Source organism: Janthinobacterium sp. C22 (genome assembly GCF_057919405.1).
On sequence record NZ_CP193659.1, the window covers coordinates 5,485,425 to 5,599,225 of the forward strand.

99 protein-coding genes, 6 tRNA genes, 3 rRNA genes, 6 pseudogenes and 1 riboswitch (2 of these 115 cut by a window edge) are annotated in these 113,801 nt (G+C 62.6%); of the genes and pseudogenes, 68 read left to right on the top strand and 46 right to left on the bottom strand.

The window, feature by feature from the left end; genetic code table 11:
- From ACRHIG_RS25660 to glyA, 6 genes are all read right to left on the bottom strand, one after another.
- Positions 1 to 3,837, bottom strand: the 5' portion of a protein-coding gene (locus ACRHIG_RS25660; protein ID WP_489628344.1) for a pilus assembly protein. It extends 60 nt beyond the left edge of the window; the window shows 3,837 of its 3,897 coding nt (coding positions 1–3,837); it begins with the start codon at positions 3,835 to 3,837; the stop codon falls past the left edge of the window.
- Positions 3,834 to 4,424 (bottom strand): pilus assembly PilX family protein, encoded by a 591-nt coding sequence (locus ACRHIG_RS25665; RefSeq protein ID WP_489628345.1) that lies wholly within the window; start codon positions 4,422 to 4,424, stop codon positions 3,834 to 3,836. Before ACRHIG_RS25665 ends, ACRHIG_RS25660 begins: the two co-directional genes overlap by 4 nt.
- Before the next feature lie 107 nt (positions 4,425 to 4,531).
- The gene (locus ACRHIG_RS25670; protein WP_489628346.1) at positions 4,532 to 5,509 is read right to left on the bottom strand and encodes a PilW family protein; all 978 of its coding nucleotides are present in this window, start codon (positions 5,507 to 5,509) and stop codon (positions 4,532 to 4,534) included.
- Positions 5,506 to 6,096, bottom strand: a complete 591-nt coding sequence (gene pilV, locus ACRHIG_RS25675) for a type IV pilus modification protein PilV (protein ID WP_489628347.1) — start codon at positions 6,094 to 6,096, stop codon at positions 5,506 to 5,508. Before pilV ends, ACRHIG_RS25670 begins: the two co-directional genes overlap by 4 nt.
- A 221-nt stretch (positions 6,097 to 6,317) precedes the next feature.
- On the bottom strand, positions 6,318 to 6,779 hold the full coding sequence (gene nrdR, locus ACRHIG_RS25680; protein ID WP_034759169.1) for a transcriptional regulator NrdR: 462 nt from the start codon (positions 6,777 to 6,779) through the stop codon (positions 6,318 to 6,320).
- 143 nt (positions 6,780 to 6,922) lie between these two features.
- Positions 6,923 to 8,170: a serine hydroxymethyltransferase gene (gene glyA, locus ACRHIG_RS25685; RefSeq protein ID WP_058050318.1), complete on the bottom strand. Its 1,248-nt coding sequence runs from the start codon at positions 8,168 to 8,170 to the stop codon at positions 6,923 to 6,925.
- A gap of 111 nt (positions 8,171 to 8,281) precedes the next feature.
- Positions 8,282 to 8,406, bottom strand: a riboswitch (ZMP/ZTP riboswitch).
- Positions 8,407 to 8,721: 315 nt separating this feature from the next.
- Between glyA and ybgC the strand changes: the two genes are divergently transcribed.
- From ybgC to ACRHIG_RS25735, 10 genes are all read left to right on the top strand, one after another.
- Complete coding sequence (gene ybgC, locus ACRHIG_RS25690) at positions 8,722 to 9,123, top strand: tol-pal system-associated acyl-CoA thioesterase (RefSeq protein ID WP_326457785.1); 402 nt, start codon at positions 8,722 to 8,724, stop codon at positions 9,121 to 9,123.
- Between the two features lie 46 nt (positions 9,124 to 9,169).
- Positions 9,170 to 9,859, top strand: coding sequence for a protein TolQ (gene tolQ / locus ACRHIG_RS25695; RefSeq protein WP_475417583.1), 690 nt, complete (start codon positions 9,170 to 9,172; stop codon positions 9,857 to 9,859).
- Between the two features lie 15 nt (positions 9,860 to 9,874).
- Positions 9,875 to 10,315: an ExbD/TolR family protein gene (locus ACRHIG_RS25700; protein WP_223278896.1), complete on the top strand. Its 441-nt coding sequence runs from the start codon at positions 9,875 to 9,877 to the stop codon at positions 10,313 to 10,315.
- A gap of 48 nt (positions 10,316 to 10,363) precedes the next feature.
- Positions 10,364 to 11,023: a cell envelope integrity protein TolA gene (gene tolA / locus ACRHIG_RS25705; protein WP_489628348.1), complete on the top strand. Its 660-nt coding sequence runs from the start codon at positions 10,364 to 10,366 to the stop codon at positions 11,021 to 11,023.
- Positions 11,020 to 11,355: an energy transducer TonB gene (locus ACRHIG_RS25710; RefSeq protein ID WP_489628349.1), complete on the top strand. Its 336-nt coding sequence runs from the start codon at positions 11,020 to 11,022 to the stop codon at positions 11,353 to 11,355. The genes tolA and ACRHIG_RS25710 overlap by 4 nt, the downstream gene beginning before the upstream one ends.
- Positions 11,356 to 11,377: 22 nt before the next feature.
- Positions 11,378 to 12,646 carry a Tol-Pal system beta propeller repeat protein TolB gene (tolB, locus tag ACRHIG_RS25715; protein WP_475417593.1) on the top strand — a complete coding sequence of 423 codons (1,269 nt, stop codon included), beginning with the start codon at positions 11,378 to 11,380 and terminating at the stop codon, positions 12,644 to 12,646.
- Positions 12,647 to 12,689: 43 nt separating this feature from the next.
- Positions 12,690 to 13,211 carry a peptidoglycan-associated lipoprotein Pal gene (gene pal, locus ACRHIG_RS25720; protein WP_034759187.1) on the top strand — a complete coding sequence of 174 codons (522 nt, stop codon included), beginning with the start codon at positions 12,690 to 12,692 and terminating at the stop codon, positions 13,209 to 13,211.
- A gap of 135 nt (positions 13,212 to 13,346) precedes the next feature.
- On the top strand, positions 13,347 to 14,105 hold the full coding sequence (gene ybgF / locus ACRHIG_RS25725; protein WP_489628350.1) for a tol-pal system protein YbgF: 759 nt from the start codon (positions 13,347 to 13,349) through the stop codon (positions 14,103 to 14,105).
- A gap of 67 nt (positions 14,106 to 14,172) precedes the next feature.
- Positions 14,173 to 14,248: transfer RNA gene (locus tag ACRHIG_RS25730), tRNA-Lys, on the top strand.
- Between the two features lie 89 nt (positions 14,249 to 14,337).
- Positions 14,338 to 14,413 (top strand) — tRNA-Lys (locus ACRHIG_RS25735).
- Positions 14,414 to 14,458: 45 nt separating this feature from the next.
- Here ACRHIG_RS25735 and ACRHIG_RS25740 read toward each other — a convergent pair.
- The 5 genes from ACRHIG_RS25740 to ACRHIG_RS25760 form a co-directional block, all read right to left on the bottom strand.
- Positions 14,459 to 14,758: a BrnA antitoxin family protein gene (locus ACRHIG_RS25740; RefSeq protein WP_489628351.1), complete on the bottom strand. Its 300-nt coding sequence runs from the start codon at positions 14,756 to 14,758 to the stop codon at positions 14,459 to 14,461.
- A 119-nt stretch (positions 14,759 to 14,877) separates the two neighbouring features.
- The gene (locus tag ACRHIG_RS25745; RefSeq protein ID WP_489628352.1) at positions 14,878 to 16,008 is read right to left on the bottom strand and encodes an acyltransferase family protein; all 1,131 of its coding nucleotides are present in this window, start codon (positions 16,006 to 16,008) and stop codon (positions 14,878 to 14,880) included.
- A gap of 129 nt (positions 16,009 to 16,137) precedes the next feature.
- A complete protein-coding gene (locus ACRHIG_RS25750) occupies positions 16,138 to 17,082 on the bottom strand; it encodes a hypothetical protein (RefSeq protein WP_489628353.1) in 945 nt (314 codons plus the stop codon).
- Positions 17,025 to 17,525, bottom strand: coding sequence for a hypothetical protein (locus ACRHIG_RS25755; RefSeq protein WP_489628354.1), 501 nt, complete (start codon positions 17,523 to 17,525; stop codon positions 17,025 to 17,027). Before ACRHIG_RS25755 ends, ACRHIG_RS25750 begins: the two co-directional genes overlap by 58 nt.
- Before the next feature lie 88 nt (positions 17,526 to 17,613).
- A complete protein-coding gene (locus ACRHIG_RS25760; protein WP_070224713.1) occupies positions 17,614 to 17,931 on the bottom strand; it encodes an ArsR/SmtB family transcription factor in 318 nt (105 codons plus the stop codon).
- Positions 17,932 to 18,037: 106 nt separating this feature from the next.
- Here ACRHIG_RS25760 and ACRHIG_RS25765 point away from each other — a divergent pair, with 106 nt between their 5' ends.
- Positions 18,038 to 19,126 (top strand): NADH:flavin oxidoreductase/NADH oxidase, encoded by a 1,089-nt coding sequence (locus ACRHIG_RS25765; protein WP_489628355.1) that lies wholly within the window; start codon positions 18,038 to 18,040, stop codon positions 19,124 to 19,126.
- On the opposite strand, the gene ACRHIG_RS25770 is transcribed toward ACRHIG_RS25765, so the two are convergent.
- Genes ACRHIG_RS25770 through ACRHIG_RS25780 form a run of 3 tightly spaced genes read right to left on the bottom strand, consistent with a single transcriptional unit; the run spans position 19,120 to position 21,073 of the window.
- Complete coding sequence (locus ACRHIG_RS25770) at positions 19,120 to 19,698, bottom strand: MFS transporter (protein WP_489628356.1); 579 nt, start codon at positions 19,696 to 19,698, stop codon at positions 19,120 to 19,122. The genes ACRHIG_RS25765 and ACRHIG_RS25770 overlap by 7 nt on opposite strands.
- Complete coding sequence (locus ACRHIG_RS25775; RefSeq protein WP_489628357.1) at positions 19,698 to 20,618, bottom strand: MFS transporter; 921 nt, start codon at positions 20,616 to 20,618, stop codon at positions 19,698 to 19,700. Before ACRHIG_RS25775 ends, ACRHIG_RS25770 begins: the two co-directional genes overlap by 1 nt.
- The gene (locus ACRHIG_RS25780; protein ID WP_436500370.1) at positions 20,615 to 21,073 is read right to left on the bottom strand and encodes a MarR family winged helix-turn-helix transcriptional regulator; all 459 of its coding nucleotides are present in this window, start codon (positions 21,071 to 21,073) and stop codon (positions 20,615 to 20,617) included. The genes ACRHIG_RS25775 and ACRHIG_RS25780 overlap by 4 nt, the downstream gene beginning before the upstream one ends.
- 130 nt (positions 21,074 to 21,203) lie before the next feature.
- Between ACRHIG_RS25780 and ACRHIG_RS25785 the strand changes: the two genes are divergently transcribed.
- Both ACRHIG_RS25785 and ACRHIG_RS25790 read left to right on the top strand, forming a co-directional pair.
- A tRNA-Lys gene (locus ACRHIG_RS25785) sits at positions 21,204 to 21,279 on the top strand.
- A gap of 72 nt (positions 21,280 to 21,351) precedes the next feature.
- A tRNA-Lys gene (locus ACRHIG_RS25790) sits at positions 21,352 to 21,427 on the top strand.
- A 90-nt stretch (positions 21,428 to 21,517) separates the two neighbouring features.
- On the opposite strand, the gene ACRHIG_RS25795 is transcribed toward ACRHIG_RS25790, so the two are convergent.
- The 5 genes and pseudogenes from ACRHIG_RS25795 to ACRHIG_RS25815 all read right to left on the bottom strand — a co-directional run bounded on the left by ACRHIG_RS25795 (position 21,518) and on the right by ACRHIG_RS25815 (position 25,765).
- Entirely contained in the window at positions 21,518 to 22,048 is a 531-nt protein-coding gene (locus ACRHIG_RS25795; RefSeq protein WP_489628358.1) for an ATP-binding protein, read from the bottom strand.
- Positions 22,045 to 22,509, bottom strand: a complete 465-nt coding sequence (locus ACRHIG_RS25800; RefSeq protein ID WP_489628359.1) for an ASCH domain-containing protein — start codon at positions 22,507 to 22,509, stop codon at positions 22,045 to 22,047. The genes ACRHIG_RS25795 and ACRHIG_RS25800 overlap by 4 nt, the downstream gene beginning before the upstream one ends.
- Positions 22,469 to 23,944: a GNAT family N-acetyltransferase gene (locus tag ACRHIG_RS25805; RefSeq protein WP_489628360.1), complete on the bottom strand. Its 1,476-nt coding sequence runs from the start codon at positions 23,942 to 23,944 to the stop codon at positions 22,469 to 22,471. Before ACRHIG_RS25805 ends, ACRHIG_RS25800 begins: the two co-directional genes overlap by 41 nt.
- A gap of 40 nt (positions 23,945 to 23,984) precedes the next feature.
- Positions 23,985 to 24,413 carry a hypothetical protein gene (locus ACRHIG_RS25810; RefSeq protein WP_489628361.1) on the bottom strand — a complete coding sequence of 143 codons (429 nt, stop codon included), beginning with the start codon at positions 24,411 to 24,413 and terminating at the stop codon, positions 23,985 to 23,987.
- A 579-nt stretch (positions 24,414 to 24,992) separates the two neighbouring features.
- A pseudogene (locus ACRHIG_RS25815) lies at positions 24,993 to 25,765 on the bottom strand (AraC family transcriptional regulator).
- Positions 25,766 to 25,831: 66 nt separating this feature from the next.
- On the opposite strand from ACRHIG_RS25815, the gene ACRHIG_RS25820 reads away from it, so the two are divergent.
- From ACRHIG_RS25820 to ACRHIG_RS25830, 3 genes are all read left to right on the top strand, one after another.
- Positions 25,832 to 26,089 (top strand): hypothetical protein, encoded by a 258-nt coding sequence (locus tag ACRHIG_RS25820; RefSeq protein WP_489628362.1) that lies wholly within the window; start codon positions 25,832 to 25,834, stop codon positions 26,087 to 26,089.
- A gap of 68 nt (positions 26,090 to 26,157) precedes the next feature.
- A complete protein-coding gene (locus ACRHIG_RS25825; protein WP_489628363.1) occupies positions 26,158 to 26,766 on the top strand; it encodes an IMPACT family protein in 609 nt (202 codons plus the stop codon).
- An 885-nt stretch (positions 26,767 to 27,651) separates the two neighbouring features.
- Positions 27,652 to 28,575, top strand: a complete 924-nt coding sequence (locus ACRHIG_RS25830; protein WP_489628364.1) for a hypothetical protein — start codon at positions 27,652 to 27,654, stop codon at positions 28,573 to 28,575.
- A gap of 485 nt (positions 28,576 to 29,060) precedes the next feature.
- Here ACRHIG_RS25830 and ACRHIG_RS25835 read toward each other — a convergent pair whose 3' ends face one another.
- Both ACRHIG_RS25835 and ACRHIG_RS25840 read right to left on the bottom strand, forming a co-directional pair.
- Positions 29,061 to 29,450, bottom strand: a complete 390-nt coding sequence (locus ACRHIG_RS25835) for a hypothetical protein (protein ID WP_489628365.1) — start codon at positions 29,448 to 29,450, stop codon at positions 29,061 to 29,063.
- 13 nt (positions 29,451 to 29,463) lie between these two features.
- Positions 29,464 to 29,841: a nuclear transport factor 2 family protein gene (locus tag ACRHIG_RS25840; RefSeq protein WP_326458497.1), complete on the bottom strand. Its 378-nt coding sequence runs from the start codon at positions 29,839 to 29,841 to the stop codon at positions 29,464 to 29,466.
- 311 nt (positions 29,842 to 30,152) lie between these two features.
- Here ACRHIG_RS25840 and ACRHIG_RS25845 point away from each other — a divergent pair.
- The 8 genes and pseudogenes from ACRHIG_RS25845 to ACRHIG_RS25880 all read left to right on the top strand — a co-directional run bounded on the left by ACRHIG_RS25845 (position 30,153) and on the right by ACRHIG_RS25880 (position 37,567).
- A pseudogene (locus ACRHIG_RS25845) lies at positions 30,153 to 31,498 on the top strand (L-cystine transporter).
- A gap of 238 nt (positions 31,499 to 31,736) precedes the next feature.
- Positions 31,737 to 31,931 (top strand): hypothetical protein, encoded by a 195-nt coding sequence (locus ACRHIG_RS25850; protein WP_489628366.1) that lies wholly within the window; start codon positions 31,737 to 31,739, stop codon positions 31,929 to 31,931.
- A gap of 16 nt (positions 31,932 to 31,947) precedes the next feature.
- On the top strand, positions 31,948 to 32,499 hold the full coding sequence (locus tag ACRHIG_RS25855; RefSeq protein ID WP_489628367.1) for a histidine phosphatase family protein: 552 nt from the start codon (positions 31,948 to 31,950) through the stop codon (positions 32,497 to 32,499).
- 17 nt (positions 32,500 to 32,516) lie between these two features.
- Entirely contained in the window at positions 32,517 to 33,395 is an 879-nt protein-coding gene (locus ACRHIG_RS25860) for an NAD(P)H-hydrate dehydratase (RefSeq protein ID WP_489628368.1), read from the top strand.
- A 131-nt stretch (positions 33,396 to 33,526) separates the two neighbouring features.
- The gene (locus tag ACRHIG_RS25865) at positions 33,527 to 34,183 is read left to right on the top strand and encodes a TonB-dependent receptor plug domain-containing protein (RefSeq protein ID WP_489628369.1); all 657 of its coding nucleotides are present in this window, start codon (positions 33,527 to 33,529) and stop codon (positions 34,181 to 34,183) included.
- A gap of 38 nt (positions 34,184 to 34,221) precedes the next feature.
- Positions 34,222 to 36,030 carry a TonB-dependent receptor plug domain-containing protein gene (locus ACRHIG_RS25870; protein ID WP_489628370.1) on the top strand — a complete coding sequence of 603 codons (1,809 nt, stop codon included), beginning with the start codon at positions 34,222 to 34,224 and terminating at the stop codon, positions 36,028 to 36,030.
- 18 nt (positions 36,031 to 36,048) lie between these two features.
- Complete coding sequence (locus tag ACRHIG_RS25875) at positions 36,049 to 36,972, top strand: SAM hydrolase/SAM-dependent halogenase family protein (RefSeq protein ID WP_489628371.1); 924 nt, start codon at positions 36,049 to 36,051, stop codon at positions 36,970 to 36,972.
- A 259-nt stretch (positions 36,973 to 37,231) separates the two neighbouring features.
- Entirely contained in the window at positions 37,232 to 37,567 is a 336-nt protein-coding gene (locus ACRHIG_RS25880; protein ID WP_489628372.1) for a hypothetical protein, read from the top strand.
- Positions 37,568 to 37,689: 122 nt separating this feature from the next.
- Here ACRHIG_RS25880 and ACRHIG_RS25885 read toward each other — a convergent pair whose 3' ends face one another.
- The 6 genes and pseudogenes from ACRHIG_RS25885 to ACRHIG_RS25910 form a co-directional block, all read right to left on the bottom strand.
- Positions 37,690 to 40,749: an efflux RND transporter permease subunit gene (locus tag ACRHIG_RS25885; RefSeq protein ID WP_489628373.1), complete on the bottom strand. Its 3,060-nt coding sequence runs from the start codon at positions 40,747 to 40,749 to the stop codon at positions 37,690 to 37,692.
- A gap of 9 nt (positions 40,750 to 40,758) precedes the next feature.
- Positions 40,759 to 41,953: pseudogene (locus ACRHIG_RS25890) on the bottom strand (efflux RND transporter periplasmic adaptor subunit).
- A gap of 55 nt (positions 41,954 to 42,008) precedes the next feature.
- Positions 42,009 to 43,487, bottom strand: a complete 1,479-nt coding sequence (locus ACRHIG_RS25895) for an efflux transporter outer membrane subunit (RefSeq protein ID WP_489628374.1) — start codon at positions 43,485 to 43,487, stop codon at positions 42,009 to 42,011.
- Positions 43,488 to 43,669: 182 nt separating this feature from the next.
- A pseudogene (locus ACRHIG_RS25900) lies at positions 43,670 to 46,890 on the bottom strand (efflux RND transporter permease subunit).
- A 3-nt stretch (positions 46,891 to 46,893) separates the two neighbouring features.
- A complete protein-coding gene (locus ACRHIG_RS25905; protein ID WP_475416304.1) occupies positions 46,894 to 48,066 on the bottom strand; it encodes an efflux RND transporter periplasmic adaptor subunit in 1,173 nt (390 codons plus the stop codon).
- Positions 48,067 to 48,305: 239 nt separating this feature from the next.
- Positions 48,306 to 48,731 carry a divergent PAP2 family protein gene (locus ACRHIG_RS25910; RefSeq protein WP_475416303.1) on the bottom strand — a complete coding sequence of 142 codons (426 nt, stop codon included), beginning with the start codon at positions 48,729 to 48,731 and terminating at the stop codon, positions 48,306 to 48,308.
- 246 nt (positions 48,732 to 48,977) lie between these two features.
- Between ACRHIG_RS25910 and ACRHIG_RS25915 the strand changes: the two genes are divergently transcribed.
- The 11 genes from ACRHIG_RS25915 (at position 48,978) to ACRHIG_RS25965 (ending at position 59,567) form a co-directional block, all read left to right on the top strand.
- The gene (locus ACRHIG_RS25915) at positions 48,978 to 50,060 is read left to right on the top strand and encodes a DUF475 domain-containing protein (protein WP_475416302.1); all 1,083 of its coding nucleotides are present in this window, start codon (positions 48,978 to 48,980) and stop codon (positions 50,058 to 50,060) included.
- Between the two features lie 102 nt (positions 50,061 to 50,162).
- A complete protein-coding gene (locus ACRHIG_RS25920) occupies positions 50,163 to 50,738 on the top strand; it encodes a TerD family protein (RefSeq protein WP_046682304.1) in 576 nt (191 codons plus the stop codon).
- Positions 50,739 to 50,801: 63 nt separating this feature from the next.
- Positions 50,802 to 51,518: a TIGR00266 family protein gene (locus tag ACRHIG_RS25925; protein ID WP_070224704.1), complete on the top strand. Its 717-nt coding sequence runs from the start codon at positions 50,802 to 50,804 to the stop codon at positions 51,516 to 51,518.
- 98 nt (positions 51,519 to 51,616) lie between these two features.
- Positions 51,617 to 52,654, top strand: coding sequence for an ATP-grasp domain-containing protein (locus ACRHIG_RS25930; RefSeq protein WP_489628375.1), 1,038 nt, complete (start codon positions 51,617 to 51,619; stop codon positions 52,652 to 52,654).
- On the top strand, positions 52,578 to 53,813 hold the full coding sequence (locus ACRHIG_RS25935; protein WP_489628376.1) for a phosphoribosyltransferase domain-containing protein: 1,236 nt from the start codon (positions 52,578 to 52,580) through the stop codon (positions 53,811 to 53,813). The genes ACRHIG_RS25930 and ACRHIG_RS25935 overlap by 77 nt, the downstream gene beginning before the upstream one ends.
- A complete protein-coding gene (locus ACRHIG_RS25940) occupies positions 53,791 to 54,543 on the top strand; it encodes an HAD family hydrolase (protein WP_489628377.1) in 753 nt (250 codons plus the stop codon). The genes ACRHIG_RS25935 and ACRHIG_RS25940 overlap by 23 nt, the downstream gene beginning before the upstream one ends.
- Complete coding sequence (locus ACRHIG_RS25945) at positions 54,540 to 55,646, top strand: cysteine protease StiP family protein (protein ID WP_489628378.1); 1,107 nt, start codon at positions 54,540 to 54,542, stop codon at positions 55,644 to 55,646. Before ACRHIG_RS25940 ends, ACRHIG_RS25945 begins: the two co-directional genes overlap by 4 nt.
- Complete coding sequence (locus tag ACRHIG_RS25950) at positions 55,639 to 56,625, top strand: HpcH/HpaI aldolase/citrate lyase family protein (protein ID WP_489628379.1); 987 nt, start codon at positions 55,639 to 55,641, stop codon at positions 56,623 to 56,625. Before ACRHIG_RS25945 ends, ACRHIG_RS25950 begins: the two co-directional genes overlap by 8 nt.
- A complete protein-coding gene (locus tag ACRHIG_RS25955) occupies positions 56,622 to 57,860 on the top strand; it encodes a TerD family protein (RefSeq protein WP_489628380.1) in 1,239 nt (412 codons plus the stop codon). The genes ACRHIG_RS25950 and ACRHIG_RS25955 overlap by 4 nt, the downstream gene beginning before the upstream one ends.
- A 127-nt stretch (positions 57,861 to 57,987) precedes the next feature.
- The gene (locus ACRHIG_RS25960) at positions 57,988 to 58,362 is read left to right on the top strand and encodes a DUF8785 domain-containing protein (protein ID WP_046682297.1); all 375 of its coding nucleotides are present in this window, start codon (positions 57,988 to 57,990) and stop codon (positions 58,360 to 58,362) included.
- A 251-nt stretch (positions 58,363 to 58,613) separates the two neighbouring features.
- On the top strand, positions 58,614 to 59,567 hold the full coding sequence (locus ACRHIG_RS25965) for a hypothetical protein (RefSeq protein ID WP_489628381.1): 954 nt from the start codon (positions 58,614 to 58,616) through the stop codon (positions 59,565 to 59,567).
- Positions 59,568 to 59,745: 178 nt separating this feature from the next.
- Here ACRHIG_RS25965 and ACRHIG_RS25970 read toward each other — a convergent pair whose 3' ends face one another.
- From ACRHIG_RS25970 to ACRHIG_RS25980, 3 genes are all read right to left on the bottom strand, one after another.
- Positions 59,746 to 60,411, bottom strand: coding sequence for a hypothetical protein (locus ACRHIG_RS25970; RefSeq protein WP_489628382.1), 666 nt, complete (start codon positions 60,409 to 60,411; stop codon positions 59,746 to 59,748).
- Complete coding sequence (locus ACRHIG_RS25975) at positions 60,365 to 62,182, bottom strand: coiled-coil domain-containing protein (protein WP_489628383.1); 1,818 nt, start codon at positions 62,180 to 62,182, stop codon at positions 60,365 to 60,367. Before ACRHIG_RS25975 ends, ACRHIG_RS25970 begins: the two co-directional genes overlap by 47 nt.
- Positions 62,183 to 62,306: 124 nt before the next feature.
- Positions 62,307 to 63,320 (bottom strand): serine/threonine protein kinase, encoded by a 1,014-nt coding sequence (locus ACRHIG_RS25980; protein WP_489628384.1) that lies wholly within the window; start codon positions 63,318 to 63,320, stop codon positions 62,307 to 62,309.
- 103 nt (positions 63,321 to 63,423) lie between these two features.
- On the opposite strand from ACRHIG_RS25980, the gene ACRHIG_RS25985 reads away from it, so the two are divergent.
- The 6 genes from ACRHIG_RS25985 to ACRHIG_RS26010 all read left to right on the top strand — a co-directional run bounded on the left by ACRHIG_RS25985 (position 63,424) and on the right by ACRHIG_RS26010 (position 69,733).
- Positions 63,424 to 64,122, top strand: coding sequence for a UPF0149 family protein (locus ACRHIG_RS25985; protein ID WP_102294997.1), 699 nt, complete (start codon positions 63,424 to 63,426; stop codon positions 64,120 to 64,122).
- A 78-nt stretch (positions 64,123 to 64,200) separates the two neighbouring features.
- Positions 64,201 to 65,118: a LysR family transcriptional regulator gene (locus ACRHIG_RS25990; protein WP_475417750.1), complete on the top strand. Its 918-nt coding sequence runs from the start codon at positions 64,201 to 64,203 to the stop codon at positions 65,116 to 65,118.
- A gap of 220 nt (positions 65,119 to 65,338) precedes the next feature.
- Entirely contained in the window at positions 65,339 to 66,769 is a 1,431-nt protein-coding gene (locus ACRHIG_RS25995) for an MFS transporter (RefSeq protein ID WP_489628385.1), read from the top strand.
- Between the two features lie 26 nt (positions 66,770 to 66,795).
- Positions 66,796 to 67,866, top strand: coding sequence for an HlyD family secretion protein (locus tag ACRHIG_RS26000; protein ID WP_489628386.1), 1,071 nt, complete (start codon positions 66,796 to 66,798; stop codon positions 67,864 to 67,866).
- On the top strand, positions 67,863 to 69,302 hold the full coding sequence (locus ACRHIG_RS26005; RefSeq protein ID WP_489628387.1) for an efflux transporter outer membrane subunit: 1,440 nt from the start codon (positions 67,863 to 67,865) through the stop codon (positions 69,300 to 69,302). Before ACRHIG_RS26000 ends, ACRHIG_RS26005 begins: the two co-directional genes overlap by 4 nt.
- Positions 69,299 to 69,733, top strand: a complete 435-nt coding sequence (locus ACRHIG_RS26010; protein WP_489628388.1) for a hypothetical protein — start codon at positions 69,299 to 69,301, stop codon at positions 69,731 to 69,733. The genes ACRHIG_RS26005 and ACRHIG_RS26010 overlap by 4 nt, the downstream gene beginning before the upstream one ends.
- Positions 69,734 to 69,750: 17 nt before the next feature.
- Here ACRHIG_RS26010 and ACRHIG_RS26015 read toward each other — a convergent pair whose 3' ends face one another.
- From ACRHIG_RS26015 to ACRHIG_RS26035, 5 genes are all read right to left on the bottom strand, one after another.
- Positions 69,751 to 70,539: an ATP-binding cassette domain-containing protein gene (locus ACRHIG_RS26015; protein ID WP_489628389.1), complete on the bottom strand. Its 789-nt coding sequence runs from the start codon at positions 70,537 to 70,539 to the stop codon at positions 69,751 to 69,753.
- 10 nt (positions 70,540 to 70,549) lie between these two features.
- Positions 70,550 to 71,539 carry a FecCD family ABC transporter permease gene (locus ACRHIG_RS26020; protein ID WP_489628390.1) on the bottom strand — a complete coding sequence of 330 codons (990 nt, stop codon included), beginning with the start codon at positions 71,537 to 71,539 and terminating at the stop codon, positions 70,550 to 70,552.
- A 58-nt stretch (positions 71,540 to 71,597) separates the two neighbouring features.
- Complete coding sequence (locus tag ACRHIG_RS26025; RefSeq protein WP_489628391.1) at positions 71,598 to 72,473, bottom strand: heme/hemin ABC transporter substrate-binding protein; 876 nt, start codon at positions 72,471 to 72,473, stop codon at positions 71,598 to 71,600.
- A gap of 37 nt (positions 72,474 to 72,510) precedes the next feature.
- The gene (locus ACRHIG_RS26030) at positions 72,511 to 73,602 is read right to left on the bottom strand and encodes a hemin-degrading factor (protein WP_489630875.1); all 1,092 of its coding nucleotides are present in this window, start codon (positions 73,600 to 73,602) and stop codon (positions 72,511 to 72,513) included.
- Positions 73,603 to 73,799: 197 nt separating this feature from the next.
- Positions 73,800 to 74,699 (bottom strand): DMT family transporter, encoded by a 900-nt coding sequence (locus ACRHIG_RS26035; protein WP_230505821.1) that lies wholly within the window; start codon positions 74,697 to 74,699, stop codon positions 73,800 to 73,802.
- A 238-nt stretch (positions 74,700 to 74,937) separates the two neighbouring features.
- On the opposite strand from ACRHIG_RS26035, the gene gcvA reads away from it, so the two are divergent.
- Positions 74,938 to 75,882: a transcriptional regulator GcvA gene (gcvA, locus tag ACRHIG_RS26040; RefSeq protein WP_034759349.1), complete on the top strand. Its 945-nt coding sequence runs from the start codon at positions 74,938 to 74,940 to the stop codon at positions 75,880 to 75,882.
- On the top strand, positions 75,879 to 76,220 hold the full coding sequence (locus ACRHIG_RS26045; RefSeq protein WP_489628392.1) for a hypothetical protein: 342 nt from the start codon (positions 75,879 to 75,881) through the stop codon (positions 76,218 to 76,220). The genes gcvA and ACRHIG_RS26045 overlap by 4 nt, the downstream gene beginning before the upstream one ends.
- A gap of 192 nt (positions 76,221 to 76,412) precedes the next feature.
- On the opposite strand, the gene orn is transcribed toward ACRHIG_RS26045, so the two are convergent.
- Positions 76,413 to 77,009: an oligoribonuclease gene (gene orn, locus ACRHIG_RS26050; RefSeq protein ID WP_489628393.1), complete on the bottom strand. Its 597-nt coding sequence runs from the start codon at positions 77,007 to 77,009 to the stop codon at positions 76,413 to 76,415.
- Positions 77,010 to 77,065: 56 nt separating this feature from the next.
- Between orn and ACRHIG_RS26055 the strand changes: the two genes are divergently transcribed.
- The 18 genes and pseudogenes from ACRHIG_RS26055 (at position 77,066) to ppnP (ending at position 95,148) form a co-directional block, all read left to right on the top strand.
- On the top strand, positions 77,066 to 78,346 hold the full coding sequence (locus ACRHIG_RS26055) for a M48 family metallopeptidase (RefSeq protein ID WP_489628394.1): 1,281 nt from the start codon (positions 77,066 to 77,068) through the stop codon (positions 78,344 to 78,346).
- Positions 78,343 to 78,708: a 4a-hydroxytetrahydrobiopterin dehydratase gene (locus tag ACRHIG_RS26060; protein WP_489628395.1), complete on the top strand. Its 366-nt coding sequence runs from the start codon at positions 78,343 to 78,345 to the stop codon at positions 78,706 to 78,708. The genes ACRHIG_RS26055 and ACRHIG_RS26060 overlap by 4 nt, the downstream gene beginning before the upstream one ends.
- On the top strand, positions 78,705 to 79,610 hold the full coding sequence (rsgA, locus tag ACRHIG_RS26065) for a ribosome small subunit-dependent GTPase A (RefSeq protein WP_099665016.1): 906 nt from the start codon (positions 78,705 to 78,707) through the stop codon (positions 79,608 to 79,610). The genes ACRHIG_RS26060 and rsgA overlap by 4 nt, the downstream gene beginning before the upstream one ends.
- Positions 79,611 to 79,954: 344 nt before the next feature.
- Entirely contained in the window at positions 79,955 to 80,332 is a 378-nt protein-coding gene (locus tag ACRHIG_RS26070) for a hypothetical protein (protein WP_489628396.1), read from the top strand.
- Positions 80,333 to 80,512: 180 nt separating this feature from the next.
- A complete protein-coding gene (locus ACRHIG_RS26075) occupies positions 80,513 to 81,466 on the top strand; it encodes a hypothetical protein (protein WP_489628397.1) in 954 nt (317 codons plus the stop codon).
- Positions 81,415 to 82,269 (top strand): hypothetical protein, encoded by an 855-nt coding sequence (locus ACRHIG_RS26080; protein ID WP_489628398.1) that lies wholly within the window; start codon positions 81,415 to 81,417, stop codon positions 82,267 to 82,269. Before ACRHIG_RS26075 ends, ACRHIG_RS26080 begins: the two co-directional genes overlap by 52 nt.
- Positions 82,185 to 83,360, top strand: a complete 1,176-nt coding sequence (locus ACRHIG_RS26085; RefSeq protein ID WP_489630876.1) for an ATP-binding protein — start codon at positions 82,185 to 82,187, stop codon at positions 83,358 to 83,360. The genes ACRHIG_RS26080 and ACRHIG_RS26085 overlap by 85 nt, the downstream gene beginning before the upstream one ends.
- Before the next feature lie 283 nt (positions 83,361 to 83,643).
- Positions 83,644 to 84,564 carry an ornithine carbamoyltransferase gene (gene argF / locus ACRHIG_RS26090; RefSeq protein WP_475417737.1) on the top strand — a complete coding sequence of 307 codons (921 nt, stop codon included), beginning with the start codon at positions 83,644 to 83,646 and terminating at the stop codon, positions 84,562 to 84,564.
- Between the two features lie 69 nt (positions 84,565 to 84,633).
- Positions 84,634 to 85,869: an argininosuccinate synthase gene (locus tag ACRHIG_RS26095; protein ID WP_034759383.1), complete on the top strand. Its 1,236-nt coding sequence runs from the start codon at positions 84,634 to 84,636 to the stop codon at positions 85,867 to 85,869.
- A 312-nt stretch (positions 85,870 to 86,181) separates the two neighbouring features.
- The gene (locus ACRHIG_RS26100) at positions 86,182 to 87,993 is read left to right on the top strand and encodes a methyl-accepting chemotaxis protein (protein WP_475417736.1); all 1,812 of its coding nucleotides are present in this window, start codon (positions 86,182 to 86,184) and stop codon (positions 87,991 to 87,993) included.
- 4 nt (positions 87,994 to 87,997) lie between these two features.
- Positions 87,998 to 88,453 (top strand): chemotaxis protein CheW, encoded by a 456-nt coding sequence (locus ACRHIG_RS26105; protein ID WP_489628399.1) that lies wholly within the window; start codon positions 87,998 to 88,000, stop codon positions 88,451 to 88,453.
- The gene (locus ACRHIG_RS26110) at positions 88,450 to 89,661 is read left to right on the top strand and encodes a CheR family methyltransferase (protein ID WP_489628400.1); all 1,212 of its coding nucleotides are present in this window, start codon (positions 88,450 to 88,452) and stop codon (positions 89,659 to 89,661) included. The genes ACRHIG_RS26105 and ACRHIG_RS26110 overlap by 4 nt, the downstream gene beginning before the upstream one ends.
- Before the next feature lie 56 nt (positions 89,662 to 89,717).
- On the top strand, positions 89,718 to 90,404 hold the full coding sequence (locus ACRHIG_RS26115; protein WP_475417733.1) for a chemotaxis protein CheW: 687 nt from the start codon (positions 89,718 to 89,720) through the stop codon (positions 90,402 to 90,404).
- The gene (locus tag ACRHIG_RS26120) at positions 90,401 to 91,723 is read left to right on the top strand and encodes a chemotaxis protein CheA (RefSeq protein WP_489628401.1); all 1,323 of its coding nucleotides are present in this window, start codon (positions 90,401 to 90,403) and stop codon (positions 91,721 to 91,723) included. The genes ACRHIG_RS26115 and ACRHIG_RS26120 overlap by 4 nt, the downstream gene beginning before the upstream one ends.
- Positions 91,645 to 92,712, top strand: coding sequence for a chemotaxis protein CheW (locus ACRHIG_RS26125; RefSeq protein WP_489628402.1), 1,068 nt, complete (start codon positions 91,645 to 91,647; stop codon positions 92,710 to 92,712). The genes ACRHIG_RS26120 and ACRHIG_RS26125 overlap by 79 nt, the downstream gene beginning before the upstream one ends.
- Positions 92,713 to 92,722: 10 nt before the next feature.
- Positions 92,723 to 93,774: pseudogene (cheB, locus tag ACRHIG_RS26130) on the top strand (chemotaxis-specific protein-glutamate methyltransferase CheB).
- 10 nt (positions 93,775 to 93,784) lie between these two features.
- A pseudogene (locus ACRHIG_RS26135) lies at positions 93,785 to 94,808 on the top strand (diguanylate cyclase).
- Between the two features lie 25 nt (positions 94,809 to 94,833).
- Positions 94,834 to 95,148 (top strand): pyrimidine/purine nucleoside phosphorylase, encoded by a 315-nt coding sequence (gene ppnP, locus ACRHIG_RS26140; RefSeq protein ID WP_489628403.1) that lies wholly within the window; start codon positions 94,834 to 94,836, stop codon positions 95,146 to 95,148.
- 72 nt (positions 95,149 to 95,220) lie between these two features.
- Here the strand turns inward: ppnP and murB are convergent, their stop codons facing one another.
- Positions 95,221 to 96,249 (bottom strand): UDP-N-acetylmuramate dehydrogenase, encoded by a 1,029-nt coding sequence (gene murB, locus ACRHIG_RS26145; protein ID WP_489628404.1) that lies wholly within the window; start codon positions 96,247 to 96,249, stop codon positions 95,221 to 95,223.
- 185 nt (positions 96,250 to 96,434) lie between these two features.
- Between murB and ACRHIG_RS26150 the strand changes: the two genes are divergently transcribed.
- Positions 96,435 to 96,920 carry a YajQ family cyclic di-GMP-binding protein gene (locus ACRHIG_RS26150; RefSeq protein ID WP_034759416.1) on the top strand — a complete coding sequence of 162 codons (486 nt, stop codon included), beginning with the start codon at positions 96,435 to 96,437 and terminating at the stop codon, positions 96,918 to 96,920.
- Between the two features lie 184 nt (positions 96,921 to 97,104).
- Positions 97,105 to 98,370, top strand: coding sequence for a nitronate monooxygenase (locus ACRHIG_RS26155; protein ID WP_475417727.1), 1,266 nt, complete (start codon positions 97,105 to 97,107; stop codon positions 98,368 to 98,370).
- 53 nt (positions 98,371 to 98,423) lie between these two features.
- On the opposite strand, the gene ACRHIG_RS26160 is transcribed toward ACRHIG_RS26155, so the two are convergent.
- The 6 genes from ACRHIG_RS26160 to ACRHIG_RS26185 form a co-directional block, all read right to left on the bottom strand.
- Positions 98,424 to 99,722 carry a leucine-rich repeat-containing protein kinase family protein gene (locus tag ACRHIG_RS26160; RefSeq protein WP_489630877.1) on the bottom strand — a complete coding sequence of 433 codons (1,299 nt, stop codon included), beginning with the start codon at positions 99,720 to 99,722 and terminating at the stop codon, positions 98,424 to 98,426.
- 110 nt (positions 99,723 to 99,832) lie between these two features.
- A 5S ribosomal RNA gene (gene rrf, locus ACRHIG_RS26165) occupies positions 99,833 to 99,945 on the bottom strand.
- Positions 99,946 to 100,089: 144 nt separating this feature from the next.
- Positions 100,090 to 102,965: ribosomal RNA gene (locus ACRHIG_RS26170) — 23S ribosomal RNA — on the bottom strand.
- 237 nt (positions 102,966 to 103,202) lie between these two features.
- Positions 103,203 to 103,278: transfer RNA gene (locus tag ACRHIG_RS26175), tRNA-Ala, on the bottom strand.
- 67 nt (positions 103,279 to 103,345) lie between these two features.
- Positions 103,346 to 103,422, bottom strand: a tRNA-Ile gene (locus ACRHIG_RS26180).
- Between the two features lie 98 nt (positions 103,423 to 103,520).
- Positions 103,521 to 105,050 (bottom strand): 16S ribosomal RNA (locus ACRHIG_RS26185).
- The 16S, 23S and 5S rRNA genes sit together here with 2 tRNA genes alongside, the layout of an rRNA operon.
- Positions 105,051 to 105,627: 577 nt before the next feature.
- On the opposite strand from ACRHIG_RS26185, the gene ACRHIG_RS26190 reads away from it, so the two are divergent.
- The 3 genes from ACRHIG_RS26190 (at position 105,628) to ACRHIG_RS26200 (ending at position 109,098) form a co-directional block, all read left to right on the top strand.
- Positions 105,628 to 106,920, top strand: coding sequence for a sensor histidine kinase (locus tag ACRHIG_RS26190; RefSeq protein ID WP_489628405.1), 1,293 nt, complete (start codon positions 105,628 to 105,630; stop codon positions 106,918 to 106,920).
- A gap of 63 nt (positions 106,921 to 106,983) precedes the next feature.
- Positions 106,984 to 107,742 carry a LytR/AlgR family response regulator transcription factor gene (locus tag ACRHIG_RS26195; protein ID WP_034751497.1) on the top strand — a complete coding sequence of 253 codons (759 nt, stop codon included), beginning with the start codon at positions 106,984 to 106,986 and terminating at the stop codon, positions 107,740 to 107,742.
- A 165-nt stretch (positions 107,743 to 107,907) separates the two neighbouring features.
- Positions 107,908 to 109,098 carry a PAS domain-containing sensor histidine kinase gene (locus tag ACRHIG_RS26200; RefSeq protein ID WP_489628406.1) on the top strand — a complete coding sequence of 397 codons (1,191 nt, stop codon included), beginning with the start codon at positions 107,908 to 107,910 and terminating at the stop codon, positions 109,096 to 109,098.
- A 44-nt stretch (positions 109,099 to 109,142) separates the two neighbouring features.
- Here ACRHIG_RS26200 and ACRHIG_RS26205 read toward each other — a convergent pair whose 3' ends face one another.
- The 3 genes from ACRHIG_RS26205 to ACRHIG_RS26215 all read right to left on the bottom strand — a co-directional run bounded on the left by ACRHIG_RS26205 (position 109,143) and on the right by ACRHIG_RS26215 (position 111,928).
- Positions 109,143 to 110,090: a porin gene (locus ACRHIG_RS26205; RefSeq protein ID WP_489628407.1), complete on the bottom strand. Its 948-nt coding sequence runs from the start codon at positions 110,088 to 110,090 to the stop codon at positions 109,143 to 109,145.
- A gap of 184 nt (positions 110,091 to 110,274) precedes the next feature.
- On the bottom strand, positions 110,275 to 110,925 hold the full coding sequence (locus ACRHIG_RS26210) for a class I SAM-dependent methyltransferase (RefSeq protein WP_436499149.1): 651 nt from the start codon (positions 110,923 to 110,925) through the stop codon (positions 110,275 to 110,277).
- Positions 110,926 to 110,986: 61 nt separating this feature from the next.
- Positions 110,987 to 111,928 carry a CysB family HTH-type transcriptional regulator gene (locus ACRHIG_RS26215; RefSeq protein WP_086138738.1) on the bottom strand — a complete coding sequence of 314 codons (942 nt, stop codon included), beginning with the start codon at positions 111,926 to 111,928 and terminating at the stop codon, positions 110,987 to 110,989.
- Between the two features lie 160 nt (positions 111,929 to 112,088).
- Here ACRHIG_RS26215 and ACRHIG_RS26220 point away from each other — a divergent pair, with 160 nt between their 5' ends.
- Both ACRHIG_RS26220 and ACRHIG_RS26225 read left to right on the top strand, forming a co-directional pair.
- A complete protein-coding gene (locus ACRHIG_RS26220; protein ID WP_475415211.1) occupies positions 112,089 to 112,862 on the top strand; it encodes a sulfite exporter TauE/SafE family protein in 774 nt (257 codons plus the stop codon).
- Between the two features lie 81 nt (positions 112,863 to 112,943).
- Positions 112,944 to 113,801 carry the 5' portion of a nitrite/sulfite reductase gene (locus ACRHIG_RS26225; protein WP_475415210.1) on the top strand. It continues 831 nt past the right edge of the window, so only the first 858 of its 1,689 coding nucleotides appear in the window; its start codon is at positions 112,944 to 112,946; its stop codon lies off the right edge, out of view.

The following is a 113,801-nucleotide window of genomic DNA, read 5'->3' on the forward strand; positions in this document are numbered from 1 at the left end:
GCGCCGCGCGGGCAGCGGCGCGCTGACGACCTTGAGCCCCGCCCCGCTGGCCGCGCCGGGCAAGCCCGGTTGCAGCACGGCCAGTTCCTTGCGCCCCTCGGCCCGCCCTGCCGCCGTCACGGCGCCCACCGTGCTGTTCAGTTCCAGCGCCAGCGGCGGCGCGCGCGCCAGGCCATCGAACAAGCGCCCCGTCTGCTCACCCGCCTGCACGACACCGGCGCCATCGGCGGCAAAGCCACTGAGCACATCGAGCACGTACAGGCGCGTGGCCGGCTTGGCGCAAGCATCGCGTCCGGGCAGGACGGTATTGAACAGTACCTTGCCGGCGGCCAGTACGGGACCATGGATACTGCGTTCGCCCGTCTGCGCGGTATCGAGAAAGTCGAGGTACCAGCCGCGCCTGGCGTCGCTGCCCATGTAGCGCAGCTCGGCGCCGTCGACGCGCACGCCGTCCGCCGCCTCGCCCAGGCTGCGCTGTTCCAGGTCGGCCCGGCTGCGCGTGGGAGATGTTGCACGCACATCGTCGTGCACGGCATAAAACGACTGGGACAGGAAGGCGGAAGGCCAGGTATCGCCCGCCTCGGCCAGCTTGCCCGTGCCGAACAGCAACAGATAACCGCCACCGGGCGCGTATGCCACGTTCAGTTGCTGCGCCACGGGCTGGCGCCTGCCCTGCGCGTCGCGCGCGACAAAGACGAGCTTGCGCCCCTGTCCCTCCTGCCACGGCGGGCCGCCAGCCATGTCGAGGCGCCAGATATTGCCCTGCAAATCGCCCGCATAGATATACGCCAGCGCGCCGTCACCGCCCGGCACCACGGCGGGCGGACCCAGCGCCTGGGGCATGGCGACCGCGCCCGCATCAGTGTCATGGCCTCCATCGCCACCACTGCTGCCGCTGGCCACGGGTACCTTGAGCCGGAAGTAATTACTTCCCAACAGCCACGACGTGCCGGGCGCCTTGTCCAGCGCCAGCAGGAAGATGGCGGCGGCCGCTGCGGGCGCCGTCGTGTCCTTGCCATCATTTACATAATTGTTGTAGCCGCTGGCGACGATGACGAAATCGCGGTAGGCCACTGCCCCCTCCTTGCCACCCATGTTGATGCGGGCAAAGGCGGGCGGCGCGCGCACGTTGCCCATCAGCTTGTCGTCGCGTTCCGTGAATTCCCACAGCGCCCCATCCTGCGCGAAGCGCGCCGGGTCGGTGACGTTAAGCGCAAACACGCCTTGCGCCCCGCCGCCCATGCCCGACACCAGCACCGTCTTCCAGTGCCCCAGCGCCAGCACTTCCGCCGTGGCCGCCGCGCCGTCGAGCAGCGGGCCGGGACTGTAGTGAGTACTCGCAGCGGCTGCCGTGGAGCGCAGCAGCGCCTGCGGCAGATAGGCAAACATTTCGCTGCCCGTGCGGGCATCGAAGGCATGCAGCAAGCCATCGTTGGCGCCCAGGTACAGCATTTTCCGCCGCTGCAGCAGCGCCTGGCGGTGCAAGCCATATCCCGCCCCCGGCATGCCCAGCCCCGGCGCGCCCACGTACACGAGATTGCCGTATGGCGCCGCGCCCAGGCTGCCGGACCTGCGCCGCAGGAAGCCGCCCGGCTGGCCCGCCTCGTGCGTGCGCTGGCCCAGCAGATATGCCAGGCGCGCCTCGCCTTTTCCATCGCCGCCGTCGAATGCGCCGCGCCGCTCCGCGTCCAGCCGCGCCCAGGCCAGCGGCATCAGGGCGCCCTTGGCGTCGAGCGTGTAGACGGGACGCAAGGCCGCCGGCGTTCCATCCTGCGCGGGCTGCGCCTGTCCGCCCACGCGCCACCATGGCTCGCCGGGAAGCAGTGCGCCATCGGCGCCCACGGCAAACGCGGTGCGCGACAAGGTCATGCTGCCGTCGGCCAGGCGCAGCTGCGTCTGGAACCAGTATGCCTCTTCCGTGCCGCTGGCCAGCGCCATCAAGGCCGGCCCCGCCAGCGTCGCCGGCAAGCTGCCCTTGTCGACGGCCGCAAAGGCCGCGCGCAGTCCCGCGACCAGGGCGGCCGGGTCGCTGCCAGGCAAGTAATGGGCGGGCCAGCGACCATCGAGGCTCCATTCATCGAACGCGCTGCCCGTTGCGCCCTTGAATGGATTGGCGTCGCCATTGGCATCGAGAAAGCCGCCATATTTGGCCGTAAGCAGCAAGGGCGTCGCGGCGGGAGTGGCTGCAGATTCGCCGGCCGGGTCGCCCTGGCGCAAGTCGCCCGCGTAGTGTTCGACCTTGGCAAGGCCGTCATTCTTGCCGCCGGGACGCAGCGCCTGCACATGCGACCAGTAGGCCAGGCCCGCCGCATGATAGCTGGCGCCGCCCGCCCCGTCGGCCAGCAGTTCCAGTGCCGCCAGTTCGGGCCGTGGCGCAGGATTGCCCAGCGCACCGCCGCTTTCCAGGCTGCCCACTGCGTGCGTCCAGGCCATCGCATCGAACGGCGGCTGCGCAAAACCATCGGCGGCGCGTGCGCGGTCGCCGGGCGAGGCGGGCACAACAGGGACATTGCCGGGCACGTAACGGTCGCCCGCCATGCCCGCGTCGCCGAGGCTGACGACGACGTGGTGCTGGCAACTGGCCGTTTGCGGGTCGCTCCATGGGATCACGACCGGCAAGCCGTCGTCGATGGCAGGCGGGGCCGTGGCAGGAGGCACTGCGGTGCTCGCTTGCCGCCCCTGCAGGTAGCGCAGCGATTCGTACAGCAATTCGGCCAGCGGCGCGACGCTGGCGTACGCGCCGGGATGCCCGGCATTGCTGCGGCCCAGGGCATTGATGTAAGCGGTCACCCCGCCGCCAGGGCCCGCAGCTTGGTCCGCAGTTTGAACCGCATACACGCCGGTGGCGGGATTCCACTCGGTGCCGGCATTGTCCTGCGGCATATAGTCGGGCGCCGTCCAGCGCTGCCTGCCCACGTGGGCCAGCGGCGCGCGCAGCACGCCGCCATACGAGGAGCCGGTGCTGGCGGGCACGCCATTCAACAGACCAAACACGCCCACGCGCACCCGGCCGCCATGGCGCTGCACGGCACCCACCGGTTTGTAGTTCTTGCCGTACGCGAGGCACAGATCGTCGCGCAGCGGCCCTTCCTCCGTGTCGCAAACGCGCACGCGCGCGAGGAACACGCCGTGTGTAGCGGCAGCGCCGGGCGCGTCGCAACTGCCGCCCGGAGGCAGGCTGGCGTCGCCGAACAGCAGGCGGTTGCGGCAGGAAACGATGGCCAGTTGCGCCAGCGCAAACGGCGTCGCCGCCGCCACGCCGGTGTGCAAGACTTTGCGCGGGAAAAAGACGGGATGGGCATAGAAGTCGATGGGGCTGCCGGCATCGGGCAGGTAGGCACGCTGCAGCACCGTCTTGCGCACCTCGTCGATGACGCGGTCGCCGCCCGTCAGCGCGTAGCGGACGATGTCGAGCATGCTGGCGCTGGCCCAGTTCAGAAAGTTGCCGCTAAAACTATCGCCGCCGCAACCGTGCAGCGCATCGGCCGGTTTCAGCACGGAGAAGTAAGCGGTCGCTACGCGCAAGTCCGGCAGCATGACGCCATCCTTGCTGCGGTAGGGATAGCTGTAGCACATGCGCGCATGAAAGTAACCGAGGTACTCGCGCTGCGGCGCATAATCGCCGCCGTGCGCGGCGGCCGCCGCCGCATGCGTGAAGGACAGGTTAAGCAACAGGTTCGGCGGCACCCTGGCGCCGTGCAATCCCGCGTCGGCCCGCGCCAGCGCCACGGGAGGTGCGGCCGCAAGGACGGCGCCGCAAACCAGGCAAACCAGGCCGATCAGCAGCAGCCGGACGGACCACCAGGCGGATAGCAAAGCAAACGACAAAGCCCTCATGGTCCCGCTCCAGCCGCCTGCTTGCGATAATAACTTTGCAGCACGACTTGCGTGCTTTCCTGCGCGCCAAAACCGATGGCCGTGATGCGATACACATAGCTTTCCGTGGCCAGGCCACCGGCCACGGCCGCCGCCTGCGCGCCGGGCGGGTGAAACGGCAGCAATTCGATCAGATAGCGGGGCCGGCGCGACGGCAGAAAACCCTGCCCCGTCTGCATGACGGCGCCCGTAAACTGGCCATACGGCACCGCGTGGCTGCCACTTCCTCCCTCGACGCCATCGAGGTCCATGCTCAGCCAAAGGGCCGGCGCATCCGGGGCTGCGGGCAGGCACAGGCCCAGTGTGCCTGCCTCGCCGCAGCCGTCCGCGAACCCGGCCGCGCTGCCAGGCGCGAAGAGGCTGCTGCGTCCCGGCGCGCCGGGCAAGCCTTCGATATCGTTCTGCGCATCCACCAATGCTTCCTCCGCCGCCTGAAACGCGATCTGCCGGTCGCGCTCGCCGCGTGCCGCCTTTTCGCCCTGCAAGGCCATCTGCGCTGCCGATATGCCCAGCAGCAAGATAATCACCAGCAGGCCCAGCACATACACGAGGGTGGCGCCACCGTGGCGCGCACGAGGTGAACAACAAGGCACACAACGAGGCACACGACGAGGTACGCAACAGCGGACGCCCGCGCCAGCCATCGCGGCACCGCCTAGGCCGGCCCGTTGCGCAGCATGATGCTCGTCTGCACCAGTTGCCGCAGCCGGGAGCGCGTCGCGGCGGGCAAGGACGCGCGCGCGATGCGCACACCCGTGTCGCCGGCGCCGTGCGCCTCCGCATACGCCTTGCCGAACAGGTCGAACTGCGCCGGCCCCAGTTCCGCCATCTTGTCCGCCTGGCCCGCCTCACCATGCAGCAACAGCGCCACGCGCACGCTGGCCACGCGCTTCCAGTGCGTGCGGCGGCGCAAATCGCGCTGGCGCGCGGCCGCGTCGGCACCCGCCAGCACCAGCGCCGCATCGTAGGCGTCGAGCGCGCCGGCATTGACATAGCGGTTCGCCACGCCGTCGGGCGGCGTATCCGTGTCGAGGCCATACAGCACCTGGAAACCGTCGACGCCGCGGATGACGGCGTCCGCGCCCCAGCCGTTCGCGCCACGGTATTTGCAGCGCAGTTCGCCATCGCCATCGGCGCCCTGGGCCACATAGAAGATGCTCCAGCCCCGCTGCGCCTCCGTTTGCGCGGCCCCCACGCCGAAACCGGCGCAATTGAGCACGGACCCGTCGCCGCCCTCCTCCTTGCCGGCGCCGTAATAGCGCAGGGCCAGCACGTCGCTGCCATGCAGGGCGCCGGGCAAGGCGCCGCTGATGCCGTCGCTGTTCTTGCCCAGGCTGCGCGCGTCGAGCCCGGCGACATTCGCGCTGTCGTCATCGGCATGGGCGACGGGCGCGGCGCTGCTGTCCCAGTTCACATATGCCGTCTGGCGCACGGCTCGGGCGATGGTGTCGAGCGCATAGCGGCCATTGTCGTCCAGGCGCGCGCTGGCGGACTGGTCGCCATAGCTGCCGCTGGCCGCCAGCAGCACGCTACTGGCGGCCAGCATCAGCAGCGCGCCCAGCGACAGCACCACCAGCAGCTCGACCAGGCTCAGGCCGCGATGCCGGTGCCACGCGGCATGCACGCCGTTCATGCGCCGCCTCCGCCCAGCTGGAATGCCAGCCTGGGCAGCGACTCGCCTGCCCCATTCACGGCGGGCGAGCCATCGGGCAAGCGGCCGCGCCAGCCCAGCTTGATGACGATGGGCGCGCCCTTGCCGCCGCTGCACGCCCAGTGCAAGCCCTGCGCGGCGGCATCCCAGACAGAGGCATCGCGGCAGATATGCAGGCGCGCGCCGGGCAAGGCCGCATGCAGTTGCTGTTCCCACTCGGCGATGTCGAATTGCGCCAGTTCGGCCGCGCTGCAGGCAGCAGCGCCGAAGCAGTCGGGTGCACCACCGCCAGCGTCGGCGCCGTCCGCCGCCGCGTAGGCTACGTTCAAATAGGGATTGCTGGCATCGGGGCCATTCATGAGCACGCCGTTCGCGCGCATGCGCTCGGCCATGCCAGCTGCCAGCTGCGCGCCCGCCGACAACAGAGCTGACTCGTGGCGCGCGCGCAGGGAATGCAGTTGCAAAATGCTGGCGCCGAGCAGGCCCAGCGCCAACAGCAGCAGCGACACCAACACCTCGACGAGGCTGCTGCCACCGGCCAGAAACTTGTCGCGACCGCCATTGCGCATGCCTTGCTCCCTTCCGCAGAAAGAGTCGCAAGAACAGGCGGCCCAGCTACAAGATAGGCGCGTGCAAAAATCCGGATCTGCGCTGGCGCAAACAACACGGCGATAAGGTGGGAAGAACAGCGTAGGGATTGATCAGGCCGCTTGCCAGGCGAACGCTGGCGTGTTGAAAACGGGGCGCAAAACGGGGCGCATGAGCGGCCCCGTCGCCGATAAAGTGAGCGTCAGGGCTTGCGCGCCTGCCCCACTTCGGCAATCGCATCCTGGAACTCGGCCAGGTCTTCGAAATTTTTATACACTGAGGCAAAGCGGATGTAGGCGATCTTGTCGAGGCGCTTGAGTTCCTGCATGACGAGTTCGCCGATATAGCCGGAATCGACTTCACGCAAGCCGCTGGTCAGCAGTTTTTCCTGGATGGAGGCGATGGCCGTATCCACCGAGGCGGCCGCGACGGGACGCTTGCGCAAGGCCAGCATCAAACTGCCGCGCAACTTATCCGCAGCGAACTCCGTCCGGCTGCCATTCTTTTTGACGACGGCCGGCATGATAAGTTCAATGCGTTCGTAGGTCGTGAAACGCTTGTCGCATTTGCCGCAGCGGCGGCGGCGCCGAATGGCATCCCCTTCCTCCGATACGCGCGTATCGAGAACCTGGGTGTCGCCGTGCTGGCAAAATGGACATTTCATGGGCTGGCTACAACTTTATAGTAATAATTGCGGGAAATCGCCGCCCTTGTACAAAGGGCGCCCGAATCACTCCGGGCGCCCTGGGGCACGAAGGAATGTGTCATACAGAATCTTACTCCGTATGACACATTCTGGACAAATAATTATGCTGCGTACACAGGGTGCGCGTCGGCCAGCACCTTCACGGCCGCTTTCACGCGCTCGATGGTGGCGGCGTCATGCGGATTGTCCAGCACGTCGGCGATCAGGTTGCCCACTTCTTCCGCTTGCGCTTCCTTGAAACCGCGCGTCGTCATCGCCGGGCTGCCCAGGCGGATGCCCGAGGTGACGAAGGGTTTTTGCGGGTCGTTCGGGATGCCGTTCTTGTTGCAGGTGATGTGCGCGGAACCGAGGATGGCTTCGGCTTCCTTGCCCGTCAGGTTCTTGGCGCGCAGGTCGACCAGCATGACGTGCGACTCGGTGCCGCCGGAAACAATGCGCAGGCCGCGCTTGATCAGGGTTTTCGCCAGCACGTCGGCGTTCTTGATCACTTGCTTCTGGTATTCGACGAATTCAGGGCTCAGCGCTTCCTTGAAGGCGACGGCCTTGCCGGCGATCACGTGCATCAGCGGGCCGCCCTGGATGCCGGGGAAGATGGCCGAGTTGATGGCTTTTTCGTGTTCGGCCTTCATCAGGATGATGCCGCCGCGCGGGCCGCGCAAGGATTTGTGTGTGGTCGAGGTGACGAAGTCGGCGAACGGCACCGGGTTCGGGTACAGGCCGGCGGCGATCAGGCCCGCGTAGTGGGCCATGTCGACCATGAAGTAGGCGCCCACTTCCTTGGCGATCTTGCCGAAGCGTTCGAAGTCGATCTTTTTCGAGAACGCGGACGCGCCGGCAATGATCAGCTTCGGCTTGCGCTCGCGGGCCAGGCGTTCCATCGCCTCGTAGTCGATGTCTTCTTCCGCAGTCAAGCCATACGACACGACGTCAAACCATTTGCCGGACATGTTCAGCGGCATGCCGTGGGTCAGGTGGCCGCCTTCGGCCAGCGACATGCCCATGATCAGGTCGCCCGGTTTCAGCATGGCGAAGAACACGCCCTGGTTCGCCTGCGAGCCGGAATTCGGCTGCACGTTCGCGCATTCGGCGCCGAACAGCTGCTTCACGCGGTCGATGGCCAGTTGCTCGGCCACGTCGACGTATTCGCAGCCGCCGTAGTAGCGCTTGCCTGGATAGCCTTCGGCGTACTTGTTCGTCAGCTGCGAGCCTTGCGCTTCCATTACGGCTGGCGACGTGTAGTTCTCCGACGCGATCAGTTCGATGTGGTCGTGCTGGCGCGTGTTTTCTTTTTGAATGACGGCGAACAATTCAGGATCGACGTTGGCGAGGGTATGATCTTTTGCAAACATGTAAAAACTCCAAGTATGAGGGTGCTTGTACTGGCAGGTTGGATCGAATGAGGGGAGCCGGCGTTAAGTGAATAACAACATTGGACGGGCAGCCTCTTCGTGCTTTTCCATAGTGGCTACCCAGGCGAACGGCTGATGAAAAATCTCACGTTTCCCGGTGGGTGCCCACCTTTCGCCGGTTTGCCGATCGCCACTCATGGAGATCGCCCGACTTTTCGCCAGTCACGTGAGACGTAATGGAAGTCAAATTGTAAGTTAAGTGCCCAAATTGAGCAAGGAATGCAACCGTGCAGCTATAATCGCCGCGCGCCACCGCAGCCAGAGCACGGCCGCAGGCCGCCCCGGCGCGCGCGCGCGGTGCTTAAGCTGGGCTTAAACCTGGCTGCGGCTTGTAAGCGTATGTTACGAGGCTTGCCATTGCACACGCCGGATTTACAATGCTGCGGTGCAACTTATATGCAGCTTTTGCATGGCTTTCCAGCAAGCGCCCACAGTCACAAGAAGAAAAATCGCGTAAAATGTTGCTCAATCTCACTACTGGCGCAATAAACATGCCTTCAGTCTTTACCTGGAACGTACGTGTCTACTATGAAGACACCGACGCCGGCGGCATCGTCTATTACGCAAATTACCTGAAATTCTTCGAACGCGCGCGCACCGAATGGCTGCGCGCCATCGACGTGGGCCAGCAGCAATTGCTGGAACAGCACGACGCGATGTTCGTTGTCAAAAGCGTCAACGCCGACTATCATGCGCCAGCCAGGCTCGATGACACGGTAAGATTGACCCTAAGCATAGAAAAAATGGGGCGCGCCTCCATCGTTTTCCTGCAACAAGCCTGGTGCGGCGACCGCCTGCTCAACACTGCCCGCGTCAAGATCGGCTGCGTCGACTCGGCACTGCGCCCGCGCGCCGTGCCCGATGCCGTCGCGGCCCGCATGCGCGCCGCCTGAGCCCTACCGCCACTCCCGGATAATTCACCCAACAGACTGCCAGCCAATGAACGTTACACAAGATCTTTCTTTCCTCGCGCTCATCACCAATGCCCATTTGATCGTGCAACTGATCATGGCCCTGCTGCTGCTGATTTCCCTGACCAGCTGGACCTATATTTTCCGCAAGATGTTTGCCGTGCGCCAGGCGCGCAAGCAAACCATCGAATTCGAACGCAGCTTCTGGGCCGGCGGCAACCTGCATGCGCTGCACCAGAACGCCAGCGGCAACCGCGACCAGAGCGGCGCGCTGGCCCGCATCTTCGACGCCGGCATGGGTGAATTCATCAAGGGCAAGGCTTCCTACGGTTCGCGCGACGCGCTGGATGTCGGCGCCGTGCTCGACGGCGCACGCCGCGCCATGCGCGCCGCCTTCCAGCGTGAAATGGACGTGCTCGAATCGCACCTGGCCTTCCTCGCGTCCGTCGGCTCCGTCTCGCCATACATCGGCCTGCTCGGTACCGTGTGGGGCATCATGAACGCCTTCCGCGGCCTGGCCAACGTGCAGCAAGCCACGCTGGCCGCCGTCGCGCCCGGCATTGCCGAAGCGCTGATCGCCACCGCCATCGGCCTGTTCGCCGCGATTCCCGCCGTCGTCGCCTACAACCGTTTTTCGCACGACATCGACCGCCTGGCGATCCGCTTCGAGAGCTTCGTCGAGGAATTCTCCAACATCTTGCAGCGCCAGTCGCGCTAAGAGGGAGCAGCGTCCATGGGTTCCTCCTTCAATAGCGGCGGCATGCGCGGCGGCCGCGGCCGCAAGTTCAAGTCCGAGATCAACGTCGTGCCGTACATCGACGTGATGCTGGTGCTGCTGATCATTTTCATGGTGATGCCGTCGTCGAACAATCCCAGCGTGGTGAACCTGCCCAACGCGGAAAAGTCGGCGAAACCGCCCGATGACTATATTCAGATCGTGCTGAAACCGAATGGTTCGCTGTCGATCGGCGTGATCGGCAAGGAACAGCTGTCGCCGGAAACGGAACCGAACCGCGACGCCCTGCTGCGCAAGCTGCGCGGTTTGCACGAGAGCAATCCAGACTATCCCGTGATGATCGCGGGCGACAAGGAAAGCAAGTACGACGATGTGATCCAGCTCATTTCGGAAGCGAAAAAGATGGGCATTACCCGCGTCGGCCTGGCCACCAAGTAAGCGCAGCATCCTGTTTCCAGACTTGACCGTTTTTAGATAGACTAGACTTTGCAGAACAAACAAATCGACCATGTACTCGGCAAGCCCTACAGCGTGCCGCGCGAACGCAGCCGCTGGCCCTCGCTGGGCCTGGCGCTGGCGATGCACCTTGGCCTGCTGTTTTTCCTGTGGGTGGGCGTACACTGGCAAAATACGGAACCTGTCGCCGTCGAAGCGGAAGTGTGGGACATGAAGGTGCAGACGGCCGCGCCGCCGCCCGACGTGGCGACGGAACCGGAGCCGACACCGGCCCCGCCGCCGGAACCGCAAGTGGAACAGCCGGCCCCGCCGCCGCCGCCCGAGGCCGCACCCGAGCCGAAGGTCGACCTGCGCGAGGCGGAAATCGCCCTGGAACGCAAGAAGGCCAAGCTGAAAGAAGAGAAAGCGGCAGAGCAAGAACGCCGCAAGCAGGAACAGAAGGAACGCGAGGAAGAAAAGCGCGAACTGGAAAAACAGAAGCAGAAAGAAAAAGACAAGGCTGAAAAGCTCGAGAAGGAAAAGGCCGACAAGCTGGAGAAAGCCAAGCTGGCCAAAGAGAAAGAAAAAGCGGCGGAAGAAAAAGCCGAGAAAGAACTGTCCGAGAAAAAAGCGGCGGCGGAAAAAGCCGCCAAGGCGAAAAAAGCGGCGGAAGAGAAAAAGCCGCCGACAAGGCGCGCGCCGCGGAAATGAGCCGCATCACGGGTGCGGCGGGCGCCGGTACAACGGGCACGGCCGCGAAAGCGACCGCGCCACGCAAGGACAGCGGCTATGTCGCTGCCCTGACGAGCAAGATCAAGAGCAATATCGCGTACAGCGGTAGCACGGACGTGCCGGGCAACCCGCGCGCCGTGTTCAAGATCGAGCAACTGCCAACTGGGGAAATTATTTCGGTCCGAAAGATAAAAAGTAGCGGCCTGCCGGCGTATGACAGCTCGGTGGAAAACGCCATTAACAAATCGTCGCCACTGCCGAAGAAAAAGACGGCACTGTGGAACGCGAGATTGAACTCATATTCGAGATGAAGGATTTGCCTAAATGATGACCATGAAAAAAATGAGCTACGTCGTGCTCTGCGCCGGCCTGATGCTGGGCGCGGCCGGCGCCCAGGCGCAGCTGCGCGTGGAAATTACAGGGATCGGCAGCAACCAGATCCCGGTGGCGGTCGCCACCTTTGCCAATGAATCGGCGGCGCCGCAATCGTTATCTAGCATCATCAAGGCCGACCTGGCGCGCAGCGGCGTGTTCAAGCTGATCGATGCCGATGCGCCCGTGTCGGAAACGGCGCCCGTCAGCTACGAGCAATGGAAGTCGCGCGGCGCCGACGCGCTGGCGGCCGGCAGCGTGCAAAGCATGGCCGATGGCCGCCTGGACGTGCGCTACAAGCTGTTCGACACCATCAAGGGCGCGCAGATCTCCAGCATGAACAATGCGGCCGCGCCGCAGTTCAACCGCCTGCTGGCGCACAAGATCGCCGACGACATCTATGAAAAGCTGACGGGCGTCAAGGGCGCGTTCGCCACGCGCATCGCCTACGTCACGCAATCGGGCCGCGAATACCGCCTGGAAATCGCCGACGCCGATGGCGAAGGCATCCAGGTCGCCCTGCGCTCGAACGAGCCGATCATTTCGCCGTCGTGGTCGCCGGACGGCACCAAGGTGGCGTATGTGTCGTTTGAAAAGAAAAAGCCCATCGTCTACGTGCAAAACCTGGTGACGCGCCAGCGCACCATCGTGTCGAATGAAAAAGGCAGCAATTCCGCGCCGAGCTGGAGCCCGGACGGCTCGCGCCTGGCCGTGGCCCTGTCGCGCGACGGCCATACCCAGGTCTACACCGTCAATGCCGACGGCAGCGGCTTGCGCCGCGTCAGCAACAGCAGCGGCATCGATACGGAACCGCAATTCTCGGCCGATGGCCAAAGCATTTACTTCACCAGCGATCGCAGCGGCGGACCACAAATCTACCGCATGTCGACCAGCGGCGGCGAAGCCAAGCGCGTGACGTTTGGCGGCTCCTACAACATCAGCCCGCGGATCTCGTCCGACGGGAAGACACTCGCTTATATTTCCCGTCGCGACGGCAATTTCCAGCTCTACGCGCTCGACCTGGCTAGTGGCCAGGAACTGCGCCTGTCGGACACCGCCAACGACGAATCACCGAGCTTTTCGCCCAACGGGAAATATATCATGTACGCGACCGAATCCGGACGACGCAAGTCGCTGGCAGTGGTATCGGTGGATGGCCGCGTCAAACAGCGTTTGACTACGCAAGCTGGCAATATCAAGGAGCCCACCTGGGGTCCTTTTATGAAGTAAATGCTGTACAGTTTCACCTTTAACCATGACCCGGAGAATAAAAATGAGTAACTTTAAAAGTTTGGCTTTCATCGCCGCTACCGCAGCCCTGCTGTCCGCCTGCAGCACCCCAGTCAAAGTGGCAGAGACCCCAGTGGTTGAGCGCGCTCCTGAAAAAGTCGCAGCTCCAGTTGACACCCGTCAAGTTCAGCCAGTAACGACCGCATCGGTCGATCCACTGGACGATCCAAAAGGCGTGCTGGCCAACCGCAGCATCTACTTCGACTTCGACAAGTACGTCGTGCGTGAAGCGGACACCCCAGTCGTGCAAAACCACGCTGCTTACCTGGTGAAAACCCCATCGCGCAAGATCCTGATCCAAGGTAACACCGATGAACGCGGTGGCGCCGAGTACAACCTGGCCCTGGGCCAGAAACGTGCTGAAGCCGTGCGCAAGTCGATGGCCGCCCTGGGCGTGCCAGAAGGCCAAATGGAAGCCGTGTCGCTGGGTAAAGAAAAGCCTAAAGCACAAGGCAGCAACGAAGCGGCATGGGCTGAAAACCGCCGCGCTGACATCGTTTATTGATGTTCAAGGGTGAGCGCGCAAGCATTGACGCTTACCTAACTGGCCAGTCATAGGCATAATAATGGGGCGCAGCGCGGTGATTCACCGCCCGGCGCCCCGTTTGCATGTTTTGCGTAACCTTAGAAAGCCCGACCCATGATGACATTCTCGAAAGCCGGCGTCGCCGCCGCCTTGATGGCCGCGTTTGCCTACCTGCCCCTGCACGCCAACGCCGCCCTGTTCGACGACGACGAAGCACGCAAAGCCATCCTCGAGCTGCGCGCCAAGGTCGACGCCATGGCGCGCGACCTGAACGGCCGCATCGACGCCAAGGCGGACAAGACCAGCACCCTGAGCATGCTCAACCAGCACGACCAGACCATGCAGGAGATCGCCCGCCTGCGCGGCCAGATCGAAGTGCTGGGCAACGACCTGGCGAATGTGCAAAAGCGCCAGAAGGATTTCTATACCGACATCGACGCGCGCCTGCGCAAGCTCGAACCGCGCCAGGTCACCATCGACGGCCAGGAAGCGGCCGTGGGCGTGTCCGAGCAAAGCGCGTACGAATCCGCGTTCGGCCTGTTCAAGTCGGGCGACTACAAGGGCGCCGTCACGGCCCTGGACGGCTTCGTGAAACGCTATCCGGAATCGGCCTATGCGGCCAATGCGCAATACTGGCTGGGCAACGCCTATTACGCCCAGCGCGACTGCAAGAGCGCCATCACGGCCCAGCAGGCTGTGCTGAAGAACTACCCGGACAGCCCGAAAGCGGCCGACGCCATGCTCAACATCGCCAGCTGCTACACGGAGCTGAAAGACAAGCCGAACGCCACCAAGACCCTGAACGCGCTGATCGCGCGCTACCCGGACTCCAGCGCGGCCCAGGCCGCCAAGGAACGGGCCGGCAAAAAGTAAAAGCGGGGAAAAAGTTGCCCGTTAGGTTTGACAGAATCCCGGGCACCCCCTATAATCTTTCTTCTTCGGGTCGTTAGCTCAGCTGGTAGAGCAGCGGACTTTTAATCCGTTGGTCGCAGGTTCGAATCCCGCACGGCCTACCACGAATACGCAGTACTGATCTGCTTGCGAGTTGTTATAGCAAGCATTTTTTTACGGCACAGTGTTACCGAAGTTGTTGTAAAAAGTTTTTGGGTCGTTAGCTCAGCTGGTAGAGCAGCGGACTTTTAATCCGTTGGTCGCAGGTTCGAATCCCGCACGGCCTACCAAATACGTCAGAGAAGCCAACCGTTCGCGGTTGGCTTTTTTGTTTTCTAGGCTTGCCTGGATCGCAGCCACTCCTTCAATACATCATTCATACGCGTTTGCCAGCCATCACCGGTGGCCTTGAAGGCATCAAGGATCTCGGCGTCGAAGCGTATGGTCGTGCTGACTTTGCCGCCAGTGCCGGCGGGCCTGCCGCGGCGGCGCGCCACTTCCTGTTGCGCCTCGGGACGGGAAACGGGCTTGTCGCCCACTTGCCAGACGCCCTGCTCGAAAAAACCGTTCGTCAATTCGGGCGCATCGTCGGGATCAACCGAGGCTTTGCCGGTATTTTGCGATTTCGCGTTCATTTGCTTTCGTCAACCTAACGGCATCAAAAGTGATTCTCATTATTTATTGTAGTAACAAATAATGGAAACAACCAGTCTCTTTCGAGCAAGGGTGCCGCCGGAACACTACGCCATCGATCTTAACGCGACGCCAGCGCCGGCCTCCCGGCCAGATGCGCGACCACCGCGCCCATCACCCGCCCCAGCGGCACCTCTACCCAGCGGTAAAACGCGGCGCCGGACGCCAGGCTGGCGCCCCAGGCCGTCAGCATGCCCAGCGCCTGCCACTCCGGTTCGAGCGGCACATACGTGATAAACAAGGCATTCACCAGCAGGCTGACGGGGAAATGCACGAGGAAGACGGCATACGAGATGCGGCCCAGGGCGTTGACGATGTTCCAGGCGCCGCCCTGCGACGGCGTGCGGGCGCGGCCGAACAGGAACAGCGCGCAGGCGACGATCAGCGCCAGCGCGATGCGGCTGCGGTAGTCGACGGCCAGGGCCAGCAGGACTGGCACGGCGGCCATGGCCATGAGCGCGGTCATGGCGCCGGGTTTGCGGGACGGGTCGCTGCCCCACCAGGCCAGCATGCCGAGGCCATAGCTGCCGAAGAAATACGGCGCCCAGTTATCCCAGTCCGCGTCGAGATTGAAATACAGCAGGGAAAAGGTGATGCCCACGGTGACGGCCAGCGGCATCAGCCAGCGTCCGCGCCGCCGGCCCGCCAGGCGGCCGCCCAGCCACAGCAGCGATACCGTCAGCATATACAGCTGGAAATCGATGGCCACGTACCAGGCGCCGGCCGACAGCGATTCATAGCCCAGCACGCCGTGCAGCAGCAAGGCATGGGCGCTCAGCTGGCCCAGGGTGACGGCGGCCGACATGGAATCGTGCAGCATCCAGATGCCGGCCACAGGCGTGATCACGGCGGCAAGCAAGGTGGCGGCCAGGAATGGCGGCGCCAGCTTGGCATAGCGTCGCCAGATCGCCTGCAGCGGGGTGGCGATGCCGGGACGGCCGCCGGGCGAGAGGGATTTTGCGACCAGGAAGCCGCCGATGACGAGAAACACTTGCACGGCGATGCGCGCGCTGCCGCCCAGCCAGTCCAGCAACTCGGGCCACAGGGGCTGCACGTAGTCGGACATGGGCCCGTAAAACGCCAGATGGTGCAACACGATCAACTGCGCCGCGCCCGCCTTCAAACCATTGATCCAGCCAAACTGCGGACGATGTGCCAGGTCCGCCTGTGATACCACTGCTGCTGCCGTCATTCCCAATCCTTGCCGTGCCAGGTCTCGTCGCCAGCCCATCGCGCAACAGGCGCGCGGCTGAGGATTTACCGAAAGGCCGACATCATAGCCGAGCCTGGCACTTCGGTGACGCGCGGCAGATGAGCGATATCAGTCCTTGCGCGAAAAATCCGCACGCAACAGGGTCTGGACGATGCTGCCGCCCTGCGCGTTCGCGCGCACCGCGACCGCCATCGACGGCATGACGAACAGCACGCCGTCCTGCCCGTCCCAGGTGTCGAGCAACTGCTCCAGCTCGCGCCCCAGCGACTCGGGCCGCTTGAGCTGCTGCGCCAGCTGCGCCGCGCACTTGCCGTCATTGCCCGTGCGGCGCGGACACTCGTCGACGCGCACGAACGGCGTCTTGCTCTCGCGCAAGCGCGCGGACAATTGCGCGGTCACCGCCGCCGGCGCGCCATCCAGATACAGATGGTAGGACGGCACACGGCAGCAGCCCCTGGACAGCAACAGCAAACCGACCCCGGCACCAAAGGCGTTTACAGGGGCTGACGGCACGTAGGCAAACGGCGGCGCGTCGCCATCGCCCGGCAAAGTCCGGCGCAGCTCGGCGGCGTGCGGCCTGCGCCAGCCCGGCAGACAGGCGGCATTGGCGGCGGCAAAACAGGTCCGGTAGCCGGTTTGATCGCTGATAAACAATTGCTCGACCGCATTGCGCGCGCCGGCCGCGCCCGGCACGACGCCGTCCAGCCTGACCTCCCAGCCGCCCGCGCCGTTCTTGTGCCATGCCAGCGCCGTGCGCGACCAGGCCCACAGCCGCTCGTACGGGTTGAATTGGTAGATCGGCGCGTCAGCCAGATAGATTCTCGGCAGCGGAATGGGCTCGCGCCGCTTGCCGTCCGCATCGACCACCAGCACCACGGACGGCGCATATTCGCTGTCGACATAGGCAAACGATGCCCCGTCGGGCGAGATGGCCGCCAGAACATAGGCTTGCAGGTAGCCGTCCCCTTCGGGCGGACTGGGCAGCACGGTGGTTTTCAGCGGCAGGCCACGCAACAGGAAACCGGGACGCTGGTCGACGGGGAAATAGCGCACGCCCGGGGACAGGGGAAGCCATGCATGTACGTCTCGTTGCCACGGTAGCCGTATTCCGACGCCGCAATCTTCTCGACCACGGCCTTGCCCGCCTGCTCGTGGACCAGCGCCAGCATGCCATCGTCTTCCTGCCGCTTGACGAAATACACGGGCTGGGCGAAATCGGTCCAGCGTTCGATGCCATCGGTGGCCTTGACGACGATTTTGTCCTTATGTATCAGCCGCATGGAGTGATTCTCGGTGGACATCAGGGAGCCGCCGCCCTGGCGGTACTCGACCGACAAGGCGGCAAACCGCCCGTAGGTATCGGCCTTGGTCACCTTTTCGCCGCGCCGCAGCACGGCGGCATATTCGCCCGTGGCCGGCTCCGTGTAAGGCCAGCAGCCAGTCAGCAGTAGGAAAGCGGTGGCGCACCACCAGCGATACCGTGCGAAAATTTTCATGCGTCGTCAGCCCTTCAGGTCAGGACTGCCCGCCCATGCTGCAAATTCGGCAATCTTGCAGGCATTCTACGGCAGATTCAGGACTGGCTCAGGACTGATTCGTTTGCGGCTGTTGCGCGAGGATGGCGTCGAGCAAGCCGGGGAAACGGCTCTCGATATCGGCGCGGCGCAGGGTATTCATGTGCGTCGTGCCCGCGTTTTCCGTGTAGACGAGGCCCGCTTCGCGCAAGACCTTGAAATGGTGGGAGACGGTCGATTTCGGCCGCCCGCCGTCGAGATCGCCGCAAGCGGCCGCGTCGACTCTGGCCAGGTGGCGCACGATGTCGAGGCGGATCGAATCGCTCAAGGCATACAGCACTCTTTCGAGCACGAATTCGCTGGCGGGAGGATGTTTGTGTGGGCGCATGAGCAGAATCATACAGCATGCGCTATACTAATTCCATTATTCGAATATTTACGAACTACCGAATCAGCATCTCCCTACTTTTTCATCCACACACACAAAGGCCACCATGTCCGCCCTCTTCCAGCCCTACACCCTCAAAGACATCACCTTGCGCAACCGCATCGCCGTGCCGCCCATGTGCCAGTACATGGCCGTCGATGGCGTGGCCAACGACTGGCATCTGTCGCATTATGCGGGCATGGCCCGTGGCGGCGCCGGGCTGGTGATCGTCGAAGCGACGGCCGTGGCGCCCGAAGGCCGCATCACGCCCGGCTGCACGGGCATCTGGAATGATGACCTGGCGCAAGCCTTCGTGCCGGTGGTAAAGGCCATCAAGGCGGCCGGCTCCGTGCCCGGCATCCAGATCGCCCACGCGGGCCGCAAGGCCAGCGCCAACCGCCCATGGGAAGGCGACGACCACATCCTTGAAGGCGACGCGCGCGGCTGGCAAACCATCGCCCCGTCCGCCATCGCCTTCGGCGGCGGCCTGCCGAAAGCGCCGCGCGCCATGGACCTCGACGATATCGCCCGCGTGAAACAGAACTTCGTCGACGCGGCCATCCGCGCCCGTGAAGTGGGCTTCGAGTGGCTGGAACTGCACTTCGCCCATGGCTACCTGGCGCAAAGCTTCTTTTCCGCCCACTCGAACCAGCGCGACGACATCTATGGCGGCAGCGTGGAAAACCGCAGCCGCTTCCTGCTGGAAACATTGAAAGCCGTGCGTGAAGTGTGGCCCGAGCACCTGCCGCTGACCATCCGTTTTGGCGTGCTGGAATTCGACGGCCGCGACGAGCAAACCCTGCTCGAATCCATCGGCCTCGTGCGCCAGTTCAAGGATGCCGGCATGGACATGATCAGCGTCAGCATGGGCTTTACCATTCCCGACGTGTCGATTCCGTGGGGCCCGGCCTTCATGGGACCGATAGCCGAGCGCGTGCGCCGCGAAGCGGGCGTGCCCGTCTCCTCCGCCTGGGGCTTCGGCACGCCGGCCATCGCCGAGCGCGTCATCAAGGAAGAACAGCTGGACGTGGTAATGGTCGGCAAGGCGCACCTGGCCAATCCGCACTGGGCATACTTTGCCGCCAAGGAACTCGGCGTGGAGCGCGCCTCGTGGACCCTGCCGGCACCGTACGCGCACTGGCTTGAGCGCTACTGATCGTCCTTCACCGTTGCCGGATGCCCCTCCAGGGGCAATTCCGGCAGAAACAGCAGGAAGACCAGTCCCACCAGCAGCAGCACGGCGCCGGCGCCAAACACGCTGGCGATGGCATGGCGGTACACCTCGACCGTCTGCACCGCCGCCTGCGCGCCCAGCGCCGACACGGCTTCCACGCCATGCTTATGCAGCTGGTGCGCGAGGATGGCGCCGGACGCCGTCACGCCCAGCAAGCCGCCCAGCGAACGGAAAAAGGCCAGCATGGCCGTGCCCACGCCGCGGCGTGCCAGGGGCAAGGCATTTTGCACGGCGATCGTCATGTTCGGCATCACCCATCCTAATCCCGTGCCGAGCAGGAAGATGGCCGGCTCGATGACCCAGTAACCGCGCGACGTTTCCATGGCCCAGGCCAGCACGGCAAACGCCAGCAGCGCCACGGCCAATCCCGCCACCTGCACCATCTTGTACTTTCCCGAGCGCGACAGCACCCGACCGTTGAACATCGACGACGCCACCAGCCCCACCATCATCGCCACCGTCATCACGCCCGATTCGGCGGGACTCGTGCCCATCACCAGCTGGAAGAACAGGGGAAGAAGACGCTGGCGCCCATCAGCCCCATGAAAGTCATGGCCATCACCAGGCTGGCGATATTGAAGGTGCGGTTCTCGAACAGGTCGGGCGGCAGCACGGGTTCGTCCACCCTGCCCACGTGCACCGCCAGCCAGATACCAAGCAGCACGGCGACGCCGCCGCACACCTTGATGGCGAGAGAGTCCCACGGCCACTCGGTACCGCCCAGCGCCAGCACCAGCAGGGCCGCCGTGACGGCGCCCGTCAGCAAGGCGGAACCCAGGTAGTCGATCTTGTGCGCATGCGTGCGCGCCGGCTTGCGCATGGCGCGCGCGATGACGACAAAGGCGACCGCGCCGATGGGCAGGTTGACATAGAAAATCCAGTGCCATGACAGGGCATCCGTGATGACGCCGCCCAGGACGGGCCCCAGCACGCTGGTGACGGCAAACACGATGGGCACCATGCCTTGCCGCTTGCCCCGTTCGGCCGGCGGCACGATGTCGCCGATGATGATTTGCGCCAGCGGCATGAAGCCGCCCGCGCCGAGGCCCTGGATGGCGCGGAAAATAATGAGCTCCGTCATGTTCTGCGCCAGCCCGCACAGCACGGAACCGAGCAAGAAGGTCAGCAGGGCCGTGAAGATCATCGGGCGGCGGCCATACTGGTCGGCCAGCTTGCCGTACAGGGGCATGGTGGCCGTCGAGGCCAGCACGTAGGCCGTGACCACCCACGACAGATGCGCCATGCCGCCCAGGTCGTCGACGATGCGCGGCAAGGCCGTGGCGACGATGCTCTGGTCCAGCGCACCCAGGCCCAGCACGGCCATCAGCCCCAGGTAGATGGCGCGCACTTCGCGCTCGGTGACGGGTTTTACGGCGCCTTTGTCTGCGCCTGCGGCTTGATCGTGGCGACTCATGCTTGGCCGATCTCGAGCAGCGGCTGCATGGCGGCTTCCAGCGCATCGACCTGCTGCGGCGACAAGCGGGCGATGCGCCGCGCCAGCGCATCGCGGCGCCGCGCGCGCAGGGCTTCGAGCATGGTCAAGCCTTGCGCGGACACCTGCAGGCCCGAACGCCGGCGGTCCTGCGGATCGGGCGCGCTGCGCTCGACCAGCCCCGCCTCTTCCAGCGACTTGACCTGGGCGCTGACGGTGGGCCCGCGCACATTCTGCAGCCGCGCCAGCGCGGCCACGCCGATGCCGGGCTGCTCGTGGATCAGGGCCAGCAGCATGTATTGCATCATCGATACGTTGCCCTCCAGCTCGCCCCCTTCGCGTTGCATGGAGCGCAACAGGCGCTTGAACGCCACGCGCAGGTCATCGGACAGCGCCAGCGCGCGTTCGGGGATGGGAAGGTCTTCGGTAGTGGGCATGGGATCACATAAATAGGTAGGCTACCTACCCATATTAGACCGTGCATGAGGGTCGCGCAAGGCTTTTTTCCGTCCTTACCCCGTCCAGCCCTTCCCAAAACCGCCGTTGGCCGTCATAATAGCCGCCCTTGGGTCGTTAGCTCAGCTGGTAGAGCAGCGGACTTTTAATCCGTTGGTCGCAGGTTCGAATCCCGCACGGCCTACCAAGATTCAGCCGTCATCATGGCAAGCATGTTGATACGGCACAGCGTTACCGCAGTGCAGTTGTAAAAGTTTTTGGGTCGTTAGCTCAGCTGGTAGAGCAGCGGACTTTTAATCCGTTGGTCGCAGGTTCGAATCCCGCACGGCCTACCAAATACTTCAGAGAAGCCAACCGTTCGCGGTTGGCTTTTTTGTTTGTGGGCGCTCGCTGGTCGCACCTCACTTCTCACAAACATCGATTTATCACTCGTTAACAAGCCTTCGAATGGCGTCAGTCAGACTAATTTCCGTAGGCGACGCCAATACTGCAAGAGGTATGCTTAATTCCCCACAAACCTCACGAGCATGCGCTTCTTCTTGCGCTGCGAGCGCCCGAATAGAGTCTGGCGTCGTGTGGACGCCGTCGCGCCGCAAGAGGCGTGCCGCGATTCTATCAGCCTCTTCACATAGCAAAACAACCCCGGACAATTTCAAGGCCGAGAAAACTCCGATGTCCAAGCGTATATAGTCACCATTAGGCGCGCGAAGGACAAAGTGCCCGTCCAGCAATAGAACCTGCCCAGAATCACGCAACCGTCCGACAGCTTGAATTAGTGCGCGCTGATTATTATCAACATCTGTGACGACTTTATCCTTCCCCCATGACTCGCGCCCCTTCTCCTCACGAATAAGTTGGCTAGCGGTCAGATGTCGCACACCGAATCCACTAGACACCAGCGCACCAAGATGCCCTTTACCAACTCCGTGAACTCCTGCAAGAAAGATCACCGTCATGACTTCTTCCTTTGGCTTAGCAATTTCTCTAACTTCGCCAATTCATCAGGCGTCAAGTATCGGAATGATTGTGGCGGAGTGAAGTTAGAAAAGATAAGGCGGGGATCAACGGGAATGTCAAATTGTCTAACTTTACCCAGAATAATTGCGAAGCCTGTTTTCTTGCCACTGTAATAGCCTCTTAATTCACTGCGAGTAAGACCACCGCCATTATCCCTAGCTATTTCCCATAAGCGAGATACATTTGTTTCGATCAATTCGACGATTTCGACCAAGGCAACAATGGCCTGAATAGGCGCAGACGAATAGATCGCCATCGCCTTGATAGCCTGAGTCGGTACTGCACGACGCAACTCCACACGCTTGCTTCCCGCAAGAATAAGGTCAGCATATCGAGGTTTAATCGAAATGAGTATTGAACTACCACTTGGAGATTGAGAGCAATTTTGAGAATGAATCATCGGATATTTTTGTAATTGACTGAGGAGGACCAGAGACAATGCCCTCTCTTATTAACGAGCTAAGTGCCATTGGCTCGGGTAAGTGACCGACCAACCGGAAAAGCATAACTTTGGTGGCGGTATGCGCCATTAGTTCGATATCTTTTTGACTGTAGACCGTTCTACGCCGCACAACTTGCATAATTTTTGCCGCATCGTTATGAACCTCGTAACATTCGACAACGCCAATTGATGTTGCAGACATTTCATCAACAGTCCGGTAAAAAATCACCACATCACCGGGCTTTACTTGGTTGGTGGGCGCCTTGCATAAGTATGCCTGCTTGATAGAATTTCCAGCTGCCGAAACGGAGGAAAATAGTTGGGCCTGCCTTGCTAGATCAGGGAAAAGGATCTGATGAAACTGTGGCTGAATAGGGATCAAAAACTTCTGTACGGATTCATCACGACGAAAGTGGGGAAAAAACAGACGTGCGTAATCAAGCGTCGACAATGTGGACTCCGGCGGCTTAATTGGATGCTCCTTGACTAGCATTATATCTTCGCCGTACATTCCCTTCTTCCGAAATCCGAAGTCCTCAAGCAACGCTAATAAATAGACCTGACCAGAATTAGTATGGACAAATATATTTTCACATCGATTTTCCGTTGCAAAGCGAAAGGCTGCCTTAAGGAATAACTCACCTATCTTTCTTCCCCGAATTTTCTCACCGACTTTGAATGTACATAGCTTAAGCGACAATCCATTGAGTTGCGCATGAGAATCATTAATGACCTCATCCGTTTGAATCGCGTAAATGCAGATTGCCTCAAGTTTTCCATCATCAGTTCGAGCAACCCACGCTTTCCTTCCCATTTGAGCTTTTTCACGAAACCATGCATTAAAACTCCGAGAAGGCGCATCGTAACTCTCACGAAGACTATCAAAGAGCGCAAAGTCTAGCTGATTAGTGAGTTCATACAGGTGAACATCATCAATATTGGGGAGTTGAACCTCCGATGGCTCGTGGAGCCGTCGAAGCCAATCCTCGGCAGTTTGAATATTGTAGACCCGGGTACCCAGCCCTGCTTGCCGTGCTTTATTGTGAATTTCACGGTCCTCAGTAACTAGGGCATGAACAGCAGAGCATTCAAGCGAATGAAGAATGTCATTATCACAGGCATCGTTGGCTGAGGTCTCGTTCGTATTGCAAGGACTTGACGGAACACCATCAAGTCGGGTGTATTGCGCCAACCGTGCAAGCGTTCTATCTCGTCTTTCTTTATCTTTGTCGCGCTTGATATCCTTTTCGGAGGCAGGATGATAAAGAAGCTGATGCCCACCTGCATTCGCCAAACGGGAAAAATTGGCAAGACTAGGCTCAAGCACCACCATCGAATCCTGAAGTGGTATCAAAATATTGGTATCAAGCAAGAAACGCAAGCGCTGATTCAAGATTTATCTCTCAGTAGTTACTCTTCTCAATAGTTAGCGATTATATCCACGGCGCGCTATAGATAACTTCGCGTAACAATTTGACCGAATGCATTGCCATTTTCTCCAATTCAGCCTCATAAAATTCTGGGTTTTCTATAATGCTTTGATCATTCCAAGGATCATCTACGTGCACCCAAAAATTTCTATACTTTCTCAATGAATGCAAATCGTTTCTAAGTCTTGATGCCCCGGGGAGGCAATCTATCAAATCTACAAGACGTTCCTTCCCGCTTACCGAGTGCTCGGCACGTAAATAAGTCTCTATTGCCGAGACGACAGTAAGGATCGAGGCCAGATGAGCGCCGTTTACGAAAGCAATATCGGCCTGCCGGACAATAAATGAGCACCATTCAGACAAGATAACCCCACCTTTGAGCAGCTCGTCATCCAAAGCTACCAGATAGTCCCAACGTTCGTTCGATTCCATAGGCAAGTTCAGGTGGCAGCGACTGAGAGGGTATTTAAAGAGAATATCAGTAGTGTATCTCAGGCAATCCTCAAAAAACGACGCTTGCACAAATATTATTTTGTGCAAAAGTAATCAGCGATAAAAGTCCGCCTGGCGATTCAAAAATTCAACCCATCTCAAGGCAGGAGCGCAAGCGCTAACGCAGTACCGTTCCACCACTTTGCAACCATCAACCACTCTACGGGAAGCGCAAATGTTTGCTGCGCGGCCCAGAAATGGATCGGACTTCCCAATCTGGTTTTCTTAGTAAAGAAGCCCAATCTATAAGTAACGGGGCCAACAACTAATGACAAAGAGCCGTGCCCATCAAACCCTGATCCACGGATTCGACCTTCCAGTACCCGAAAACCGTCTTTCGCCGCACAAGGAAAGTAGCGCAACAAGCGCCACTAATGCCGCTGCACCAAGGTACTCGATATTGAGCGCTTCGCGTTCTTTTAATCCGTTGGTCGCAGGTTCGAATCCCGCACGGCCTACCAAATAATTCAGAGAAGCCCACGAATTTACGTTCGTGGGCTTTTTTGTTTTGCGCGCCAGCTATGCCACCCCTTCCCCATACCTCCCCGGCGTCACCCCCATCACCCGCTTGAACATGGCGATAAAGGCGCTGACGTTGTCGTAGCCCAGGTCCAGCGCAATCGTCGTCACGGGCTGGCCGGTGGCCAATAGTTCCAGCGCGCGCAGGATGCGGGCGCGCTGGCGCCAGGCGGAGGGCGTAAAGCCCGTCTCGATCGTGAATCGGCGCGCCAGGGTGCGCGGCGACACGCCGGCCCAGGCGGCCAGCGCTTCCACGCCACGCTCGTCGGCGAGGTCGTCGAGCACGGCGCGCGCCACGCGCAGCAGGCGCGGGTCCGTGGGTAGCGACAATCCGAACGGTTCGTGCGGCGCGGCGGCGATCTCGTCGAGAATCACGCCCGCCACCCGGGCCTGCCGCGCGTCCAGCGCGCCCTCGCCCAGGTGCTGGCGCGGCCCACCGCCTCGCGCAGCAAGCCCGAGACGCGCATCACGCACGGCGCGGCGGGCAAGCCGGCGCAGCTGGCCTCGTCCACATACACGCTCCAGCCCGCAAACGGGCCGTGCGAACGCAGCGCGTGGACGTGATGGGGCGGCACCCACACGCAGTGACTGGCCGGCACCACCCACTGTCCGCTGTCGGCCGTAACGGAGAGCAAGCCCCGCATGGCGCCGAACAGCTGGCCGCTGGCATGGCGGTGCGCCGCCGTCACCCTTTCCTGCGGCTGGACAATGCGCATGGCGCGCAGCAACGGTGCTGGCGGCAAGATTGGCGGATTTGACGTATCGAATGACATAAACAACGCAGGCAAGACAATCCGGTCATCATACAGTGAAGTCTTTCCAACCTTCAGGAGTTCACCATGCGTGCAGAAGACGTCTTACCGGATCAACAAAACCAGGGCCAGTTCAATGGCGTCACCGTGCGCAAGGGCACGGTGGGCGCGTTTCTCGCCAATGCCCGGCTGTGGCTGGACGACGCCAGCAGCAGCGACGCAAAGGCCATTGCCGAGCGCGACATTGTGGACGCCCTGCCCGCCCTGCATGCGCTGGGGCTGTTCGAGATCCTGCAGGTGCGCGATGCGGCGCTGCGCGAACTGGTGGCCGTCGCAACGGAGTAAGCGGCCAACGGCTCGTCCCCGGCGCGCATTTCCTCTATCATGCTGCTTTGCCCGCCTTCGCACCCGCCATGCCGTTTACCATTGCCGCCCCCGTCCACAGCGAACTGATCATCAAGAAAAGCCGTTTCATCGGTTGCGTGCAGCCGATGACGGACCGCGCCAGCGCGCAGCAGGTGGTCAATGACTTGAAGGCGCAGCATCCGGGCGCCTGCCATGTGTGCTGGGCGCTGCTGGCGGGCGGGCAGTCGGCGGCCGTCGACGATGGCGAACCGAGCGGCACGGCCGGGCGGCCCATGCTCGACGTGCTGCGCCACCAGGACCTGGAAGGCGTGCTGGCCACCGTCGTGCGCTACTTCGGCGGGATCAAGCTGGGCGCGGGCGGCCTGGTGCGCGCCTACACGGACAGCGTAGCGCAAGCGTTATTGCAGGCGGAAAAGACGGCCATCGTGCGCCAGCGAACCCTGCGCTGCACGGTGCCGTATGCGATGGAAGGCATGCTGCGCCGCGAGCTCGACGGCGCCGACGCCACCTTGCTGAACGTGGAACACGGCGACGCCGTGCTGTTCGACTTCAGCCTGCCTGAAACGGCGGCCACCGCCCTGCTCGCCCATCTGCATGAGGCGGGCAATGGACGGATACAGTGGCTGGACGCGCAGGATAGCGACGGCGAGTCATAGTCAACAGGCGCATTGCTGCCGGGCGCCACCGATAACAAGCGAGCATTTATCCAGGCACTACACATCCAACAAATTTCTATTTTTTCAATTGAACACCAGTCATGGACTGCATTATTTGAAATAATAATTTCACCAAATTCCGCCAAGAAAATTTCCTGACGACCTGGATGCGGCTATCTGTACATCGATTTCTCCGCCCTAAGTCGAATGTCACTCAGCCGCTTTCCAAACACGACCGCATCGCGCACAGTGGACAGATGGTAACGCATGCATCGTGCCAGCGCCGCAGCTGTCGATAAGCAAAGACGTCAAGGCCTCTGCCAGAATGATATGAATGCAGACTGGAGCAATAGGTGCAGCACACCTCACTCCGGCTAAGGTATCGACTAACGCCGACAACCCTTACAAGCTGATTCGCAAGATTGCCATGAGCACGCACCATCCATCGCAGTTTCCAGTGCGCCTACGCTACTCATACCATCTGTCACTTCCCCGAAAACCAGCACTCGGTCACATGAAAATATATACATTTAGGAGTATTCCTATATCGATAAAAATATTCCCATGTAGAGTACAAAAGCGTGGGAATAGCCATGTTTCCACGTAAAGAATATTTTCACTTGATTCCCCCATCATATATTACGCAGGATAGTACTGCAGCTTGATTTTTCCGCGTACTGGCAAGAGAATTTATGGTATCACCCCCATCCGCGTGCGTGTCAAGATAATGGTTCGAATGATGCAGATTCCAAAAATTTATCAATAGGGCAAAAAAATTAGCCCCGCAACGAATAGGCACCCCTACCCATCAGCACATAATATATAAAAATACTGCATTTAAATTAAACACCATCACCCAACTAAAACCATAAGGCGACAAAGAATATGAAATACTTCCGATTTTCATTGCAAAAAATCAGCCTCTCTTTCTTTCTATTTTTCTCCTTATGCACGGCTGCATTTGCTGACATACCTGCAGGAGGCGCTATTTACTCCTACCTGCTTGGCTCGTCTGAAATCAAAAAAATTGACGCGGTAACTTTGAAAATAATAAATACCATTCCCGTGCCGGAAAATGAATACCTAAGTAAACTTGAGGTAGATCCTAGTGGCGAACATATTTATGCAGTTCGGTCTACTGTTTCCAATGATGGCACGGCCATGCATGATGTTGTTGTTTTTAATGCAAAAACAGATTCTTTCGAGAGAAGTTTCTCCTTACCCAATGATCGTTTTTCGCCTAATGATCGAGCTGGCAGAATCTATGGATTTGTTTTTACGCCGAATGGGGAGAAACTCTATATTCCATTACCGGAATCACACAATGTTGTCGTAATGGATGGTAATGCGAGTCAGGTTTTGAGCGTGATAAAAGTTGGAGCAACACCATTTTCTTCTGCCATCTCGCCTGACGGTGTGCGGCTGTATGTACCTAATTTTTCCGACGGATCGATAAGCGTGATCGACACTGCAACAGACAGCGTTTACGCCACTATCGATGTAAAATCACTCGGCAGTCCTGAACAACTTAAAGTTAGCCCCGATGGAAAATCGGCATACCTTCTAGTTAACGGAGTAGGTAACTATATCAAGAAATTAGTCATCATTGATGCAAGCAGCAATTCTATTTCCCATGTCATTTCACTCGATGGAGCGTTTCCAATTTATGCCGCATCTTTTTCACCGGATGGAAAAAATTCTATCTTGCAGGTGCTAGCAGGGCCAACTGGCTCATGGGGGCTATATACGTGTTTGATACGGGAAATACAATACTCACCAAAACTATCACCTCGCCATCCATGGGATTAATAAATAATATAGCATTGAGCAAAGATGGGTATCGAGTTTTAGTTGGCGCTGGGATGATGAATGAAAGTCAATTTCCGCTGTTGTCAATGGATCCCAGCAACGAGACTATTTCGGTCACTGTTCCGGCCTGGAAAAATAACGCCCCCGCCCTAGTTGGATGACATCATATACGGAATTAGTCGTTGTGAACCCAACATCTTCTTGTTCCCGGACAAATTAAATAAATATCGTGGCTATGCAGAATCATAGCCATTAGCTGGCCCATGAACGTCGCTCTTCCCAGCAATTTCATGGGTTTTTCACAAGCTGTTTTTCCCTCCACGCATCTAACAATGTTTAATCAGCTTTTGCGCCGCGCGCAGTTTGACGGCATCTGAATAAGTCGCCATGAAAGAGTCGGATTTCGACGCTATCACGTGGAATTGCTCGCCCAGTTTTTGGATTTCAATAATGATATATCGCTCCCGCTACGACACTTCCAGCAATCAAGTCCTGCCTGGTCGCTTGATCTGCAGCAAGATGAAATGCGTCCACGCCAGCGCCGGCAGCACCAGCAATAGCAGCATCAGTCCGGCCGGCATGTCCGGCACGAAACGCACGAAGCAGGCAAGAAAACTCGCGATGGCCAGCCAGAAGCGCCAGTTGAAGGCATAGGCCTTGCGCGCCACCGTCGCCAGCGCGATGCGCCAGAATTCCAGCAAGGCCCACAGGCCGCCCGTCAGCAGCAGCGCGGCCAGCGCGTTGGTGCCGGGGGCGTCGGCCCAGGTGCGCACCAGGTTGTACAACAGCAAGGGATAGCCGGCCGTGATGGCCAGGGTGGCGGGGCCGGCGGCGATGACAGCTTCAAACAGCTGCCCTTTGGAACGATGATCCACTAAATCCTGCTCCTCAAGCCACGACGCCGGAATGGGCGGCGATCACTTGCAGCGCGCCGGCTGCGTCCTGCGCCCAGACGCGCGTAAAACGGAAGTCGCCATGCGTTTCCACGTCGTGATAGCTGCCCGTCAACTGCATGCGCACGGAGACGACGGCCACGTGGCCGTTGATGCGCACATGGCGCTCGGAAGCGCGCAGATCGGTGATGGTCAGCAGGCGCTGCTCATGCGCGGCCAGGTCAGCATGCTTGCTCAGCAAATGGCCCAGGTGATTGGTAAACAGCAAATCGTCGGCCAGCAAATCGTTCAGCACGGCCACGTCGGAGGCCATCATGGCCAAGCGCAAGCGTTCTTCCGCATCGAGTACCTGTACTTCCGTTAAAGCATTCATCTTTTTCCTTATTAAAATAACGGGCGCATATTAGCAAACGGGAAAACCATGCTGGCACGAAATAGCCAATTTCACAATCATCCGAAAGACTTATGCCTGTGGAGCATATTTATATAGCGTAATATTCGCAGCGGTATTGCGCAAAACACCCCCATAGTACTGTACAGTGCTTGCCCTTTCGCCCCAGGCTGGGGCAGCAATGACTTGTAGTAAAGTGCTCTCCGCAGTCTCGAATAAAACCAAGATAAGGCCCCTACATGGCAATTAACATCATTCTGAACCTGCTCGTTGCGCTGGTCGTCTTCGCCTTCATGTTCCACCAGCAACGCAAACACGCGACGTTCACGGTACGCGTCTTCACGGGCCTGGGCCTGGGTGTGCTGCTGGGTGCGGCCGTGCAGGCCGTCTACGGCGCCGGCTCGCCCATCATCGCGGGCACCAATGAATATATCGACATCGTCGGCAGCGGCTATGTCAAACTGCTGCAGATGATCATCATGCCGCTGATCATGGTGTCCATCATTTCCGCCATTTTAAAGCTCAAGGACGCCAGTTCGCTGGGCAAGATCAGCGCGCTGACCATCGGCACCCTGCTCATCACCACCACGGTCGCCGCCGCGATCGGCATCCTGATGGCCAAGCTGTTCGGCCTGACGGCTATCGGCCTGACGTCGAGCGCGGCCGAAGTGGCGCGCGGCGTGCAGCTGCAAGGCTCGCTGGAAACGGCAAAAGCCCTGTCCCTGCCGAAACTGCTGATCAGCTTCGTGCCGACCAATCCCTTCCTCGACATGACGGGTGCGCGCAAGACGTCGACCATCGCCGTGGTGGTGTTCTCGATCTTCATCGGCATCTCGGCCACGGGCATCGCCGCCAAGAAGCCGGAAATCTTTGCCTCCTTCGAGCACTTCATGAAAGTGGCGCACGCCATCGTCATGCGCATGGTCACCCTGGTGCTGCGCCTGACGCCGTACGGCGTGTTCGCGCTGATGTTTGAAGTGGTGGCGTCGTCGAGCTACACGGACATCTTGAAATTGATCAACTTCGTCGTCGCCTCGTACAGCGCGCTGATATTGATGTTCCTCGTGCACCTGGCCATCATCGCGGGCGTGGGCCTGAACCCCTTGCGCTTCGTGAAAAAGTCTTCCCCGTGCTGGCCTTCGCCTTCACCTCGCGCACCAGCGCCGGCTCGATCCCGATGAGCGTGCAGACGCAAACCCAGCGCCTGGGTACGCCGGAAGGCATCGCCAACTTCGCCGCCTCGTTCGGCTCGACCATCGGCCAGAATGGCTGTGCCGGCATCTATCCTGCCATGCTGGCCGTGATGATCGCCCCGACAGTCGGCGTCGATCCATTTACGCTCAGCTTCCTGCTGCCGCTGCTGGCCATCATCACCATCGGTTCCGTCGGCGTGGCCGGCGTGGGCGGCGGCGCCACGTTTGCCGCCCTGATCGTGCTGTCGGCAATGGACTTGCCCGTCGCGCTGGCCGGCTTGCTGATCTCCGTCGAACCGCTGATCGACATGGGCCGCACGGCCCTGAACGTGAGCGGCTCGATCACGGCCGGCACCGTCACCAGCCGCGTCATGGGCGAAACCGACCTGGCCGTCTACAACAGCGACGACGCACCTGACCTGGATGAGGCGGAACACGCCGCCTAGAACGCATAACCAAACCTACTGCGCGTCGCGGGTTGCGGTTTCCGATGCTCACTGGCTCGGCGCCCCCGTACCTTCGCACAGTTCCGCTTCTCAAGCCAACGGGGCGCCGAGCCTCGCTTCCGCTCGCTACGGTTTTGTTAAGCGTTCTTAAGCGCGTCCAGCCACACCAGCGGCGCGCCGCGCCTTGCCGCTTTCGTCTATATTGGATCGCAATCAATATAGAGGAAGGCGCGAGGCGATGGAGCAGAAATGGCCGCAGCAAATCTGGATCGTGCGTCACGGCCAAAGCGCCGGCAACGTGGCGCGCGATGCCGCCGAAGCGGAAAAACAGTTATTGATCGCCATCGCCGAGCGCGATGTCGATGTCCCCTCTCCGAGCTTGGCGCGCGCCAGGCGCACGCCCTCGGCGACTGGTTCGCCACCCTCCCCCTGAACAACAACCGACCGTCGTGCTGTACTCGCCGTATGTGCGCGCCCACCAGACGGCGCAAGCCGTGCTGGCGCGCATCGATGCGGACAGCTTGAGCGCCGTGGTGGCCGACGAACGCCTGCGCGAAAAGGAATTCGGCATCCTCGACCGCCTGACCGTGCACGGCATCGCCAGCAAATATCCGGAACTGTACGAACAGCGCCAGCACGTGGGCAAGTTCTATTTCCGCCCGCCGGGCGGCGAAAGCTGGTGCGACGTCATCCTGCGCCTGCGCAGCGTGCTCGACACCATCACCCGCGAATACCGGGGCGAACGCGTGCTGATCGTCGGCCACCAGGTCATCGTCAATTGCTTCCGCTACCTGCTGGAGCGCTGCGACGAGCACGCCATCCTGGCCATCGACAAGGCGGCCGACGTGCCCAACTGCGGTGTCACCTCGTACGCCTTCAACCCCGCCCTGGGCAGGCACGGCAAGCTGCAGCTGGACCTGTGCAACTTCGTTGCGCCGCTGGAAGCGGCCGGCACACCCGTCACGGCCCAGCCCGACATGCCGGCGGCGCCGAAATCCTGATCTTTCGGAGGTCATCCATGGACGCCATCGACATCACGCCTTCCCTGCTGCGCTCCTGGCCCCTGCCCATGCCCCAGCCCGACGGGGACAAGGAAGTGCGCGGCCATCTGCTGATCGTCGCCGGCTCCGAGGAAATACCGGGCGCCATTGTGCTGGCAGCCACGGCCGCCCTGCGCGCGGGCGCGGGCAAGCTGACCCTGGCGACGGGCGCGTCGGTGGCGGCGCAGGTGGCCGTCGCAATGCCCGAGGCGCGGGTCATCGGCCTCGATGAAACGGTGCAGGGCGGCTTTCGCCACGAAGCGCGGCACCAGCTGGCGCCGCTGGCCGGCAAGGTCGATGCCGTGCTCGTCGGGCCAGGCATGTGCGACACGGCCGCCAGTTGCGAACTGATGCACCACCTGCTGCCCCTGTTTGCCGGCAGCCGGCTGATCCTCGACGCCTGCGCCATGCAGGTCGTGCGCCAGCCCGCCAACTTCCGCTTCGACCAGCCCGTGCTGCTGACGCCGCACGCGGGCGAGCTGGCCCAGCTGATGGGCCTGTCGAAAGACGCCGTGCTGGCCGACCCGCATGCCTGCGCCGTGGAAGCGGCGCGGCGCTGGCATGCCATCGTCGCGCTGAAAGGCGCGCTGACCGTCATCGCCATGCCCGATGGCACCACCTGGACGCACGCGGGCGGCAATATCGGCCTGGCCATCTCCGGTTCCGGCGACACCCTGGCCGGCATCATCACGGGTCTGGCCGCGCGCGGCGCACCGTTGGAACAAGCGTGCGCCTGGGGCATCGCCCTGCATGCGCTGGCGGGCGAACAGCTGGCCTTGCGCTTCGGCATCCTCGGCTACCTGGCGCGCGAAATCCCCGCCGAGATCCCCGCCCTGCTGCGTAATCTGACGCCCTGAGCTGGCGCCCTGAGCTGCGCGGCATGGAAACAACAGCATAAGCATATCCAGAAAGAATCGTTAGCCTGGGCAACGGTCTCCCTTAAGCTCATTCAACTGTTTCCAGATGACCAAGTTTAAAGGACACCGCCTTGCATCCGCGCCATTCATACGCCTTGCCCTCCCTTCCCGCCACGCCGCTGCGCGCCATCGTGCTGGCCTGCGCCATGCTGGGCGCCGCGCCCGCCTGGGCTCAGGCTGATGACACGGCCACGAGTACTGCAACGCCAGCCAGCGCCAGCATCGACCAGGTCACCGTCGTCGGTTCGCGCGCGCGCAACCGCACGGTGTTCGACAGCAGCGTGCCCATCGACCGCTTCGGCGCGCGCGAAGTGAGCAATGCGCTGGCCTCGGGCGACGTGGGCGCGGCCCTGCAAAACCTGTCGCCCTCGATCAACTTCCCCCGCATCGAATCGAGCGGCGCGTCGGACTCCGTGCGCGGCATCCAGTTGCGGGGCCTGGCGCCCGACCAGGTGCTGGTGCTGATCAACGGCAAGCGCCGCCACACGAGCGCCGTGCTGGACACGGAAAGCAGCTTTGCCGGCACCGTGCCGGTCGACATCAACGCCATTGCGCCGAACGCTATCGACCACATCGAAATCCTGCGCGACGGCGCGGGCGCCCAGTACGGCAGCGACGCTGTGGCGGGCGTCATCAACATCGTGCTGAAAAAGCGCGCACGGGCGGCGCCGCTTCCGTCAGCTATGGCGCCAACCACACGCATTTCGCCCCCACCGATCAAACCCTGACGGATGGCCAGACCGTCATCGTCAACGCCGACTACGGCGTGCCGCTGGGCGAGGCGGGATTCTTCCGCTTCGGCGCGGAAACGCGGCGCCGCTCGCCCACGGAACGGGCCGGCCCCAGCGACGCCGGCTGGACGTCCTACAACTTCACGCCGGCCGACCAGGCGCTCGACGGCAAGGTGCTGTTCAAGTCGGGCGACTCGCGCCAGCGCAACAACTACCTGTTCTACAACACCCAGCTCACCCTGGCCAACGGCCTGGACCTGTACTCGTTTGCCACGCTCAACGAACGCAAGTCCGACGGCAGCGCCTACTTCCGCTATCCGGGCGACCCGTCGAATGTACTGGCCCTGTATCCGAACGGCTACCGCCCCGTCACCAACGGCGACAAGCGCGACCTCAGCATCGTGGCCGGCGTGCGCGGCAGCGCGGGCGAGTGGAACTGGGATGCCAGCGCACGCCATGGCAGCGACCGTTTTGACTACGGCGTGAGCCACTCCGTCAACGCCTCGCTGGGCGCGGCCAGCCCCACGCGTTTCAAGCTGGCCGGCTTCGACTTCCGCCAGAACGCCCTGAACCTTGATGCCACGCGCAGCCTCGACATCGGCTTGCCCGCCCCATTGAGCGTGGCCGTGGGCGCCGAATGGATGCGCGAAACCTACCAAAGCTCGGCTGGCGACGCCGCTTCGTATGCGGCCGGCAGCTTCACCGATGCACCACCGGGCGCCCAGGCCGGTCCCGGACTGCGCCCATCGGACGCCTATGACGGCAGCCGGCAAATCCGCTCCGTGTATGCGGACGTGGAAAGCGATCTCACGCCGCGCCTGCTGGTGGGCGCCGCTGCCCGCCATTCCCGCTACAGCGACTTCGGCAGCGCCAGCACGGGCAAGTTGTCCACGCGCTATAAAGTGACGGAGAATTTCCTCGTGCGCGGCTCGCTGTCGAACAGCTTCCGCGCACCCGCCCTCGTGCAGACGGGGTTCCGCTTCGCCACCTTGAACTTCAACGCCGATGGCACGGCCCTGCAAACGGCGGCCCTGCTGCCGGCCAGCGACCCGCTGGCGCGCAGCTTCGGCGCGCAACAGCTGAAGCCGGAAAAATCCACCAACCTGTCCCTGGGCCTGGCCTGGAAACCGGCCGCCGCCACCAGTGTGACGGTGGACGCCTACGTGATCCGCATCCGCGACCGCATCACGCGTTCGAGCGACTTGCAAAGCGACGCCGTCACGGCCTACCTGGCTGCGAATGGCCGCGGTGATATCCAGTCCGTGGCTTACCTTGCCAATTTGCTCGACACGCGTACCAAAGGCCTGGACGTGGTACTGAACCACGATCTGGCCTTCACGTCAGGCAAGCTGAACCTGAATGCGGCCCTGAACCTGAACAAGACAACGTTCGACAAGGTGCGCCAAAGTTCCACCGCGCTGGCCGCCATCGATCCCAGTCTGACCCTGCTGACGGAGACGAGTTTGTTCCGCATCAAACATGCGTCGCCCGCCAGCAAATTGATCCTCGGCGCCGACTGGCAGGCGGCCGACTGGGGCGTGCAGGCGCGCGCCACGCGCTTTGGCGAGCTGAAAGATTTTTCCTACGACAGCGATGCGCCCCTGATCGACGGCATCCCCGCCCAGCGCTTCGGCTCCGTCTGGTCGCTGGACCTGGAAGGGCAGTTAAAACTGAGCAAGCAGCTGACCCTGAGCGTGGGCGGCAACAATATCCTCGACCGCTATCCGCAGCGCGTGCGGGAAACGAACAACGCCACATATGGCGGCGCCCTGCCCTACAATTTCATCAACCCCATCGGCGTCAATGGCGCCTACTTTTACGCTAAATTAAGCTACACGTTCTGACACGGACAAGGATAAATCATGATCATCAAACGAATCTCCCACCTCGTCGCCGGCGCCTGCCTGAGCGCCCTCCTGTTATCCAGCGCCCAGGCCGCCGCGCCGCTGGTGCTGATGACGGACTTCGGCACGGCCGACGGCGCCGTGTCCGCCATGCATGGCGTCGCCTATGGTGTCGATCCCCAGCTCACCATCTCGGACCTGACGCACCAGATTCCCGACTACGACATCTGGCTGGGCGCCTACCGTTTGTACCAGACGGCCAATTACTGGCCGCAAGGCACGGTGTTTGTGTCCGTCATCGACCCTGGCGTGGGCACGGCGCGCAAGTCGGTGGTGCTGAAAACCAAGGGCGGACGCTACTTCGTGGGCCCGGACAACGGCCTGTTCACCCTGATCGCCGAGCGCGACGGCGTGGCGGAACTGCGCGAAATCGATGAACAGGTCAACCGCCTGGCTGGCTCCGCCGAGTCCTACACCTTCCACGGCCGCGACGTGTACGCCTACGTGGGCGCGCGCCTGGCGTCGGGCGCCATCACGTATGAACAGGTGGGCCCGCCATTGCCCAGCGAATCCGTGGTCAAGATCGCGTACCAAAAACCTGTGCGCGACGGCAATACCATCCGTGGCATCGTGCCCGTGCTCGATGTGAAATATGGCAATGTCTGGACGAATATCCCGAAGTCCCTGCTCGACGAATTGCAGGTGAAACTGCACGATCCGCTGCAAGTGCGCATCTTGCACAAGGGTAAGCAAGTGGCCAAGGTCACGGCGCCGTTCGAACACACGTTTGGCGGCGTCGCCAAGGGCAAGCCGCTGGTCTACCTGAACAGCCTGCTCGACGTGGCCGTGGCCATCAGCCAGGGCGACTTTGCCGCCAAACACCACGTCGCGTCGGGCGTGGATTGGGAAGTGGAAGTGAGCAAGGTCCCTGCCGCCAAATAAGGCCCTTGCCCGCGGCCGGGACGTCCTGTCCTGGCCCTTTCTTTCTCGTTCACGTGGCGCGTTTGCGCCATATCAAAACGGATCGCCGATCCTGCTGCCGATGGCCACTGATTTGTAAATCCCGTGAACCTGCGCGCGCCTGCCCACTCTAATTTTTGCAAGCGATGCCAGCCTTGCTACGACGGCCTGCCCGCACCGTGGCAGGCAACTGGCGAGGTATGACTACCCACGACAGCTTTCCAACGAGAAAGGAACAATCATGACGGCTCCATTCCTTAGCACCAGCAAGCTTGTCCTCGGCACCGCCATCGTGTGCGCGCTGCTGGGCGGCTGCAACAAGCACAACGAGACCACCACCGCCCCGGCCACGCCGGCCGCCACACCCGGCACGGGCGGCAGCGGCACCTCGGGCACCAGCGGCACCACCACGCCGGACACCACCACGCCCACCACGCCATCCGTAGCACCGGGCACGACCACCAATCCCGACGGCACGACCACGCCGCCGGCCACCACCCCGCCTGCCAATGGCACCACGCCGGGTACCGGAACCGGAACGGGGACAGGCACCACGCCACCGCCGCGCAGCAGCTAACAACCGCGTCCCGGCGGTCGACCTGGCTGCAAGCCTTCAGCACAATACGCAAAAAAGAGCCTTCCGACGAAGGCTCTTTTTCTTGCACATCACATCACATCAATTCTCCCTGCCACGGCGCGTCAGTGGGCCGGCACCGCCTTGCCAGCCGCCCGGGCGCTCAGCGCCTGGTGATCCGCCGCCAGGAACAGATACATGGCAGGCACCACGAACAGGGTAAACAAGGTGCCGATGGACAGGCCCGTAAAAATCACCAACCCCATCGCATGACGCCCGGCAGCGCCCGCGCCCGAAGCGATCACCAGCGGCAGCACGCCAAACACCATGGCCGCCGTCGTCATCAGGATGGGACGCAGGCGCACGGCGGCGGCCTCTTCCACCGCCTCGCGCTTGCTCTTGCCCGTCTTTTGCAGCTGATTGGCCACTTCCACGATCAGGATGCCATGCTTGCTGATCAATCCCATCAGGGTCACCAGGCCCACCTCCGTGTAGATATTGACCGATGCAAAGCCGAGGAAGATGAACATGGTCGCGCCAAACAGGGCCAGCGGCACGGAAACGAGGATCACGACGGGGTCGCGGAAGCTCTCGAACTGCGCCGCCAGCGCCAGGAAGACGATCACCACGGCAAACAGCATGGTGACGATGAAGCCGCCCGATTCCTGCACGAACTGGCGCGACTGCCCCGCGTAATCGGCCGTGTAGCCGCTGGGCGCCACCTGGGCCAGCGTCTCGCGCATGAAGCCCAGCACCTCGCCCTGCGAGGCGCCGGACACGCCGGAAAGCGTCACGGAATTGAGCTGCTGGAAGCGGTTGATCGACTCGGGCACGACATCGTACTGGATATGCGCGACGGTACTGGCCGGTATCATCGTGCCGTTGGGCGTCTTGATATGGAAATCCAGCACGGCCGACGGATTGAGGCGGTCGACCTGCAGCACCTGCGGGATCACTTTATACGAACGCCCGGCGATGGAAAAGTAATTGACGTAACCGCCGCCCAAGGCCGCGCCCAGCGCCTGCCCCACATCCTGCTGCGTCATGCCCAGCGCGGCGACGCTGTCGCGGTCGACCGCCACGGTGGCTTGCGGCTTGTCGATTTTCAAGTCCGTATCGATGAAATAGAACTTGCCCGATGCGCGCGCCTTCTCCAGCACCTGCTGCGCGATGGCATCGAGGTTTTCAAACGGTTCCGTGGTAGCGATGACGAATTGCACGGGCAAGCCAGAGGAACCGGGCAAGGCGGGAAACTGGAAGGCGGCCACGCGCGCGCCGGCGATCTTGTTCCAGCCCGCCTGCAAGTCTTGCTGCACTTCCTGGGCGCTGCGCGTGCGCTGGTCCCAGGGCGTCATCAGCATGCCGCCAAAACCCGAGTTGACCGTCGGCACGCCCGTGATCTGGAACATCTGGCTGTATTCGGGCATGGCCTTGGCCACCTGGTAGATTTGCTCCGCATACACTTGCATCTGGTCCGACGTGGCCGTCGGGTCGCCCACCACCTGCGACAGCACGACGCCCTGGTCTTCCTCGGGCGCCAGCTCGGACTGCGACATCTTGAACATCAGCCCCAGCACCACCATCAATAGCGCCGCCATGACGATGAGCACCACCCAGGTGTCGAGCAGCGCATGCAGCAGGCGTTGATACGTGTCGTGCACCTTGCCGAAGACGCGGTCGATGGCTTGCACGAAGCGGCCGCTGTCCTGTTCCGGACGGAAAAAGCGTGAACACATCATGGGCGACAGGGTCAGGGCCACCACGCCCGACACGGCCACGGCGCCGGCCAGGGTGAAGGCGAATTCCGTGAACAGCGCCCCCGTCAGGCCGCCCTGGAAACCGATGGGCACGTACACGGCGATGAGCACCACCGTCATGGCCAGAATCGGGCTGCCCAGTTCGCGCGCCGCCAGCAGGCTGGCTTCCAGCGGCGGCTGGCCCTGCTTCATGTGGCGGTCCACGTTTTCCACCACGATGATGGCGTCGTCGACCACCAGGCCGATGGCCAGCACGATGGCCAGCAAGGTCAGCAAGTTGATGGAATAGCCGAGCGCCAGCATGGCCGTAAACGTGCCGATCAGGGACAGCGGCATGGCGATCACGGGCACGATCACGGCCCGCAGGCTGCCCAGGAACAGATAGATGACGATGGTGACGATCAGCAGCGCCTCGGCCAGGGTCTTGATGACTTCCTTGATCGAGGTATTGATGAAGAAGGTCGAGTCGTACACGATTTCGCCCGTCAGCCCGGCCGGCAGCTGGGACTGGATGCCGGGGAAGACGGCGCGCACGCGCTTGGCCACGTCGAGGATATTGGCTTCCGGCGCCACCTTGATGCCGATGAAGACGGAGCGCACGCCGCTGAAGGCCACGTTGAAATCATAGTTTTCAGAACCCAGCACGACGGTGGCCAGGTCTTCCAGCCGCACGATGGAGTCGCCGCTGCGCTTGACGACGAGCTTCCTGAATTCCTCGACCGAATGCAGGTCCGTGCCGGCCGTCAGGGGGACGGTCACCATCTGGCCCTTGCTGGCCCCCAGCGCGGCCAGGTAATTGTTATTGCCCAGGGCCGTACTGACCTCGGCCGCCGTCACGCCGAACGCGGCCATCCTGTCCGCGTCCAGCCAGGCACGCAGGGCGAACTGGCGCGCGCCCAGCAGTTCCGCCGTCTGCACGCCGCTGACGGAGTCGAGCTTGGGCTTGACGACGCGGCTCAGGTAATCCGTCACATTATTCGTCGGCAAGGTATTACTGTAAAAGCCCAGGTACATGGCGTCCGTCGTCTGCCCCATCTGCACCGTCAGCACGGGCGTTTGCGCCTGGGCCGGTAACTGGTTCTTCACGGAACTGACCTGGGTGTTGATTTCCGTCAAAGCCCGGTTCGCGTCGTAATTGAGGCGCAAGGTGGCCGTGATGGTCGACACGCCGCTGCTGCTGGACGAAGACAGGTAATCGATGCCCTGCGCCTGGGCAATGGCCGATTCCAGTGGCTGCGTAATGAAACCGGCCACCGTCTGCGCGTCGGCGCCGTAATAGGTGGTGGAGATCGTCACGACGGCGTTCTGCGTCTTCGGATACTGGTTGATGGGCAAGCTGAACAGGGAGCGCAAGCCCAGCACCACCAGCAGCAGGCTCACCACCATGGCCAGCACGGGCCGGCGGATAAAGAGATCGGTGAAGTTCATGGCGGCGCCTCAGTGTTCCTGCGGCGTGGGCCGCGGATTGTTGCGCGGCTCGACGACGTTGCTGATCACCACGGGACTACCGTTCTTGAGCTTGATCTGCCCGCTGGTGACGACTTGCTGCCCCTCGGTGAGCCCGGTCAGCACGGCCACCTGGTCGCCGCGCGTCTCGCCCGTCGTGACAAACACCTGCCGCACCACCAGGTCGCCCGTCTTCGGCGGTGGGGCGGCGGGAGCGGCGCCGCCCGGCGCGGCGTCCCTGGGCGCCGGGACCGGGGCCGGCTGCACGACGAAGACGGTGGAACCATACGGGTTGTAGGTGATCGCCGTCTGCGGCAAGGTCAGGTACTGCTTCTTCCCCCACTTCCACATGGACGTTGGCAAACATGCCCGGCAACAGCTGGCGTTTGGGATTGGCCACCGTGGCTTCCACCTGCACATTGCGCGTGGCGGGGTCGACCTTGGAACTGATGGCGCTGATCTTGCCCGCAAACACCGTGTTCGCATGCGCATCGCTGGACAGGTTCAGTACCTGGCCCACCTGCAGGCCGCCCAGCTGCTTTTGCGGAATATAGAAGTCGACATAGATGGGATCGATGGTTTGCAAGGTGACGATCTTGTCGCCGGGATTCAAGTACTGGCCCGGATTGACGGTGGTGATGCCGAGTTTTCCCGCAAACGGCGCGCGGATGGTCTTCTTCTCCACCAGCGCCGCCTGCTGGGCCGCCAGCGCCTTGCGGCTTTTCAGGTCGGCCACATCGTTGTCGACCTGCGCCTGGCTGATCGCCTGCACGGCAAATTGCTGGCGGTCGCGCGCCAGCACGGACGCGGCCAGTTCGGCGGCCGCCTCCAGGGCGCGCAGCTGCGCCAGGTCGGCATCGGCGTTCAGCTGCAGCAACAGTTGCCCCGCCGTCACTTCCTGGCCGGACTTGAAATGGATGGACCTGACGAGGCCGGCGATTTCGCTCGTCACGTCGACGCCGCGCACGGCCACCAGGGTGCCCACGGACGCCAGGTGCGGCTGCCACTCGGCCTTGCGGATGATGGTCGCCGATACCGTCTGCGGCGTGGGCTTGGGGGAACTGGCCATGAGCTGGCGGATGTGCAGGAAAAATCCCAGCGCCAGCAGGGCAATCAACAGCACCACCGCCCCCAGCATGATGAGCATGCGTTTCGTGCGTTTCGTCATGGATGCGCTCCTTGTCATTGCGTCCCGCTGCCATTGCGCGTGCCGTATTGCCAGGCCTTGCCGTGCCGGCCCGTCAGTCCGCTGCCGTGGAAACGGCCTGCAGTGCGGGACGGTTCCACCAGCCGCCGCCCAGCGCCTGAAACAGCGCGGCGCTATCGGCATAGCGGGCCGCCTGCGCCTGTACCAGGCCCACCCTGGCCTGCTGGTAAGTGCGCTGGGCGTCCAGCAGGCTCAGGTAGCTGATGGCGCCCAGCTTGAATTGCTGCGTACTCAGCGCCAGCGATTCGCTGGCCATGGCCGCCACCTCGGCTTGCTGCTGCAAGGCGGCCGCATCGGCTTCGAGGGCGCGCAGGCTGTCCGCCACATTCTGGAAAGCGCCCAGCACGGTGGCGCGGTAATCGGCCGCCGCGCCCTCGTAGGCGGCGACGGCGGCACGCCGCCCGGCGCGCAGCGCGCCGCCATTGAAAATGGGCTGGGCCAGCCCGGCCGCCACGCCCCACACGGCAGAACCGGCATGCAGCAGCGCGGGAACGCTGGTGGCCAGCGCGCCGACGTTGCCCGTCAAGGTGAATTGGGGATACATGGCTGCCGTGGCGACGCCGATCTGCGCGCTGGCCTGCTGCAGCAGCGCTTCGCTGGCGCGGATGTCGGGGCGCTGGCGCACCAGGGCCGATGGCAGGGAAACGGGCAAGTCCTGCGGCAGGCGCAGCGACGCCAGGTCGAATTCGGGCATGCCGGGCTCGCTGGGCAAGCGGCCCGCATACACGGACAGCTGGTGGCGCGTCAGGGCCAGGGCCTTTTCCAGCGGCGGCACGCTGGCGCGCGTCTGCGCCACCGTGTTGCGCTGGACCAGCACCGTGGCGCGGCCGATGGCGCCGAAGCGCAATTGCTGCTCGATCAGGTCCAGCTGTTTCTGCTGCGCATCGAGTATCTCGCCGGTGGCCTGCAGCTGGGCGCGCAACGATGCTTCGCGGATGGCCGTCGTCACCAGGTTGGCCGTCAGGGTCAGGTACACGGCTTCCAGCTGATACTGCCGATAGTCGACCAGGGCTTGCAAGCCCTCCAGCTGGCGCTTGTTGCCACCAAACACATCCAGCGCATACGACACATTCACCGAGCCATTGTACAAATTCAGGACGCCGCCCACGCCCTCCAGGTTGCTGTTTTTCTCGCGGCTGACGCCCAGCCGGGCGCCCACCTCGGGATAAAGCAGGCGGCCGGACAGGGCGCGGTAGTTTTCATCGGCCTGGCGCAGGGCCGCCTGGGCCGACGCCAGGCCGGGACTGCGCGCGAGGGCGCCGCGCACCAGCTGGTCCAGCGCCGGCGACTGGAACAGCGACCACCATTGCGCGGGTATGTCCTGGCCCGGCACGAAACGCTGCGCCTGGCCGGCGGGACCGGGCGCGGCCACGGTGTGCGCCGGCAATGGCGCCGGCGTGTAGCGGTCGCCGCCGGGGGCGGCGGGAGGCCGGAAGTCCGGCCCGACGGCGCAAGCGGCCAGCAGGCATGCCGTGAGGATGCCGAGTATGGGCTGCCGGAGGCTGGAGAACATGGTGCTGGTCCGTTACGTTGCCGTGCCACATTACCGTTGAAAAATATCGCAAAAGTACCGCGATACCAGGCTGGCGAACTCGCCCGCCCGTCCTACGATTGTAGAGCACCAGACGTAAAAAGAGCCTTCCGAAGAAGGCTCTTTGACCTGGCACAAGGATTGCGCAGCCGAGGCTGCCTGACTTACTTTTGCAGGCTGACCGACGCTGTCTTCGGCGCGCGGCGGCCCATCAGGAACAGCACGGCCTTCTTCAGCATGCGGTAGACGAAGCGCACCAGCAGCAGGGTCAGCACGCATTCGAGCAAGGTCAGTATCATGGCCACGGCCACGGGCATGCGCGCGGCGCGGCGGTGGAACTTGGCCACGGCGCCATCGCGGGCGATCTCGATGCTGTCATAGAAGGTCGGCACGACCAGCAGGGTCAGAATCGTCGAGGTGATGGTGCCGCCGATGATGGCGATCGCCAATGGACGGTAGAACTCGCCACCCTCGCCCAGGCCCAGCGCCACGGGGAACATGCCGGCGATCAGCGCGAACGTCGTCATCAGGATGGGGCGCAGGCGCATGCGGCCCGCATACATCAGCGCGTCTTCGCGGCCATGGCCTTCTTCCTCGCGCTTGCGCGCCGCGTCGAGCAGCAGGATGGCGTTCTTGGCGACCAGGCCCATCAGCATGATGATGCCGATAAAGCTCATCAGGTTGAGGGTATTGTTGGTGATCACCAGCGCCACCACCACGCCGATCAGACTGAGCGGCAAGGACATCATCACGGCCACCGGCGCCGTGAAGGAACCGAACTGCATCACCAGGATCAAATACATCAGGCCGATACCCATCACCAGCGCGATCAGCATTTCCGTGAACAGCTCCTGCTGGTCCTGGCCCGCGCCGCCCAACGCCAGGCCGTAGCCGGGCGGGAAGTCGATGGAGTTGGCCAGCTTCATGGCGTCACTCGTCACTTCGCCGTTCGAACGGCCCTGCGCATTGGCCGACACGGTGATCGTGCGCTTGCCATTCTTGTGCTCGATGCCGGACGGACCCTTGCCCATGGTAATGGTGGCGATCTGGTCGAGCGGCACCATTTGCGACGTGCCCGTCACGCTGATCGGCAGGCGCTCGATGTTTTCCGATGCCACGCGGTCGTCGGGGTGCAGGCGCACGGCCACGTCGCGCGTCTCGCCCGTCGGATCGACCCAGTCGCCCACTTCCACGCCGGCAAACGCCACGCGCAGCGATTGCGCCGCGTCATTGACGGAAATGCCCATGGAATTGGCCAGACCACGGTTGAGCTCGATCTGCAGCTCGTTCTTCGGGTCCTGCTCCGACAAGCCCACATCGACGGCGCCGGGAATGGCGCGCAGCTTGTCCATGTAGGCGTTGGTAATTTCCATGAGTTTACGCGAATCGGGACCCGTGAACTCCACCTGGATGGGCTTTTGCGAACCATTGCTCAAGTCATCCTGCACCACGTATTCGGCGCCCACCAGGCGCGACATCTTTTCGCGCAGCTCGACGGCGATTTCCTTGGCCGAACGCTTGCGCGTGTTGCGCTTGCCGATATCGACATACACGCGCCCGCCGTTTGCGTTGACGGAGCTGTTGGTATCCTTGGTTTCAGGCAAGGTACGCGCCAGCACGGCCGCCGCTTCCAGTTTCAAACGCGAATATTCGATGCTGCTCGACGATGGCGTGCGCACATTGATCATCAGATTGCCCGAATCGGATGCTGGCAGGAAACTCGTGCCGCCGTGCGTGGCGTGCAGGGCGATGGCGCCCACCAGGCTGCCGAAAGCGATCACGGCCATCCAGCGGCGGTGGTGCAGGGCCCAGGCGATGACGTTGCCGTAGCGGTCGGCCTGGTGGTCGAACCAGTGATTGAATTTCTCCAGCACGCGGCCGATGCCTTTTTCGGCGCCGCATGTTCCTCGACCGGGTCGCCCCAGTAGGCCGACAGCATCGGGTCGAGCGTAAACGAGATGCCCAGGCTGACCAGCACCGAGCACGTCACCGTCAGGGCAAACGGACGGAACCATTCGCCGGAGATACCGGGCATGAAGGCCACGGGGATGAACACGGCGATGATGGAAAAGGTCGTGGCGGCCACGGCCATGCCGATCTCGGCCGTGCCTTCCAGCGCCGCCGTGCGGCGATCCTTGCCCATCTGCATGTGCCGCACGATGTTTTCGCGCACCACGATGGCGTCATCGATCAGCACGCCAATGGCCAAGGACAGGCCCAGCAAGGTCATGAAGTTCAGGGTGAAGCCGCACAGCCACACGGCAATGAAGGCGGCGATCACGGACGTGGGCAGGCTGAGCGCCGTGATCAGGGTCGAGCGCCACGAGTTCAGGAAGGCGTAGACGACGAAAATCGTCAGCACCGCGCCCAGCACCAGCGATTCGATCACGTTGTTCAGGCTATGCTGGGCGTTTTCGCCGCCGTCGCGCGTCACCTGCAACAACGTGCCTTTCGGCAAGGTCTTGTTGATTTCCTCGACCATGTCGCGGATCTTGTTGGCCACGCTGACGGTGGAGGCGTCGCGCACGCGGGTAATCGAGATGCCCACGTTGGGCTTGCCGCTGCGCACGCTCAAGGTGTTGATCTCGGCAAAACCATCCTCGATCGTCGCCACTTGCGCCAGGCGCACGATTTCCTCGCCGCGGCGCTTGATCACCACTTGCTCGAAATCGCTCGGCGACTCGATGCGGCCGACCAGGCGGATGCTTTTCTCGTCCAGGGTGCCGCGCACCTTGCCCACCGGCGCATTGGTATTCTGGTTGCGCAAGGCGGTGACGACGTCGCTGACGGAAACATTGTACTCACGCAACTTTTCCGCGCGCAGCAGCACGGACAGTTCGCGTTTCAGCGAACCGCCCACGTTCACCAGCGCCACGCCGTCGACGGCGCGGAAGCGGTCCGACAGCACGTCCTCGGCCAGGCGCGAGATTTCCGCATGGCTTTGCGCGCTCGACGACAGCGCCAGCTGCATGATCGGCTCGGCCGACGGGTCGATGCGCTGCAATATCGGTTCGCGCATTTCCGTCGGCAGCTTGTAGCGCACGGCGGCAATCGCGTTGCGGATATCGTCGGACGCTTCGATCAGGTTCGTCTTGAAGGAAAACTGAATGAAGATGCTGGCCGAGCCTTCGTTGGAACTGCTATTGACTTCGGTCACGCCGGAAATGCTTTGCAAGGATTTTTCCAGGCGGTTCACCACTTCGCGCTCGACCGTATCGGGCGAGGCGCCAGGGTAGGGAATGCTGACGACGATGAACGGCACTTCGACGTCCGGATTCTGGTTGACGCGCAGTTTCTTGAGCGCCAGCAAACCGACGCACATCATCGCCAGGATCAGGACGATGGTGGCCGTGGGCCGCTTGATACTGAAATCGGAAAGGAACATGGCTTAGTTTCCTTTACCGGCAACGGCGGCGCTGCTGCTGGCCACGGCGGCGGCGGGGACGGCCTTGGCAGCCGTCAATTCCACTTTCTGCCCATCCTTGAAGGTCGAACCGGGCGTGCGCAGCACGGTGTCGCCGCTGGCCAGGCCGCTTTGCACTTCCCACTGGCCCGTGCGCACGTCGCGCGCGCCGATGCGCAACGTGGCTTTATGCAAGGCCTTGTCCTTGACTTTCCACGTGTACGTGACGTCGCCAGCCTTCACCAGAGCCGAGTCGGGTATCATCAGCGCGCTGACGGTTGCCGTCTCGATGCGCCCTTCCGCGTACAGGCCGGCCACGCGCGGCTGTTCCTTGTCATTGAAATCGACGAGCACGGCCACCTGGCGCGTGACGGCGTTGGCGGCAGGATCGACGCGGCGCACCTTGCCCGCGAAATCCTGGCCGGGATAGCCATTGATGCGGAACAGCACGGGCTGGCCCACCTTGACGACGCCGATCTTGTCGGCCGACACCAGGCCTTCCAGGCGCATACTGGTCGGATCGATGACCTTGATCAATTCCTTGCCGATTTGCGCCGTATCGCCATTCGATACCTTGCGCTCGCTCACGATGCCGTCGAACGGCGCGCGCACGAGGGTACGCTGCAGCTGCTGGCGTGCCTGGGCGGCGCGGCTCTTCGCGGCGGACAGATCGCTTTGCGCATTGTTGCGGCGGATTTCCGCGTCTTCCAGCGCCTGCGTCGACGTCATGCCCGAGGCGCGCAGGGTTTTCATGCGCTGGAACATGCGTTCGGACTGCTCCAGCACCTGGCTCGAGGCGCGGCTGGCTTCCTCGGCCGAATTGAGGCTGTCGCGGATGGCCGTTTCGTCCAGGCGCACCAGCACGTCGCCCCGTTTGACGATTTCGCCGTTTTCCTTCAGGACCTGGATCACCACGGCTGACACTTCGGCGCGCAAGTCCGCGTTGCGCTCGGGCTGCACGGAACCGGTGATGACGGGACCCGACGCCAGCGCATTGCTCTGGATGGTCAGCAGGTCTTCCGGGGACACCAGCAGATTGACGCTAGCGCTGGCCTGTTCCTTGGCATTCTTGCCGCCCTTGCCGGGATCTTTGGACTCTTTGCCGCAGGCGGCCAGGGCAGAAGCGATTGCCAGAACAAACAGGGTTTTGCGCAACATGGGTATTTCTCCGGATAGATAGCGCCGCGACCGTCCCGGCGGCCCGGATAGGACCGCAGGCGATGGCAGGCATTTATTTTTATTAAAACCACAAGCGCCAAAGTATCCATGAGCGCATCCGGGCATGTCAATCGGCGGTTTCCTGTAATGCTTTATTGAATGGATGAAACGTAGTTTTTACGCCCTGAAACGCAAAACCCCGCCTTGAAGCGGGGTTTTGCGTTTCAGGGGAACAACGCTTAGCGGGCAAACACGTAGTTGATCAGGAAACCGATCGCCACGCCCGTGCACAGGCCGCCGGCGATTTCCACCAGGGTATGGCCCATGCGCTCGCGCAAGGTCTTGTGCGCGGCGCTGGCCGCCTCCCCCGCCAGGCGGTTGATGGCGGCCGCCTGCTTGCCCACGTGCTGGCGCAGGCTGTTGGCGTCGATGATGACGATGAAAGCCAGGGTCACGGCCACGCCGAAGGCGGGATGGCCTATGCCTTCGCGCAAGGCGATCAGGGTAGCCATGCTGGACACGACGGCGCTATGGTTGCTGGGAAAGCCGCCATTGCCGACCAGGCCGAACGCCCATTGCCGCGTGCGGACACTGTTGATCAGGAATTTGATCGGTCCGACCAGGATCCAGGTGATCAGGGGCGTGACGAGGTAAGCGATATCCACGGGGTATTCCTTCTTATATATATGTCGAGAGTGTGCAAGAGACTGCGGCAGCCGGATGGGCGCGCCGCAATTATCGCAGATCGTCCGCGCCAGCAGAACTGTCTGTCGCCGGTCTATAAAACGCCGCCCCGGGCGGCAACTAATATAAAATCATGGCATATACAACAATTGACGTATATCAACACTGAGTGCGGCGCGCACAGCGGCGCGGATAATCAAACGTCTTTCACTTGCAACGGGGTACTCATGCGGCATTTCAGAATTTCCTTTTTAGTCACTTTTATCCTGATGGCAGTGTCGGGCTGGTGGGGTTACAGCCATGGCGGCATGCCCGGCCTGATCAATGCCCTGTGGATCACGGGCGTGCTGGGCATCATGGAAGTGTCGCTGTCGTTCGACAATGCCGTGGTGAATGCCTCGGTCTTGCGCCACTGGAATGAGTTCTGGCAAAAACTGTTCCTCACGGTCGGTATCCTCGTGGCCGTCTTCGGCATGCGGCTGCTGTTCCCGCTGGTCATCGTTTCCGTCGCCACGGGCCTGGGCCTGGTCGACGTGTGGACCATGGCCACCACGACGCCGGACGTGTATGCCAAGCACCTGACGGACAACCATGCGCAAGTGGCGGCCTTCGGCGGCGCCTTCCTGCTGCTGGTGTTCCTGAACTTCCTGTTTGACGACGAGAAGGAATTGCACTGGCTGGGCTGGGCCGAGGAAAAAGTCAACGCGCTGGGCACGGAAAGCCTGGCCGTCCTGATCACCATGGGCGCCGTGGCCGCCTGCGTGGCGATGGGTCCTGCCGAAGCCAAATACAGCGTGCTCGCGTCGGGCATCGTCGGCATCGCCGTCTACATCGGCGTGAACTGGATCAGCGGCTTGCTGGAAGAAGGCGAGCCGGACTTGCAGGATGACGAGGAGGAAGGCGCCGCGCCAGCGAAGAACGGCAATGGCGACCTGGTAAAAACGGTGGCGCGCGGCAGTATCGGCGGCTTCCTGTACCTGGAAGTGCTGGACGCCTCGTTCAGCTTTGACGGCGTGATCGGCGCGTTCGCCATCACCAACGACGTCGTCATCATCATGCTGGGCCTGGCCATCGGCGCCATGTTCGTGCGCTCGATGACGGTGTACCTGGTGCACAAGGGCACCCTGGACGAATTCGTCTACCTCGAGCATGGCGCCCATTATGCGATCGGCATCCTCGCCTTGATCATGCTGGCGTCCGTCAAGTACCATATTCCGGAGTGGTTCACGGGCCTGTCGGGCGTGGCCTTCATCCTGGTCTCGCTGTGGTCGTCCCTGCGCTATCGCAAACGGCACGCGGCGCAAGCTTGAAATCGGGGGTTCCGCCCCCAATTGAGAGAGTAATGGCACGAGCGTCTTATGCGCTCATCCCATGAAGGCATGTTTGAGTTATTTACTGAAAAGGAGCACCACATGGCAATCAGTTTGCAAAAAGGCGGCAACGTCAACCTGAGCAAGGAAGCACCGAACCTGAAGAAGATCATCGTCGGCCTCGGCTGGGATCCTCGTTCGACGGACGGCGCCACCTTCGACCTTGACGGTAGCGCATTCCTCCTGAAAAGCGACGGCAAAGTCCGTGGCGACTCTGACTTCATCTTCTACAACAACCTGAAGTCGACCGACGGCTCCGTCGTGCACACGGGCGACAACACGACCGGCGAAGGCGAAGGCGACGATGAGCGCATCGAAATCGACCTGACCCGCGTGCCAGCCGACATCGACCGCATCAGCATCACCGTCACCATCCACGACGCCGACGCGCGCCGCCAGAACTTCGGCATGGTCTCGAAAGCCTTCATCCGCTGCCTGAACGCGGAAGGCGAAAAAGAAATCGCCCGCTACGACCTGTCCGAAGACAGCTCGACGGAAACGGCGATGATCTTTGGCGAAATCTACCGCTACAACGGCGAATGGAAGTTCAAGGCCATCGGCCAGGGCTTCAACGGCGGCCTGGGCCCCCTCGCCCGTTCTTTCGGCGTCAATGCTTGATTTTTTCATGAGCTAAACGCAGCCGCCTGAATATCCTCAGGCGGCTTTTTTTGGAGATTTATCATGCCAGTATTTAGTGTCACGGGCGACGTCGATCCCTTCCTCCACGTCAGCATGAAGCAGGGCGAAACCATCTACTGCGAATCCGATGCGATGGTGATGATGGAAACGGCGCTCGATTTGAAGGGCAAGATGACGGGTGGCCTGGGCAGCGCCATCATGCGCCGCTTCGCGAATGGCGAATCGTTCTTCCAGCAGCACATCGAAGCGGTGCGCGGCAGCGGCGATTGCCTGCTCTCGCCTACCCTGCCGGGCGCCATCGAAGTGGTCGACGTGGGCGCGCGCCAGTACCTGCTCAACGACGGCGCCTTTGTCGCCGCCACCTCGGGCACGGAAATGAAGGTGCGCACGCAAAGCATCGGCAACGCGCTGTTCGCCCAGTCGGGCGGCTTCTTCGTCATGGAGACGGCCGGCACGGGGCAAGTGGTGGTGTCGGGCTTCGGCTCCATGTTCCAGCTCGACGTGGAGCCGGGCAAGGACGTCGTGATCGACAATTCCCACGTGGTGTGCTGGGACAACAGCCTGAAATACGAGATTTCCGTGACCACGGGCGGCGGCTCGGGCGGCGGCGGCATCGGTGGCTTCCTCGGCAATATCGTCAACAGCGTGACCAGCGGCGAAGGCATCGTGCTGCGCTTTTCCGGCTCGGGCAAGGTCTTCATCTGCTCGCGCAACCGCGACGCCTTTCTCAAGTGGACAGCATCCGGCAAAGCCGGCTGATTTCCTCCCCTCTATAAGGCCAGGTTAAGTTTTTCTGGCTACACTGCCCGCGCGCGCACCTGCGCGCGGCTTCCCCTATTTCCACCCGGTCCCCGTACATGCAAAGAGTCTGGTTCAACAAAACATTTTCCTCGGTCGGCACGGCCATGCGCCTGATCCGCGAAGCCGACAGCGCCGCCACTGGCGGTGCGCCCCGTTATCACATCGTGTGCAGCAATACGAATGCGCATGCGGCCGCCTTTTTGTCGGCCCACGAATACGCGGTCGAACCGTCGGGACTGACGGGCCACAACTATGTCGAATGGTGCCTGGAATTTTGCCGCGAGCGGGGCATCACCATTTTCTGGCCCGGCAAGGAAGCGGGCCTGATCGGCAGCGCCAGCGCGCGCTTCGCCGCCATCGGCACGCGCGTGCTCAGCGTGGCCAGCGAAGACACCCTGACCCTGATGCATGACAAGGCGCGCTTCTGCGAGGGCCTCGACCTGCCCATGGCGCGCCCGGCCGACTACCGCGCCGTCACAAACATCGCAGAATACGATGCCGCCTACGCCGAACTGCGCCCGCTGCATCGCAAGCTGTGCATCAAGCCGTCCGAATCCGTGTATGCCCTGGGCTTTGCCATACTCGATGAAGAGCGCACCAGCGCCCAGCTGCTGCTGGCCGGCGCCGCCTACCAGATCAATGCGCAAGATCTGCGCAACGGCCTGGCGCAGATGGCATCGTTCAAGACCCTGCTGCTGATGGAATACCTCGACGGCCACGAATACAGCGCCGACTGCGTCGCCGACCAGGGCAAGCTCATTTGCGCCGTGCCGCGCAAGAAGCTGCATGGGGGCGGCAGCGGCCAGCTGATCGAGCTGCGCGCCGACCTGCTGGCGGCCTGCGACAAACTGGCGCGCGACTACCGCCTGAACGGCGTCTTCAACATCCAGTTCCGCGAAGGCGCGAATGGCCTGGCGCTGCTGGAGATCAATCCGCGCATGTCGGGCGGCATCGGCATGGCGTGCGCGGCGGGTCCCAACCTGCCCTACCTGGCGCTGGCCGGTTTCGACCAGGGCTTTGACAAGCTCACCGTGCCCGCCATCCGCGAAGGCATGCGCGTGGGCGAAGCCGCCTGCGCCGTGGAGCTGCCATGAACGTCGTCAAGCAGCAGATGCCCACGGGCGAGCTGACCCTGAAGGTGGACGAGGCGCGCTTTCCGCTCGACTGGCTGATCGGCTTTGCCGCGCGCGCCAACGCCAAGCGGGGCTTTTTGTTCCTGTCCAAGGTGCTGGGCAAGCACTGGCCCGTCACGCCGCGCGCCATGCAAGCCATCCACGACGACCTGGCCGCGCAAATCCCCCCAGCCTGCCCGGCCCCGTCGTCTTCATCGCCATGGCGGAAACGGCCGTCGGCCTGGGCCAGGGCGTGTTCGAAGCGTGGTTGCGCGCCAACCCCGGCTCTTCCTGCAAGGCTTTGTTTTTGCACAGCTCGCGCTACCGCGTGGGCACGGTGCCCTTCTTCGAATTCGAGGAATCGCACAGCCACGCGCCGCGCCAGTTCTTACACTTGTCGGACACGGCCAGCGCCCTGTTTTCCACGGCGCGCAGCCTGGTGCTGATCGACGATGAAGCCTCGACCGGCAACACCTTCGCCAACCTGGTGCAAGTGTGCCGCGCGCGCTATCCGCAGCTGGAAAAGCTGCACCTGGGCGTGATCACCAATTTCATGGGCCAGGCCGCCAACGCGGGCTTGAGTGAGCGTTTCGGCCTGCCCACGACCATCGGCGCGGCGCTGTCCGGCCACTACGCCTTCCAGGCCGGCGCCGCGCCCGCTCCGGTGGCGGCCAGCGCGCAGCGCTTCGAGGCCAACGAGGAACGGGGCGCCAGCCCCGCATTCGGGCGCATCGGCGTGGGCCGCGCCCTGGCGCCGCCGCAAGGCCTGGCGGTGCAGCTGGCGCAGGAAATCGGCGCCGGCGATTCCGTGCTGGTGCTGGGCACGGGCGAATTCATGCACCCGTCGTTCCTGCTGGCGCGCGAGCTCGAAGCGCTGGGCAAGAACGTCGTGGTGCAGTCGACCACGCGCTCACCCATTTTGTCGTGGGGCTCCGTCGGCCATATCGTCAACTGCGACGACAATTACGGCGAAGGCATCGCCAATTACCTGTACAACGTGGCGCCGGGCCAGTACCAGCACGTTTTCATCTGCCATGAAACCCCGGCCAGCCCGGCCCTCATGCAACTCGCCGGCCAATTGAACGGCCGCCTGTTCCACTTTCAGTCAGAGACCAAAATTGAAGAAATTCCTGTTTGTTGATCTGGACGACACACTGTTCCAGACCCCGAAAAAATGCCCGGGCGAGACCGATTTGCAAGCGGCCGCCTATCTGAAAAATGGCGAGGCCTGCTCGTTTACGACGGCGCGCCAGCGCGCCTTCTTTGAATTCGCGCAAAGCGGCATGACCCTGATCCCCGCCACGGCAAGAAATGGCGACGCATTCCGCCGCGTCGACCTGCCGTTTACCAGCTACAGCGTGCTCGATTACGGCGGCATCGTGCTGCAGCCGGGCGGCGCGCTCGACGCGGGCTGGCTGGCCCTGATGCAGAACGACATGCAGACGGCCTTGCCCGGCCTGCGGGACGCCATGCGCATCATCGACGATTTCCAGGTCAAGACGGGCATGCCTTCGCGCGCGCGCCTGATCGAGGATTACAACACGCCGTTCTACATCGTCGTCAAGGACCATGAAGCACGCGGCGAACGCCTGGCCGACATCGAGGAGCAGGTGCTGCGGCAGTGGATCGCCGCCGAAGGCGCCGACTACTTCATCCACCGCAACGGCAACAACCTGGCCGTGCTGCCGAAAACCTTGAACAAGGCGCGCGCCGTGGCCTACCTGCGCGCGGAACTGGAAGCCGAACACGGCCCCATCGTCAGCTTCGGCATGGGCGACAGCCGCTCGGACGCCCGCTTCATGGCCGCCTGCGACTACGCCATCATCCCCAACGGCACCCAGCTAGCGGCCCTCACGGTGGCGGCGCTATGAGTGAAACAACACCGCATTTCAGCGGCAGCTACCGCCAGGAAGACGTGGAGTTTCTGCTCACGCCGATGGCGCTCGAACCGATTCTCGATTTGGCAGAAAAGGAGCGCTTGATCCAGTCGGGCCAGCGCCACTACAGCGAAATGCTGTCGCCGGAGTCCCTGCCCTCGCCCGCCTACCTGGCCCTGTTCCAGAGCGCGTTCGCGGCCAACCGCCTGCAGATGGCGCGCGACTGCCTGCGCCTGGCCGCCCTGATCGCGGCGCGCCGCACGGGCCCCATCACGCTCGTCTCGCTGGCGCGCGCCGGCACGCCCGTGGGCGTCATCCTGGGGCACTTGCTGCGCCAGGTCTTCCAGCGCGCATGCAGCCATTATTCCGTCTCCATCATCCGCGACCGCGGCATCGACGCGCATGCCCTGCAACACATCCTGGCGCAGGGCCATGCGGCCGAGTCCCTCGTCTTCGTCGACGGCTGGACGGGCAAGGGCGTGATTTCGCGCGAGCTGCGCCAGACGGTCCACGATTTCAACGCGGCCAATGGCACGGCGATCGACGGCGGCCTGTTCGTGCTGTCCGACCTGGCCGGCACGGCCGCCTGCGCCGCCTCGGCCAGCGACTACCTGATCCCGTCGAGCATCTTGAATGCCACCGTCTCGGGCCTGGTCAGCCGCTCCGTGCTCAATGAAGCCATCGGCCCCGGCGACTTCCACGGCTGCGTGTATTACGCGCAGTTCGAGCAGCACGACCAGTCGCGCGCTTTCGCCGACGGCCTGGTGGCCGACGCCATGGCGATCGCCGCCAGCAGCGGCATCCCGCTGGCCGAGGCGAGCGATGCGCCAGCCATGGCGGCCCGCTCGCAAGCCTACATGGCCGCCGCGCAGCAGGAATACGGCATCAGCGACATCAACCTGATCAAGCCGGGCATCGGCGAAGCGACGCGCGTGCTGCTGCGCCGCGTGCCCGAGCGCCTGATCGTGCGCGACACGAATGCGCCGGACGTGGCACATTTGCTGCTTCTGGCGCAGGAAAAAGCCATACCCGTCACAGTAGAACCGGCGCTGCCTTACCAGGCGGTCGCCCTTATCAGGAGCGCAGTCGATGGATAACAACTCCCTACACCCGCAAAGCGAACACAAGGCGGCGCTGGGCGCCTCCATGTACGTGCCGACCACGCACAAGGACTTGCTGGCGATCGCCAACGGCGACAAATTCAGCCATTTGCGTTCGGTCATCCTTTGCACCGAAGACGCCATCGCGGAACGCGACCTCAGTTATGCGATGTTCAATCTGTCGCTGGCGCTGCAAAACATGTGCGAGGAATCGGACACCCTGCGCTTCGTGCGCGTGCGTAACCTTGAGGTACTGGCGCGCGTGCTGGCCATGCCGGGCGCCGACAAATTGAGCGGCTTCGTGCTGCCGAAATCCACGCGCCACAATTTCGCCGCGTATTTCGAGCTGGTGCGCCACACGCATCACCTCTTGATGCCGACCCTGGAAACGGCGGAAGTGTTCGACGACGAGGAAATGAAGCAGTTCCGCATCATTTTGTCGGCGCCGGAAGTGCGGCGCCGCATCCTGGCCCTGCGCATTGGCGGCAACGATTTATTGGCCCTGCTGGGCCTGCGCCGCCCCACCAGCGGCACCATCTACCAGACGCCGCTGGGGCAGGTCATCGGCCGCCTGGTGACGATCTTCAAGCCGCACGGCTTCCAGCTGACGGCGCCCGTCTTCGAACACCTGTCGCAGGGCAGCTGGCTCGACGCCGAAGTGGCGCAGGACATGGCGCACGGCATGATCGCCAAGACGGCCATCCACCCGGACCAGGTGCCGCAGATCGAGCGCCACTACCAGGTGGCGCAGTCGGACATCGAACTGGCGCTGCGCATCATCGACCCGGACAGCCCGGCCGTGTTCCGCATGCAGGAATCGATGTGCGAAGTGGCCACGCACAGCAGCTGGGCCCTGCGCATCATCGAGCAGGCGCGCCTGTTCGGCATCCGCCATGCGGCCGACAACGCCGCCGCGCACCTGCCGACTATCTCATTGACTCAACTCTCAAGCGACGAAGGGATTGCACGACCATGACCAATTTCACACGCGGACAAAAAGGCAAACTGGCTGACCTGGGCTTGAATGGCCCGTTTGCCGTCACGCTCGATATCGTTTCGGGCTCGATGGAAGTGGACGTCAGCTGCTTCGGCGTCGATGCGGCCGGCAAGCTGTCGGACGACCGCTACATGGTGTTCTACAACCAGAAAAGCGCGCCGGACAACGCCGTCACGGTGGAGCTGAACGGCCCGCGCTCCGTGTTCCAGGTCGACCTTTCCCGCCTGCCCGCCGCCATCGACAAGCTGGTATTCACGGCGGCGACGGAACAGGGCAGCATGCGCGCGCTGGGCAACTCCAGCCTGGCGCTGGGCCAGGCCGCCACCTTTGCCTTCACGGGCAATGACTTCCAGGACGAGAAAGCCGTCATCATCGGCGAACTGTATCGCCGCGACGGCAGCTGGCGCTTCGGCGCCGTGGGCCAGGGTTTCGCGGGCGGCCTGGCGGCGCTGCTGAAGCACTTCGGCGGCAGCGAAGCAGCGCAATCCTCTCCGGCGCCGGCTCCCGCGCCTGCGCCAGCGGCCCCGCCGCCGGCGAATAAAATCTCGCTGTCGAAGATCCGCCTGGAAAAGCGCGGCGACAAGATCTCGCTCGACAAGCGCGACAGCGGCGGTTACGGCCGCATCCGGGTCAACCTGAACTGGAACCAGAACGCGTCGCAAGGCCAGGCGCCCGCATCGAAGCTGGACACGGGCTTCCTGGGCAAGCTGTTCAACAAGCCGGCCGGCCGCGCGGGCGGCATCGACCTCGATATCGGCTGCCTGTTCGAGATGAGCAATGGCGCCAAGAGCGCCGTACAGGCGCTGGGCAACAGCTGGGGCGCGTATGACCGCCCGCCGTACATCCACCTGGAAGGCGACGACCGCACGGGCAGCGTCAGCAGCGGCGAAAACATCTTCATCAACGGCACCCATTTCGACCAGATCAAGCGCGTGCTCGTGTATGCCTTCATCTACGAAGGCGTGCCGAACTGGGCCGCCACGGACGGCGTCGTGACGATCGAGATTCCGGGCCAGCCGACGGTGGAAGTGCGCCTCGACAGCGACAGCCAGCATGCCATGTGCGCCATCGCCATGCTGGAAAACCACGGCGGCAACCTGCAGGTGACAAAATTGGTGGAATACTTCGGCGGCCAAGGTAAAATCACGGCGCACCAGGCCATGGATGAACGATACAACTTTGGCCTGAACTGGAAAGCCGGCCGGAAAGACTGAGGGAACGCTTAAAAAAGTCCATGGCGGCGTTGCATTGCCTTGCCGTACTAATCGTACTGTCTTCGGCAATGCGCCTTGCCCTGAACATTTTTAAGCATCCCCATTTTTTTACTTAGACAACCCTACCATGACCCCAACGACCAAAAAAGTCACCTTCGCCTTCGCCATCTTCCTCGTGGCCGGCTTCCTGCTGCTGGCCGCCTACACGTGGATGGCCCTGAGCTTCTCGTACTCGGAAGGCGAACGGGCGGGCTACCTGCAAAAGTTCTCCAAACGGGGCTGGATCTGCAAGACGTGGGAAGGGGAATTGTTGCTGACGGCGCTGCCGGGCACCATCCCGGAAAAATTCCAGTTCAGCGTGCGCGACGAGGAGGTGGCGAAACAGCTGACGGCCGCCGCAGGCAAGCGCATCCTCGTCACCTACAGCCAGCACAAGGGCGTGCCCACGCAATGCTTCGGCGAGACGGAATATTTTGCCGATAAAGTCGTCCTGAGTCAGTAATACAGACAGCAATACCACCGCAAGTCCAGCAACTTCAGCAGCATCGCGCCGGCCAGCCATACTCGCGCCGGCGCCCTTCCCCGCTCTCCAGCCGCATGGCGCGCCTCACACATTCCCGCTTTCTTATACACTATCGCAATTAGTTCTGACTGGAACTGTTCATTGCTGTAGTAAAAACACTCGATGCTTGCGCTAGCGCAGTACGTCCAGCCAGCCCGCCGTTAGCGAGCATCACCACGACCGGAAATACCATGCGCATACGCCCCGCCGCCCTGGCCTTGCTGGCCGCCTCGCTGCCCCTGTCCGCCCAGGCACAGGATATCTCCGGCATGGCCGGCGCCCTGAAAGTCAACGCGACCAATGAGCGCACCTTTGTGGCGGCCATCAGCTACACGCAGCCGGTGGGCAACTACAATGCCGTCAGCCTGTCGTACATCAATGAAGGCCACCCGGAAGACCATCACCGCGACGGCATGGCGGGCCAGGTCTGGCTGCGCACGAAAAAAGTGGAGCAGGGCCTGATGCTGGGCGCCGGCGTGGGCCGCTATTTTTTCTTCGACACGGCCAAGACCGATGAAGCACCGCACAATTTCGACAATGACCATGGCTGGGGCTCCATCGTCAGCCTGCAGGCGCGCTGGCAGTTCGACAACCGCTGGTATGCGCAAGCGCAGCTCAACCGCATCCGGCCCAGTGGCAAGGACAACACCACGCACCTGCTGATCGGCGCGGGCTACCGCTATGACGGCGTGCCGGGCGCCAAGCTGCACCTGCAGAACTGGGCCCACGACGACACCTTGACCTTATCGACCGGCCACACCATCGTCAACAGCATGCGCTCCGAGTCCTCGCGCCCGTTCGCCCTCGAATACCGGCGCGCGGCGGGACAATACGTGGACTGGACGGTCACCGCCCTCGACGAAGGCAGCACGGCGCTGGCGCATCGGCGCGGCATGGCCGCCCAGCTATGGCTGATCCGTTCGCTCAATGAAAAGGTGGAATTCGGCATGGGCGGCGGGCCGTACGTGGCGTGGGATGCACGCGACACCCAGGGCCACAGCACGCGCCTGACGGGCTTGCTGTCGGCCGTGGGCCGCTACCACGTGGACCGCCGCTGGGTGGCGCACGTGGCGTGGAACCGGGTCATCACCGATTATCACCGCGATGCGGATGTCATTTTGGTGGGAGTGGGACGCAAGTTCTGATGGAAAAACGTAAAAAATCTTGCTCTTCCGCTAAAGTAACGATACCGAACAAAACCGTAGCGAGCGGCAGTGATTTGTGGCTGAGAAGCGCCCCCGTACTTTAGTACGGGGGCGCCGAGCCGGTGAGCATCGCCAGCCGCAAAGCGCGCCGCGCAGTAGGTTTGGTTCGATATCCTGCCTAGCGCGAACGCCAGACTGCACCGGCCGACTCGTTAGGCTGCGTCAGCCGCTCGATCACTTCGCGCGTCAGACTGGCCGAGCTCACCTGTTCGGCTTTCGCGCGGGCGGCGGTCAGAGAGCTGGAAAACGCGCTTTGCGGCTGCTCCAGGCTGGCGCGCAGGGCCGCCAGTTCGCGCTCCTGCTGCTGTGCGCGGGCCGTATCGCGTTCCAGCAACTGCTGTTTGGCGGCCGCCATCGCACGCGTCGTCTCGGCCGCCTTGCGCTGCAGCGCGGCATGGGCTTGCGCGCTGGCCAGCAAGGCTTGCTGCGCGTCGAGCTTCTCGCTGGCGGCCTGCTGCGCGGCCAGTTCCAGCTGCTCGCGCTGGCGCATGGCTTCCAGCGCCTGCTGTTCCATGGCGGCGCGCGCTTCGGCTGCCGCCGTCGCCTGCTTTTCCGCTTCCAGGCGGCCGGCGATCGCTTTCGAGGCACGCTCTTCGACGCTGCTGGTCTGGCGCTGCTGCACCAGTTTTTGCGCGATCAGGGCCAGCGACTCGCGTTCGGCCGCGACGAAATCGCGCTCGGACGCCAGCAGTGCATCGGCAGCTTGCGCCTTGTCTTCCTCCACGCGGGCGCGCTCGCTATGCACTTGTCCCAGTTCCACGGCCAGGCGCGCCTGCGCCTGCACGGCTTGCGCGGCGGCGGCCTTTTTCGCCTTCGACCAGCGCCTGGTCCATCAGGATGCGGATGGCGTCCGCTTCCTTTTGCGCCGCTTCCCGCAAGGCCAGTTCGGCCGCCTGCTGGCCGCGCAGCAGTTCCGCTTGCGCGCCTTCGGCGGCCGTGCGTTCCTGCGCCGCGTTGAAGGCCAGCGCTTCCGCTTCCAGTTTTTCCTTCAAGGCGGCGACAGCGGCCTGCTCGGCGGCCAGGCGTTCCTGCTCCGCCTGCAGCAGCTGCTCTGCCTGGCGGGCTTTTTCCTGTGCCAGTTGCGCTGCCTGTTCCTGCGCGGCCAAGGTCGCCTTGCCGGCATCGACTTCGGCCTGCTCGGCATCATTCTGGCTGGCGGCCAGTTCGGCCGCCTGGCGCGCCAGTTCGGCGCGTTCCTGCGCCAGGCTGGCGGCGCGCTGCTGCTCTTCCAGCTCGCGGGCGGCCGCCACGGCGGCGGCCTGCTCGGCCGCTTCGCGGGCCCTGGTTTCTTCAAGGGCCGCCGTTTCCGCTTCCAGCTTGGCGTGACCGGCGATTTCCGCATCCTGTTCGGCGGCCACGCGGGCCAGCGCCACGGCGCGCAGCTGGCGGTCCACCTCGATGCGCGCCTCGGTGGCGGCCAGGATGCGCACGTCGGCGTCGCGGCGCGCCTGCGCACTGGCCACAGCCACCATTTCCAGGCGCTCGCGGTGGATGGCCGCGTCGCGCAACTCCTTTTCCGTCTGCAGGCGCAGACGCAGCGATTGCGCCGCATGGCGTTCCGATTCCGCCTGCGCCAGGGCGATGGCTTCGCGTTCCTGTTCCAGGTGCGCCAGCGCGCGCGCTTCTTCCAGGGCGCGCACTTCGGCGGCGGCGCGGTTGAAGGCCGATTCCAGCGCGATCTGGTCGGCGCGCTCGCGCTGGACCGTCAAGTCCAGCGCTTCGCTTTCCGCTTCGGCCAGCATCTGCGCCGTCTGGCGCGCACCGTGCGCATGGCGCTCGCGTTCGCGGGCCAGCACGGCGACACGGGCGTCGGCCGAGGCGATGCCCACCATTTCTTCCTTGGCCGCCTGTACGGCGGCGACGCGCTCGACGGCCTGCAGGCGCGCCTGCTCCGTCTGCACCTGCAATTCCTCGGCGGCGCGGGCGGCCTGCTCGGCCAGTTCCGACTGCACCGCCACCTGCTCGCTGGCGCGCAAGCGGCTTTCCTGCTCGGCGCGGGCGCGCTGTTCCGCAGCCAGGCGGATTTCATTGTCGGACTCCACGCGGGCGCGCAGTTCGGCCGTCTCCTGCTTGACGGCCTCCAGGCGGGCCACGCTGGCCTGCGCGGCGGCGCGCATGGTGTCGAGGCGTTCGCGGTTGGCGGCGATCGCTTCCTCGGCCGCCTGCGCATTTTGCTGCGCGGCGGCGGCGGCGGCCGCATCGATGGCGGCGCGGTCCTCGGCCAGCGAGCGCACGCGCGCCTCGGCCAGGGCCCGGCTCTCGGCGGCGCAGGTGGCCTTCGCTTCCGCCTCCACGCGGGCGATCGCCTCGTGGATGGCTTTCAATTCCATTTTCTGGCGTTCGGCGGCGGGCGCCTTGGCATCGGCTTCGGCTGCCGGCTCGGTCTGCAATTCGGCTTGCGGGTCGGGCGCGATGGCGACAGCCGGCGCCTCGGCCTTGCGCTCCAGGTCCTTGAAATCATGCAGCGAAACGATGCTGTCCTGGTCGAACTCGTCGTCGGCGGAATACGCGACGGTGAGGGAGGCGGCCTGGCGCTGATTTTGCTGTGCTTGCATGATTTCTCGCTTATTCGGGTGAATTCCGTTGCTTATGGGAATTTATTACCACCATTATCGAACAGGCATGCACAAATCAGCGCGGCAAGAAGAGCCGCTTTTACCTTTCTTTTCGCTATTTAACTCAAATGGGCCACAAAGGCGCCTCGTCCATCAGCGCCACCTGCTCCCTGAGTTCCAGGATACGGTCCTGCCAGTAGCGCTGCGTGTTAAACCACGGGAAGGCGACGGGGAAGGCCGGGTCGTCCCAGCGGCGCGCCAGCCAGGCCGAATAATGGATCAGGCGCAGGGTGCGCAGCGCTTCGACCAGGTACAGCTGGCGCGGGTCGAAATCGCAAAAATCCTCGTAGCCGGCCAGGATGTCGCTCATCTGGCGCACCTGGTCGCCGCGTTCGCCCGACAGCATCATCCACAGGTCCTGGATGGCCGGGCCCATGCGGCTGTCGTCGAAATCGACGAAATGGGGGCCGGCGTCCGTCCACAGCACGTTGCCGCCATGGCAATCGCCATGCGTGCGCAGCACGGCCACGTCGCCCGCGCGGTCGTAGCAGCGCTTGACGCCGTCGAGCGCCTGCTGCGCCACGCTGGAATAGGCGGCCAGCAGTTCGGGCGGCAGGAAATTGCCCTCCAGCAGGAACTCGCGCGGTTCGACGCCAAACGTCTGGTGATCGAGCGCCGGGCGTTCCTTGTACGTGGACAGCGCGCCGACGGCGTGGATGCGGCCGATGAAGCGCCCTATCCATTCCAGGGTCGCCGGATCGTCCAGCTCGGGCGCGCGGCCGCCGTGGCGGGGGAAGACGGCAAAACGGAAGCCCTGGTACTGGTGCAGGGAGCTGCCGTTGATCGCCAGCGCCGGCACCACCTGGATTTCGCGTTCGACCAGCTCGGACACGAACGCGTGTTCTTCCAGAATGGCCGTATCGCTCCAGCGCGCGGGACGGTAAAACTTGGCCACGAGGGGCGCGCTGTCTTCGATGCCCACCTGGTAGACGCGGTTTTCATAGCTGTTGAGCGCCAGCAGACGGCCATCGCCGCGCAGCCCCACGCTGTCGAGCGCGTCGAGCACGCAATCGGGGCTCAGAGCGGAAAAGGGATGGACGGGCCGGTCGTCCTCGTGCGGCTGGTTTTCATTGTGCATAAGCGACATTGTAAGGCGCGCGCGGGCTGCCGGTGCAAACACTTCGGTGATGAAGCGCCGCAAGGCGTATACTGGCGCCTTACATTTCATCAAAGAGCAAGCCATGCAACTCGAACAGCCATTATCAGAAAAAGAATTCGACGAATTAGACCAATTCCTGTTGTCGGACCGGTGCTCCGAAGACGCCATGACCATGGATATGCTGCACGGCTATCTGACGGCCGTCGCCATCGGTCCGGAACCGATCATGCCGGCCGAGTGGTTGCCGCGCGTGTGGGGCGAAGATGCCGAAGATGCGCCGAAATTCAAGAACAGCAAGGAAGAAGAGCGCATCGTCAACCTGATCATGCGCTTCATGAACGAAGTGCTGGTGACGTTTGAAGTGGCACCCAAGGAATTCGAAGCCCTGTTCGTCGAACACGACTACGAAGGCCAGACCCTGATCGACGCCGAAGCCTGGTGCTGGGGCTTCTGGGACGGCATGGAACTGCGTCCCGGCTCGTGGAACGAAATCTGGGATTCCGAAGTGGCCGAGCTGATGCAGCCGATCTACCTGCTGGGCGCCGACGAAATCAAGGAAGAAGAACTGAAACTGGTGGAAGACCCGGTCAAGGCGCACAAGCTCGCGCAGGAACTGGAAGCGAACCTGCCGGCCATCCACCGTTTCTGGGTGCCGCGCCGCAAGGCTCCCGTGCAGACCCTGAAGCGCGAAGAGCCGAAAGTGGGCCGCAACGACGACTGCCCTTGCGGCAGCGGCAAGAAGTACAAGAAATGCTGCGGCGCCGAGCCGGCAGCCGAGTAATACCGCAATAGCATCTCCCTCTGCGCCGGCGTCCTGCCGGCGCAACGCCGGCACTGACCTCCGGGCTATAATCGCCGCATGAAACTCCCCGACCTGAACCTGCTCGTCGCCCTCGACATCCTGCTCGAGGAAGGCAGCGCCGTGGCCGCCGCGCGGCGCATGAATTTGAGCGCGCCGGCCATGAGCCGCACCCTGGCGCGCATCCGCGACGCCATCGGCGACCCCGTCTTCGTGCGCTCCGGGCGCGGCCTGGCGCCCACGCCGCGCGCGCTGGAATTGCGCGAGCAGGTGCGCAGCGTGGTGGAACAGGCGCACGCCGTCTTCACGTCCGGCCGTGAAATCGACCTGCGCACCCTGGAACGCACCTTCAGCCTGTGCGCCAACGACGTGTTCGTCGGCTCCTACGGCGGCAAGCTGCGCGACCTGCTGGCCAGCCATGCGCCGAACACGGTGCTGCGCTTCGTGCCCGAAGGCGATGGCGCCACGGAAAACGACGCCCTGCACGCGGGCCGCATCGACCTGTACATCAGCGCGCGGCGCGCCTTTGCGCCCGACATCAAGCTGCAGCAGCTGTTTAGCAGCGGCTTTGTCGGCATCGCCCGCAGCGACCACCCGATCTTCGACGGCCCCGTCAACCTGGACAGCTTTACCGAGTACGAACATATCAGCGTCTCGCGGCGCGGCCTGGCGCGCGGCCCCTTCGACACGGCCCTGGCCGAGCGGGGCTACACGCGCCGCGTTTCGCTGATCAGCCCCAACTTCCAGTCCGCCATCTTCGCCGTGGCCGATTCGCGCCTGCTGCTGCCGCTGATGCCCACGCCCCTGCTGCCCATCGTCGAACGGCTGGGCTTGAAGCTGCGCACCTTCCAGCTGCCCATTCCCGTCGACAACGTCGACGTATTCCAGGCCTGGCATCCGCGCCTCGACCACGACCACGCGCACCGCTGGCTGCGCGCGACGATCAAGTCGCTGTGCGGCAGCGCACCGGGCGCATAGGCGCTGAACCCAACATCATTGCGCCAGACGCAATCGAGACTTCATCAATTATCAATTTTCACAAGATTGACGGCTACCTATACTGCGTGGACTGATTCTCATCCACGGAGTTCCCTGTGTCCGCTGTATTGCTCCCCGGCGCCGTCCCGACGACGGCGCCGCCCCCTTCACCGCCGGCTCCCCCGTCTTTGGTCCGCGCCTGGCCACCGGCCTGGCCGGCGTGCTGCTGGCCGTGCTGGTATCCGGCCTGAATGAAAATATCACCAAGATCGCGCTGGCCGACATCCGCGGCGCCATGGGCATCGCGCGCGACGACGCCAGCTGGCTCGTCGCCCTGTATGCGGCCGCCTCGGTGTCGGCCATGGCCTTCGCGCCGTGGTGTTCCGTCACGTTCTCGCTGCGCCGGCTGACGGCTGCCGCCATCATCGTCTGCATGGCGGCCGGCCTGCTATGCCCGTTCGCGCCGAACCTGTCCGTGCTGATGGTCCTGCGCGTGGTGCAGGGCGCGGCCGGCGGCGCCCTGCCGCCCATGCTGATGACGGTGGCGCTGCGCTTCCTGCCGCCGAACATCAAGCTGTATGGCCTGGGCGGCTATGCGCTGAGCGCCACCTTCGGTCCCAGCCTGGGCACGCCGCTGGCCGCCTTCTGGACCGAATACCTGGGCTGGCAATGGGCGTTCTGGCAAGTCATCCCGGGCAGCATCGTCGCGCTGCTGATGGTGTCGTGGGGCTTGCCGCAAGACCCGCTGCGCCTCGAGCGTTTCCGTCAATTCGACTGGCGCGGCCTGCTGCTGGGCCTGCCCGCCATCAGCATGCTGGTGGTGGGCTTGCTGCAGGGCGAGCGCCTGGCCTGGTTCGCCTCGCCGCTGATCTGTGTGCTGCTGGGCGGCGGCGCCGTGCTGCTGGTGCTGTTCTTTGTCAATGAATGGTCGCATCCGCTGCCGTTCTTCAAGCTGCAGCTGCTGTCGCGGCGTAACCTCAGCCATGCCCTGCTGACCCTGGGCGGCGTGCTGTTCGTGCTGCTGGCCGTGATCCTGATCCCCTCGTCCTACCTGGCGCAGGTGCACGCTTACCGTCCGCTGCAGACGGCGCCCGTGATGCTGATGGTGGCGCTGCCGCAGTTGATCGCCCTGCCGCTGGTGGCCGCCCTGTGCAATATCCGCGCCGTCGACTGCCGCTGGGTGCTGGCCATCGGCCTGGCCTTGCTGGCCCTGTCCTGCGTGCTGGGCGCGCGCATGTCGCCGGACTGGATACGCACGCATTTCTACCTGCTGCAGGCGGTGCAGATCTTCGCGCAACCGATGGCCGTGATTCCCTTGCTGCTGCTGGCCACCACGGGCCTGGCGCCGCAGGATGGTCCCTTCGCCTCGGCCTGGTTCAACACCATCAAGGGCATGTCGGCCGTCGTCGCCACCGGCGTGCTCGATGCGCTGATCACGCGCCGCAACCACTTTCATTCGACGGTGCTCAGCGAGCGCCTGGGCAACCTGCCCGGCGCCGTGGACATGGCCGGCTTGAGTGCGCGCATGCATGCGCAAGTCGTCACCCTGACCTCGTCCGACCTGTACCTCATTGTCGCCGCCATCGCGCTGGCCATGATCCTGATCATTCCCATCCTGCCGACGCGCGTCTATCCGCCGCGCGCAGCCTGACTTTTATTTCAAGAAAGAGCATCCCCATGCAAACAACCATACTGCGCTCACGCGCGTTTCTTCTCGGACTGGCCCTGCTGGCCTGCGCCCTCGCCTTTTGCGCCTGGCAACTGCTGTTTTCCCCCAGCGAAGAACAAGGCACCGACGACGCCTTCGTCAGCGCCGACTACACCGTGCTCTCGCCCAAGGTGGGCGGCATCGTGCGGGAAGTGCTGGTGGAAGACAACCAGACTGTCAAGGCGGGTCAGCTGCTGGCGCGCATCGACGACCGCGACTACCAGGCCGCCGCCGCCTCGGCCCGCGCCGAGGTAGCCGGCGCCGAGGCGCAGCTGGCCAACGCCCGCGCCACCTTGCAGCGCCAGCAATCGGTGATCGAGCAAGCCACGACCCTGGTCGACGCCAACCAGGCGGAAGACAAGCTGGCGCAGCAGGAACTGGCCCGCTCAACGCACCTGGCAGGCCAGGGCGCGGGCAGCGTGCAGAACGCGCAGCAGGCGCAATCGCGCTTCGACGTGAGCCGCGCGCGCCTGGCGCAAAACCGCGCCGCCCTCGTCGCCACCCGCAAGCAGACGGACATTTTGCAGGCGCAGCAAGGCGCGGCCGAAGCGGCCTTGCTGCGCGCCCGCGCCAGCCTGCAGCGGGCCGAACTTGACCTGTCGCATACGCAGCTGCGCGCCCCCATCGACGGCATCGTGGGACGCCGCGCCGTGCGCGTCGGCGCCCTGGTGGCGCCCGGCGCCAGCCTGATGGCCGTGGTGCCCCTGAACCGCAGCTTCGTCGTCGCCAACCTGCAGGAAACCCAGTTGACCCACGTGCGCCAGGGGCAGCGCGCCAGCATCGCCGTCGACGCCTATCCAGGCATGCTCCTGCGCGGCACGGTGCACAGCATCGCGCCCGCCACGGGCGTGACGTTTGCCGCCATCGCGCCGGAAAACGCCACCGGCAACTTCACCAAGGTGGTGCAGCGCATCCCCGTCAGGATCGCGCTCGATCCGGGCCAGGATGACGGCAGCCGCCTGCGCGTGGGCATGTCGGCCGAAGTGCGCATCGATACGGCCACACGCCGTCAACTGCTGCAACAGGTGAGCGCGCGATGAAAGCACTGATCATTTTCACGGCCCTGGGCCTGGCCGGCTGCGCCAGCGTGGGCAGCGACTTCCAGCGTCCGCAAGCGCCGTTGGGACAGCAATGGCGCCAAGCGCAGGATGCCCGTTTCACCGCCCAGCAGGACGCCGCCATCGAGCAGCGCTGGTGGGACGGCTTCGGCGACGCCACCTTATCGTCGCTGGTGCGGCGCGCCGCCGGCGCCAACCTCGACGTGCTGGCGGCCGCCAGCCGGCTGGAACAAAGCCGCGCCGCACGCGGCGTGGCCGGTGCCGCGCAAGGCCCGTCCCTGGGCGCGAATGGCAGCTACGGCCGCGCGCGCAACAGCGAACAAGGCTTGAGCGACCCGTCGCGCAACAACGGCCAGTCAGCCTACAGCCTGTGGCAAGGCAACCTCGATGCGGCCTGGGAACTGGACCTGTGGGGCCGCGTGCGCCGTCAAGTGGAAGCGGCCGACGCGCGCGTCGACGTGGCGCTGGAAACGCAGCGCGGCGTGCTGCTGGCCGTGCTGGCCGAGACGGCGCGCGACTATATCGAGCTGCGCGGCGCGCAGCAGACCCTGGCCATCACGCAGCAACTGCTCGATATCGCCTGCCATACCCTGGACCTGACCCGCATCCGCCTGCGCGAAGGCGTGGCGACGCAGCTCGACGAAGCCGAGGCGGCGGCCCACGTGGCCGCCATCGAAGCGCGCCTGCCGCCGCTGCAGCAGCGCGAAGCGCGCCTGGGCAATGCCCTCGCTCTCTTGCTGGCGCTGCCGCCGCAAGCCTTGCGGGCGGAACTGGCGGCGGGCAAGGACATTCCGGCCGTGGCCATGCAGGTGCAGCTGGGCGTGCCCAGCGGCCTGGCCGAACGGCGTCCCGACATCCGCCGCGCCGAAGCGCAGCTGCACGCAGCCACGGCCGCCATCGGCGTGGCGCAAGGCGATTTTTATCCGCGCATCACGCTGTCGGGCAGCATCGGCCTGCAAACGATGCAGTTGTCCGACATCGGCTGGGACGCCAAACGCTTTGCCTTCGGCCCCGGTTTCAGCGTGCCCCTGTTCGATGGCGGCCGCCTGCGCGGCACGCTGCAATTGCGCGAGGCGCAGCAGCAGGAAGCGGCCATCGCCTACCGCCAGACGGTGCTGGCCGCCTGGCACGAGGTGGAAGATGCCTTATCTGGCTACCAGGCCAACGAACGGCGCCAGGCCAGCCTCGATGAAGCCGTCAAACAGGGACGGCGCGCGCTGGGCAGCGCGGAACTGCGGTACCGCCAGGGCGGCACGGACTTGCTCAACGTGCTGCACGTGCAAAACACCTTATTGAACAACGAAGCGGCGCTGGTCGACAGCCGCGCCACCGCCTCGCTGTCGCTGGTCCAGGTCTACAAGGCGCTGGGCGGCGGCTGGCAAGCATTTTCAACCACCTCGCAAGGAAGCACGCCATGAAACCGAATCCCGCCCATTTCTCCATCCACGACGTCAGCGACTTTCCCATCGTGCGCTTCCGCCCTGAAACGGCCGTCGACGGCTATGCCCCGCTGTGGGAAAACGACATGGACGCCCTGCTGCGCCATGGCGAGCCGTTCGTCCTGCTGTTTGAAGCGGAACGCAGCGACGAAGCGCACATCGACCGCAAGCGGCGCGGCCTGTGGCTCAAGCATAACAAGGTGGCGCTGGCCGCCATTTGCCGCGGACTGGTGTCGGTCGAGGCGGACGCGGAACAGCGCGCGCGCCTGCAGGCGCTGGCGGCCGGCGCCATGAAAGCCTTCGGCATCGTGCAGGAAGTGGCGGCCACGCGCGAACAGGCCGATGCCCTGATGGTGTGGCTGCTGGGCAGCGGCCAGATGGCGCGGCCGCGCGCGGCGGACGTGTGGTGAGCGAGTGAATAACTGAGTCAGGCGGCCCTGCGCACCGCGCTTCTGGCGGGGATGACGCAGACGTCGCCGTCGCTGCTGGTCGCCGTCGTCAGGGCGATGCCGTACAGCGCGGCCAGGGCGGGCACGGCGCCGGCATCGCTGGCGATATCGGCCACCAGCTGGCCGGAACGCACCAGCAGCAGGCGCTCGAAGCCCAGCAAGGCGTGGTTGATATCGTGCAGGATGGCGATAACGGCGTGGCCGCGCGCGGCGCAGAACTGCCGCAGGCTGTCGAGCAGCTCGAACTGCAGGCCGGGATCGAGCGCCGCCAGAGGTTCGTCGACAAGTATCAAGCCATCTTCGACATCCCACATCTGCGCGAAGATGCGCGCCAATTGCACCCTGGCCTGCTCGCCGCCGGACAGGGTGTCGAGCCGCCGCCCCAGCAGATGCGCGGCATGCGCCAGGGCGGCCGCGTCCTGCACGATCCGTTCCAGCTGCGGGTCGGCCAGGCGCGCCACCCGCCCCAGGCCGATCACCAGTTCGCACGGCAAGCCGAAAGCCACGTTCGAACCTTGCGGCAGGACGGCGCGGCGCAGGGCCAGTTCCGCCAGCGGCCACTGCGCCAGCGGCCGGCCGGCGAAGAGCAGCTGGCCCGCCTGCGGATGCAATTCGCGCGCCATCAGTTTGAGCAGGGTCGACTTGCCCGCGCCGCTGGGGCCGAGGATGGCGATGCGCTCGCCGGGCGCCACCCGCACATTGAAGGGGCCGAAATACTGCTGACCCAGTTGTGTCGTGGCGAAGGCGAGTTCCAATAAAGGCGTCATGCGCATCCTTTCAGGCGGTGCCGTGGCGGAAGCGCCGCAGCAGCATCAGGAAAAATGGCCCGCCCAGCAAGGCCGTGAAAATACCGACGGGGACTTCCGCGGGAATGGCGACCGTGCGCGCCAGGGTATCGGCCGACAGCAGCAGCAAGGCGCCCATCAGCATCGCCAGCGGCAGCACCTTGCGCTGGTCCGCGCCCAGCCAGGTGCGCACCAGGTGCGGCGCGATCAGGCCGATGAAGCCGATGCCGCCGCACCAGGCGACGGCAAACCCCGTCAGTACGGCCACCAGTACGATCACCTGCGTGCGCAAGCGGCCCACGTCGATACCCACGTGCAGCGCCTGCGCCTCGCCCAGCGCCAGCGCGTTCAGGGAACGCATCAGGAATCGCGTGGCCCACAGCGCACCCGCCAGCACCAGCAGCAAAGCGGCCACCTGACGCCAGCTGCCGGCCGACAGCGAACCCAATGTCCAGAAAGTCAGGGTGCGTAATTGATCGTCGCTGGCCAGGTAGATGCACAGTCCCATGACGGCCACCGTGATGGCGTTCAGCGCCACGCCCGTCAGCAGCAGGCCGACGATGGAGCCGGGCGTGGCCCAGCGGGCGACCCGGTCGAGCAGCACGCAGATGAGCATGGCGCCGGCAAACGCGGCGGCGGGCAGCAGCCACACGCGCAGTTCCGGCGCCACGTGCAGGCTGGCCGCAAAAACGATGGTGGCCGCGCCCGCGCAGGCGGCGCCGCTGCTCACGCCCAGCAGGCCCGGATCGGCCAGCGGATTGCGGAACAGCCCTTGCGTCAGGCCGCCGGCCAGCGCCAGCGCGGCGCCGATCAGGGCGGCGAACAGGGCGCGCGGCAAACGGATATGCCACAGCACGTAGGCGCCGCCGGACAGCGCCGCGTCGCCCGTTTGAAACGGCGCCAGCCAGTCGGCCAAGGTCACGGGCACGGCGCCCGCCTGCACGGCGACGAGCAAGCCGCAAGCCAGGGCGGCGGCCAGCAACCCGCCGGCGCCCCAGGGCGGCCAGCGCCAAGGCGCGGCGGAGTCCAGGAAGCCGCGTTCATGCGGCCATGGCTTTGGCGAAAGCGGCGCCGAGTTCGGCCAGCGCCTGCGGCATGCGCGGGCCAAAGCCCAGCAGCAGCATGGCTTCCTGCGAGACGATGCGGTGCTTGCGCCCGGCCGGCGTCTGCGCCAGGCCTGGCAGTTTCAGGATGCCGTCCACGCCGCCCGAAGCTTTCAAGCCCTGGTCCGTGACGAGCACGATATCGGGCCGCGCGGCGATCACGGCTTCAGGCGTCAGCGGCTTGTAGCCGGCGAATCCGCCCTGCCCGCCCATCACGTTGACGGCGCCCGCATACGCGAGCATGGCGTCGGCACCCGTCTCGCGCCCGCCCACCATCACCTGGTTCGGCGCATGGGCGAGGATGAACAGCACGCGTACGGGCGCATGCTGGCGCTGCTGCACCTTGGCCAGGGCGCCGCTCCACTGCTGCTGCAGGCTTTGCGCCAGGCGCGCGGCGGGGTCGGCACGTCCCGTGATCCGGCCCACCTGTTTTACCCGTTCGAGCAAGCCTTCGAATTGGTTGTTCGCGCTGAGCACCGCCACCGGCACGCCAGCGTCGCGCACCTGGCGCAGCACCGCTTGCGGCCCCGCTTCCTCGGTGGCGATCAGCTGCGTGGGCGCCAGAGACAGCACGCCCTCGGCCGACAGGGTGCGCGCATAGCCCACCTGCGGCAGTTGCTGCGCCACGGCCGGATACAGCGAAGTCGTATCGACGCCCACCAGTTCGCCCTGCGCATCGAGCGCGTAGACGATTTCCGTCAGCGCGCCGCCCACACTGACGATGCGCCGCGCCTTGGCCAGCGGCTTGCCCGCGTCGGTCACTGCCGCCAGCACCTGCATCGGTGCGGCCAGGGCCAGCGCTCCGGCCCCCATTTTTTCAGCGCGATGCGGCGCGCCACGCTGGCGGCGATCATGCGGCGCATAGTTCGCCCTCCTGCGCCACCCTGTCGACGATATGGCGCCATTCGCACAATTCATGCATGCCCGGCTTGCGTTCACCGAAGAACATGACGATGGTGTCGCCCTTCGCGTCGAACAGTTCCACGGACGTCACCAGGCCATCGACGGTCGGCTTTTTCACCACCCAGGCGCTGGCGATATGGTCTTCGCGCAAATGCAGGTTGAAGCGCTGGTCGAGGACATTGATCCATGGCCCCATCACGGCGATCTTGTGCACGGGCCCTGAATGGATCTGGATCATGCCCGCATTGCCGACGAAGGCCATGATGGACACTTTTTCGAGGGCGGCATCGTTGAGCAGGTCGAGCACGCAGGATTTGTCGATCTGCTGCACGAAGCGCGCTTCGGCCAGGCGCAGGCCCTGCAGGCGCGAGACCGCATATTTTTTCAGCAAAGTGAAGAATTCGTGCGTGTCGCGCAAGTCGGCCCAGGCGGCGCGAAAGCCGGCCACGTCGATCTGCGCGTCGGGCAATTCGGCCGGCGGCGGCGCCAGCGCCGTCACGGCGATGCCGGCCGCCTGGTCCGCGGCGGCAAAACGCGTCACCAGCGCGTCGTAGGCGGCCAGGTCGCTTTGCGGCTTGAGGAAAATCTTGTGCACGGCATGGCCGGCCGCATCGAAAAACTGCAGGCTGCGCTGCACCTCGTGCTCGCCCATCTCGCGAACGGCAAAGCCATGCGCCCACTGGCGGTAAAACACGCGCAGGTCGATGTCGCCGCCCAGCACCAGGCCCACATGGTTGTTGTGACTGGCTTTTCGATAAACGCCCGTCTTTTCATGCACGCACGAAACGTTGCGCGTCAACGCCATGACTTCGCCCAGCGGCTCCAGCGCGGCGATGATGGCGGGCCAGTCGGCCTGCAGGCGCTCGGCGCCCAGCAAGGCGCCATCGGCCAGCGACAGGCCCGCATGCGCGGCGATCAGCTCGCCTTCGGCTATGCCCAGTTCCTCGGCGATGTCGCGGTGGCGAGCCTTCTTTTCGCGGCGCAGGCGGGCAAATTCGCTGGCGACCAGCTCGGTATTGCAAATAGGGAACGTGCTCAACACGGTGTCTCCTTTCAAGGCGAACACTGGCTGGCATGGGCTGGCTGGTGGTGGGGGAATCTTGACATCGATTATAAATGAGAATCATTCGCAATCAAGTCTTATTTGTGCGCGCATAAAAAAGCGCCGCGACAGGAAACCCGTCGCGGCGCAAAGGAGACCGATCGAGACAACCGATCAGTTCGGGAAAAACAGGATCAGGCGCTGGCCTGCACGGCCGGCATGGCCGCCGCCTTGGGCGCGGGACGCTGCGCCAGCAAGACCACGGCGGCGAGCACCATGGCGCCGCCCAGCAATTGCGTGCCGCTGACGGATTCCTTCAGCAAGGTCACGCCGAACGCCATCGTGATGACGGGTTCAAAGGTGGAAATGATGGAAGCCTTGGCCGCGCCGATCTGCGCCACGCCGGCAAAGAAGGCGGCAATCGCGATGGCCGTCGAGAACAGGGCGATGGCGCTGACGGCCAGCCAGCCCGTCGCCGTGCCCGGCAGGGAAACGCCCTGCCACAAGGCAATCGCGCTGTTCGACAGGCCCGCCGTGCCCAAAATCACCACGCAAGCGGCCAATGGGTGAATATTCTCGCGGCTTTTCGACAGGCTGTTGCCAAACAGGATGTACACGGCGTACACGCCGGCCGCCATCAGGGCCAGGGCGATGCCGATGGGCTGGCCCTGCAGCTTGCCGCCCAGGGTGATGGCCATGCCGGCAATGGCCAGCGCCATCAGCACCAGCATGCGCCGGTCCAGCTTTTCCCAGCCCAGCGCCAGCGCAAGGATGGTGACCAGCACGGGATACACGTACAGCAACATGCCGCACAGGCCGCTGCTGGCATACATGAGGGCATTGAAATAGCCTTGCGACTGAGCCGTGTACATCAGGCCCATCAGCATGTAGCCGGCCAGCAGGCGGCCGCGCGGCAAGCGCCAGCCGCCGAGCCACACGAGCGGCAGCAACAGCATGGCGGCGATGACGAAACGCAAGGCCAGCATGGTCGACGGGTTGACCCCGGACGCATAGGCCGCCTTGGCAAACACGGCGGAACTGCCGAAACCGGCGGCCGACAGCAACACCAGCGCAACGGCGCGGCGATCAGACATGACTAAACCTCTTTGAGTACACCTGGGCAAACCTGCTGCGTAGCGCGGCGGTTTTCCCAGGCGTTGTAACGTTGTAAATATAAATGCCCAGCCAGGCCGGGAGATGTGCATGCGTGAATCCTATTGCGGGTCAATTCACGCAGTGACGGCATCATATTCGCTTGCGCAAAATGAAACAAACCAATATTCTTCACGGATAGGCCGAATATTACTGAGGCTCACTTCTCTTAAGAACGCCATGTCACGTCCCTTGCCACCGCTCGCCGCCCTGCACGCCTTCGAGGCGGCCGCCCGCCATGAAGGCTTCCAGCGCGCGGGCGAAGAATTACACGTCTCGGCCGGCGCCATCGGCCACCATGTCAAACAGCTGGAAGCGTGGCTCGGTATCGTGCTGTTCCAGCGCCTGCCGCGCGGCGTGGTGCTCACCAGCGCCGGCCAGCGCTATGCGGCCTCGCTGGGGCCGATACTCAACCAGCTGGCCGACGTCTCCGAGCAGGCGCGGCGCCAGGGCGACGACAAGGTCGTCACGGTGACGGCCACCAGCTCGCTCGTCTCGCGCTGGCTGATGCCGCGCCTGGGCCGCCTGCGCGACCGCTACCCGCAGATCGAACTGCGCGTGCTGGCGTCGATGCACCCGGTCGACCTGGCGCGCGATGGCGTGGACGTGGCCATCCGCCTGGGACCGGGCCGCTATCCGGGCCTGAAAGTGGATCTATTGATGGAAGAATGGTTTTCCGCCGTCTGCAGCCCCGATTTCCGCGCCAACGCGGCCAGCCTGCGCCAGCCCGCCGACCTGCTGCGCTATCCGCTGCTGCACGACGAGCCGGAAGTGCACCTGCCAGGCGAAATCGACTGGACGCGCTGGCTGCACAGCTGCGGCGTGCATTACAGCGGCAATAGCGGCAACAGCGGCGCGCGCTTTTCGCACACCTATCTATGCCTGGACGCGGCCGCCAGCGGCCAGGGCGTGGCCATTGCCGCCAGCCCCCTGATCGGCGACGATCTGCGCTCGGGCCGCCTGGTGCGCGTGTTCGAACACGCCGTGCGCGGCCCCCACTGCTACTATCTGCTGCGTTCGCCCCAGGCGGAAACGCGGCCCCTCGTGCACGCGTTCTGCGAATGGCTGATCGCCGAGGCGCGCGCCGACCAGGAAACCGTCTGGCCTACCGTGGAGACCGCATGACGACACACGAACTGGCGCGCAGCGCCGCATATATCGTCCAGCACGAATACGAACACGCCAGCGTACTGGCCGCCGATGGGCGTCACGCCAGCCTGGGCGAATTCTATGGCGACCCGGCCGTGGCCTTGATCGACGTCAATGAGCAATGGTGCGCCGTGGCGGGCGAGGGATTGGTGCTGCGCCGGCTGGGACAGCCGTTCGGCCAGTGCGTGGAATATTTCCGCCAGCCTGGCGACACCGTATGGATCACGGACTTGCGGCAAACGGGACCGTTTGCGCTGGAGTGGCGGGGTGAGGATGGGGTTTGGCACAGCCTTGCCGTCGGGACGAGCGGATAGGTTCGGGGGCCATCGCCATGTCGGATTACGCTGCGCTAATCCGACCTACGCCGACCTGCGCCAGCGGTTGCAATAACCCGTAGGTCGGGTTAGCGCGCAGCGCGTAACCCGACAACACCCGGAAAGCAACCGGAGAAACCGACCAGAGCAGGTAGGTCGGCTTAGCGCGCAGCGCGTAAGCCGACAACCCCATCACAGCTTAATGAAATGCTCGCGGTAGTACTTGAGCTCTTCGATCGATTCCAGAATATCGGCCAGCGCCGTGTGCTTCTGGTGTTTCTTGAAACCGGTGGCGATTTCCGGCTTCCAGCGCTTGCACAGCTCTTTCAATGTCGATACGTCAACATTACGGTAGTGGAAGAACGCTTCCAGCTTCGGCATGCCGCGCACCATGAAGCGGCGGTCCTGGCCGATGGTGTTGCCGCACATGGGCGACTTGCCTGCAGACACGTATTTCTTCAGGAACGCGATCAGTTCCGCTTCCGCCTGGGCTTCCGTCACGGTCGACGCCTTCACCTTGTCGATCAGGCCCGAGCGGCCGTGCGTGCCCTTGTTCCAGGCATCCATCTTGTTCAGGGTTTCATCCGACTGGTGAATCACGAACACGGGGCCTTCGGCCAGCAGGTTCAAGTGCATGTCCGTCACCACCACCGCCACCTCGATGATGCGGTCGGTATCGGGCTCCAGGCCCGTCATTTCCATGTCGACCCAGACCAGGTTCATCTCGTTGGGACGTGCCGGGACGGCAGGTGCGGGGGTGGATGCGGTTAAGTCGGTCGCTTGTGACATAATTCTCTCTTGGCCTAATCAAACTAAATAATCAGCCATTTTCTCACAGGCACAGAATGTATTCACTCGCGTTTTCGATTTTGTTTGTATCCGTCCTCGTTTTGACCCTGGCCGTGCGCTTCTGGCTCGCTTCGCGGCAGATCCGCCACGTGCTGGCGCACCGCGCGGCTGTCCCGCCCGAATTCGCGGAAAAGATCCCGCTGGCCGCGCACCAGAAGGCGGCCGACTATACGGTGGCCAAGACAAAGTTCGGCCTGCTGACCTTGCTGGTCAACTATGCCGTGCTGATCGGTTTTACCCTGCTGGGCGGCTTGCAATGGCTGGCGCTGCACCTGAATGAATGGATGGGAGCGGGTTCGCCCATGCTGTACCAGATCGGCCTGATTGCCGCCTTTGCCGTCATTTCCGGCCTGATCGACCTGCCCTTCGATTACTACCGCCAGTTTGTGCTGGAGCAACGTTTCGGCTTCAACACCATGGCGCGCAAGCTGTTCTTCACGGACATGCTCAAGGGCGTGGGCCTGGGCGCGGCCATTGGCCTGCCCCTGATCTGGGTCGTGCTGACCCTGATGGCCAAGTCGGGCGGCCTGTGGTGGTTGTACGCCTGGTTCGTCTGGAGCGGCTTCCAGTTGCTGATGATGGTGCTGTTTCCCACCGTCATCGCCCCCCTGTTCAACAAATTCACGCCGCTGGCCGATGAATCCCTGAAAAGCCGCATCGAAGGCTTGATGCAGCGCGTCGGTTTCGCCTCGAAAGGCCTGTTCGTCATGGACGGCTCGAAGCGCAGCGCCCACGGCAATGCATATTTCTCGGGGTTTGGCGCCAACAAGCGCATCGTCTTCTTCGACACCCTGCTGTCGCGCCTGGCGCCGCAGGAAATCGAGGCCGTGCTGGCGCATGAACTGGGGCATTTCAAGCTCAAGCACATCGTCAAGCGCATCGCCATGATGTTCGTCATCTCGCTGGGCTTTCTGGCACTGCTGGGCTTCCTGAAGACGCAGCCCTGGTTCTATGCGGGCCTGGGCGTCGATCCCGTGGCCTTGGCCTTGACGGGCCAGCCGACGGACGCGCTGGCCCTGCTGCTGTTCATGCTGGCCTTGCCCGTCTTCACCTTCCTGCTGGGACCGTTGACCTCGCTCAGCTCGCGCAAGCACGAATTCGAAGCCGACGCCTTCGCCGCCACGCACACGCAGGCGGACGACCTGGTCTCGGCCCTCGTGAAAATGTACGAGGACAATGCGTCGACCCTGACGCCCGACCCGCTGCACTCGGCCTTTTACGATAGCCACCCGCCGGCCAGCGTGCGCATCCGCCACCTGAAAGGGGCTACGACATGAATACGCCATCGACTTCGCAAGACCTGGCCCAACTGTCCTGCGCGCCGCGCCAGCAGGCGCTGGGCGACACGGATATTGCCACCCTGCACGCCCTGCTGCCGCAATGGAGCGTGCGAAATGGCAAGCTGTGCCGCGACTTCGGCTTCAAGAATTACTACCAGACCCTGGCGTTCGTGAACGCCCTGGCCTATATGACCCATACGCAAGACCACCATCCGGAGCTCATCATTACTTACAAAACCTGCGCCGTGCGCTACGATACGCACTCGGTCAACCAGGGTGCCGGCGGCCTGTCCGAAAACGACTTCATCTGCGCCGCCAAGGCTGACCTCATCTTCCAGAGCAGCCAGGTGGCTCCATGAGCGAAGGCAAGTTGACGGGCATCATCATCGCCGCCCACGGCCGCCATTACCTGGCCGACGTGGACGGCGCCAAGCTGCAATGCGTAACGCGCGGCAAGAAAACCAATGTGGCCGTGGGCGACATCGTGCACCTGACGCGCACCTCGAACGACCAGGCCGTCATCGACCGCATCGAGGAACGCAAGACCCTGCTATACCGCTCGGACCAGTACAAATCGAAGCTGCTGGCCGCCAATTTGACGCAGCTGTTCATCGTCGTGGCGACGGAACCGGGCTTTGCCGACGACCTGATCTCGCGCTCGCTGGTGGCGGCCGACGCGGCCGGCATCGAGGCGCGCATCATCCTGAATAAAACGGACGTGACGGCCTCGCTGGAACGGGCCCGCGAGCGCCTGCTGCCGTATTCCTCGATGGGCTATCCCGTCGATGAAGTGTCGGCGCGCGCCGAACCGGAGCACGCGGTCGCCACCCTGGCGCCGCTGCTGGCGGGCCAGTCGTCGATCCTGATCGGCCAGTCGGGCATGGGCAAGTCGTCCTTGATCAACCTGCTGGTGCCGGACGCGGACATCGCCGTGCGCGAAATCTCGGCCGCGCTCGACACGGGCAAGCACACGACGACCTTCACGCGCCTGTACAAGCTCGATGAACTGGGCGCCAACAGCTCCATCATCGACTCGCCCGGCTTCCAGGAATTCGGCCTGTACCACTTGAGCGAAGGCATGCTCGAGCGCGCCTTCCGCGAATTCCAGCCCTACCTGGGCGGCTGCAAGTTCTATAACTGCCGTCACCTGATCGAGCCCCAGTGCGCCATCCTGCAAGCCTTGTCTGAAGGCAAGATCGCCAAGATGCGCCATACCTTGTACGGCCAGCTGCTGCACGAATCGGCGCAGACGCTGTATTAAGCATACGCCGCGGCACAAATAAAGCAGCAACAAAACCTCGGCGAACAAAATTTCATTTTGCCGCCGAGCTTGTTTTTCGACTTTAATTCCAAAACCATTCATCCGCCGTTTTAGGCATTTCAACGCGTCAAACCTGCCGTCCGTTGCCTGCCGCTGGCGGTGGCCAGGCGCGTTTGCTAATTTGACACCAGTCCCTGCCGGAAACCCGCCAGCGACCACACGATCTAACTCCAACCCATCCTGTCATCCTGATCGAAGGTGAGTGTCATGCATACCAAACGCTTCCTCCCCTCCTCGCCGCACTCTTCGCCCTTGCCGGCGGCACGGCCCAGGCCCAGACCGCGATGGCGCCGCAAGCCGCAGACAGCGTGCGCGTCACCTCTGGCAGCTACTATCACGTCACGGCACAGGAAGCCTTCGACATCGAGCAGCAATACCGCCTGTCGAATGGGCAACGGCTGGAAGTCCACCAGCAGGACACCCATTTCTTTGGCCGCCTGATCGATGACCGGGAATGGCAGGCAAAGCCCAGCGTGGAAATCTACCCCACGGGTCCCGGCCAATTCGTCACCAGGCAGGGCGCCACCTTCGTCTTCAGCAATGAAGGCGAGCGCGTGGTGATCGACGACGCCCAGTTCCTGCCCGGCTTGCGCATGCCTGCCGACATGCGCAGCGCCAGCACCGTGAGCGGCAGCGCCAGCATCCGCCTGGTGTCACGCTAGGCGGCGCCAACTGGAGGTGGCACGGCTGGGTAAACGCCCTGCCGTGGCGCCCGCGCGGGACGCACAATTCTGTCCTGCAGACTGAACAATTCCCCTGAATGCAGCTTACAATGCGATGACGCATGGCCTGTACGGTCGCAGGCTGGCACCACTGTTTGCGGGGAGAATGCTTGAATGGAAATGTTCGCGCTCGAACATGACGTAGCGCAGTGGGAAAGCGCATTGCTGCCGTTGCGCGGCGCCGGGCGCGTACCGCTGCTGCTGTTGCTGTCCTGGCATTTGCGCCAGCGGGATTGCAATAGAGCAAGTCAACTGAGCGAGGAAGCGCATCTGCTGCTGCCGCTGGCCGGCCTGGAAGCGGCCGCACTGGAACAGGCGCGCGCGCGCCTGCAACTGGTGCAGGCGGAGCTGGCCTGGCTGCAAGGCGCGCTCGACTCCGCGGAAAGCCTGGCCCTGGCGGCGCACGCCACCTGTGACACGCACGGCGATGGGGCCGGCTGCGCCGACGCCCACTGGCTGCTGTCCTCGATCGCCGTCGACCGCGGCGACCATGCCCGCTGCGATGCCGAACTGCGGGCGGCGGCGCAGCAAGCGCGCGGCGCCGGCGATGCGATGCGCGCCAGCCTGGCCGACGCGGCCACGGCGCGCTGGGCCGTCCTGCGCGACGCGCCGGCCGCCCAGGCCCGCTGGGGCGGCCACTTCCAGGCAGACAACGGCAGCGGCAAGCTGCCCGCGCCGCTGGCCGCCTGGGTGCACGACTTCCGCGGCTTGCTGGCGCACACCTCGCGCGACCTGGGCACGGCCGCCGGCCACTACATGCAAAGCTATGAGGCGGCCCTGGAAAGCGGCCAGCTGCGCGGCGCGATCACGGCCGCCATCAATATCGGCGACTGTTTCTCCAGCCTCAACGACAACGAATCGGCCCTCGAATGGATGCAGTGCGCGCTGGACCTGGCGCGCCCCACCGGCTGGCCGCGCAGCATCGGCGCCTGCCAGACGCATACGGCCGAAACCATGCGCAAGCTGGGGCGCCTGGCCGCCGCCGAAGACTTGCTGCGCGAAGCGCTGCACATCCTGGCCCCGTGGCGGGCGCGCGCACCTATGCCAACGCCCTGTTCCACCTGGGCGAACTGAGTCTGGACAAGGGCGACTACGACACGGCGCTCGACGCCTTCAGCCGGCTGGCGCAGCGCGCCGAAGCGCTGGGCCAGGCCGATTTCCGCAGCATGGCGCAGCGCGGCAGCGCCCATGCGCTGTCTTACCTGGACCGCCCGGACGAAGCGCTGCAGGCGGCCGAACGGGCTTGCCAGCTGGCCACCGCGCAGGGCGACGCCATGCACCAGGTCGCCGCGCTGCGCGTCCTGTCCATGCTGCATGCCCGCCACGACCTGCCGCCGCCGGCAGGCATGCAGGAACGCAATCCCGCCCTGCATTTCCTGCACCAGGCGCTGCAGGTGGCCGCCTCCATCGACGGCTATGTGCCGCCCGGCGAACTGCTCGATGCGCTGGCGCGCGAATACGCGCATGCGGGCGACTATGCGCGCGCCTACGATATCGCCCTCGACGCGGGCGTGGCGCGCGAAAAAGCCACACCCAGCAAGCGAGCAACCGCGCCACCGCCATGCAGGTCTACCACCAGACGGAACATGCGCGCTCGGAAGGCTATCATCACCGCGAACTGGCCGCCTCCGAAGCGCGCCGCGCCGAAGTATTGCAGCAGACCAGCGATACGCTGGAGCGGCTGTCGGCCATCGGCCAGGAAATCACCACCCACCTGGACGCCAGCGCCGTGTTCCAGGTCCTGGACCGCCACGTGCATGCCTTGCTGCCAGTCAATACCTTCGCCGTCTACATGCTCGATGCGGCGGGCACGGCGCTGCGCCGCGCGCACGGCATGGAGGCGGGCCGGCCCCTGTCCGACAACGCCATTCCACTGAGCAACCCACGCGCCTACTCCGTGCGCTGCCTGCTGGGCCGGCGCGAAGTGTATATCGACCAGGTGCCGCCCAAGCGCCACGCCTACACCGTGCCCGGCACCCTGCATAACCAGAGCGTGCTGTACGTGCCCCTGACGGTGGGCGAGCGCGTGCTGGGCGTGATGACGGTGCAGGCTTGCCATGCCCACGCCTACGGTGAACGCGAACGCCTGATCTTCCGCACCCTGTGCGCGTATGGCGCCATCGCGCTCGACAATGCCAGCGCCTACCGGCAGCTGCAAGACGCCCAGGCGCAGCTGGCGTCGCAGGAAAAACTGGCCGCCCTGGGTTCCTTGATGGCCGGCGTGGCGCATGAACTGAATACCCCGATCGGCAACAGTTTATTGATCGCCAGCACCATGCAGCAAAAGACGGAAGACGTGGAACGCCTGATGAACGGCCCTGGGCTGCGCCGCTCGGACCTGGCCGCCTACATCGAGGATGCGGGCAAGGCGTCGGCGCTGGTGATGCGCGGCCTGCACAGCGCGGCCGACCTGGTCAACAGTTTCAAGCAGGTGGCCGTCGACCGCACCACCGAGCAGCGGCGCCAGTTCGACCTGCAACAGGTGAGCAATGAAATCATCGCCACCGTCATGAACCGCATCCGCAGTTCGGGCCACCGCATCGAGATGGAGATCGACTTCGGCATCGCCATGGACAGCTATCCGGGTCCGTTCGGCCAGGTGATCACCAACCTGATCAACAACGCCCTGCTGCACGCCTTTCCCCTCGCGCCCAACGATGGCGCCGCCGGCGCGGGCTGCATGCGCCTGTCCGCCGCGCCCGATGGCGCGCGCGTGCGTATCGTCTTCGCCGACAATGGCGGCGGCATCGCCGAACAGCATCTGTCGCGCATCTTCGACCCCTTCTTTACCACCAAGCTGGGCCAGGGCGGCAGCGGCCTGGGTTTGTCGATCAGCTACAACATCGTCACGGCCCTGCTGGGCGGCACCATCCAGGTGGCCAGCAGCCCCGCCGGCACGCGCTTTACCCTGGACTTGCCCCTGGTGGCGCCCCAGCTGGACGGGGCCGCGCCCGCCAGCATCTATTAATCCGCCGCCCTTTGCCCGGGCGCACGCTTGCCTATACAAGTACGCGCCCGGACGGTCTTTCCAATCTAAAAGCAAAACCCTTATAATTGAACGGCTGAAGTACTTGCCATTGCATTATTTTCAACTTGGCAAACCGCATCGGCCCGCGCGACAAACAGGCGCGGGCACCGATCAACACAGCAGCGCGCCGGGCGAGGCAGTCATCAGACGAGATGTTGTACGCTGATGCAACCCGGCGGGAAAGGCACGCCGCCGGCGGCCTGCGCATCTTCAAGTGGTCATTATGTCGACAAAAAAACCGATCAAGCACTACCTCCAGTTCTCCGATTTCACGTTGGAAGAGTACGAATATGTGATCGAACGCGCCCATCTGATCAAGCGCAAGTTCAAGAATTACGAAATCTACCATCCACTGATCGACCGCACCCTGGTGATGGTCTTTGAAAAGAACTCCACCCGCACGCGCCTGTCGTTCGAAGCGGGCATGCATCAGCTGGGCGGCGCCGCCATCTACCTGAACACGCGCGACTCCCAGCTGGGCCGCGGCGAGCCGGTGGAAGACGCGGGCCAGGTCATGTCGCGCATGTGCGACATCATCATGGTGCGCACCTTCGGCCAGGACATCATCGAGCGTTTCGCCGCCAATTCGCGCGTGCCGGTGATCAATGGCCTGACGAATGAACACCACCCCTGCCAGGTCTTTGCCGATATCTTCACCTACATCGAACACCGCGGCTCGATCGCCGGCAAGGTCGTCGCCTGGATCGGCGACGCCAACAACATGCTGTACTCGTGGCTGCAGGCGGCCGAAGTGTTCGGCTTCCACGTCAACGTCTCGACGCCGAAGGGCTACGACATCGACCTGTCGCAAGTCAAGACCGAGCGCTACACCTTCTTCGCCGACCCGTCCGACGCCTGCGCAGGCGCGCACCTGGTCAACACGGACGTGTGGACCAGCATGGGCTATGAAGCGGAAAACGCGGCCCGTATCGCCGCCTTCGACGGCTGGATCGTCGATGGCGCGAAGATGGCCCGCGCCGCGCCCGACGCGCTGTTCATGCACTGCCTGCCCGCCCACCGCGGCGAGGAAGTGGCCGCCGAAGTGATCGACGGCCCCCAGTCGGTGGTGTGGGACGAGGCGGAAAACCGCTTGCACGTGCAAAAAGCGCTGATCGAATACCTGTTACTGGGTAAAATCCACTAATTCGCCTGGCACTGCATAAAACCTGGCAGCATCGCAATACATACATCGACAACGACAACTGGAAGCAATATGAGCGACATTAAAAAAGTAGTCCTGGCCTATTCCGGCGGACTCGACACCTCCGTCATCCTGAAATGGCTGCAAGATAACTACCAGTGCGAAATCGTCACCTTCACGGCCGACCTGGGCCAGGGCGAAGAACTGGAACCGGCGCGCGCCAAGGCCATCAAGTTCGGCATCAAGCCGGAAAACATCCATATCGAAGACGTGCGCGAAGAATTCGTGCGCGATTTCGTCTTCCCGATGTTCCGCGCCAACACCGTCTACGAAGGCGAATACCTGCTGGGCACCTCGATCGCCCGTCCGCTGATCGCCAAGCGCCTGATCGAAATCGCCAACGCCACGGGCGCCGACGCCATCTCGCACGGCGCCACCGGCAAGGGCAACGACCAGGTGCGTTTCGAACTGGGCGCCTACGCCCTGAAGCCAGGCGTGAAGATCATCGCCCCATGGCGCGAGTGGGATCTGCTGTCGCGCGAAAAACTGCTGAAGTACGCGGAAGACGCCGGCATCGAAATCGACATGAAGCACAAGAACGGCGGCGCGCCGTACTCGATGGATGCCAACTTGCTGCACATCAGCTTTGAAGGCCGCCACCTGGAAAACCCGAGCGCCGAAGCGGAAGAAACGATGTGGCGCTGGACCGTCAGCCCTGAAAAGGCGCCGGACGAAGCGGAATACCTGGACATCGAATACGAAAAAGGCGACATCGTCGCCATCAACGGCGTGCGCATGTCGCCCGCCACCGTGCTGGCCGAACTGAACAAGGTTGGCGGCAAGCATGGCGTGGGCCGCCTGGACCTGGTGGAAAACCGCTACGTCGGCATGAAGTCGCGCGGCTGCTATGAAACCCCGGGCGGCACCATCATGCTCAAGGCCCACCGCGCCATCGAATCGATCACCCTGGACCGCGAAGTGGCCCACCTGAAAGATGACCTGATGCCGCGCTACGCGTCGATGATCTACAACGGCTACTGGTGGGCGCCCGAGCGCGTGGCCCTGCAAACCCTGATCGACCACACGCAGGAAACCGTGAACGGCTGGGTACGCATCAAGCTGTACAAGGGCAATGTCATCGTCGTCTCGCGCGACTCGAAGACCGATTCGCTGTTCGATATGAACATCGCCACCTTCGACGAAGACGGCGGCGCCTACAACCAGGCCGACGCCGGCGGTTTCATCAAGCTGAACGCCTTGCGCATGCGCATCGCCGCCATCGCCCGCGAAAAACGGGGCCAGAAGTAATTGCTGGCAGGGAGGCACCGCCTCCCGCGCCCGCCGAAAGCCGCCCACGGGCGGCTTTTTTACGTTTGAAACGCACTCGGCCACGATTTACGGCCCTGCACGCACCCGGATCACCCCCATTTTGCTGTCCCCGTGGCAAAATGCTACAGTGCAATTTAGAGCACCTAACATAACCTACTGCGCGTCGCGATTTGCGGCCTGCGATGCTCACTGTGCATGCGCACAGTTGCGCTTCTCAGCCGCAACTCGCTGCCGCTCGCTACGGTTCTGTTAGGCGCTCTTAGTCGAAAACTTCCCGCTTCCGGAGCCACCATGTTCAAAGACCTGAGTATCAAGAATAAACTGTACCTGGGCTTCGGCTCCATCGTGGCCATCATCCTGATCCTGCTGGGCGTGGCCTACAACAGCTTTGCGCGCCTGTCCGAGGCCAATGCATGGGACCGCCATACGATGGAAGTGCTGGTCGAGATCGACAAGATTCACAATTCCATCCTGCAAATCCAGGTGGAGGCGCGCGGTTTCATCCTGACCGGCAGCGAAGCCTCGCTGACGCCGGAAACCGATGAAACAGGGGTGTTGAGCCAGCACACGCAAAAAGCCATCGCCATGACGGTCGACAACAAGGTGCAGTCGGAACGCTTCCGCAAGATCGACCAGCTGACCAGCACCTGGGTCAAGGAGTGGATCCATCCCCTGATCGAGAAGCGCCGCGCGCTGGGCAATGCGCCGGGCGCCACGGAAGCGGTGGCGCGCACCATGCCGCCGACCGGCTACCCGGCCGTCGCGCAAGCGAACAAGCTGCTCGACGAAGTGGCGGCGGAAGAATCGCGCCTGCTGGCAGAGCGCACGGCCACCACGGCAAAATTGCAGGAAACCATGATGCTGACCCTGGCCCTGGGCGGCCTGCTGTGCGTGGTGCTGGCGCTGGGCATTTCCTACCTGCTGGGCCGTACCATCCTCGGCCCGCTGAACAGCCTGACGGACGCCGTCGGGCGCATCGCCGGCGGCGAGCAAAGCGCACGCGCCGCCATCCTCTCGCGCGACGAACTGGGCAAGGTGACGGAAGAGTTCAACCGCATGGCGCAAACCATCCAGGACAACCAGGCCAACGAACTGGCCGCGACGAATAGCTTGCGGGCCAAGGTCGATTCCTTGCTGGAAGTGGTGTCCAAGGCGGCCTCGGGCGACCTGACGGGCAAGGTCGGCATCACGGGCAGCGACGCTATCGGCCAGCTGGGCAACGGCCTGGCGAAGATGTTCGAAAACCTGCGCAGCCTGCTCAACAATGTGCAAAAGGCCGGCATCCAGGTGACGACGTCCGCCACGGAAATCGCCGCCTCGGCGCGCCAGCAGGAAGCCACGGGCATTGAGCAAGCGCAAACGAGCGTGGAAATCCTCAGCACCACCAAGGAAATCTCGGCCAACACGAGCCAGTTGCTCAAAACCATGGAAGACGCCACCGCCGTGGCCGACTACACGACGAATGCGACCGCCGAAGCGCAGAATAACCTCAAGCGCATGGATTCGACCATGCAGCACATGGTTTCGGCCACCGATTCCATCAACGCCAAGCTGGCCGCCCTGTCGGAAAAGGCCAGCAATATCAATAGCGTACTGATCACCATCACGAAAGTGGCGGACCAGACCAACATCCTGTCGCTGAACGCCGCCATCGAGGCGGAAAAGGCGGGCGAGGCGGGCCGCGGCTTCTCCGTAGTGGCGACGGAAATCCGCCGCCTGGCGGACCAGACCTCCGTTTCCACCTGGGATATCGAGCAAATGCTCAAGGAAATGCAGTCGGCCGTGTCCGCCAGCGTGATGGGCATGGATAAATTCTCGGAAGAAATTCGCCGCAGCGTGGGCGAGGTACGCCAGGTGGCCGAGCAGCTGTCGTCCGTGATGGACCAGGTACAGAAACTCACGCCGCAATTCGACGCCGTGCTGCAAGGCATGCAGTCGCAAGCGATCGGCGCCTCGCAGATCTCCGACACCATGATGCAGCTCAACGACGCCACGCAGCAGACGGTGGAGTCATTAAAAGCCACCAGCGAAGCGGTGCACCAGCTGCAATATGCGGCGGGCGACCTGCAGTCGAGCGTGTCGACCTTCGCCGTCACCATCTGATCCCATGAAAGTGCTGCTCTTTCACATCGGACGCGACCGCTACGGCCTGCCCCTGGCCGGCATCGTGCGCGTCCTGCCGCTGCTGGAGCTGAAACAGTTGCCGCTCACGCCAGACTACGTGGCTGGTCTGATGGACTTGCACGGCACGCCCGTGCCCGTGATCGACCTGTCGCGCCTGGCAGGGCTGGCGGCCGCCGCCGCGCAGTTCGACACGCGCATCGTCATCGTCGACTACCGCGCGCCAGGCGGCGCCACGCACACGCTGGGCTTGCTCGCTTCGCAGGTGCGCGGCATCGCCGATATCGACCCGCAAGGGCTTGAAGACAGCGGCGTGGCGACGGCGCCCTTCCTGGGCCAGGTGGCCAGCGATGCCGACGGCATCGTGCAGCTGGTCGAGCTGGAACACCTGCTGCCGCCGGACGTGCGCGCGCTGCTGTTTCAAGACGCGAGCGCGGCATGACGGCGCAAGCCCTGCTGCGCCGCGCGACCGGCCTGTCGGTGTCCAAATCCGTGGCCGAGCGGGCCGTCAACCAGCGCATGGAGCAGACGGGCTTCAGCGATAGCGAAGCCTATCTGCAGGCGCTCACGCCGGCTGAAATGACGCAATTGATCGAGCTGGTGGTGGTGCCCGAATCGTGGCTGTTCCGCGATCCGCAGGCGTTCTACGCCACCGTCGAACTGGTGCAGGAACGCTGGACCCGGGGACGCGCCACGCGCATCCTGTCGATTCCGTGCGCGGGCGGCGAGGAACCGTATTCGATGGCCATGGCGCTGCGCGACGGCGGCGTGCCGAAACAGGCGTTCAGCATCGACGCGTATGACCTGAGCCCCGGCTGCATCGAGCGGGCGCAGGCCGGCGTGTACGGCCGCAACGCCTTCCGCGCGCAGGACGTGGCCTTCCGCGAGCGCTATTTCACGCACGTGGCCGACGACGCCTACCGCATCATCGACTCCCTGCGCGAACAGGTGACCTTCAGACAGGGCAATCTGCTGCAGTTCGATACCGCCACCTACAGCCGCCACTACGACGTCATCTTCTGCCGCAACCTGCTGATCTACTTCGACAAGCCGACCACGCGCGCCGCCATCGCCAATCTGTCCGCCCTGCTGGCCGACGACGGCATGTTGCTGGCCGGCTATGCGGAAGTGCCCTCGTTCTGCCAGAACGGCTTTGCGCCGCTGCAGTTCCGCCAGGCCTTCGCCCTGAAGAAGGAAACGGCGGCGCCGGCCGGTCCCGCGCAGGTGGCGCCGCTGCCTGCCGCGCGTCCCCTGCGCAGCGTGCCGCCCGCGCCAGGGCGCCCCCGGCAGCCCCCTCTTCCGCCGCGCCCGTCCCGCCGGCGGCGCCGCGCACGCGCCCCGTGTCCGTGCCGTCGCCCGCGCCGGCACCGGCCGCGCCAGCCGATTTGCTGGCCGAGGCGCGCCTGCTGGCCGACCGCGGCCAGTTGCGCGAGGCCGGAGAGAAATGCCATGCCCACCTGGCGAGAGTTCCCGAGGCAGCGGAAGCGTATTTCATGCTGGGCATCATCAATGAACTGGCCGGCAAGATGGACCTGGCCGACGACTACTGGCGCCGCTGCATCTACCTGCAGCCCGACCATTACGAGGCGCTGTGCCATCTGGCCCTTCTGGCCGAACGCAATGGCAACCACACGGCCGCCGCCACCCTGAAGGCGCGCGCGGCGCGCATCTACCAGCGCCGCCAGGCGTCCAACTAAGGGGCACGCATGACAACCACCATCGCCAGCGAGACTCTGGAAACCATCGACGACTGCTGGAACCATATCGGCGTGGCCGGCGACCAGAGCTGCCCCAGACTGCCCGCCAACGTGCATTGCCGCAACTGCGACGTGTACGCGGGCGCCGCCCAGCGCAACCTGCAGCGGCCCGTGGACGCACACTACCAGCGCGACTGGGCCAGCCACTTCCGCCAGATCGATGCGGGCGGCGAAGTGCGCGACAGCTCGGCGCTGGTGTTTCGCATCGGCCGCGAATGGCTGGCGCTGCCCACGCGCGTGTTCGACGCCGTAGCGCCGCAAGCCAGGCCGCACGTGCTGCCGCACCGCGGCGGGCGCGGCCTGTCCGGCATCGTCAATATCGGCGGCAAGCTGTATCCATGCATGTCGCTGGCGCACCTGCTGGGCATCGACGAACAGGGCGCGCCGCCGGCCAAGGGCCGCCACACGTTCGCGCGCCTGCTGCTGCTGCGCTGGGAAGAACAGGCTTACGCCCTGCCCGTGGCCGACCTGCACGGCATCGTGCGCTATGCGTCGGGCGCCGTGCAGGCGCCGGCGGCCACCATCAACAAGGGCCTGTCGCGCTTTCTGTCCGGCGTCATCACCGAGGGCGACATGCGCATCGGCTGCCTCGACACGGCGCTGATCGGCTTTCAACTTGCGAGACTACTACGATGAGCCAGGACCAGCACGGCGACCTGAGTGCCTTTTCCATGCTGGACCTGTTCCGCATGGAGGCGGACAGCCAGACCCAGATTCTCACCGACGGCTTGCTTGCCATGGAGCGCCATGCGGGCGACGCGGCGGCCGTCGAGGCGATGATGCGCGCGGCGCACTCGATCAAGGGCGCCGCAGCCATCGTCGGCCTGCAAGTGGTGGTGCAGCTGGCGCACGGCATGGAAGACAGCTTTGTCGCCGCCCAGCATGGCCGATTGAAACTCACGCCGGAACGGGTCGACGTGCTGCTGTCGGGCGTCGACCTGATCGTGCAGCTGTCGCGCCTGGACGACGCAGGCGCCGAAGCGTGGCTGGCCGCCAACGCGGCGCAGATCGACCAGACCCTGAACGCCATCGCCGGCATCGCCGAGCTGCCCGAATTGCCGGCCCTGCCCTCGGCGCCGGCCCCCATGCCGGCGCCGGCAGCGGCACCCTTGTCGCAGGAAGCGGCCGCTCCGCAGCCTCCCGTGGCCAGCGGCCTGGCGGGCGAGGAGCCTGAGTCGGCGGCCGCGCCTGCGCCGCGTTCGGGTGCCGCACCGGCCAAGGCGGCGGCGCAAAACTTCGACAAACTGCTGTCGCTGGCCAGCGAATCGCGCATCAATGCGCACCAGATGCACCCGTTCGTCGGCGCCCTGCAGCGCTTCAAGCGCAACCAGAGCAGCCTGTTTTCCGCCATCGAGCACCTGCACGAAGCCATCGCCCGTTCGGCCGACCCGAGCCTGATGGAAAAGTCCTTGCTGGCGCTGCAAAAGACGCAACCGCTGAAGCAGTTCATGCTCGAGCACATCGCCGACATCGAAACCTATGAGCGGCGTCTGCTGGCCGTCTCGCAAGGTATGGTCGACGAAGTGCTGGCCCTGCGCATGCGCCCTTTCCGCGACGGCATCCACGCGTTTCCCCGCATGGTGCGCGACCTGGCGCGCAGCCTGGGCAAGGAAGTGCAGCTGGAAATCGAGGGCGAAGACACCCTGGTCGACCGCGACATCCTGGCGAAGATCGAAAGCCCGCTGAACCACATGCTGAGAAATGCCATCGACCATGGCATGGAAGGCCCGTACGAGCGCATCGACGCGGGCAAGGAAGCGCTGGGCACGATACGCATGGAAGCGCGCCACCGCGCCGGCATGCTGAGCATCGAGATCAGCGACGACGGGCGCGGCGTCGACCTGGAAAAATCCGCCAGTCCGTCATCGAGCGCAAGATGGCCAGCCCCGCCATGGCCGCCGCGCTGTCGCCGGGCGAGCTGCTGGAGTTTTTGTTCTTGCCCGCCTTCAGCCTGAAGGCGACGGCCAATCAATTGTCCGGACGCGGCGTGGGCCTCGACATCGTGCACGAGACGATACGCCAGCAAAACGGCACGGTGCGCCTGGAGTCGGAGCCGGGCCGCGGTTTCCGCGCCCTGATTACCCTGCCGCTGACGCAGTCGATCGTGCGCGCGCTGGTGGTCGACGTGCACGGCGAAGCCTACGCCATCCCCATCGTCAAGGTGGAAAGCGTGGTGCGCGTGCCGCAAGCGGCCATCCATACCCTGGAAAACAAGCAGTTCTTTGAACTCAAGGGCGAACATCTGGGCCTGGTGTCGGCGGCGCAGGTGCTGGAGCTGGGCGAAGCGGCCAGCCAGGCAGAGGACTTGCCGGTGGTGGTGATCGGCCGCGGCAAGCAAAGCTATGCACTGGTGGTCGACGCCATCCGCGGCGAGCAAAGCCTGGCGGTGCAGGCCATCGATCCGATCTTCGGCAAGATGCGCGACATTTCCGCCGCCGCCCTGCTCGACGACGGCGAACCGGTGCTGATCCTCGACGTGCCCGATCTGCTGCTGTCGATCGACAAGCTGCTGCACGAAGGCGGTCTGCACCAGCTGGCGCAGGCGGGCCACGCGCAGCAGCGCCGCGCCAAGCGCATCCTCGTCGTCGACGATTCGCTGACGGTGCGCGAGATGGAGCGCAAGCTGCTGCTGGCGCGCGGTTTCGAGGTCGACGTGGCCATCGACGGCATCGACGGCTGGAACGTGGTGCGCAGCGGCGAATACGACCTGGTGATCACCGACGTGGACATGCCGCGCATGGATGGCATCGAACTCGTTTCGCTGATCAAGAAGGACCTGCACCTGCACAAGCTGCCGGTGATGATCGTCTCGTACAAGGACCGTCCGGAAGACCGCGCGCGCGGCCTGTCCGCCGGCGCCGATTATTATCTGACCAAAGGCAGCTTCCACGACGAGACCTTGCTCGACGCGGTGGCCGACCTGATAGGAGATGCCCGCTTATGAGCTGTCATTCATGAAAATTGCCATTGCCAACGATGTCGCCATGGCCGCCGAGGCCCTGCGCCGGGTGGTCGCCAGTACGCAGGAACACCAGGTACTGTGGATCGCCCGCACGGGACTCGAGGCCGTGCGCATGTGCGAGGGCAACCGCCCCGACCTGATCCTGATGGACCTGAACATGCCGGAGATGGATGGCGTGGAAGCGACGCGCCTGATCATGGAGCAAAGTCCGTGCGCCATCCTGGTCGTCACGGGCCGCCCGCAGGACAATGTCAACCAGGTCTTCCGCGCGCTGGGCGCGGGCGCGCTCGACGTCACGGCCACGCCGGTGCTGCAGGGGAAGTGGGCGGCGACAGCGAACTGCTGGCCAAGATCAAGACCATCGGCAAGCTGATACGCCACAGCGCCGAGGCACCGCCGCCGCGCCCGGCGAACGGCAATGGCGGCGAACGGGGCGACGGCCAAGTATCGACCCTGGTGGCCATCGGCGCCTCGACGGGCGGGCCGTCAGCGGTAGCCAAGGTGCTGTCCGGCTGGACGGCGCCGCCCGGCTGCGCCATCGTGGTGGTGCAGCATATCGATGAAACCTTCGCCTCGCACTTCGCCAAATGGCTGGACGACCAGCTCAGCATGCCCGTGCGCGTGATCGCCGAAGGCGACGAACTGGTGTCCGGCACGGTGCTGATCGCCAAGACCAATGATCACCTGCTGCTAGATCAAAATTATCGTTTGGGTTACGATGCAGCACCGCGCGACTATGTATACCGCCCGTCCGTCGATGTCTTCTTCAACTGCGTGGCGCAGCACTGGCGCGGCGACGCCATCGGCGTTTTGCTCACAGGCATGGGGCGCGACGGCGGCGATGGCTTGCTGGCCATGCGCCGCGCAGGCAAGACGACGATCGCGCAAGACCAGGCCAGCAGCGCCGTGTACGGCATGCCGCGCGCGGCGGCTGAACTCGATGCGGCGCAGCAAATCCTGCCATTGGATAGAATAGGCGCCAGCCTGCGCGGCCGCCTGGGCGCCAAACTCAACAATGGGTGGGAGCCCTCCCCTAACATCTGAAAAGAATGCAATGCCAGAATTCTCCTCCAGCTTCACCCAGCATGAGCCCGCATTGACCGAATTCAAGGTCAGCGTGCTGCTGGTGGACGACCAGTTGATCATTGCCGAGGCAGTCCGGCGCATGCTCAGCGACCAGCAGGATATCGAATTTCATTATGTGACCGACGCCACGCAGGCGCTGGACACGGCGCTGCGTTTGCAACCGACCGTCATCCTGCAAGACCTGGTGATGCCGGGCATCGACGGCTTCGCCCTGATCCAGCTGTACCGCGAAAACCAGGCGCTCGCGCACGTGCCGGTGATCGTGATGTCGGCCAAGGACGACCCGAAACTGAAGGCCCACAGCTTTGCCGTCGGCGCCAACGATTATGTGGTGAAACTGCCGGACCGCCTGGAGCTGCTGGCGCGCATACGCTACCATTCCAACGCGCACATCAGCCGCCTGCAGCGCGACCAGGCTTTTCGTTTCCTGCGCGAAAGCCAAAAGAACTTGGCGGACGCGAACATTGAATTGCAGAAACTGGCCGCCCTCGATGGCTTGACGGGCATCGCCAACCGCCGCCGCTTCGATGAAACCTTGCATTTCGAATGGCAGCGGGGCCAGCGCGACAAGGCGCCGCTGAGTCTGCTGTTCTGCGATATCGACCATTTTAAAAGCTATAACGACCATTTCGGCCACCTGGCGGGCGACCTGTGCCTGAAAAAGTTGCCGCGGTGCTCACGGAACATTTGAAACGCCCGGCCGACCTGGCCGCCCGCTACGGGGAGAGGAATTCGCCCTGATCCTGCCGGAAACGGAAGCGGCCGGCGCACTGCTGATCGCCGAAGCATGCCGGCGCCATCTGGAAGGCTTGCAGATCGAAAACCCGGCGGCAGGCACGGGCATCGTCACCATCTCGATCGGCGTGGCCACCGTCGTGCCTTCGCCGGACTCGACGGTCGAGCAACTGATCAACCGCGCCGACCAGGCCCTGTACGCGGCCAAGCGCGGCGGACGCAACAGCGTGCTGAGCGCCGATGACGTCCGGGACTGATTTTTAACAGCAAGGAAAGTGAAGCATGAGCACACAACTGGACAATGTCAGCGTCGTCAAGAAGTCGAATATCTACTTTGACGGCAAATGCGTCTCGCACAACGTCATCCTGGCCGATGGCACGAAGAAAAGCGTGGGCGTGATTTTCGCGTCATCGCTACGCTTCAACACGGGCGCCCCGGAGACCATGGAAATCGTCAGCGGCCTGTGCAAGGTGCGCCTGGCCGACGCGACGGAGTGGAACAGCTATGGCGCGGGCACGGAATTCAAAATCCCGGGCAATAGCTATTTTGATATCGAGACCATCGACACCGTCGATTACGTCTGCCACTTTGGCTGATCCGCGCAGAGAAAACGTCCATGGCTGCGCTGCGCTGCCCTGAACATTTTTCAAGCGTGGATTTAATCAAGATCAAACAAACACAGGCTCGGGCGACAGGCGCACGCCATATTTCGCCTCGACATCATCCTGTATCGCTTCCGCAAGCCGGGTAATGTCCGCGCCACGAGCGCCGCCATTATTCACCAGAACCAGCGCCTGCTTGGGATACACTCCCGCGGGCCCCAGGTTCTTCCCCTTCCAGCCGCACTGATCTATCAACCAGCCGGCCGCCAGCTTTTCCGTGCCATCGGGCTGCGCATGATGCACCAAGGTGGGAAAGCGTTCCAGCAAGGCAAGACATTGCTCCCGTGACACCACGGGATTCTTGAAGAAGCTGCCCGCATTGCCGATCACGGCCGGGTCCGGCAATTTTCGCCGACGGATCGCCATCACCGTTTCAGCCACCTGTTGTGCTGTCGGTTCGGCAAGATTGCGCTCGGCCACGGCCTGCGCCAGTTCCGCATAGCGCAAGTTCGGCCGCCACTCGGCGGGCAAGGCAAACGTCACTTCCAGCACGATCAGCTCGCGGCCTTCCGCCTGCTTGAAGATGCTGTCGCGGTAAGCGAAGCGGCAGGCGTCGCGGTCCATGTCGAAGACGATGCCGCTGGCGCTGTGCATGACGCTCACCTTATGCAGATAATCCTTGATTTCAACGCCGTACGCGCCAATATTCTGGATAGGCGCCGCGCCCACCGTGCCGGGAATCAATGACAGGTTTTCCAGCCCGCCCACGCCTTGCGCCAGGGTCCACTGCACAAAATCGTGCCAGTTTTCGCCGGCCGCGGCCGTGACGAGTATCGTCTCGAAGTCCGCCTGCGCCAGGCGCATGCCGCGCGTGGCCATGTGCAGCACGGCGCCGGGAAAGTCGCCCGTAAGCACGATGTTGCTGCCGCCGCCCAGTATCAGGCGCGGCATGGCGGACAGGGCCGGATCCTGCAGCGCGGCCTGCAGCTGGGCCTGCGAAGTAATGCGTACGTAAGCGGCCGCATGGGCCGCGATGCCGAAGGTATTCAGGCGCTGGAGGTTGTAATTGTGTTCGATGGTGAGCTCTGGATGCATGGGATAGGGAAATTTTGCTCGATTATAGAGCGAAAGCGACAAAAAACCACCTCAGGACAAGGGCGACTTGCCCGTTGTCCGTTAAAATGTCGCATCTTTAACAGGGCCGTCCCATGGTGCAGAATCAGCCGCCAAGGCCCAGCGCGCCGAGCGTGCGCTCGCTTTAACAAGAAAAGGAACAGACCATGCCGTCATTTGATGTAGTCTCCGAAGCCGATATGATCGAAGTCAAGAATGCCGTCGAGCAATCCAACAAGGAAATCACGACCCGCTTCGACTTCAAGGGCAGCGACGCCCGCGTCGAACACAAGGAAAACGAATTGACCGCATTTGCGGACTCGGAATTCCAGCTCAGCCAGGTACGCGACGTGCTGACGAACAAATTGACCAAACGCAAGGTCGATGTGCGCTTCCTCGACGAAGGCGACATCAAGAAGATCGGCGGCGACAAGGTCAAGCAGATCATCAAGATCAAGAATGGCATCGAATCGGATGATGCCAAGAAAATCGTGCGCGTCATCAAGGACAGCAAGATGAAAGTGCAAGCGAGCATCCAGGGCGAAGCCGTGCGCGTCACGGGCGCCAAGCGCGACGACCTGCAGGCGGCCATGGCCATGCTGCGCAAGGACGTGCCCGACATGCCGCTGGAATTTAACAACTTCCGCGATTAATTTCAATGATGCGCACGCTCCGGCCTGCGTTCGCGCGGCATGGCGGCAAGCTCTGCCTCAGAGCGCCTGCCCGCTTGGGGTAGAATTGAAGCTGCGCACAGCTACATGCGCCCGCACGCCCGACCGGCTGCGGGCTTGACCGTACATCTGGCTCAGTGATAACCACGGTAGTCTAAGGATAGCAATGAAACGTGTTGATGATTTCCGCCTGCGATTTGGCAAAAAAGAATATGTGCCCATCATGATAGGCGGAATGGGTGTGGATATTTCCACGTCGGAGCTGGCCCTGGAAGCGGCCCGGCTGAACGGTATTGGGCATATCTCCGATGCCATGGTGGAAGACGTGTCGGATCGCCGTTTCGACACCACCTTCGTCAAAGACAAGACGAAACTGTACAAATTCAACATCAATAACAGCGACAAGGCCGTGGTCCAGTTCGATCTGGGCCGCCTGGCGGAAGCGCAGCGCCTGCACATCGGCCGCACCATGGAAGCGAAAAAGGGCGATGGCTTGATCTTCGTCAATTGCATGGAAAAGCTGACCATGAACGGCCCCCGCGAAACCTTGCGCGTGCGCCTGAATGCGGCGCTGGACGCGGGCATCGACGGCATCACCCTGTCCGCCGGTCTGCACTTCGGCTCGTTCGCCCTGATGGCCGACCATCCACGTTTCCGTGACGCCAAGCTGGGCATCATCGTCTCGTCCGTGCGCGCCTTGCAGATTTTCCTGCGCAAGAACGCCAAGCTGGACCGTTTGCCCGACTTCATCATCGTCGAAGGACCATTGGCAGGCGGCCACCTGGGTTTCGGCATGGACTGGGCCAATTACGACCTGCACACGATCACGGCGGAACTGCTGGCCTACCTGAAGGCGGAACAGCTGGACATCCCGCTGATCGCCGCCGGCGGCATCTTCACGGGCAGCGACGCCGTCTCCTTCCTGGAAGCGGGCGCGGCCGGCGTGCAAGTGGCGACGCGCTTTACCGTCACCAAGGAATGCGGCTTGCCGAACAAGGTCAAGCAGGAATATTACAAGGCCTCGGAAGAAGACATCATCGTCAACGGCGTCTCGCCGACCGGCTACCCGATGCGCATGCTGAAGAACACGCCCGCCATCGGCGCCGGCATCCGTCCAGGCTGTGAATCGTATGGCTACCTGCTCGATGCGACGGGCAACTGCGCGTACATCAACTCGTACAACCGCGAAGTGGCTGCCCATCCGGAACAGAAAACCGTCGTCGTGATGGACAAGACTTGCCTGTGCACCCACATGCGCAACTTCAACTGCTGGACTTGCGGCCATTACACGTATCGCCTGAAGGACACGACGCATAAACTGGACAACGGCGAATACCAGATCCTGACGGCCGAACACGTCTTCAAGGATTACCAGTTCAGTGTCGACAACCAGATCGCCCTGCCGGAAAAAGAAATCCAGCTACCTGGCTGAAGATTGCCAGCCTGAAATGAAAATGGCGCAGCCTGCGAAGGCTGCGCCATTTTTTATGCCTGGCGTATTGCCAGCAGTTGCCCTTCCATCTCGGCAAACAATGGCCGCCGCGATATTTCTTGCTGCAGGCACGCCTCCTGCAAGGCCTGCATGGCCGGCAAGGGCGTCGCACAATGCGCAACCAGCTCGCCCAGCAGCACGCCAAAGGCCCGCGCCTCTATACCCTGCAGCAACTCCCCTTGCGGTGAGCCTGGTACAAACATGGACGCCGCGCCAAAGTCGCCCAGCAGGCAGGCGCCGGCGTCCGCATGCAGGATGTTGTGTGCATACAAGTCGCCATGCACGATCCCGTGCGCATGCAGCTGGCGCACGGCCGAGGCAATGCCGTGGGCAATGGCCAAGGCTTGCGGTGCATCAAAGCGCACGCCCTCGGCATACACGTCACGCGTGCATGATGACAGGCTGGGCGGCCCGGCGAGGTTGCGGTAGGCAACGTCGATCAGCGGCATGACGAGTCCCAGCGCCCCTTGCGGATGCGCATCGAGCGTCCCGAGGATGGGAATCAGGCCCGGATGGGCGCCGGCCCCGACACAAGCCGCCATTTCGCTGCGCGGCAAGCCGTCGCTGGTCATCGCCCCCTTGAACACTTTGACGGCAACATCCTCAACACCATCGAGGCGGGCGCGGTAAATCACGCCCGACGCGCCCTCGCCCAGCTGTTGCGCCAGTTCCAGGCGCTGCCACGCCACGCCCGCAGCCTCCGTAGCGGCCAGGGCCGCCAGTTCCGGCGCCTCCGTGCAGGGATTGCCCGCATACGCGAGCCAGCCCAGACGCGGCAAGGCCAGCAGGCAGTCGGGCAGCGCCGTGAAGCGGTTGGCGGCGATGCGCACCAGTTCCAGCCGGCGGCAATTGGCCAAGCTGGCGGGCAAGTGGCTCAGGCAATTTCCCGCCAACATGAGTTTCTGTAGTTGTCCGCACTTGCCCAGTTCATCCGGCAGGCACTCGATGGCGTTATCGGTCAGGGTCAGCCAGCGCAACTTGGGTGGCAAGGCGGTGGCGGGTACGTGGCGAATCCGGTTCGCCTTGAAACCGATCATTTCCAGCGCAGGACAAGCACCGAGCACGGCCGGCAAGGTGGTGAACAGGTTATCGGAGCAAAAAATGATGCGCAGCTTGTGCAGGCGCGGCAGCTCGTCGGGCAGCGAAGACAGCGCGTTGCCGGACAAGTCGAGGATTTCCAGGCTGTCGGCCAGCTCGAAGATTTCGCGGGGGAATGCCGTCAAGCCGCACGACAGCTTCAGGCGGCGCACGCCGGCCAGTTGGCCAGCACGTAATTGCTCCAGTGTATGCACAGCAGACAAGATATCCCTTTCAAAAACCCGGCAATCGCTGGCCTAGATAAAAGCCGCGGACGTAAAAAAACCCCCACCGGATCACCGATGGGGGTTTTTTCGAATAACAAGCCTGACGATAACCTACTTTCACACTGGTTGCAGCACTATCATCGGCGCAAAGTTGTTTCACGGTCCTGTTCGGGATGGGAAGGGGTGGGACCAACTTGCTATGGTCATCAGGCATAACTTGTACCGGCATTTGTCCTCAGTGGAGCGACAAAGCCATGAATCTGGAAGAAGCGGATTATTTAGAATTTTGGGTAATGATTGCGATCAACAACTTCGCAACATGTACTTTCTTATCCTCTGTACCTGCTAAGGTTATAGGGACAAGCCGTACGGGCAATTAGTACTGGTTAGCTTAATGCATTACTGCACTTCCACACCCAGCCTATCAACGTCCTGGTCTCGAACGACCCTTCAAAGAGCTCAAGGCTCTGGGAAATCTCATCTCAAGGCAAGTTTCCCGCTTAGATGCTTTCAGCGGTTATCTCTTCCGAACTTAGCTACCCGGCAATGCCACTGGCGTGACAACCGGTACACCAGAGGTTCGTCCACTCCGGTCCTCTCGTACTAGGAGCAGCCCCCTTCAAATTTCCAACGCCCACGGCAGATAGGGACCAAACTGTCTCACGACGTTTTAAACCCAGCTCACGTACCACTTTAAATGGCGAACAGCCATACCCTTGGGACCGGCTACAGCCCCAGGATGTGATGAGCCGACATCGAGGTGCCAAACTCCCCCGTCGATATGAACTCTTGGGAGGAATCAGCCTGTTATCCCCAGAGTACCTTTTATCCGTTGAGCGATGGCCCTTCCATACAGAACCACCGGATCACTATGTCCTACTTTCGTACCTGCTCGACTTGTCAGTCTCGCAGTTAAGCACGCTTATGCCATTGCACTATCAACACGATGTCCGACCGTATCTAGCGTACCTTCGAACTCCTCCGTTACACTTTAGGAGGAGACCGCCCCAGTCAAACTGCCTACCATGCACTGTCCCCGATCCGGATAACGGACCAAGGTTAGAACCTCAAACAAACCAGGGTGGTATTTCAAGGTTGGCTCCACGAGAACTAGCGTCCCCGCTTCAAAGCCTCCCACCTATCCTACACAGATTGGTTCAAAGTCCAATGCAAAGCTACAGTAAAGGTTCATGGGGTCTTTCCGTCTAGCCGCGGGTAGATTGCATCATCACAAACATTTCAACTTCGCTGAGTCTCGGGAGGAGACAGTGTGGCCATCGTTACGCCATTCGTGCAGGTCGGAACTTACCCGACAAGGAATTTCGCTACCTTAGGACCGTTATAGTTACGGCCGCCGTTTACTGGGACTTCAATCAAGAGCTTGCACCCCATCATTTAATCTTCCAGCACCGGGCAGGCGTCACACCCTATACGTCCACTTTCGTGTTTGCAGAGTGCTGTGTTTTTATTAAACAGTCGCAGCCACCAGTTTATTGCAACCCTTTCACCCTCATGGAGTAAACCAATCAAGCTACCGGGGCGTACCTTTTCCCGAAGTTACGGTACCAATTTGCCGAGTTCCTTCTCCCGAGTTCTCTCAAGCGCCTTAGAATACTCATCTCGCCCACCTGTGTCGGTTTGCGGTACGGTCTCGTATGACTGAAGCTTAGAGGCTTTTCTTGGAACCACTTCCGATTGCTTCGTGAACAAGTTCACTCGTCCCATCCCCTTGAATTCCGCGCCCGGATTTGCCTAAGCGCCTTCTATGAGACAGAAACTGACTATTCCAACAGTCAGACAACCTTCCGCGATCCGTCCCCCCATCGCATCATACGACGGTGCAGGAATATTAACCTGCTTCCCATCAGCTACGCATCTCTGCCTCGCCTTAGGGGCCGACTCACCCTGCTCCGATGAACGTTGAACAGGAAACCTTGGGCTTACGGCGTGGAGGCTTTTCACCCCCATTATCGCTACTCATGTCAGCATTCGCACTTCTGATACCTCCAGCATCCTTTACAAGACACCTTCGCAGGCTTACAGAACGCTCTCCTACCATATCCAATAAAGGATATCCGCAGCTTCGGTGACTGGCTTAGCCCCGTTACATCTTCCGCGCAGGACGACTCGATCAGTGAGCTATTACGCTTTCTTTAAATGATGGCTGCTTCTAAGCCAACATCCTGACTGTTTTAGCCTTCCCACTTCGTTTTCCACTTAGCCAATCTTTGGGACCTTAGCTGGCGGTCTGGGTTGTTTCCCTCTTGACGCCGGACGTTAGCACCCGACGTCTGTCTCCCAAGCTCGCACTCATCGGTATTCGGAGTTTGCAATGGTTTGGTAAGTCGCAATGACCCCCTAGCCATAACAGTGCTCTACCCCCGATGGTGATACTTGAGGCACTACCTAAATAGTTTTCGGAGAGAACCAGCTATTTCCAAGTTTGTTTAGCCTTTCACCCCTACCCACAGCTCATCCCCTAATTTTTCAACATTAGTGGGTTCGGACCTCCAGGGCGTGTTACCGCACCTTCATCCTGGCCATGAGTAGATCACTTGGTTTCGGGTCTACACCCAGCGACTGATCGCCCTATTCGGACTCGATTTCTCTACGGCTTCCCTATCTGGTTAACCTTGCCACTGAATGTAAGTCGCTGACCCATTATACAAAAGGTACGCAGTCACGGAACAAGTCCGCTCCTACTGTTTGTATGCACACGGTTTCAGGATCTATTTCACTCCCCTTCCGGGGTTCTTTTCGCCTTTCCCTCACGGTACTGGTTCACTATCGGTCGATTACGAGTATTTAGCCTTGGAGGATGGTCCCCCCATATTCAGACAGGATGTCACGTGTCCCGCCCTACTTGTCGTACGCTTAGTACCACCGGTCCGATTTCACATACGGGGCTATCACCCACTATGGCTCCCATTTCCAGGGGATTCTGTTATCGGTCCGACTATCACGTACAGGCTCTTCCCATTTCGCTCGCCGCTACTTTGGGAATCTCGGTTGATTTCTTTTCCTGCAGCTACTTAGATGTTTCAGTTCGCCGCGTTCGCCTTGCATACCTATGTATTCAGTATGCAATACCCTAAAAGGGTGGGTTGCCCCATTCGGAAATCTGCGGATCAAAGTGTGTTTGCTCACTCCCCGCAGCTTATCGCAAGCTACTACGTCCTTCATCGCCTGTAATCGCCAAGGCATCCACCATGTGCACTTATTCGCTTGTCCCTATAACGTTAGCCTCTGATCACTAGGTAATCAAAGAGCGCTACAGGGATAAGAAAGTACAACGTTGTTGCTTGTTTGTTGATACATACAATCATTACCCATCGATTCGCTTGTTACGGCAAACCGATCAATAAATAATCTTTACTTCTTCCAGATTGTTAAAGAACGAAACAGCTTTGATCGCTAAAAGATCAAACCTAAACCTGACTGGCTTACGTTTGCACTTTCGGTAAAACGTGGTGGAGGATGACGGGATCGAACCGACGACCCCCTGCTTGCAAAGCAGGTGCTCTCCCAGCTGAGCTAATCCCCCTGTGGGTATTACATACTGGTAGGTCTGGCTGGACTAGTGTCCACCTTACCCCCGGGTTTGTTTTTACTGGTAGGGCTGGTTGGACTCGAACCAACGACCCCCGCGTTATCAACACGGTGCTCTAACCAGCTGAGCTACAGCCCCAACGCGGTGCTACTACGACTACTGTTTCTTCTTAATTAAACAGCCGATAAGTGTGAACATTTGATGCGTGAATCATTACTGATTCGTGCAAACTCTAGAAAGGAGGTGATCCAGCCGCACCTTCCGATACGGCTACCTTGTTACGACTTCACCCCAGTCACGAATCCTACCGTGGTAAGCGCCCTCCTTACGGTTAAGCTACCTACTTCTGGTAAAACCCGCTCCCATGGTGTGACGGGCGGTGTGTACAAGACCCGGGAACGTATTCACCGCGACATGCTGATCCGCGATTACTAGCGATTCCAACTTCATGCAGTCGAGTTGCAGACTACAATCCGGACTACGATACACTTTCTGCGATTAGCTCCCCCTCGCGGGTTGGCGGCGCTCTGTATGTACCATTGTATGACGTGTGAAGCCCTACCCATAAGGGCCATGAGGACTTGACGTCATCCCCACCTTCCTCCGGTTTGTCACCGGCAGTCTCATTAGAGTGCCCTTTCGTAGCAACTAATGACAAGGGTTGCGCTCGTTGCGGGACTTAACCCAACATCTCACGACACGAGCTGACGACAGCCATGCAGCACCTGTGTACTGGTTCTCTTTCGAGCACTCCCTGATCTCTCAAGGATTCCAGCCATGTCAAGGGTAGGTAAGGTTTTTCGCGTTGCATCGAATTAATCCACATCATCCACCGCTTGTGCGGGTCCCCGTCAATTCCTTTGAGTTTTAATCTTGCGACCGTACTCCCCAGGCGGTCTACTTCACGCGTTAGCTGCGTTACCAAGTCAATTAAGACCCGACAACTAGTAGACATCGTTTAGGGCGTGGACTACCAGGGTATCTAATCCTGTTTGCTCCCCACGCTTTCGTGCATGAGCGTCAATCTTGACCCAGGGGGCTGCCTTCGCCATCGGTGTTCCTCCACATATCTACGCATTTCACTGCTACACGTGGAATTCTACCCCCTCTGCCAGATTCTAGCCTTGCAGTCTCCAATGCAATTCCCAGGTTGAGCCCGGGGATTTCACATCAGACTTACAAAACCGCCTGCGCACGCTTTACGCCCAGTAATTCCGATTAACGCTTGCACCCTACGTATTACCGCGGCTGCTGGCACGTAGTTAGCCGGTGCTTATTCTTCAGGTACCGTCATTAGCAAGGGATATTAGCCCTCACCGTTTCTTCCCTGACAAAAGAGCTTTACAACCCGAAGGCCTTCTTCACTCACGCGGCATTGCTGGATCAGGCTTTCGCCCATTGTCCAAAATTCCCCACTGCTGCCTCCCGTAGGAGTCTGGACCGTGTCTCAGTTCCAGTGTGGCTGGTCGTCCTCTCAGACCAGCTACTGATCGATGCCTTGGTAGGCTTTTACCCTACCAACTAGCTAATCAGATATCGGCCGCTCCACGAGCATGAGGTCTTGCGATCCCCCACTTTCATCCGTAGATCGTATGCGGTATTAGCGTAACTTTCGCTACGTTATCCCCCACTCCAGGGTACGTTCCGATATATTACTCACCCGTTCGCCACTCGCCACCAGAGCAAGCTCCGTGCTGCCGTTCGACTTGCATGTGTAAGGCATGCCGCCAGCGTTCAATCTGAGCCAGGATCAAACTCTTCAGTTTAATCTCTGTTACTTTGCCCTTTTACAGGCACCGTCATTGCTGACGGGTCGCTCACTTCAAAAACAACTGACAGGCCACTTCTTACGAAGCGTCCTATTTCATTTATTTATTCGTGAACATTTGATATTTTAAGTTTTACACTGCTTGCGCAGCGCTGCACTTACATCAAATGCCCACACTTATCGACTGTTAATTGTTAAAGAACGGTATTCGGTGCTACTTTCGCGCTATCGACAAAGCGTTGTGTTTGTCAGCTGCGAAGAAGGAAGAGTATGAAGCATTTCACTACATCCGTCAACTCCTTCTTTTTCTCACCGTACTCAGCATTTGCATGCGTCGTTCAGCGAGGGGGCGAATTATAGCCCTGCCCCGCGCGGCCCGCAAGCGCTATTTTCCCGCCCTCGCCGCCCAGCAAGCATAGTCTTCACTTCAAGCGCCTTTTTGTGCAGCCTGTCGCAATCGGCTGGCGTAGTTCGTGGTCTTTAGGCACAGTGGCAACATCAGACTCTGACGCTACTCAACAAGGGGTTAAACTTGCCTGCTGCGTCGATTAACTCTTGTACTTGAAAGTGCCCCCATGCTTCCGATTTCCAGCCTGCCCCAATTGTTGAAAACCATCCTCGCTTGGTTGCAACGGGCATTCGACGCGACGACGACCTGGGTTACTCAGTTGTCTTGGTGGAAATTCTTCCTGTTCGCTGCACTGGCTCTGATTGCCGGTTCCATTTTGCAAGATGAGCTGTTCTCGTCCAGCCCGGACGAAGAAGTGGTCATCAAGTCGCATAAACGCAGCAGCAAGAGCTCGGGGGAAACCAATATCCTGATCGACGATACGGGCATCCATTTCAATCCCCGCAACGGCAAGAACCGGCGCAGCAGCACGGCCGAGGCGGCCAGCGATCCAGCCGATGCCGCCGAGGCGGATGCAAAAGCCAGTGCCGTGCCGCCGGAACCGCCGCAACCACCAGCCGCCCCTGCCAAGCCCAACTATCCGGTGACCACCAATGCTTCGGGGGAAGAAGTCCATATTGAATTACCGCCACAAATCGGCGAAGAGTTGTCGAATGCCATCGAAGAAGCCGTCGATGATGCGGCGGAGCAAAAGGTGTCGCGCTATCACCAGCAAGCCTCGACCTGGTTCAAGAGCTTTGTCTCCCTGCTGGTATTGGCCCTGTTCGCCATGAAGGCCCTGGTCGGCGGCAAGAAACGCGCCGAAGCGGAAACCGTCACGGCCAACGAAGCGGCCGAGCGCGAATCCATGCAGCGCCAGCTCAGCGAAGCGAAGATGCAGATGATGCAGGCGCAAGTCGAGCCGCACTTCCTGTTCAATACGCTTGCCTCCGTCGAACACCTGATCCAGGTTGACCCGCCGCGCGCGGCCAAGATGCAGCGCAGCCTGATCCAGTATCTGCGCGCCGTGCTGCCGCAAATGCGCGACAACGCCCTGATTACCAACCTGGGCCGTGAAGCGGACATGGTGCAAGCGTACTTGAACCTGCTCAAAATGCGCATGGAAGAACGCCTGACCGTCGATTTCCAGATTCCCGACGGCCTGCGCAGCGCCGCCTTCCCGCCCATGATGCTGCAATCAATGGTGGAAAATGCCATCAAGCACGGTCTGGAAGTCAAACCGGAAGGCGGCACCCTGCGCATCGTGGCCGAAGTGGCGCACAGCAAGCTGCGCGTGACGGTCACCGACGACGGCCTCGGCTTTGGCGTGGTACCCAGCGATGGCACGGGACTGGGTTTGCCCACCATCCGCGAACGCCTGAAGCTGCTGCATGGCGACCAGGGCAGCCTGACCATTACGCCAAATCAACCGTCCGGCGTGTGTGCGGTGATCGAAGTGCCATATCAATTGTCCAAATAAGACAGTTGATAAAAACGCTAAATCATTGAATAATCAATCTTCGCCTGTTCACACTTGAGACCTATGCCTACCGCTATTATTGCCGACGACGAAAGACTGATGCGCGACCAGCTGCGCCTGCGCCTGGGCCAGGCCTGGCCTGAACTGGAAATCATCGGCGAAGCCAAGAATGGCGACGAAGCGATCGAACTGGTGGAACAACTCAAGCCGGACTTTGCCTTCCTCGATATCCGCATGCCGGGCAAGACGGGCATGGAAGCGGCGCAAGTAATAGGCAGCAAGACGCATATCGTCTTCGTCACGGCCTATGATAGCCATGCCGTCGAAGCCTTCGAGCGGGGCGCCGTCGACTACGTGCTCAAACCGCCCGAGCATGAGCGCTTGCTGGTGACGGTAGAGCGCCTGAAAACACACTTGAACAAGCCGGCCCTGGACGTCAACAGCAGCGTCACGGCCATGCTGTCGCAACTGGCGGAGAAAATCACGGCCAAGCCCACTTACTTGCAATGGATACAGGCCAGCATCGGCCAGGACTTGCGCATGATCCCCGTGGAAGAGATTTTGTTCTTCCGTTCTGACGAGAAATACACGTGCGTACAGACGGCCAAGTATGAAGCGCTGATCCGCAAGCCCGTACGCGACCTTGCCGAAGAGCTCGATCCTTCGCTGTTCTGGCAAATCCACCGCGCCACCCTGGTCAACGTGAATGCCATCGAAGGCGTGACGCGCGACATCCGCGGCCGCCACCTGGTACTCATCAAAGGCAAATCCGACAAGCTCGAAGTCAGCCGCAGCTTCCTGCATCTGTTCAAGCAAATGTAAATCGCTCGCCGCCGCCCGGCCCAGGCCGGTGCGGCGCCTTGATCTCTTCCTTTCCCCTTCCTGCGCCACATCAAGCCGCGCCGCGCCAGCAGGCATAGGCTAGATAAAGTCCAACCTCCCAGCACCGTCTTGCCTGCCTTCGTACACGTTCGCAAGGAGAACCCCATGCCCGACCGAGGCAGTCCCGCACTGCTGCGCATCTTGCCGCTGGGTATGGCGGCGGCGCTTTTGCTGTGCTTGTTTCCCCCACTGAAAGCCCGCCGGCAACAGCAGGCACGCGGCCAGGCCATCATCGACAGCGCCAGCGACGCCATCATCAGCATCGACAGCCGGCAAATCATCCTGCATGCGAACGCGGCGGCGGCCAGATTGTTCGACGACACGCCGGCCGGCATGCGCGGCATGCGCCTGGGCCACTACATCCTGCGCGACTTGCGTACCCTGGGTGGCCTGGGCAAGCACGATGGCGAGCCGCCGTTTGGCGACATCAGCCAGGAACTGCGCCTGACGGGCCGGCGCGCCACCGACTACACCTTGACGGGACGGCGCAGCGATGGAGTCATGTTTCCCCTCGAAGGATCGCTCTCGGCCATGCAGGAAGATGGCCATAGCGTATTTACCATCATCGTGCGCGACATTACGGCGCGTCAGCAGATGCATGAACAGCTGGCCCGCTCCTTTTCGCAACTGCGTGAATTGTCGAGCGCGCTGCAAACCATCCGCGAAGAAGAACGCAAGCATATCGCGCGCGAACTGCATGATGACCTGGGGCAATTGCTTGCCACCTTGCGCGTCGACCTGACCCTGGTGCGCCAGCACACGGACACCACCGCGCCCCTGCAAGCCTTGCTGCACAGCATGGACGGTTTGCTGGTGACGGCCATCACCTCGCTGCGGCGCATCGCCAGCAACCTGCGCCCGCGCGCGCTCGATGAAGGGGGATTGTATTTTGCACTGCAAAAACTGCGCCACGACTTCCTGCTGCGCCGCGCCATCCATTTCGATTTGCTGGCCGACGAGGCCGACCTCGTGCTCGACGATGCGCGCAGCACGGCCATCTACCGCATCGTGCAGGAAGCGCTGACGAATATCGCGCGCCATGCCGAGGCCAGCCACATCACCATCGCCCTGCACCGCATCGATTCCTCGCTGGCGATCACCATCCAGGATGACGGCCGCGGCATTGCCGAACACGACATGGAAAAAGCCACGGCACTGGGCTTGCTGGGCATGCGCGAACGGGTGTGGGGCTTGAACGGCAGCATCCATATCGGTGCCGATAGCGAGCTGGGCGGCACACGCATCGACATCTCGCTGCCCATGCAGGCAGAAGCGGCAACCGCGGCGATGCAATAAAAAGGCGCCCGCAGGCGCCTTTGCTTCGTCACATCGAACGATGCTTAGAATTTGTGTGCCAGACCAATCTGGTACGAGGTCAGCGACTTGACGCGCTCGCGGCCAGCGTAAGCGTACACGTCGGTGCGCTTCGACAGGTGATAGTCATAGCCGACGCCGAATTCCTTGATGGTGTCCTGATCCTTGAACTTGTTGTTGCTCTGTTCTTGCTTGCCATACGACACTTTGGCATCGCCGCCGCCCACCGTGTAGTTCAGGCCGACCAGGTAGGACTTGAATTCGCCAGTCGTGGCAACCTTGGTGTCGCCTTTCGAGTAGGCGGCCGTGATCTTGGCTGGGCCGAATTTATAGCCGCCACCGATGGACCACAGGTCAGCCTTGGCTGCCGTAGCCGTTGCCTGCACGGCTTTCTCGTAGCCGGCGTGCAGGCTGATCGGACCATTGTCGTAGGTTGCCAGGCCGATCACGCCGGCGTCAGCGCTGTTGACTTCGCTCAGCACATATTGCAGGCTGCCCACGAAACCGTCAAAGCTTGGGCTGTTGTAGGTCACGGCATTGTTGACGCGCGACGTGCCGACACCCGAACGCAGCAGGGTTTCATTGTTCTTGCCGACCACGCCGTAGGTGTTGAATGGGTCGACGCGGGCGATGGTGCCATCGACCAGGTTCTTGGTGCGGCCCAGGATGGCGGTACCGAAAGCGCCTTTCAAGCCCACGTAGGCTTGACGGTCGAACAGCACGCCTTTTTGCGCGCCGGTGTCGGCCAGGAATTCACTTTCCAGGTTGAAAATTGCGGACAGGCCGCCACCCAGATCTTCCGTACCCTTGAAACCGAGGCGCGATGCATTGTTTTCGCGTTGTACCGTCGGCTGGCCAGTGGTCTTGGCGATACCGAGGTCAACCAGACCATAGACGGTGACGTTCGATTGTGCTTGCGCCGTAGCTGCTGCGAAGGTGCCGACGATCAATGCTGCCAGAGTAATTTTTTTCACTTGAGAATCTCTACATTAGGTTGGACAAGATGAGCTGCTGCTGAGCTGCTGAACCGAATCATGCCCACGAAATACTTCAACAATATGACATCGACAAGATGTTGTTTTTTGGAACAACATCTTGTCAGATAAAAACAACAGACGAAAAAACCGCCCGCAGGCGGTTTGTCTTGCCGTGCCGGCCTTATTTCAGACGGCAGCTCAGCAGCCAGTAGTATTCCAGGCGCTTCATGCGGATTTCGCGGGCCGAGTGGGCAAACTTCTTGCGCAGATGGCTATCCGACGGGAAATTCTTCAGCACTTCATAGCGCTCGCCCCCATCCGTCGTGCGGAACTGGTGGGTATTGCCCTCCAGGTCGGTGCGCGCGATGACCGTGCTGCTGCCATCGACATAGGAATTGTCGATCAGCACCAGCAGGATGTCCTTGCCCAGCTTGCTGCGCAATTGCTTCAGGTATTTGTCCTGGTCTTCGCGCTTGACGTGCGACCACCAGAAGCCCGCGAACACGGCCGTGAACTTGCCCAGCATGTCATCGGGCAAGTTGAAAGCGTCGAGCTTGGCAAAGGTGACGTTGTCGGGCAAGCCGCGCTTTTGGGCCAGCGCCAGCATTTCATCGTTGATATCGGTGGCCAGCACGGACTCGGCCGACTCGGCGACCACTTCCGTCCAGTAGCCGGTACCGCAGGCCAGTTCCAGCACGGTGTGGCCTTCCAGCACGTCGGCGACCTTGTCGCGCAACACTTCCAGGTCTTCCTGGCGTTCGGGCTTGTCATAGACGCGCTCGTACTGCTGCGCGATGGTGGCGTAATATTTGGCAAGCTGATCGGTAATCATTGTTTCTTCTCTTCTTAAATAATCTTGGCCAGGCACCTCGCCCGGCCGACTTCCTGCATTGTTATAGTTCGTAGTGCTCTTTATCACCGCTCATCGCCTGCTCGATGAGCTTGCGGTTCAAGGTCGGCGTCAGCAACTCGATAAAGGTATAGATATAGCTGCGCAAATACGCGCCCTGCTTGACGGCCACGCGCGACACATTCATGCCGAACAGGTGGCCGACAGGGATGGCGCGCAAGCCTTTGTCGCGCTCGGCATCGAAGGCCATACCCGCTATGATACCAATCCCCATGCCCAACTCGACATAAGTCTTGATCACGTCGGCGTCTATGGCTTCCAGCAAGATGTCCGGCTTCAGGCCGCGCAGCACGAAAGCATGGTCGATCTTGTTGCGTCCGGCAAACGCGCTGTCATAGGTAATCAGGGGGAAGGCGGCGATTTCTTCCAGGGTCACGGACTTCGATTTGAGCAGCGGATGATCGAGGGGCACCACCACCACATGCTCCCATTGATAGCATGGCAAGGTAATTAAACCATCGATGGCGGCGATCGATTCCGTGGCGATGGCGAGATCCGCCTGGTCGCGCTGCACCATCTCGGCGATCTGGCGCGGATTTCCTTGCAGTAAAGACAATCTGACCTTGGGGAACTTCAGCATGAACGCTTGCACCACCTTGGGCAAGGTGTAGCGCGCCTGCGTATGCGTGGTGGCAATGGTGAAGCTGCCGCTGTCCTGCGCCGCGAATTCCTTGCCGATGCGCTTCATGCTGTCGATTTCCTGCATGATCAGCTCGACCGACTCCAGCACCAGACGGCCGGGCTCCGTCAGGCCGCGGATGCGCTTGCCGTGGCGCGTAAAAATATCCACGCCCAGCTCTTCCTCCAGCTCGATGATGGCTTTCGATACGCCCGGTTGCGACGTAAACAAGGCCTTGGCGGCGTCCGTCAGGTTATAGTTCTGCCGGACCGCTTCGCGCACGAAGCGCAGTTGATGGAGATTCATTGCTGGTTTGCCCTAGATTGCCGTGATTTGCCGAGTTTCCGCCCTACCCATGATTTTGCATGCATGCATATACGCATATCGCATATAAGCAAATGCGTACTTAGTAGTTTGGATTAAACACTAAGTTTATTACTATTGCGGGTACTTTGGGGGTGCAAGCATGACTTTGTCTTATATAGTCTCAGGATTTGCCGTAGGATTACTGGTAGGAATGACCGGCGTGGGCGGCGGTTCGCTGATGACGCCGCTGTTAACCCTGCTGTTTGGCGTACCGCCTTCCGTGGCGGTGGGCACCGACCTGGCGTTCGCCTCGATCACCAAGAGCGCCGGCACGCTGACGCACCGCCTGCGCGGCACCATCCGCTGGGATATCGTCAAGCGCCTGTGCATCGGCGCCCTGCCCGCCGCCGTCGTCGCGACCCTGGCGCTGAAATCGTTCGGCACCCTGTCGCCGCAAATCGGCCAGATCATCCGTTACTCGATCGCCGGCTCCGTGCTGCTGACCGTCGTGGCGCTCATTTTCAAGGGCCGCATGCTGGCTTGGATTAATGCCCACCCTGAGAAACAATTGCAAGGCAACAAGCTTGCCGCTGCGACCATCATCGCCGGCGCCGTGCTGGGCGTGCTGGTGACGGTGTCGTCAATCGGCGCCGGCGCCATCGGCGCAACCTTGCTGGTGATGCTGTATCCACGCATGAGCTCGGCTGAAGTGGCGGGCACCGACATCGCCTACGCCGTGCCCCTGACGGCCATCGCCGCACTGGGCCACTGGTGGCTCGGCTCCATCCACTGGGAATTGCTGGCTTCCTTGCTGGTCGGCTCCCTGCCCGGCATCACGCTCGGTTCCTGGGTCGCCCGCTCCGTGCCGGAAAAGTTTTTAAGAGTACTGCTGGCGATGACCTTGACCGGCGTGGCAGTAAAGCTAATCTATTAATGACCGACCATGTGACAAGAGCAGTATCAAGAACATCATCCCAGGCAGTCTTCCAGCACCCCGGCTTTTTTAGGAATTGATATGTACCATTACGATCAGTACGACCACCTCATCATCAAAGAACGCATCGCCCAGTACCGAGACCAGGTTGCGCGCCGTATCGCCAATGAACTGACGGAAGAGGAATTCATTCCGCTGCGCCTGCAAAACGGCCTGTATATGCAACGCCATGCCTACATGCTGCGCATCGCCGTACCGTACGGCTTGCTGTCGGCGAAGCAGATGCGCATGTTCGCGCACATCGCGCGCAAGTACGACCGCGGCTATGGCCACTTCACGACGCGCCAGAACATCCAGTTCAACTGGATTGAGCTGGAACAAACGCCCGACATCCTGACGGACCTCGCTTCCGTGGAAATGCACGCGATCCAGACCTCCGGCAACTGTATCCGTAATACAACATCGGACCCGTTCGCCGGCGTCGCCGCCGATGAAATCATCGATCCGCGCCCGTACGCGGAAGTGTTGCGCCAGTGGAGCACCTTCCACCCCGAGTTCATCGCCCTGCCCCGCAAATTCAAGGTCGCCATCAATGGCGCCGAGGAAGACCGCGCCGCCATCGCCGTGCACGACATCGGTCTGACGGCCGTGCGCAACGAAGCCGGCGAAGTGGGCTTCAAGGTGATGGCGGGCGGCGGCATGGGCCGCACGCCGATCCTGGGCAGCGTCGTGCGTGACTTCCTGCCATGGCAGCACTTGCTCACGTATATCCAGGCGATCATGCGCGTGTACAACTTGCACGGCCGCCGCGACAACAAATACAAGGCGCGCATCAAGATCCTGTTGAAGGCCATCGGCGTGGAAGAATTCACGCGCCAGGTGGAAGCCGAATGGGTCGACTTGAAGGATGGCCCGGAAACCTTGACGGCCGAGGAAATG

Bases quoted from the DNA above. Each gene is read 5' to 3' on its own strand.
- pilV (WP_489628347.1), bottom strand. From the start codon at position 6,096: ATGCGCAATGGCGGTCGCGACAAGTTTCTGGCCGGTGGCAGCAGCCTC.
- ACRHIG_RS26085 (WP_489630876.1), top strand. From the start codon at position 82,185: ATGCTCGATGCGGCGGGCACGGCGCTGCGCCGCGCGCACGGCATGGAG.
- ACRHIG_RS26035 (WP_230505821.1), bottom strand. From the start codon at position 74,699: ATGTCTGATCGCCGCGCCGTTGCGCTGGTGTTGCTGTCGGCCGCCGGT.
- ACRHIG_RS25740 (WP_489628351.1), bottom strand. From the start codon at position 14,758: ATGAACGCGAAATCGCAAAATACCGGCAAAGCCTCGGTTGATCCCGAC.
- ACRHIG_RS26210 (WP_436499149.1), bottom strand. From the start codon at position 110,925: ATGATTACCGATCAGCTTGCCAAATATTACGCCACCATCGCGCAGCAG.
- ACRHIG_RS25960 (WP_046682297.1), top strand. From the start codon at position 57,988: ATGACCCCAACGACCAAAAAAGTCACCTTCGCCTTCGCCATCTTCCTC.
- ACRHIG_RS26120 (WP_489628401.1), top strand. From the start codon at position 90,401: ATGAGCCAGGACCAGCACGGCGACCTGAGTGCCTTTTCCATGCTGGAC.
- ACRHIG_RS25820 (WP_489628362.1), top strand. From the start codon at position 25,832: ATGCGTGCAGAAGACGTCTTACCGGATCAACAAAACCAGGGCCAGTTC.
- ACRHIG_RS25700 (WP_223278896.1), top strand. From the start codon at position 9,875: ATGGGTTCCTCCTTCAATAGCGGCGGCATGCGCGGCGGCCGCGGCCGC.
- ACRHIG_RS26195 (WP_034751497.1), top strand. From the start codon at position 106,984: ATGCCTACCGCTATTATTGCCGACGACGAAAGACTGATGCGCGACCAG.
- tolB (WP_475417593.1), top strand. From the start codon at position 11,378: ATGAAAAAAATGAGCTACGTCGTGCTCTGCGCCGGCCTGATGCTGGGC.
- ACRHIG_RS25965 (WP_489628381.1), top strand. From the start codon at position 58,614: ATGCGCATACGCCCCGCCGCCCTGGCCTTGCTGGCCGCCTCGCTGCCC.
- ACRHIG_RS26200 (WP_489628406.1), top strand. From the start codon at position 107,908: ATGCCCGACCGAGGCAGTCCCGCACTGCTGCGCATCTTGCCGCTGGGT.
- ACRHIG_RS26045 (WP_489628392.1), top strand. From the start codon at position 75,879: ATGACGACACACGAACTGGCGCGCAGCGCCGCATATATCGTCCAGCAC.
- ACRHIG_RS25760 (WP_070224713.1), bottom strand. From the start codon at position 17,931: ATGCGCCCACACAAACATCCTCCCGCCAGCGAATTCGTGCTCGAAAGA.
- ACRHIG_RS25670 (WP_489628346.1), bottom strand. From the start codon at position 5,509: ATGAACGGCGTGCATGCCGCGTGGCACCGGCATCGCGGCCTGAGCCTG.
- ACRHIG_RS26070 (WP_489628396.1), top strand. From the start codon at position 79,955: ATGGCGCCGCAAGCCGCAGACAGCGTGCGCGTCACCTCTGGCAGCTAC.
- tolQ (WP_475417583.1), top strand. From the start codon at position 9,170: ATGAACGTTACACAAGATCTTTCTTTCCTCGCGCTCATCACCAATGCC.
- ACRHIG_RS25710 (WP_489628349.1), top strand. From the start codon at position 11,020: ATGAGCCGCATCACGGGTGCGGCGGGCGCCGGTACAACGGGCACGGCC.
- ACRHIG_RS26155 (WP_475417727.1), top strand. From the start codon at position 97,105: ATGAAACGTGTTGATGATTTCCGCCTGCGATTTGGCAAAAAAGAATAT.
- ACRHIG_RS25955 (WP_489628380.1), top strand. From the start codon at position 56,622: ATGACCAATTTCACACGCGGACAAAAAGGCAAACTGGCTGACCTGGGC.
- ACRHIG_RS26115 (WP_475417733.1), top strand. From the start codon at position 89,718: ATGACAACCACCATCGCCAGCGAGACTCTGGAAACCATCGACGACTGC.
- ACRHIG_RS26215 (WP_086138738.1), bottom strand. From the start codon at position 111,928: ATGAATCTCCATCAACTGCGCTTCGTGCGCGAAGCGGTCCGGCAGAAC.
- rsgA (WP_099665016.1), top strand. From the start codon at position 78,705: ATGAGCGAAGGCAAGTTGACGGGCATCATCATCGCCGCCCACGGCCGC.
- ACRHIG_RS25780 (WP_436500370.1), bottom strand. From the start codon at position 21,073: ATGCCCACTACCGAAGACCTTCCCATCCCCGAACGCGCGCTGGCGCTG.
- ACRHIG_RS25860 (WP_489628368.1), top strand. From the start codon at position 32,517: ATGGACGCCATCGACATCACGCCTTCCCTGCTGCGCTCCTGGCCCCTG.
- ACRHIG_RS26150 (WP_034759416.1), top strand. From the start codon at position 96,435: ATGCCGTCATTTGATGTAGTCTCCGAAGCCGATATGATCGAAGTCAAG.
- ACRHIG_RS25795 (WP_489628358.1), bottom strand. From the start codon at position 22,048: ATGACGGTGATCTTTCTTGCAGGAGTTCACGGAGTTGGTAAAGGGCAT.
- ACRHIG_RS25830 (WP_489628364.1), top strand. From the start codon at position 27,652: ATGAAATACTTCCGATTTTCATTGCAAAAAATCAGCCTCTCTTTCTTT.
- ACRHIG_RS26110 (WP_489628400.1), top strand. From the start codon at position 88,450: ATGACGGCGCAAGCCCTGCTGCGCCGCGCGACCGGCCTGTCGGTGTCC.
- ACRHIG_RS25745 (WP_489628352.1), bottom strand. From the start codon at position 16,008: ATGACGGCAGCAGCAGTGGTATCACAGGCGGACCTGGCACATCGTCCG.
- ACRHIG_RS25840 (WP_326458497.1), bottom strand. From the start codon at position 29,841: ATGAATGCTTTAACGGAAGTACAGGTACTCGATGCGGAAGAACGCTTG.
- ACRHIG_RS25915 (WP_475416302.1), top strand. From the start codon at position 48,978: ATGCGGCATTTCAGAATTTCCTTTTTAGTCACTTTTATCCTGATGGCA.
- orn (WP_489628393.1), bottom strand. From the start codon at position 77,009: ATGTCACAAGCGACCGACTTAACCGCATCCACCCCCGCACCTGCCGTC.
- ACRHIG_RS26005 (WP_489628387.1), top strand. From the start codon at position 67,863: ATGAAAGCACTGATCATTTTCACGGCCCTGGGCCTGGCCGGCTGCGCC.
- ACRHIG_RS26010 (WP_489628388.1), top strand. From the start codon at position 69,299: ATGAAACCGAATCCCGCCCATTTCTCCATCCACGACGTCAGCGACTTT.
- ACRHIG_RS25810 (WP_489628361.1), bottom strand. From the start codon at position 24,413: ATGGAATCGAACGAACGTTGGGACTATCTGGTAGCTTTGGATGACGAG.
- ACRHIG_RS26055 (WP_489628394.1), top strand. From the start codon at position 77,066: ATGTATTCACTCGCGTTTTCGATTTTGTTTGTATCCGTCCTCGTTTTG.
- ACRHIG_RS25920 (WP_046682304.1), top strand. From the start codon at position 50,163: ATGGCAATCAGTTTGCAAAAAGGCGGCAACGTCAACCTGAGCAAGGAA.
- ACRHIG_RS25950 (WP_489628379.1), top strand. From the start codon at position 55,639: ATGGATAACAACTCCCTACACCCGCAAAGCGAACACAAGGCGGCGCTG.
- ACRHIG_RS26025 (WP_489628391.1), bottom strand. From the start codon at position 72,473: ATGGGGGCCGGAGCGCTGGCCCTGGCCGCACCGATGCAGGTGCTGGCG.
- ACRHIG_RS26105 (WP_489628399.1), top strand. From the start codon at position 87,998: ATGAAAGTGCTGCTCTTTCACATCGGACGCGACCGCTACGGCCTGCCC.
- ACRHIG_RS26125 (WP_489628402.1), top strand. From the start codon at position 91,645: ATGGCCAGCCCCGCCATGGCCGCCGCGCTGTCGCCGGGCGAGCTGCTG.
- murB (WP_489628404.1), bottom strand. From the start codon at position 96,249: ATGCATCCAGAGCTCACCATCGAACACAATTACAACCTCCAGCGCCTG.
- nrdR (WP_034759169.1), bottom strand. From the start codon at position 6,779: ATGAAATGTCCATTTTGCCAGCACGGCGACACCCAGGTTCTCGATACG.
- ACRHIG_RS26220 (WP_475415211.1), top strand. From the start codon at position 112,089: ATGACTTTGTCTTATATAGTCTCAGGATTTGCCGTAGGATTACTGGTA.
- ACRHIG_RS25825 (WP_489628363.1), top strand. From the start codon at position 26,158: ATGCCGTTTACCATTGCCGCCCCCGTCCACAGCGAACTGATCATCAAG.
- ACRHIG_RS25930 (WP_489628375.1), top strand. From the start codon at position 51,617: ATGCAAAGAGTCTGGTTCAACAAAACATTTTCCTCGGTCGGCACGGCC.
- ACRHIG_RS26100 (WP_475417736.1), top strand. From the start codon at position 86,182: ATGTTCAAAGACCTGAGTATCAAGAATAAACTGTACCTGGGCTTCGGC.
- ACRHIG_RS25905 (WP_475416304.1), bottom strand. From the start codon at position 48,066: ATGTTGCGCAAAACCCTGTTTGTTCTGGCAATCGCTTCTGCCCTGGCC.
- ACRHIG_RS25925 (WP_070224704.1), top strand. From the start codon at position 50,802: ATGCCAGTATTTAGTGTCACGGGCGACGTCGATCCCTTCCTCCACGTC.
- ACRHIG_RS25850 (WP_489628366.1), top strand. From the start codon at position 31,737: ATGGAGCAGAAATGGCCGCAGCAAATCTGGATCGTGCGTCACGGCCAA.
- gcvA (WP_034759349.1), top strand. From the start codon at position 74,938: ATGTCACGTCCCTTGCCACCGCTCGCCGCCCTGCACGCCTTCGAGGCG.
- ACRHIG_RS26060 (WP_489628395.1), top strand. From the start codon at position 78,343: ATGAATACGCCATCGACTTCGCAAGACCTGGCCCAACTGTCCTGCGCG.
- ACRHIG_RS25895 (WP_489628374.1), bottom strand. From the start codon at position 43,487: ATGTTCTCCAGCCTCCGGCAGCCCATACTCGGCATCCTCACGGCATGC.
- ACRHIG_RS25880 (WP_489628372.1), top strand. From the start codon at position 37,232: ATGACGGCTCCATTCCTTAGCACCAGCAAGCTTGTCCTCGGCACCGCC.
- argF (WP_475417737.1), top strand. From the start codon at position 83,644: ATGTCGACAAAAAAACCGATCAAGCACTACCTCCAGTTCTCCGATTTC.
- ACRHIG_RS25765 (WP_489628355.1), top strand. From the start codon at position 18,038: ATGTCCGCCCTCTTCCAGCCCTACACCCTCAAAGACATCACCTTGCGC.
- ACRHIG_RS25775 (WP_489628357.1), bottom strand. From the start codon at position 20,618: ATGAGTCGCCACGATCAAGCCGCAGGCGCAGACAAAGGCGCCGTAAAA.
- ACRHIG_RS26075 (WP_489628397.1), top strand. From the start codon at position 80,513: ATGTTCGCGCTCGAACATGACGTAGCGCAGTGGGAAAGCGCATTGCTG.
- ACRHIG_RS26000 (WP_489628386.1), top strand. From the start codon at position 66,796: ATGCAAACAACCATACTGCGCTCACGCGCGTTTCTTCTCGGACTGGCC.
- ybgF (WP_489628350.1), top strand. From the start codon at position 13,347: ATGATGACATTCTCGAAAGCCGGCGTCGCCGCCGCCTTGATGGCCGCG.
- ACRHIG_RS25975 (WP_489628383.1), bottom strand. From the start codon at position 62,182: ATGCAAGCACAGCAAAATCAGCGCCAGGCCGCCTCCCTCACCGTCGCG.
- ACRHIG_RS25800 (WP_489628359.1), bottom strand. From the start codon at position 22,509: ATGATTCATTCTCAAAATTGCTCTCAATCTCCAAGTGGTAGTTCAATA.
- ACRHIG_RS25885 (WP_489628373.1), bottom strand. From the start codon at position 40,749: ATGAACTTCACCGATCTCTTTATCCGCCGGCCCGTGCTGGCCATGGTG.
- ACRHIG_RS25770 (WP_489628356.1), bottom strand. From the start codon at position 19,698: ATGGGCACGAGTCCCGCCGAATCGGGCGTGATGACGGTGGCGATGATG.
- pal (WP_034759187.1), top strand. From the start codon at position 12,690: ATGAGTAACTTTAAAAGTTTGGCTTTCATCGCCGCTACCGCAGCCCTG.
- ACRHIG_RS25875 (WP_489628371.1), top strand. From the start codon at position 36,049: ATGATCATCAAACGAATCTCCCACCTCGTCGCCGGCGCCTGCCTGAGC.
- ACRHIG_RS25945 (WP_489628378.1), top strand. From the start codon at position 54,540: ATGAGTGAAACAACACCGCATTTCAGCGGCAGCTACCGCCAGGAAGAC.
- ACRHIG_RS25980 (WP_489628384.1), bottom strand. From the start codon at position 63,320: ATGCACAATGAAAACCAGCCGCACGAGGACGACCGGCCCGTCCATCCC.
- ACRHIG_RS25990 (WP_475417750.1), top strand. From the start codon at position 64,201: ATGAAACTCCCCGACCTGAACCTGCTCGTCGCCCTCGACATCCTGCTC.
- ACRHIG_RS26015 (WP_489628389.1), bottom strand. From the start codon at position 70,539: ATGACGCCTTTATTGGAACTCGCCTTCGCCACGACACAACTGGGTCAG.
- ACRHIG_RS25755 (WP_489628354.1), bottom strand. From the start codon at position 17,525: ATGAAAATTTTCGCACGGTATCGCTGGTGGTGCGCCACCGCTTTCCTA.
- ACRHIG_RS26095 (WP_034759383.1), top strand. From the start codon at position 84,634: ATGAGCGACATTAAAAAAGTAGTCCTGGCCTATTCCGGCGGACTCGAC.
- ybgC (WP_326457785.1), top strand. From the start codon at position 8,722: ATGCCTTCAGTCTTTACCTGGAACGTACGTGTCTACTATGAAGACACC.
- ACRHIG_RS25985 (WP_102294997.1), top strand. From the start codon at position 63,424: ATGCAACTCGAACAGCCATTATCAGAAAAAGAATTCGACGAATTAGAC.
- glyA (WP_058050318.1), bottom strand. From the start codon at position 8,170: ATGTTTGCAAAAGATCATACCCTCGCCAACGTCGATCCTGAATTGTTC.
- ppnP (WP_489628403.1), top strand. From the start codon at position 94,834: ATGAGCACACAACTGGACAATGTCAGCGTCGTCAAGAAGTCGAATATC.
- ACRHIG_RS26190 (WP_489628405.1), top strand. From the start codon at position 105,628: ATGCTTCCGATTTCCAGCCTGCCCCAATTGTTGAAAACCATCCTCGCT.